Annotated in this window: 87 protein-coding genes, 1 tRNA gene and 1 rRNA gene (1 of these 89 only partly in view); 60 read left to right on the top strand and 29 right to left on the bottom strand. The window is 72.2% G+C overall.

From position 1 onward, the window contains the following. From BMX97_RS11585 to BMX97_RS11600, 4 genes are all read left to right on the top strand, one after another. Positions 1–257, top strand: partial view of an ABC transporter ATP-binding protein gene (locus BMX97_RS11585; RefSeq protein ID WP_177202194.1) — the final stretch only. 448 nt of this gene lie to the left of the window's left edge; only the last 257 of its 705 coding nucleotides appear in the window; the start codon falls outside the window, past its left edge; it ends in the stop codon at positions 255–257. Positions 258–317: 60 nt separating this feature from the next. After that, positions 318–899 carry a hypothetical protein gene (locus tag BMX97_RS11590; protein WP_091749679.1) on the top strand — a complete coding sequence of 194 codons (582 nt, stop codon included), beginning with the start codon at positions 318–320 and terminating at the stop codon, positions 897–899. Positions 900–1213: 314 nt separating this feature from the next. After that, complete coding sequence (locus tag BMX97_RS11595) at positions 1214–3367, top strand: methyl-accepting chemotaxis protein (protein WP_091749682.1); 2154 nt, start codon at positions 1214–1216, stop codon at positions 3365–3367. A gap of 240 nt (positions 3368–3607) precedes the next feature. After that, entirely contained in the window at positions 3608–4138 is a 531-nt protein-coding gene (locus BMX97_RS11600; protein ID WP_244538383.1) for a protein phosphatase CheZ, read from the top strand. Positions 4139–4166: 28 nt separating this feature from the next. On the opposite strand, the gene BMX97_RS11605 is transcribed toward BMX97_RS11600, so the two are convergent. The 5 genes from BMX97_RS11605 to BMX97_RS11625 form a co-directional block, all read right to left on the bottom strand. Then, the gene (locus BMX97_RS11605) at positions 4167–4709 is read right to left on the bottom strand and encodes a GNAT family N-acetyltransferase (protein WP_091749688.1); all 543 of its coding nucleotides are present in this window, start codon (positions 4707–4709) and stop codon (positions 4167–4169) included. 73 nt (positions 4710–4782) lie between these two features. Continuing rightward, positions 4783–5103 carry a DUF6916 family protein gene (locus tag BMX97_RS11610; RefSeq protein ID WP_091749691.1) on the bottom strand — a complete coding sequence of 107 codons (321 nt, stop codon included), beginning with the start codon at positions 5101–5103 and terminating at the stop codon, positions 4783–4785. Next, on the bottom strand, positions 5100–5918 hold the full coding sequence (locus BMX97_RS11615) for a phage tail protein (RefSeq protein WP_244538384.1): 819 nt from the start codon (positions 5916–5918) through the stop codon (positions 5100–5102). Before BMX97_RS11615 ends, BMX97_RS11610 begins: the two co-directional genes overlap by 4 nt. Before the next feature lie 242 nt (positions 5919–6160). Next, positions 6161–6487 carry a DUF6916 family protein gene (locus BMX97_RS11620; protein ID WP_091749698.1) on the bottom strand — a complete coding sequence of 109 codons (327 nt, stop codon included), beginning with the start codon at positions 6485–6487 and terminating at the stop codon, positions 6161–6163. After that, positions 6487–7176 (bottom strand): phage tail protein, encoded by a 690-nt coding sequence (locus tag BMX97_RS11625; RefSeq protein WP_091749701.1) that lies wholly within the window; start codon positions 7174–7176, stop codon positions 6487–6489. The genes BMX97_RS11620 and BMX97_RS11625 overlap by 1 nt, the downstream gene beginning before the upstream one ends. 974 nt (positions 7177–8150) lie before the next feature. Here BMX97_RS11625 and BMX97_RS34170 point away from each other — a divergent pair. The 4 genes from BMX97_RS34170 (at position 8151) to BMX97_RS11645 (ending at position 16187) form a co-directional block, all read left to right on the top strand. Next, entirely contained in the window at positions 8151–10895 is a 2745-nt protein-coding gene (locus tag BMX97_RS34170) for a Hint domain-containing protein (RefSeq protein ID WP_280142792.1), read from the top strand. A gap of 402 nt (positions 10896–11297) precedes the next feature. Continuing rightward, entirely contained in the window at positions 11298–14252 is a 2955-nt protein-coding gene (locus tag BMX97_RS11635) for an FkbM family methyltransferase (protein ID WP_091749707.1), read from the top strand. Positions 14253–14311: 59 nt separating this feature from the next. Then, a complete protein-coding gene (locus BMX97_RS11640) occupies positions 14312–15511 on the top strand; it encodes a glycosyltransferase (RefSeq protein WP_091749710.1) in 1200 nt (399 codons plus the stop codon). 13 nt (positions 15512–15524) lie between these two features. Next, on the top strand, positions 15525–16187 hold the full coding sequence (locus tag BMX97_RS11645) for a hypothetical protein (protein ID WP_091749713.1): 663 nt from the start codon (positions 15525–15527) through the stop codon (positions 16185–16187). A gap of 282 nt (positions 16188–16469) precedes the next feature. On the opposite strand, the gene BMX97_RS11650 is transcribed toward BMX97_RS11645, so the two are convergent. The 3 genes from BMX97_RS11650 to crtD are packed head-to-tail and all read right to left on the bottom strand — an operon-like array spanning position 16470 to position 19431. Further along, positions 16470–16997: a phosphate-starvation-inducible PsiE family protein gene (locus BMX97_RS11650; RefSeq protein ID WP_091749716.1), complete on the bottom strand. Its 528-nt coding sequence runs from the start codon at positions 16995–16997 to the stop codon at positions 16470–16472. Positions 16998–17053: 56 nt separating this feature from the next. After that, the gene (locus BMX97_RS11655) at positions 17054–17908 is read right to left on the bottom strand and encodes a carotenoid 1,2-hydratase (RefSeq protein ID WP_091749719.1); all 855 of its coding nucleotides are present in this window, start codon (positions 17906–17908) and stop codon (positions 17054–17056) included. Continuing rightward, positions 17905–19431 (bottom strand): 1-hydroxycarotenoid 3,4-desaturase CrtD, encoded by a 1527-nt coding sequence (crtD, locus tag BMX97_RS11660; protein ID WP_091749723.1) that lies wholly within the window; start codon positions 19429–19431, stop codon positions 17905–17907. The genes BMX97_RS11655 and crtD overlap by 4 nt, the downstream gene beginning before the upstream one ends. A gap of 134 nt (positions 19432–19565) precedes the next feature. Between crtD and BMX97_RS11665 the strand changes: the two genes are divergently transcribed. The 13 genes from BMX97_RS11665 (at position 19566) to BMX97_RS32820 (ending at position 31392) form a co-directional block, all read left to right on the top strand. Further along, complete coding sequence (locus tag BMX97_RS11665; RefSeq protein WP_091749725.1) at positions 19566–20438, top strand: polyprenyl synthetase family protein; 873 nt, start codon at positions 19566–19568, stop codon at positions 20436–20438. 321 nt (positions 20439–20759) lie between these two features. Beyond that, entirely contained in the window at positions 20760–21923 is a 1164-nt protein-coding gene (locus BMX97_RS11670) for a methyltransferase (RefSeq protein ID WP_091749728.1), read from the top strand. A 113-nt stretch (positions 21924–22036) separates the two neighbouring features. Next, positions 22037–22972: a chlorophyll synthesis pathway protein BchC gene (bchC, locus tag BMX97_RS11675; protein ID WP_091749730.1), complete on the top strand. Its 936-nt coding sequence runs from the start codon at positions 22037–22039 to the stop codon at positions 22970–22972. Beyond that, positions 22969–23967, top strand: coding sequence for a chlorophyllide a reductase iron protein subunit X (locus BMX97_RS11680; RefSeq protein WP_091749733.1), 999 nt, complete (start codon positions 22969–22971; stop codon positions 23965–23967). The genes bchC and BMX97_RS11680 overlap by 4 nt, the downstream gene beginning before the upstream one ends. Positions 23968–23969: 2 nt before the next feature. After that, complete coding sequence (bchY, locus tag BMX97_RS11685) at positions 23970–25502, top strand: chlorophyllide a reductase subunit Y (protein ID WP_091749736.1); 1533 nt, start codon at positions 23970–23972, stop codon at positions 25500–25502. Then, entirely contained in the window at positions 25502–26962 is a 1461-nt protein-coding gene (gene bchZ, locus BMX97_RS11690; RefSeq protein ID WP_091749738.1) for a chlorophyllide a reductase subunit Z, read from the top strand. Before bchY ends, bchZ begins: the two co-directional genes overlap by 1 nt. 103 nt (positions 26963–27065) lie before the next feature. Then, complete coding sequence (locus tag BMX97_RS11695; RefSeq protein ID WP_060850007.1) at positions 27066–27275, top strand: hypothetical protein; 210 nt, start codon at positions 27066–27068, stop codon at positions 27273–27275. Between the two features lie 199 nt (positions 27276–27474). Then, positions 27475–27705: a light-harvesting antenna LH1, beta subunit gene (gene pufB / locus BMX97_RS11700; protein WP_091749741.1), complete on the top strand. Its 231-nt coding sequence runs from the start codon at positions 27475–27477 to the stop codon at positions 27703–27705. 16 nt (positions 27706–27721) lie between these two features. After that, positions 27722–27901, top strand: coding sequence for a light-harvesting antenna LH1, alpha subunit (pufA, locus tag BMX97_RS11705; protein WP_091749964.1), 180 nt, complete (start codon positions 27722–27724; stop codon positions 27899–27901). A 105-nt stretch (positions 27902–28006) separates the two neighbouring features. Then, entirely contained in the window at positions 28007–28831 is an 825-nt protein-coding gene (pufL, locus tag BMX97_RS11710) for a photosynthetic reaction center subunit L (protein WP_091749744.1), read from the top strand. A gap of 58 nt (positions 28832–28889) precedes the next feature. Beyond that, complete coding sequence (gene pufM, locus BMX97_RS11715; protein ID WP_091749747.1) at positions 28890–29870, top strand: photosynthetic reaction center subunit M; 981 nt, start codon at positions 28890–28892, stop codon at positions 29868–29870. Then, the gene (pufC, locus tag BMX97_RS11720) at positions 29867–30913 is read left to right on the top strand and encodes a photosynthetic reaction center cytochrome PufC (RefSeq protein ID WP_060850011.1); all 1047 of its coding nucleotides are present in this window, start codon (positions 29867–29869) and stop codon (positions 30911–30913) included. Before pufM ends, pufC begins: the two co-directional genes overlap by 4 nt. Before the next feature lie 302 nt (positions 30914–31215). Beyond that, positions 31216–31392, top strand: coding sequence for a hypothetical protein (locus tag BMX97_RS32820; protein ID WP_177202189.1), 177 nt, complete (start codon positions 31216–31218; stop codon positions 31390–31392). A 297-nt stretch (positions 31393–31689) separates the two neighbouring features. Here the strand turns inward: BMX97_RS32820 and BMX97_RS11725 are convergent, their stop codons facing one another. The 8 genes from BMX97_RS11725 to BMX97_RS11760 all read right to left on the bottom strand — a co-directional run bounded on the left by BMX97_RS11725 (position 31690) and on the right by BMX97_RS11760 (position 40448). After that, a complete protein-coding gene (locus tag BMX97_RS11725; RefSeq protein WP_091749750.1) occupies positions 31690–33246 on the bottom strand; it encodes a cytochrome c in 1557 nt (518 codons plus the stop codon). Between the two features lie 17 nt (positions 33247–33263). Beyond that, positions 33264–33527: a hypothetical protein gene (locus tag BMX97_RS11730; RefSeq protein WP_091749753.1), complete on the bottom strand. Its 264-nt coding sequence runs from the start codon at positions 33525–33527 to the stop codon at positions 33264–33266. Positions 33528–33774: 247 nt separating this feature from the next. Beyond that, a complete protein-coding gene (locus BMX97_RS11735; protein WP_091749967.1) occupies positions 33775–34263 on the bottom strand; it encodes a TspO/MBR family protein in 489 nt (162 codons plus the stop codon). Further along, entirely contained in the window at positions 34248–35426 is a 1179-nt protein-coding gene (locus tag BMX97_RS11740) for a geranylgeranyl diphosphate reductase (RefSeq protein ID WP_091749756.1), read from the bottom strand. The genes BMX97_RS11735 and BMX97_RS11740 overlap by 16 nt, the downstream gene beginning before the upstream one ends. A 267-nt stretch (positions 35427–35693) precedes the next feature. Further along, entirely contained in the window at positions 35694–37031 is a 1338-nt protein-coding gene (locus BMX97_RS11745; RefSeq protein ID WP_091749759.1) for a BCD family MFS transporter, read from the bottom strand. After that, the gene (chlG, locus tag BMX97_RS11750; protein ID WP_280142793.1) at positions 37028–37915 is read right to left on the bottom strand and encodes a chlorophyll synthase ChlG; all 888 of its coding nucleotides are present in this window, start codon (positions 37913–37915) and stop codon (positions 37028–37030) included. The genes BMX97_RS11745 and chlG overlap by 4 nt, the downstream gene beginning before the upstream one ends. A gap of 126 nt (positions 37916–38041) precedes the next feature. Beyond that, complete coding sequence (gene ppsR / locus BMX97_RS11755; protein WP_091749765.1) at positions 38042–39466, bottom strand: transcriptional regulator PpsR; 1425 nt, start codon at positions 39464–39466, stop codon at positions 38042–38044. A gap of 79 nt (positions 39467–39545) precedes the next feature. Next, a complete protein-coding gene (locus tag BMX97_RS11760) occupies positions 39546–40448 on the bottom strand; it encodes a cobalamin B12-binding domain-containing protein (RefSeq protein WP_244538385.1) in 903 nt (300 codons plus the stop codon). Positions 40449–40716: 268 nt separating this feature from the next. Between BMX97_RS11760 and bchF the strand changes: the two genes are divergently transcribed. The 21 genes from bchF (at position 40717) to BMX97_RS11860 (ending at position 64130) form a co-directional block, all read left to right on the top strand. After that, entirely contained in the window at positions 40717–41208 is a 492-nt protein-coding gene (gene bchF / locus BMX97_RS11765) for a 2-vinyl bacteriochlorophyllide hydratase (protein WP_091749771.1), read from the top strand. Beyond that, a complete protein-coding gene (locus BMX97_RS11770; RefSeq protein WP_091749774.1) occupies positions 41205–42479 on the top strand; it encodes a ferredoxin:protochlorophyllide reductase (ATP-dependent) subunit N in 1275 nt (424 codons plus the stop codon). The genes bchF and BMX97_RS11770 overlap by 4 nt, the downstream gene beginning before the upstream one ends. Positions 42480–42484: 5 nt before the next feature. Then, on the top strand, positions 42485–44020 hold the full coding sequence (bchB, locus tag BMX97_RS11775; RefSeq protein ID WP_091749777.1) for a ferredoxin:protochlorophyllide reductase (ATP-dependent) subunit B: 1536 nt from the start codon (positions 42485–42487) through the stop codon (positions 44018–44020). Then, the gene (locus BMX97_RS11780; RefSeq protein ID WP_091749780.1) at positions 43995–47702 is read left to right on the top strand and encodes a magnesium chelatase subunit H; all 3708 of its coding nucleotides are present in this window, start codon (positions 43995–43997) and stop codon (positions 47700–47702) included. The genes bchB and BMX97_RS11780 overlap by 26 nt, the downstream gene beginning before the upstream one ends. Further along, a complete protein-coding gene (gene bchL / locus BMX97_RS11785; RefSeq protein ID WP_048451562.1) occupies positions 47699–48592 on the top strand; it encodes a ferredoxin:protochlorophyllide reductase (ATP-dependent) iron-sulfur ATP-binding protein in 894 nt (297 codons plus the stop codon). Before BMX97_RS11780 ends, bchL begins: the two co-directional genes overlap by 4 nt. Then, entirely contained in the window at positions 48592–49293 is a 702-nt protein-coding gene (gene bchM / locus BMX97_RS11790) for a magnesium protoporphyrin IX methyltransferase (protein ID WP_091749783.1), read from the top strand. Before bchL ends, bchM begins: the two co-directional genes overlap by 1 nt. Next, positions 49290–50696, top strand: coding sequence for an MFS transporter (locus BMX97_RS11795; protein WP_091749786.1), 1407 nt, complete (start codon positions 49290–49292; stop codon positions 50694–50696). Before bchM ends, BMX97_RS11795 begins: the two co-directional genes overlap by 4 nt. A gap of 12 nt (positions 50697–50708) precedes the next feature. Next, positions 50709–51500, top strand: a complete 792-nt coding sequence (gene puhA / locus BMX97_RS11800) for a photosynthetic reaction center subunit H (RefSeq protein WP_091749789.1) — start codon at positions 50709–50711, stop codon at positions 51498–51500. Then, positions 51497–52120 (top strand): photosynthetic complex putative assembly protein PuhB, encoded by a 624-nt coding sequence (puhB, locus tag BMX97_RS11805; RefSeq protein ID WP_091749792.1) that lies wholly within the window; start codon positions 51497–51499, stop codon positions 52118–52120. Before puhA ends, puhB begins: the two co-directional genes overlap by 4 nt. Before the next feature lie 8 nt (positions 52121–52128). After that, entirely contained in the window at positions 52129–52581 is a 453-nt protein-coding gene (gene puhC / locus BMX97_RS11810) for a photosynthetic complex assembly protein PuhC (protein ID WP_091749795.1), read from the top strand. Further along, positions 52581–52880 carry a hypothetical protein gene (locus BMX97_RS11815; RefSeq protein WP_058619061.1) on the top strand — a complete coding sequence of 100 codons (300 nt, stop codon included), beginning with the start codon at positions 52581–52583 and terminating at the stop codon, positions 52878–52880. Before puhC ends, BMX97_RS11815 begins: the two co-directional genes overlap by 1 nt. Next, the gene (gene acsF / locus BMX97_RS11820) at positions 52877–53938 is read left to right on the top strand and encodes a magnesium-protoporphyrin IX monomethyl ester (oxidative) cyclase (protein ID WP_091749798.1); all 1062 of its coding nucleotides are present in this window, start codon (positions 52877–52879) and stop codon (positions 53936–53938) included. The genes BMX97_RS11815 and acsF overlap by 4 nt, the downstream gene beginning before the upstream one ends. An 8-nt stretch (positions 53939–53946) precedes the next feature. Continuing rightward, positions 53947–54729, top strand: coding sequence for a putative photosynthetic complex assembly protein PuhE (gene puhE / locus BMX97_RS11825; RefSeq protein ID WP_091749801.1), 783 nt, complete (start codon positions 53947–53949; stop codon positions 54727–54729). A 48-nt stretch (positions 54730–54777) separates the two neighbouring features. After that, positions 54778–55989, top strand: a complete 1212-nt coding sequence (hemA, locus tag BMX97_RS11830) for a 5-aminolevulinate synthase (protein ID WP_091749804.1) — start codon at positions 54778–54780, stop codon at positions 55987–55989. A 521-nt stretch (positions 55990–56510) separates the two neighbouring features. Then, on the top strand, positions 56511–57560 hold the full coding sequence (bchI, locus tag BMX97_RS11835; protein WP_280142794.1) for a magnesium chelatase ATPase subunit I: 1050 nt from the start codon (positions 56511–56513) through the stop codon (positions 57558–57560). After that, positions 57557–59281 (top strand): magnesium chelatase subunit D, encoded by a 1725-nt coding sequence (locus tag BMX97_RS11840; protein WP_091749810.1) that lies wholly within the window; start codon positions 57557–57559, stop codon positions 59279–59281. Before bchI ends, BMX97_RS11840 begins: the two co-directional genes overlap by 4 nt. A 5-nt stretch (positions 59282–59286) precedes the next feature. After that, a complete protein-coding gene (bchO, locus tag BMX97_RS11845) occupies positions 59287–60171 on the top strand; it encodes an alpha/beta fold hydrolase BchO (RefSeq protein ID WP_091749970.1) in 885 nt (294 codons plus the stop codon). Positions 60172–60247: 76 nt separating this feature from the next. Beyond that, the gene (crtI, locus tag BMX97_RS11850; protein WP_091749813.1) at positions 60248–61774 is read left to right on the top strand and encodes a phytoene desaturase family protein; all 1527 of its coding nucleotides are present in this window, start codon (positions 60248–60250) and stop codon (positions 61772–61774) included. Continuing rightward, entirely contained in the window at positions 61755–62852 is a 1098-nt protein-coding gene (locus BMX97_RS11855) for a phytoene/squalene synthase family protein (protein WP_091749816.1), read from the top strand. The genes crtI and BMX97_RS11855 overlap by 20 nt, the downstream gene beginning before the upstream one ends. Then, positions 62849–62998, top strand: coding sequence for a hypothetical protein (locus BMX97_RS32825; RefSeq protein WP_177202191.1), 150 nt, complete (start codon positions 62849–62851; stop codon positions 62996–62998). The genes BMX97_RS11855 and BMX97_RS32825 overlap by 4 nt, the downstream gene beginning before the upstream one ends. Positions 62999–63095: 97 nt before the next feature. Next, entirely contained in the window at positions 63096–64130 is a 1035-nt protein-coding gene (locus BMX97_RS11860; protein WP_091749819.1) for a hypothetical protein, read from the top strand. A 31-nt stretch (positions 64131–64161) separates the two neighbouring features. Here BMX97_RS11860 and BMX97_RS11865 read toward each other — a convergent pair whose 3' ends face one another. Both BMX97_RS11865 and BMX97_RS11870 read right to left on the bottom strand, forming a co-directional pair. After that, positions 64162–64512: a hypothetical protein gene (locus BMX97_RS11865; RefSeq protein ID WP_091749822.1), complete on the bottom strand. Its 351-nt coding sequence runs from the start codon at positions 64510–64512 to the stop codon at positions 64162–64164. A 170-nt stretch (positions 64513–64682) separates the two neighbouring features. Then, entirely contained in the window at positions 64683–65204 is a 522-nt protein-coding gene (locus BMX97_RS11870) for a GcrA family cell cycle regulator (RefSeq protein ID WP_091749973.1), read from the bottom strand. A 542-nt stretch (positions 65205–65746) separates the two neighbouring features. Between BMX97_RS11870 and BMX97_RS11875 the strand changes: the two genes are divergently transcribed. Then, positions 65747–66634, top strand: coding sequence for a cell envelope integrity EipB family protein (locus BMX97_RS11875; RefSeq protein ID WP_091749825.1), 888 nt, complete (start codon positions 65747–65749; stop codon positions 66632–66634). A gap of 132 nt (positions 66635–66766) precedes the next feature. On the opposite strand, the gene BMX97_RS11880 is transcribed toward BMX97_RS11875, so the two are convergent. Together BMX97_RS11880 and BMX97_RS11885 are read right to left on the bottom strand one after the other, a co-directional pair. Further along, on the bottom strand, positions 66767–68092 hold the full coding sequence (locus BMX97_RS11880; RefSeq protein WP_091749828.1) for a DNA polymerase IV: 1326 nt from the start codon (positions 68090–68092) through the stop codon (positions 66767–66769). After that, on the bottom strand, positions 68089–68373 hold the full coding sequence (locus BMX97_RS11885; RefSeq protein WP_244538386.1) for a DUF3572 domain-containing protein: 285 nt from the start codon (positions 68371–68373) through the stop codon (positions 68089–68091). Before BMX97_RS11885 ends, BMX97_RS11880 begins: the two co-directional genes overlap by 4 nt. Positions 68374–68508: 135 nt before the next feature. Between BMX97_RS11885 and BMX97_RS11890 the strand changes: the two genes are divergently transcribed. Together BMX97_RS11890 and BMX97_RS11895 are read left to right on the top strand one after the other, a co-directional pair. Then, a complete protein-coding gene (locus BMX97_RS11890) occupies positions 68509–68889 on the top strand; it encodes a response regulator (RefSeq protein ID WP_060845470.1) in 381 nt (126 codons plus the stop codon). Between the two features lie 28 nt (positions 68890–68917). Next, entirely contained in the window at positions 68918–70282 is a 1365-nt protein-coding gene (locus tag BMX97_RS11895; RefSeq protein WP_091749834.1) for a PleD family two-component system response regulator, read from the top strand. Positions 70283–70434: 152 nt separating this feature from the next. Here the strand turns inward: BMX97_RS11895 and BMX97_RS11900 are convergent, their stop codons facing one another. Next, positions 70435–71949, bottom strand: coding sequence for an NAD(P)H-hydrate dehydratase (locus tag BMX97_RS11900; RefSeq protein ID WP_091749836.1), 1515 nt, complete (start codon positions 71947–71949; stop codon positions 70435–70437). A gap of 202 nt (positions 71950–72151) precedes the next feature. Between BMX97_RS11900 and BMX97_RS11905 the strand changes: the two genes are divergently transcribed. Both BMX97_RS11905 and glnA read left to right on the top strand, forming a co-directional pair. Continuing rightward, positions 72152–72490 carry a P-II family nitrogen regulator gene (locus BMX97_RS11905; RefSeq protein ID WP_060845473.1) on the top strand — a complete coding sequence of 113 codons (339 nt, stop codon included), beginning with the start codon at positions 72152–72154 and terminating at the stop codon, positions 72488–72490. A gap of 117 nt (positions 72491–72607) precedes the next feature. Next, positions 72608–74020, top strand: a complete 1413-nt coding sequence (gene glnA / locus BMX97_RS11910) for a type I glutamate--ammonia ligase (RefSeq protein ID WP_048427122.1) — start codon at positions 72608–72610, stop codon at positions 74018–74020. A gap of 68 nt (positions 74021–74088) precedes the next feature. Here the strand turns inward: glnA and BMX97_RS11915 are convergent, their stop codons facing one another. After that, positions 74089–75615 (bottom strand): FAD-binding oxidoreductase, encoded by a 1527-nt coding sequence (locus BMX97_RS11915; protein WP_091749976.1) that lies wholly within the window; start codon positions 75613–75615, stop codon positions 74089–74091. 432 nt (positions 75616–76047) lie between these two features. Here BMX97_RS11915 and rnr point away from each other — a divergent pair, with 432 nt between their 5' ends. The 3 genes from rnr (at position 76048) to BMX97_RS11930 (ending at position 79530) form a co-directional block, all read left to right on the top strand. Beyond that, the gene (gene rnr / locus BMX97_RS11920; protein WP_091749979.1) at positions 76048–78300 is read left to right on the top strand and encodes a ribonuclease R; all 2253 of its coding nucleotides are present in this window, start codon (positions 76048–76050) and stop codon (positions 78298–78300) included. Positions 78301–78395: 95 nt separating this feature from the next. Next, the gene (locus tag BMX97_RS11925) at positions 78396–78836 is read left to right on the top strand and encodes a DUF983 domain-containing protein (RefSeq protein ID WP_244538393.1); all 441 of its coding nucleotides are present in this window, start codon (positions 78396–78398) and stop codon (positions 78834–78836) included. Continuing rightward, positions 78790–79530, top strand: coding sequence for an NUDIX hydrolase (locus BMX97_RS11930; RefSeq protein ID WP_091749842.1), 741 nt, complete (start codon positions 78790–78792; stop codon positions 79528–79530). Before BMX97_RS11925 ends, BMX97_RS11930 begins: the two co-directional genes overlap by 47 nt. Before the next feature lie 499 nt (positions 79531–80029). Here BMX97_RS11930 and ftsY read toward each other — a convergent pair whose 3' ends face one another. Continuing rightward, entirely contained in the window at positions 80030–81457 is a 1428-nt protein-coding gene (ftsY, locus tag BMX97_RS11935; RefSeq protein WP_091749845.1) for a signal recognition particle-docking protein FtsY, read from the bottom strand. Positions 81458–81540: 83 nt separating this feature from the next. Here ftsY and BMX97_RS11940 point away from each other — a divergent pair, with 83 nt between their 5' ends. Together BMX97_RS11940 and BMX97_RS11945 are read left to right on the top strand one after the other, a co-directional pair. After that, complete coding sequence (locus BMX97_RS11940; protein ID WP_091749849.1) at positions 81541–82233, top strand: RluA family pseudouridine synthase; 693 nt, start codon at positions 81541–81543, stop codon at positions 82231–82233. A 296-nt stretch (positions 82234–82529) separates the two neighbouring features. Continuing rightward, entirely contained in the window at positions 82530–83567 is a 1038-nt protein-coding gene (locus BMX97_RS11945) for an NADP-dependent oxidoreductase (RefSeq protein WP_210187629.1), read from the top strand. Positions 83568–83586: 19 nt separating this feature from the next. Here the strand turns inward: BMX97_RS11945 and BMX97_RS11950 are convergent, their stop codons facing one another. From BMX97_RS11950 to BMX97_RS11960, 3 genes are all read right to left on the bottom strand, one after another. Next, positions 83587–84831, bottom strand: coding sequence for an aminopeptidase (locus tag BMX97_RS11950; protein ID WP_091749852.1), 1245 nt, complete (start codon positions 84829–84831; stop codon positions 83587–83589). A 219-nt stretch (positions 84832–85050) separates the two neighbouring features. Continuing rightward, positions 85051–85362, bottom strand: coding sequence for a DUF2218 domain-containing protein (locus tag BMX97_RS11955; RefSeq protein WP_091749855.1), 312 nt, complete (start codon positions 85360–85362; stop codon positions 85051–85053). Further along, entirely contained in the window at positions 85359–87713 is a 2355-nt protein-coding gene (locus BMX97_RS11960) for a xanthine dehydrogenase family protein molybdopterin-binding subunit (protein ID WP_091749858.1), read from the bottom strand. The genes BMX97_RS11955 and BMX97_RS11960 overlap by 4 nt, the downstream gene beginning before the upstream one ends. Before the next feature lie 153 nt (positions 87714–87866). Here BMX97_RS11960 and BMX97_RS11965 point away from each other — a divergent pair, with 153 nt between their 5' ends. The 6 genes from BMX97_RS11965 (at position 87867) to BMX97_RS11990 (ending at position 96986) form a co-directional block, all read left to right on the top strand. After that, the gene (locus tag BMX97_RS11965) at positions 87867–88109 is read left to right on the top strand and encodes an acyl carrier protein (RefSeq protein WP_091749861.1); all 243 of its coding nucleotides are present in this window, start codon (positions 87867–87869) and stop codon (positions 88107–88109) included. After that, on the top strand, positions 88106–89962 hold the full coding sequence (locus tag BMX97_RS11970; protein ID WP_091749864.1) for an HAD-IIIC family phosphatase: 1857 nt from the start codon (positions 88106–88108) through the stop codon (positions 89960–89962). Before BMX97_RS11965 ends, BMX97_RS11970 begins: the two co-directional genes overlap by 4 nt. Positions 89963–90088: 126 nt before the next feature. Next, positions 90089–92788, top strand: coding sequence for a heparinase II/III domain-containing protein (locus tag BMX97_RS11975; RefSeq protein ID WP_091749867.1), 2700 nt, complete (start codon positions 90089–90091; stop codon positions 92786–92788). 202 nt (positions 92789–92990) lie between these two features. Then, entirely contained in the window at positions 92991–94841 is a 1851-nt protein-coding gene (locus BMX97_RS11980) for a glycoside hydrolase family 15 protein (protein ID WP_091749870.1), read from the top strand. 228 nt (positions 94842–95069) lie between these two features. After that, the gene (locus BMX97_RS11985; RefSeq protein ID WP_091749873.1) at positions 95070–95939 is read left to right on the top strand and encodes a TIGR02285 family protein; all 870 of its coding nucleotides are present in this window, start codon (positions 95070–95072) and stop codon (positions 95937–95939) included. A 204-nt stretch (positions 95940–96143) separates the two neighbouring features. Then, positions 96144–96986 carry a transporter substrate-binding domain-containing protein gene (locus BMX97_RS11990; protein WP_177202193.1) on the top strand — a complete coding sequence of 281 codons (843 nt, stop codon included), beginning with the start codon at positions 96144–96146 and terminating at the stop codon, positions 96984–96986. Between the two features lie 44 nt (positions 96987–97030). Here BMX97_RS11990 and BMX97_RS11995 read toward each other — a convergent pair whose 3' ends face one another. Beyond that, positions 97031–97270: a DUF6894 family protein gene (locus BMX97_RS11995; protein ID WP_091749880.1), complete on the bottom strand. Its 240-nt coding sequence runs from the start codon at positions 97268–97270 to the stop codon at positions 97031–97033. Between the two features lie 236 nt (positions 97271–97506). On the opposite strand from BMX97_RS11995, the gene BMX97_RS12000 reads away from it, so the two are divergent. Both BMX97_RS12000 and BMX97_RS12005 read left to right on the top strand, forming a co-directional pair. Further along, positions 97507–98235: a hypothetical protein gene (locus tag BMX97_RS12000; RefSeq protein WP_091749883.1), complete on the top strand. Its 729-nt coding sequence runs from the start codon at positions 97507–97509 to the stop codon at positions 98233–98235. 394 nt (positions 98236–98629) lie between these two features. After that, positions 98630–99460 carry a phosphogluconate dehydrogenase C-terminal domain-containing protein gene (locus BMX97_RS12005; protein ID WP_091749886.1) on the top strand — a complete coding sequence of 277 codons (831 nt, stop codon included), beginning with the start codon at positions 98630–98632 and terminating at the stop codon, positions 99458–99460. 47 nt (positions 99461–99507) lie between these two features. Here the strand turns inward: BMX97_RS12005 and BMX97_RS12010 are convergent. Together BMX97_RS12010 and rrf are read right to left on the bottom strand one after the other, a co-directional pair. Further along, a tRNA-Met gene (locus BMX97_RS12010) sits at positions 99508–99584 on the bottom strand. 50 nt (positions 99585–99634) lie between these two features. Continuing rightward, a 5S ribosomal RNA gene (gene rrf / locus BMX97_RS12015) occupies positions 99635–99750 on the bottom strand. Between the last annotated feature and the right edge of the window lie 14 nt (positions 99751–99764).

A 99764-nucleotide genomic window follows, 5' to 3' on the forward strand; every position in this document is an offset into this window, starting at 1 on the left:
TGACGAGGCCGCGCCTCCTGATGCTCGACGAGCCCTCGCAGGGCATCATGCCCAAGCTCGTCGACGAGATCTTTTCCGCCATCGAGGCGATCCGGGCGTCGGGCACCACGATCCTCCTGGTCGAGCAGCGCCTCGCGGAATCGCTCGGCATCGCCGACCGGGCCTACGTGCTCCAGACCGGCCGGCTGATGCTCTCGGGGCCCGCCGCGACCCTGCGCGACGATCCAGAGGTGCGCCGGGTCTATCTCGGGATCTAGATCCGTGACTCCCGCTGCCGGTCCCGATGCTCTACAGAGGCCCGGCACGGAGACCCAGCGATGACCACCCCCACCACCGAGATCACGCTCGAGCGCATCGCCCTGATCCGGCGCCTGGTCGTGGCCTGGGACCCGGCGGGGCAGGGCGCCCCGGCGATCCACCCGGACGCCCCCTACGGCAGCCTCGACCGCGACGGCGACATCGCCAACGTCACCGGCGACGACGAGGGCGCGGCGGAGGAGCACCGGGCGGTGGGCGCGGCGCTCGTCGCCTTCCTGCGCCACGCCGAGCTGAAGCCCGGCCGCTACGGCTACCACAACCCGCTGACCAAGCTCGACCTGACGCACGTCTCCGACGTGTTTCGCGACGAGAGCACCGGCACTTCGCCCGAGCAGATCGTGTTCGAAATCGGCCCCGAGCACGTCGCCCTGATCCGCCACCTCGCCATGGGGTGGGACGAGGCGCGCGGCGTCCCGGCGGTCGATGCCGACGCCCCCTACGGCCCGGGGAGCCTGGAGGACGCGATGGCGAAGGCCGTCGGCGGCCCGCGCGACGACCTCGCCCGGCTGCACCGCGCGATGCAGCCCGCCCTCCAGATCTTCCTGCGCAGCGCCGACATCGCCCCGGGCGACTACGCCTGACGGCGGCCGCTCGGTATCCGCACCGAGACCGGAAGCGGGTTCCGAGCATGGCGATTGCCCGATGGTCACCGGAATGAGACCTGCCGAAGAAACTACGCGGCAGTAGCGGAAGCAATCCTGTCCACCGGGCTGGCGCCAGTCCGGACTAGGCCAAAGGTCCGGTCGTAACTGTTATCGCCTTGGCCGAGAGCCGCCGGGGGCAGGGCTTTACGAAAAATTTCCCCGCTTATGATGCTCTCAGGACAACGGGGGTTCCGCCTTGAATCCCCATGCCTTCAACGGCAAGCAGCGCATCGCGAGCTGGATCACCCTACATGCTGACCCTGTCCAAGCTGGCCGTCCGGCTGCCCGCCACCATCGTCGGCCTGGCCCTCGTCAGCTCGTCCGTGATGGGCGGCCTGAGCTGGTACACGGCCAGGAGCAGCCTCGTCTCGGCCGTCGAGGACCGCCTGCGGCTCGCCGCGACCGCGACCGGCCACGGCATGGCGCTCGTCGCCGACCGGGCCCAGGCCGAGTTCGTCGCCGCCGCCAACCATCCGCAGGTGGCCTCGAACTTCACAGACCTGATCGAGACCCTCGATCCCGGCAAGCCCGACTATGCCGGCATCCTGGCGGCGTTCCGGGCGCCGCAGGGGGTCGAGGCGCGGCTGGCCTTCGACGGCACCACCACCAACACCATGTACGGCCGCCGGCACGTCAAGGTACAGGAGGTCGCCCGTAAGCTCTTGGGTCCGGCCGGATACGCCGACCTGATGTTCCTCGATACCAACGGGCGCATCGTCTACACGGCGACCAAGGGCGACGACTTCGCCGCCTCGCTCTCCGACCCGGCGCTGCGCGACACCGGCCTTTCCAAGCTGTTCGAGCGGATGAAGGCGGCCGGCCCCGACGCCGTGAACTTCGCTGACTTCGCCGCCTACCCGGTCGGCGGGCAGGCGGCCTTCATCGGCAAGCCGATGAACCGGCGCGCCAACGTCGCGATGGGCACCGCCCAGGCGGTGGAACGGGCCGGCTACGTGGTGATGCGGATCACCCCGGCCCTGTTCGACCAGACCCTGACCCATCGCGCCGGCCTCGGCGAGACCGGCCAGACCCTGGCGGTCGGCGCCGACGGCAAGCTGCGCGGCAACCCGCCCCTCGACCCAGCCGTGAAGGCGGGCGCGCCCCTGAGCGAACTCGGCATCGCGCCGGACCAGCTGGCGGCCGACAAGCCCTTCGGCTACGATGGCGCCGACGGCCGCCACCGGGCGGTGAGCGCCGTCGTGCCGGTGCTCGGCGTGCCCTACACCCTGGTGGCGGAGCAATCCGAGGCGGAGGCGCTCCAGGCGGTGGGCGAGCTCTCCCGCCTCCTCGTGATGATCGGGCTCGCGGTGCTCGCCGGCACGGCGCTCCTCGGCCTCCTGATGTCGCGGGCGATCGTGCGGCCCCTCGGCGCCCTGACCACGGCGCTCAAGGCGCTCGCCGCCCGCCAGGTTCTCGACGCGGTGCCGGGCTTCAAGCGCCGCGACGAGATCGGCGACATCGCCCGGGCCGTGGTGATGATCCGCGACATGTCGCTGGAGGACGCCGCCCAGCAGCTCCAGACCACCGAGGCCGCGCGCCTGCGCGAGGAGCAGGCCCGCCGCAGCCTGCTGCGCGACCTCGCCGACCGGTTCGAGGCCTCGGTCGGCGGCATCGTCGGCCGGGTGTCGGGCGCGGCCGAGGGGCTGATCGGCGCCTCCGGCGCCATGCACCAGGCGGTCGAGGGCACCTCGTCGCGCTCGGTCACCGTGGCGGCGGTCGCCCGGCAGACCAGCGGCAACATCGGCGCCGTCGCGGCGGCCGCCGAGGAGCTCGGCGCGACCGTTGCGGAGATCAGCCGCCAGGTGGTCCAGGCCGCCGGGATGTCGTCCGAGGCGGTGGCCCAGGCCCGCGGTGCCGGCGGCACGATGGCGGAGCTGACGGCTGCCGCCACCCGCATCGGCGACGTGGTCGGCCTCGTCTCGCAGATCGCCTCCCAGACCAACCTCCTGGCGCTCAACGCCACCATCGAGGCGGCGCGGGCGGGCGCGGCCGGCCGCGGCTTCGCCGTGGTGGCCGCCGAGGTCAAGGAACTGGCCGGCCAGACCGCCAGGGCGACCGAGGAGATCGGCCGGCACGTCGCGGCGATCCAGGCCACCAGCGAGGGCGCGGGCGGCGCCATCGCCGGGGTGACCGCGCAGATCGAGGCGATGAGCCAGGTCACCACCGGCATCGCCTCGGCGATCGAGGAGCAGGGCGCGATGACCCACGAGATCGTGCGCCAGATGGCCGAGGCGACCGAGGGCACCGCCGCGATGACGAGCGACATCAACGAGGTCGCGGGCGCCGCCGCCGCGGCCGGCCGCGCCGCCTCCGAGGTGTCGCAGGGCTCCGACGACCTCGCCGAGCAATGCGCCCGCCTGCGCCGGGAGGTCGACGGCTTCCTCGCCAGCGTCCGCGCCGCCTGACCGGGTCGCGTTCCGCCAGGGACCGATCGATCGTGGCCGAAGGCCGGATCCTGCCCGCGGGCGGGGTCCGGCCTTCGCCGTTCCGGCCGCTCGCCCGGCGCCCGCCGCGCGACAGTATTGGCCGGCGGCGCGGCGCCCGGATGACGGTACGGCGACGTTCGGAATTGATTAAGTCGGACGGGCTACGGTCTTTGGCAGCGTGATGTCTTGCAACGGCCTGCGATCATGATGACTGGTACGGTGAGCCCGGGATCCCTCGAGGACACGACGGCGCTGCTGCAGCGTCACCTGATGTCGATCTCCGAGACCATCGCCCGCACGCGCCAGGAGATCGCCGACCTGCGCGAGCAGCAGGAGAGCGGCCGCGCCCGCGACGAGCTGCACGCCGTCGTCCAGGGCACCGAGCAGGCCACCCACACCATCCTGACCGTCTCGGAGACCGTCGACGCCCTCGCTCGCGGCATCGCCAAGCGGGCGCAGGACGAGGCGACCCGGGAGGATGCCCGCGCGATCCAGGCCGAGATGCAGACCGTGTTCGAGGCCTGCAACTTCCAGGACCTGACCGGCCAGCGGATCTCCAAGGTGGTGCGCACCATCGTCGACGTCGAGGAGCGGGTCGGCGAGATGCTGCGCCTGTGGTCCGGCGCCACGCCCTCGCCCACCCGGCCCAAGCCCGACACCCGCGGCGAGGAGGAGTCCCTCCTCAACGGCCCGGCCCTGCCCGGCGCCGCGGCGGTGTCGCAGGACGCCGTCGACGCGATGTTCCCGTAGCGCGCGCCGTTCCGGACGCCCCGCGGCTTCAGCCGGTGGCGAGGCCGGCCGGCTGCGGCGCCCGCAGGCAGGCCGGAAGCCACGCCATCTCGTAGACCGGCGGGCGCACGGCGGTGACCTGGAAGCCCAGGCGCTCGTAGAGGCTCCGCCCGTCGGTGGCGCCGGCCATCGGGGTCGAGAGGGTGATCGGCAGGCGCTGCTGCTCGGCCGCCATCTGGAGGCTGCGCACCAGGTCGGTGCCGATGCCCTTGCCGCGGGCAGCCTGGACGATCGCCAGTTCCGAGATGCGCCAATCGGCATAGCCGAGATCGACGGCGAGGCGCCCGACCGCCTGGCCCGTGCGCTCGACGATGAAGTCCAGGTGCTCGGGATAGACCGTCTCGAGCCCGGTCCGCAGGGCCTTGAACTGCTGCTCGTAGAGCGTCTGCAGGAAGTCGCGGTCGTCGGCGGCCCAGGTGAGCCAGGGACGCGACTCGACGAAGAGCTGCAGCAGGAAGTCCTGGTCCGTCGGGCGGATGGGGCGCAGCCCCAGGCCTCCGAGCAGCGGGATGGAGCCGGCATAAGCGACCATGCGGCGGATGTCCTGTCGGGAAAAAACGGAACGTGGGCGCCCCCGCAGGCGGGCTGCGGAGGCGCGAGGGTGGTCAGGCGAAGACCGCCTCGTACACCGCGCTGCCCGGCGGGAAGCCGATGGGCATGACGCGCGCGAGGTAGAGCGGCCCGACCGTGCCGAGCGAGGGGTGCGACAGCACGCACTCGCCGCCCGGGGATGCCTCGTCCGCGGGACCGACGAAGGTCAGGCTGAACGCCGTACGGGCGCTTCCCGGCATGGTCGCGCGGGGATGCTCGTCGCAATGCGCCAGCGTCACCGCCAAGCCGTGGCCGTCCGGGCCGTGCAGCCCGAACGCTTTCCCCACCAGGGGGGCGAAGACGCCCGCCGAGAGGGTGTCGAGCGAGGCGGTCACCCGCGGCTCGGATAGATGCCGGTGAGCGCGACGATGAAGTTCAGCGCCAGCGAGGGCTGCAGGTTGGTGAAGCCCTGGCTGCCGCCGATCGGGGCGTTCGTCACGGCGCCGCCGGTCACCGTGGTGACGGCGACGGTCTGCTCCGGGATCGCCGGGGTGCCCGACACCGTGATCGACGCGGCGTTGATCGTCGTCATGGTGGCGGGGGAGGCCGGGGGATAGGCCGTGTAGATTTTCCCCTGAGTTGGGCCCGCTGCCAGCACGGTCCCAGCGCCCGGGTTGGTGTTGCCCAGCCCGCTCGCGACATTCAACGCCACGTTCAGGGGGCCGGTCTGCGCCGGGATGGTGATGTTCTGGCTGCCGGTGGTCGGCGCGAACGTCGCCTGATGGGTGTGCATCGGCATGTTGGCGACGGTCAGCGTCGTCGTTTCGGTGCCGGCCGGTGTCCCGATGCCGTAGTTCTGGAGGCCGGGGCCCTGGCCGAAACCCAGAGGCGTACGACCGCGCAGATCCGGTAGGCCGAAAGTCGTCGTGCCGGTGCCGCCGTAAAACGTACCGAAGAGCGCAAAAAGCGCTTGGTTTTGATTGATGGGCAGGATCTGCCCCTGGCACAGTGCCCAGCCATTAGGCGGAAAATTAAATCCAACCGTAAGGATAGTTCCGATAAATGCGTCCATTGTGAGTTCCTCCGCGAGATTTTCGATTGAACGATTTGAAATCGTGTAGAAAAATAATGAGAGCTCAATTCGAGTGTTATCAGGCGCTTTAGTGAATGACAATGGCAATCCGCGCATGATCGCGAGATGATGGTCCATGGCGATGACGCAGCGACTGCCCGAGGGGTATAGACCGGGAGGGATCGATGCCCCCCGGGCCGTTCGTCCGACGGCCGGAGCGTTGCCGCTGGATGTGCTTCACCGTCCCGTGCCCCTGCCGTCCGCGGACGAGATCCGGCATCGTTCCACCTCCGGCGGATGTCCCGCCGGTGGGAGATCGAAAAGGGCGGCCGCCGTGCTGGAGCGGGGAATGATCCCCGGCCGGAGCCGGCCCTTGCCGCTCAGGAGAAGGCGGCCTGGTAGGAGGCGGTACCCAGCGGGAAGCCGACAGGCAGGATGCGCTCGACGTAGAGCGGTCCGAACTCGCCGAGTGTCGGATGCGACAGCACGCCGTGGCCGCCGCCATAGTCGCCGACCGCGTCCGCCGAGCAGGTGAAGATCAGCCCGAACGCCGTGCGGGCGCTGCCCGGCATCGTCGCGCGCGGATACTGGTCGCACCGCACCAGCGTCACCGTCAGGGTGGAGCCGTTCAGGTTCCGGAAGATGAACGCCTCCCCCAGGGCGGGGGTGAACAGCCCGGCGGACAGGGTGCTGAGCGAATCAGTCATCAATTCGGCCGCTGCGGGTAGAGGCCGAACATCGTGATGATGAAGTTCAGCGCCAGCGAGGGCTGCATGGTGCTGAACGGGGTGCCGCCGCTATTCGCGCCGACCGTTACGGTACCGCCGGTCACCGTGTTGATGGCAACGGTCTGCTGTGGAATTGCCGGGGTGCCCGTCACCGTGGTCGATGCATCGTTGAGAGCGGTCATGGCATTGGGGGCGGTGGGGGGATAGGCCGCGTAGATCTTTGATGTACTCGTGCCCGATCCCAGCACGGTCCCGGTCCCGGGGGCGCCGCCGCCCGGCGCATTCGAGACGTTCAGCGCCACCTTCAGGGGACCGGTCTGCGCCGGGATGGTGATGTTCTGGCTGCCCATGGTCGGCGCGAACGTCGCCGGATGGACGTGGGGCGGCAGATTGGCGGCCGCCAGCGTGGTCGTCTCGGTGCCGTAGACACTGGAAACCGCGTATTGCGTGCCGGGGGTGACCGTGGACTGGCCCGCGCCGATGGCCGTGCGGCCCGACAGGTTCGGCAGGCCGAAAGTCGTTGTGGCGTTGCCGCCATACATGGTGCCGATGAGAGAGTACACAGCCTGATATTGCTGGATATTCAAGATCTGTCCTCGGCAGGAAAGCCAGCCATCCGGCGCCCAGGTGAACGGCACCATGAAAATCATGCTCGTCATCGCTTCCATGATAAATTCCTTCGATGGATTGTGCCGTGTGTTACACCGGATGCAGACGAATCACTTGTATCCGGTGATTCGTCCTATCCGTAGACTGTTAGACGACGCAACCGCCTCTCGGCAAGCGGATCTTTGAAAATGGATGCTAGGCGCTACGCCACCTGGAGCTAACGCTGAACCGGCAAGATGATTGCTAGAGCGAGCCTATCTGCTCATCATAGCTGGTTGTCGGGATAGACAACCGCGACGTCACCGGTAAGACGGCACTTCACCCGTCGTGCGGTCTTTCATTGCAGCCGGGATTGGGCGGCTTGCCCGGCATGTCGACTGAACGATGACTGGGGCCTGTCCCGGCATTCTTCCATGATCGGCCAGGATAAGATTGCCGCCGAAGGCAAAAACATCCGATAGGTTTCGAAGAAATCCCAGGCTGGCAATTTTAGCATATCGTGCTTATTTTGACCTAATATATATGATAAATTACTAGTCATAATATAGATAGTATAAATTTAGAACATCATATTATGAGATAAGACCATAACTATGGCGCAAATGTCACGTGTGGAGAGTTTGATGGACGGTGGCCGCGAAAATCTGTTTTTCTGCCTTCCGTTATGGATTGATCGCGGGCATTTTGCCGAGCGATCGACGCGCCGCATGGCCATTTCGCCTGCTTCGACAAGGTCCGGCAGGCCAACGAAAAATTTTGAGGTATCGCGATGGTTCAGAGGCTTGTAACCCTAACGGGAACGACGTCGATCGAAGGAAATGCGATAAATTTTTTCTATGGAAATTCGATTAATTAGAGCAATTATCTTGGCACTGCCAACGGTTTGAATGGTAATAGCAGTGGTGCATTTAACAGTCCTTTTCAATTCTCTTTCCAATACATAGCGGATGATGCGATTGCCGCCGCCGTACAAGACGGAACCGTGCAATATACGGCATATGATGCCGCCCAAGGCTTCACCTTCAGCGATACCGTGAATGACGGCACCGCGACCACGGGGGCCGCCGGCTACAGCCTGACGGCCAACCGGGTGAACGTGACCCAAGGCCCGCAGGGCGCCACCGGTGCCCAGGGCGCGACGGGGACGCAGGGCGCCACCGGTGCCCAGGGCACGACCGGTGCCCAGGGCACCACCGGTGCGCAGGGCACGACGGGCGCGCAGGGCACGACCGGTGCCCAGGGCGCGACGGGTGCGCAGGGCGCAACGGGCGCGCAGGGCACGACCGGTGCCCAGGGCGCGACGGGTGCGCAGGGCACGACCGGTGCCCAGGGCGCGACAGGTGCGCAAGGCACCACCGGCGCTCAGGGTACGACGGGTGCGCAGGGCGCCACCGGTGCCCAGGGCGCGACGGGGACGCAGGGCACGACCGGTGCCCAGGGCGCGACGGGTGCGCAGGGCACCACCGGCGCCCAGGGCGCGACCGGTGCCCAGGGCGAGACAGGTGCGCAGGGCTCCACCGGCGCCCAGGGCGCGACCGGCGCTCAGGGCGCGACCGGCGCTCAGGGCACGACGGGTGCGCAGGGCGCCACCGGCGCACAGGGCGCGACGGGCGCACAGGGAACCACCGGTGCCCAGGGCGTGACCGGCGCCCAGGGCACGACGGGTGCGCAGGGCGCGACGGGTGCGCAGGGCTCCACCGGCGCCCAGGGCACCACCGGTGCCCAGGGCGTCACGGGTTCGCAGGGCGCGACCGGTGCCCAGGGTGCCACCGGGTCCCAGGGCGCGACCGGCTCGCAGGGCGCGACCGGCGCCCAGGGCGTCACCGGTTCGCAGGGCGCGACCGGCGTCCAGGGTGCGACCGGCTCGCAAGGCGCGACGGGAGCCCAAGGGGTCACCGGTTCGCAAGGCGCGACTGGTGTCCAGGGTGCCACCGGCGCCCAGGGCGCGACCGGCTCGCAAGGCGCGACCGGTGCCCAGGGTGTCACTGGTTCGCAGGGCGCGACCGGTGCCCAGGGTGCAACCGGTTCGCAGGGCGCGACGGGCGCTCAAGGTGCCACCGGTGCCCAGGGCGTCACGGGTTCGCAAGGGGCGACCGGCGATCAGGGCGTGCAGGGCGTCACGGGCTCGCAGGGCGCGATGGGAGCCCAGGGCGTCACCGGTTCGCAGGGCGCGACCGGTGTCCAGGGTGCCACCGGGTCCCAGGGCGTGACCGGCTCGCAAGGCGCGACGGGAGCCCAGGGCGTCACCGGTTCGCAGGGCGCGACGGGTGCCCAGGGTACCACCGGCTCCCAGGGCGCGACCGGCTCGCAAGGCGTGACGGGGCCCCAGGGCACGACCGGTGCGCAGGGCACCACCGGCGCCCAAGGCGCGACGGGAGTGCAGGGCGCGACCGGCTCGCAAGGTGCCACCGGTGCTCAGGGTGTCACCGGTTCGCAAGGGGCGACCGGCGATCAGGGCGTGCAGGGTGTGACCGGCTCGCAAGGCGCGACGGGGGCCCAGGGTGTCACCGGTTCGCAGGGCGCGACCGGTGCCCAAGGTGCAACTGGTTCGCAGGGCGCGACGGGCGCTCAAGGTGCAACGGGTGCCCAGGGCGCAACCGGCTCTCAAGGTGTAACGGGTGCCCAGGGCGTCACCGGTTCGCAGGGCGCGACCGGCTCGCAAGGTGCGACGGGAGCCCAGGGCGTCACCGGTTCGCAGGGCGCGACCGGCGTCCAGGGCGTCACCGGTTCGCAGGGCGCGACCGGCGTCCAGGGCGTCACCGGTTCGCAGGGCGCGACCGGCGTCCAGGGTGCCACCGGTTCGCAGGGCGCGACCGGCGTCCAGGGTGCCACCGGTGCCCAGGGCGTCACGGGCTCGCAAGGCGCGACGGGAGCCCAGGGCGTCACCGGTTCGCAGGGTGCCACCGGTGCCCAGGGCGTGACCGGCTCGCAAGGTGCGACCGGCTCGCAAGGTGCGACCGGCGCTCAGGGTGCGACGGGATCCCAGGGTGCCACCGGCGCCCAGGGCGTCACGGGAGCCACCGGTCCGACCGGATCCGCGGGTACCACGGGCGCGACCGGTCCGACGGGTGCCGGCGGCGCGACGGGGGCCACCGGTCCGACGGGCGCGACCGGTCCGGAGGGAGCCACCGGTGCGACCGGCCCGGTCATCTGCTTCGCACGCGGCACGATGATCCTGACGCCTGAGGGCGAGCGCCCGGTCGAGGCCCTGCGGCCCGGCGACGCCGTCGTCACCGCCGCCGGGGAGACGGTCTGCGTCGCTTGGGTCGGTCACCGCCACCTCGACCTGCGGCGCCATCCGCAGCCCGAGCGGGCCCAGCCGGTCCGGGTCGCCGCGCACGCCTTCGGCCCCGGCCTGCCGCACCGCGACCTCGTCGTCTCGCCCGGCCACGCGCTCTTCGTCGACGACGTGCTGATCCCGGCCGGTGTGCTCGTCAACGGCGCGTCGGTGGCGCAGCTCGACCAGGCGGAGGTGATCTACCACCACGTCGAACTCCCGGTGCACGACGTGCTGGTCGCCGACGGGATGCCCGCCGAGAGCTATCTCGATTGCGGCAACCGCGGCACCTTCGAGAACCACGACGGACCGGTCACCCTGCATCCGGACCTCGTCGCCTCGGCGCTGAACCTGGAGCTGGCCTGCGCGCCGGTCGTCCTCCACGGCCCGGTCGTCGACCGGGTCCGGGCGCGGCTCGCCGCGCAGGACGCCCGGTCCGGCATCGAGCGCACGGCCGATGCCGGGCCCTCGTTCCTCGCGCGCCTCCTGCGGCGGGCGTGAGACGCGGCCGGCCTCCGGGCCGGCCCGACCACCGTGACCAGACCGGCCCGCGGCGCCCCGACAGGCGCGCCGCGGGTTTCGTCGTCAGGGGCGTTTCGCGGAAAGCAAGGAGACGTGCGGGGACGATCGGGGCGCCGGACCCTCCCGTCCGGCGGAGGAGAGGGGCGCGCGACCTCCGGTGGGCGAAAAGCGCTCGCACCGGGTTTGCGGGCACACGCCATCCCCGCCGGGAGAGGCAACGGCCCACGCGCCGACCCCACCCCGGCCTCATTCCCGAAGCACCGCTGCCCGAAGCACCGCTGCCCGGAGCACCGCTGCCCGGAGCACCGCTGGTCCGGATCGTCCCTGCCGGCGCCCGCCCCTCCCTCGCTTCGCGGCATGGTCCGCGCACCAGGACCCCGCATGACTCCGTCCGGCCAGACCCTCTGCCTCGCGATGATCGTCAAGAACGAGGCCCCGGTGATCCGCCGGTGCCTGGATTCGGTGCGCCCGCTCATCGACCACTGGATCGTCGTCGATACCGGCTCCACCGACGGGACCCAGGACCTGGTGCGGGAGATCCTCGCCGACCTTCCTGGCGAGCTGGTCGAGCGCCCCTGGGTCGATTTCGCCCACAACCGCTCCGAGGCGCTGGCGCTGGCGCGCCCGCACGGCACCTACACCCTGGTCATCGATGCCGACGACGAGATGATCGTGCCGCCGGGCTACGTCCTGCCCGACCTTACGGCCGATGCCTACGAGGTCGCCATCGCGGATGTCGGGCTCGTCTACCGGCGGATCCAGCTGGTGCGGAACGCGCTGCCATGGCGCTACCGTGGGGTGCTGCACGAATTCGTCGAATGCCCGGACGGGACGGACCGCGCCCTCCTCGACCTGACCATGCGGCGCAACCACGACGGCGCCCGCCGCCGCGACGGCGAGACCTACCGGCGCGACGCCGCGGTCCTGGAGGCGGCGCTGGCGACGGAGACGGACCCGTTCTTCGTCTCCCGCTACACCTTCTACCTCGCCCAGAGCTACCGCGATTGCGGCGCCTACGAGCAGGCGGTCGCCGCCTACCTGCGGCGGGCGGATCTCGGATACTGGCACGAGGAGGCCTACGTCGCCCTCGTCGCCGCGGCCCGGCTGATGGGCACCCTCGGGCGGCCGCTGGACGAGGCCCTGGCGGCCTTCCGCCGGGCCATCGCGCTCTGCCCGCACCGGGCCGAGGCGCCCCATCACGCCGCCTATGCCTGCCGCCTCGCCGAGCGCTACGAGGAGGGGTTCCGCTTCGCCGAGGCCGCCCTGGCCCTGGGGAAGCCGGAGGGCGGGCTGTTCGGCGAGCCCTGGATCTACGAGTACGGCCTGCGGGACGAGTACGCGGTTAACGCCTACTGGGCCGGCCATTACCGGCACAGCCTCGCCGCCTGCCTCGACCTGCTGGCCTGCCCGACCGCGCCGGAGGGCGAGCGCAAGCGCTACGCCGCCAATGCCCGCTTCGCCCTCGAGAAGCTGCCGATCCCCTCGGAGGGCCGGGGCGGCTTCCTGGCGACGACGCGGCCGGGCATCGCCCCGAGCGAGCTGCCGGGCTTCTGGTCCGGCCTGACCCGTCACCAGCCCTGGGTGCCGGCGCGGCCGCAGGGCGGCACCGAGCTGATGCACGAGGGCCTGTCCCGGCGCCTCGGGCCGGCGCTCCAGCGCATCCAGCTCTGCCTCAACGGCTACGACGAGGGCCGGATCGACGGGCGCCCGCTCGTGGTCTGGATCCACCACGCCCCCGACCAGCCCGCCGTGGCCTGGCTGCGCGATCCCGCCAAGGTGGGCCGCGTGGCGCGCTTCGTCTTCGTCTCGGAGTGGCAGCGGGCCCAGTTCCTCGCCGCCTTCGCCCTGCCGGCCGAACGCTGCCTGGTGCTGCGCAACGCCACCGAGGTGCCGGACCGCGACCGCGCGCCCGCCCGTCGCCGCCCGCTCAAGGTCGCCTATACCAGCACGCCCTATCGCGGCCTGTCGGTGCTGCTCGAGGCCTGGGCGCAGGCCGCGCCGGAGGAGGCCGAGCTGCACGTCTGGTCGTCGCACAAGCTCTACGGCCCGGGCGCCGACGACGCGCCCTACGCCACGCTCTATGCCCGCGCCGCGGCGCTGCCGAACGTGCACTACCACGGGCTCCTGCCCAATGCCGAGCTGCGCGCCGCGCTCGCCGACATCGACATCCTGGCCTATCCGAACACCTTCGCGGAGACCTCGTGCCTCGCGGTCATCGAGGCGATGGCGGCGGGCTGCCGGGTGATCTGCCCGAGCCTCGGGGCGCTGCCGGAGACCGCCGCGGGCTTTGCGCGCCTCTATCCCTTCGTCGCCGACCCGGCCGAGCACGCCCGCACCTTCGCGGCCCTGCTCACCGAGGAACTGGCCGATCCCTGGCAGGGCGCCCCCGAGCGGGCGGCGGCGCAGCAGGCGCATTGCCGGCAGGCCTACGACTGGCGGGTGCGGGTGCCCGCCTGGCAGGCCCTCGTCGACGGGCTCGCGGCGCCGGCACCAAGCCCCCGCTTCGTCCCGAGCCTGCGCACGGTCGAGGCGCGGCACGGCACCTTCGTGGTGGTCGAGCAGGACTTCATCGGCCGCACCATCGCGCAGACCGGCGAGTGGGAGCCGCACCTGATCGACTTCGCCCGCCTCGTCCTCGACGAGGCCTCGAACGTCGTCGATCTCGGCGCCAATCTCGGCTACCACACCGTCCGCCTCGCCGGCCTCGTGCCGCGCGGCTCGGTCCACGCCTTCGAGCCGCTCGACCTCTGCTTCTCGCTGCTGCAGCGGAACGTCCTGGCCAACCGCTGCCACCACGTCCGCACCTACAAGATGGCGGTCACCGACCGCTCCGGCGACACGATCGAGATGGAGCCGCTCGAGGCGACCCTGACGGCGGGCGGCGCCCTCAACATCGGGCATACCGGCATCGGCCGGGCCGGGTCCGGCCATGGCGGCGACCTCGCCTTCACGGTCCGGCTCGACGACCTGCCCCTGCCGCCGGTCGCCCTCGTCAAGATGGACATCCAGGGCGCGGAGGCCGTAGCGTTCGCCGGCATGCGCGACCTCCTCGCCCGGGACCGTCCGGTCCTGTTCGTCGAGATCGAGGAGGAGCACCTGCGCCGGCACGGCTCCAGCTCGAAGGCGGTGATCGAGCATCTGCTCGGCCTCGGCTACAGCCTGCTGCGGATCCGCAACGAGTGGCCGACCGACCACCTGGCGATCCCCAACGAGCGCACCGACCTCATCGAACGCTGCCGCGGCCAGACGCACTACGCTACCGACTGGATCGCCGGGTCGCGGGTCGAGCTGCATTTCGAGACGACGCACTACTATGCGTCCGTCGTGGCATCGTGACGGGCGCCGCCGATCTCCGAATCGCGACGCGATCGCCCGCGTCCTCAGCAGGACCCTGAATGACGCCGTCCGGCCAGACCCTCTGCCTCGCGATGATCGTCAAGAACGAGGCTCCGGTGATCCGCCGGTGCCTGGATTCGGTGCGCCCGCTCATCGACCACTGGATCGTCGTCGATACCGGCTCCACCGACGGGACCCAGGACCTGGTGCGGGAGATCCTTGCCGACCTACCGGGCGAGCTGGTCGAGCGCCCCTGGGTCGATTTCGCCCACAACCGCTCCGAGGCGCTGGCGCTGGCGCGCCCGCACGGCACCTACACGCTGGTCATCGACGCCGACGACGAGATGGTCCTACCACCTCGCTTCGTCCTGCCCGCCCTCACGGCGGATGCTTACGAGATCACCATCATCAATGGCTGGCACGGCTTCCGGCGGATCCAGCTGATGCGGAACGCCCTGCCGTGGCGCTACCGCGGGGTGCTGCACGAACTCGTCACCTGCCCGGAGGCGCAGCCCCCGGTCTTCCTGGACGTTGCCATGCGGCGCCACCACGACGGGGCCCGCCGCCGCGAGCCCGGGACTGTCCGGCGCGACATCGCGATCCTGGAGGCCGCCTTGCGGACGGAGACCGACCCGTTCCTCGTCTCCCGCTACACCTTCTATCTCGGCCAGAGCTATCGGGGCGACGAAGCCCGTGCGGAGGCGATCGACGCCTATCTGCGACGGGCCGAGCTCGGCTTCGGGCCGGACGAGGTCTATGTCGCCCTCGTCTCCGCCGCCGACCTGATGGCGGAACTCGGTCGGCCCCTGGACGAGGTCCTGGCGACCTGCCGCCGGGCCATCGCGCTCGGTCCGCACCGGGCGGAGGCGCGCTTCTCCGCTGCCCGCGCCTGCCGCCTCGCCGGACGCTGCGAAGAGGGGTTCCACTTCGCCGAGGCCGGCCTGTCCTTGCGGCCGCCGGAAGCCGGGCTGTTCGTCATGCCGTGGATCTACGCCTGGGCCCTGCGCGAAGAGTACGCGCTCAACGCCTACGAGATCGGCCGCTACTGGCATGCCCTCGCGGCCAGCCTCGACCTGATGGCCTGCCCGACCGCGCCCGAGGCCGAGCGCAAGCGCTTCGCCGTCAACGCCCGGCGCGCCCTGGAGCGGATGCCCGTCCCGCTCGATCGGCGCCGCGGCTTCCTGCACACGACGCGCCCAGGCATCGCGCCGAGCGATCTGTCGACCCACTGGTCCGGGCAGGCGCCGGTGCCGAAATGACAGCCGGGCCGTCATGACCACCTCAAGGGACTACGACCTCATCGCCTCCTCGGGCCTGTTCGACGTCAATCACTACCTGCTCGAATCGCCCGACGTGGTCGCGGACGGCGCCGATCCGCTGGAGCATTTCTGCCGGTTCGGCGCCCGCGAGGGCCGGCGCCCGAACCTCTACTTCGATCCGGGCTGGTACGCCGACCTCTATCTCGGCGGCGCGCGCGACGGCGTGAACCCGGTCCGGCACTACGTCGAGGCCGGCGAGCGCAAGGGCTTGCGCCCGGTCTGCTACTTCGATCCGGCCTGGTACGCGGCGACCTACGGGCTGCCCCGCGGCACCCCGGCCCTGCACCACTACCTGCAGCACCGCCGCAGCCAGCGTTACGCGCCGAACGCGCGGTTCGACCTCGCCGGCTACCTCGCGCGCTACGGCGCCGAGATCGGCCGTAACCGGGATGCGTTCGCGCATCTCCTGCGCCACGGCGCCCGGCGGGACCTCGACACCGGTCACGAGTTCGACGCCGCCGCCTACCGGGCGCGGCACGGCCTCTCGCGCCTGCCGGCCTCGCCGCTCCTGGCCGACCAGGAGGCCTGCAACCCGCTGGTCCACCGCCTCGCGCGGGATGCGGCCGAGGCGCGGGCGCCCGCCCGGCGCTGGTGGCGGTTCGGCCCCTTCGCCTGAGGGCGCAGGCGTCCCGTCACCCGGGTTGGGCTTCGGGCGGAGCTTTCGGGACGCGGCTCCTCCCGAAGCGTCCTGTCGTCGTCGCCGAGGCGGCGACGCGTCGTGCTCAGAACGGCTTCACCTTCATCAGCGAGCCGCGGCTCGAGACGATCGCCACCACGATCCACGGACAGACGAAGACCAGGAAGAACAGCAAGCCCATCACGCGCCTCCTTCGGTTGCACCAGATCCAACCCCGTCAATGCCGTGCGGCCGGCGGGGGTTGCACGCCGGTCCCCACGACTATTCCTCGCCCGCCGGCGCACCGGTGTCCCGGGCGCGGTGGAGCAGGAAGATCGACACCACCATCACCAGGATCAGCCCGGCCAGCACCCCGAGCTCGATCATCGAGGCGCGAAACAGCGCCTCCTTCTGCGGGCTCCAGTCGGCGGCGTGCATCTGCTCGGCGGTCTGGAGCGTCAGCACCAGCACGCGCCGGATCGAGGCGATCAGGCCGACGATCAGGAACGGCTCGCAGGTCAGGCGCCCCGAGCGCATCGATACCCGGACGGTGTGGAGGATCTCGACCAGCATCAGCAGGAACAGCAGCCGGTCGACCACGTCGAGGAGCTGCGCGGCGGCGCCGACCGAGGTCACCGCCTTGAGGGTCATGCCGGCGGCGTCCACCAGGGCCATCACGGCGGTGAGAGCGAGCAGCACGCCGAGGGCGGCGTAGATCGCGTGCTCGGTGTGCAGGAAGACGAAGGCGGAGAGCCGGGTGAGCCACCCGCCCTCCTTCTCGGCCTTCTCGAGTTTCGCGGTCTCCACCATGGCGTTCTCCGGGGACGGGTGGACGGGGCGGCGCTCGGCCCTGGATGCGCGGGCGCTCAGCCGTGGGGACGGGGCATGCGGAAGGGCAGCATGAACCGCACCAGCGGGTGGGTGAGCCGGTCGAGGTCGAGCGATTCGTGCACCGGCTCCACCGCCTCGCCGCAGATCCGCGCCGAGAGCAGCGAGCGCGAATAGAACGGCGCGTCCTCGAACCGGCGCAGCACGCTCGCCTGCCCGTCGTCGCTGCGGGTGGCCCGCTCCAGGCGCCAGAGCGTGCGCGGCAGCGCGGCCGGCACCGGCGGCTCGATCGGCCGCGGGGTGCCGTCGGGATCGAAGCGCAGCGTCAGCTCCTGGCGGCCGCCGTCGCGCCGCGCGACGTCGTACAGGATCGCCGCGCCGTGCCGGAGCGTCGCGCGCGACCAGGTCCAGCTCCTGAACGAGTCCTCCAGCGGCCCGTCGCCGTCGTTGGTGTCGAAATAGGCGTGACCGTTCCAGCGCAAGCCGGGCCGGTCGAACGCCACCTCGACCCGCGAGGAGGGCGCGAGCGGCCACCAGCGGTGCTGCCCTCCCGCATCGAGGGTGAAGGGGGCGGGCGTGAACCCGCCGGGCCGGACCCGGATCGTGCCGGAGAGCCGCGAGGGCAGGGGTGTCGTCACCTCGTCGATCCGGATCGTCAGGGTGGTGCCGTCCCAGTCGAGGGAACTCGGGCCGATGGCGAGCGAGGTCGCGGTCCGGTCGACGTGGCGCCGGCTGCGCTCGGTCATCGCCCAGGCCTTGGGGCGACCGTACAGCACCACGTTGACCGCCGAGTGGTTGATCGGGTCGCCGCGGCCGCTCCAGGCGTAGTAGGGCGAGAACACGCTGCCCAGGAAGGCGATCACGGTCAGGCCGTGCTGCCCGTCGTCGCTCACCGCATCGACGTACCACCAGGCATAGCCGCCCGGCGCGACCGGGCGGTCGAAGCGAGGTCCTGCAGCACGCTCGCGGCCGCCAGCCGGCCCGATTGCGCCGCCATCGGCACGCCCGGCCCCGGATGGACGCTGCCCCCCGCCAGGTACAGCCCCGGCACCGTCGTGCGTGCGCCCGGACGCCGGAACGACGCCATCCAGCCGTGCGAGGCCCGGCCGTAGAGCGCCCCGCCCGTCGCCGGGAACAGACGGGCGAAATCCGCCGGCGTCGTGGCGGTCCGCGCCGTCTCGCCGATCGTCAGGCCGCAGGCGGAGAGCCGCCGGCTCATCGTGTCGTGGCATCGGGCGATCTCCTGGGGCGACAGGGCGGCGCCGCGGGCGGGCGCGTTGACGAGGCAGAGCAGGGCTTCCGGCGCACCGGGCGGCGCACCGTCGTCCTCGCGGTCCTGCGCGCAGACGTAGACGGTCGGGTCCCGCGGCAGGCGGGCGTGGTCGGCGAGGTCGGCGAACTCGGCGGCGTAATCGGCCGAGAAGAAGACGTTGTGGCGCACCAGCGGAAAGCCCGCGGGCCGCCCCGCCACCGCGAAGGTCACCGCCGAGAGCGAGCGCTCGCGCTCCGGCACCGGGTCGACCGCCCGGGCGGCCTCCGGCCCGAACAGCCCCTCGGCCAGGGCCGCGGCGTCGCCATTCGCCACCACGTGGGTCGCGGGCAGCCGCTCGCCGGTGGCGAGGACGACGCCGGCGACGCGCCCGTGCTCGACCAGGATCCGCTCGACGCCGGTGCCGTAGCGCAAATCCGCGCCGTGCTCCGCGGCGAGGTCCGCCACGGCGCCGGCCAGCCGCGACAGGCCGCCCGCCACGGTCCAGACCCCGGCCATCTCGACATGCGCCACGAGCATCAGGGTCGCCGGGGCGGAGAACGGCGAGGAGCCGCAATAGGTGGCGTAGCGGCCGAAGAGCTGGCGCAGGCGCGGATCGCGAAAGTGCTCGCCGAGCGCCGCCCACAGGGTGGTGAAGGGCTGGATCCGCATCAGCCCGCCGAGGCCGCGCGGCCCGGCCCGCCGCACGAGGTCGAGGGGAGTGGGACGTTCGCCGCGGATGAACGGCCCTTCGAGGGCGCGGTAGATCGCGCCGGCCTGCTCGCGGAAGCGGCGGAAGCCCTCCGCCTCCCGCGGGCCGGCGAAATCCGCGATGGCCCGGGCGGACCGCTCCGGATCGGCGAAGAGATCGAGATGCGCGTTCGCGCCCCAGGCGTGGCGGGCGAGGATGTCGGCCGGGCGCAGGGCCACCCGCGCGGCGAGGTCCGCGCCGCACTCCGAGAAGATCTCCTCGAAGACCCACCGCATCGTGAAGACGGTCGGGCCGGCCTCGACCGTCACCGGCCCGGCCGCGACCCGGCGCATCTTGCCGCCGGGACGGGCCTCCTTCTCGACCAGCGTCACGGGAAGCCCGGCGGCGGCGAGCTTCAGGGCGGCGACGAGGCCGCCGATTCCTGCGCCGATCACCACCACCCGTTCGTCCGGCACGGCGTCGATCCTCCCCCGACAGTGTCAATCTAAATTGACAGTTTGAAATGTTCAAACAAAATGACGCCTCGACGCGGGGCCCCGGGACGAGCGCCCGGGACACACGGTCGAGGGAGCACGCCAAGGAGGATCGGATGGACGACGGTCGGCGCATCGAGCAGGCCCTGGACGTGGCCGTGTCCTACGCGGAGGCGCCCGGCGCGCCGCCGCGGCTGGCGGAGGCGATCCGCTACGCCGTCTTCCCGGGCGGGCACCGGATCCGGCCGCGGCTCTGCCTCGCCGTGGCGCGGGCCTGCGGCGACGACGACCCGGCGACGGCGGACGCCGCAGCGGCGGCGATCGAGCTTCTGCACTGCGCCTCGCTGGTCCACGACGACCTGCCCTGCTTCGACGACGCGGCGGAGCGCCGCCGCAAGCCGACGGTCCACGTCGCCTACGGCGAGCCGGTGGCGGTCCTGACGGGCGACGCGCTGATTGTGCTCGCCTTCGAGACGCTCGCCCGCGGTGCGGCGCGGCGGCCTGCGCGCCTGCCCGCCCTCGTCGGGCTGGTGGCGCGCGCCGTCGGCTCGCCAGCCGGTATCGTCGCCGGACAGGCCTGGGAATCCGAGCCGCAGGTCGGCCTCTCGGCCTACCAGCAGGCGAAGACCGGGGCGCTCTTTGCCGCCGCCACCGTTACGGGCGCCGCCTCGGCCGGGGCCGAGCCGATGGGCTGGCGGCTGCTCGGCGAATATCTCGGCGAGGCCTACCAGGTCGCCGACGACCTGCGCGACGTCGCCTGCCGCCAGGAGGAGATCGGCAAGCCGGTCGGGCGCGACGTCACCCTCGGGCGGCCCAACGCCGCGGCGCTGCTCGGCATGGACGGGGCCCTGCGCCGCCTCTCCGACCTCGCCCACGAGGCCATGGAGGTGATCCCCGACTGTCCCGGGATCGTGGCCCTGCGCGGCGAGATCCTGGCCCAGACCCGGCGGTTCCTGCCGGAGCGGCTGGCGCAGAGCCTGGTGGCTTGAAACGATGACTGGAGTGGCTCGTCCCCGAACCCTCTCCCCTCTGCAAAGGACTGTCCGGGGACGGGAAAAGGCGCGGGTTTCCCCTCTCCCCGCGGGCGGGGAGAGGGGAAACCCCTTGTTGGGTTCGCAGCGAGCCCGCAGGGCGAGGGTGAGGGGGTGGTTCCGGATAGGACTCCTCCGGCACCTCACCCTCGCTCCGGCTGCGCCTGCGCTTGCCGACTGCACGACAAGGTGTCGTCGGCCCTCTTCCCGCCCGCGGGGAGAGGAGATTGCCCGCGACAGACCTTTCCACGGACAGCCCTGCGCAGAGGGGGCAGGGTCATGAGGCCCGGCCCGCACGCCCTTCCGACAGCCCCGATTGCCTCGCCGTCACATCCCGGATGGCGCGACCGCCTTCTCGCCTGGCGCCACCGCTTGATCGCCAGCCCCGGCTTCCAGCGCTTCGCCGCCGCCTTTCCGCCGACGCGGCCAGTGGCCCGACGCAACGCGCGGGCCCTGTTCGATCTCTGCGCCGGTGCGGTCTACGCCCAGGTGCTGACGGCATGTCTTAGCCTCGACCTGTTCGGCGTCCTCGCCGATGGGCCGATGACGCCCGACGACCTCGCGCGCCGCCTCGACCTGCCGCCGGACCGGGCCCTGTGCCTCCTGCGGGCCGCGGCCTCCCTGGGGCTCCTGACACGCTTGCGCGACGGCCGCTTCGCCCTCGGCGACCTCGGGGCGGCGTTGCTCGGCAACCCGTCGGTCGCCGCGATGGTGGCCCACCACGCCCTCCTGTACGACGACCTGCGCGATCCCGTGGCGCTCCTGCGCGGCACCGGCGGACCGACGCGGCTCTCCGGCTACTGGGCCTATGCGGGCGCCGACGACCCGACGGAGGTCGGGGACGCCGTGGCGGCGCCCTACGGCGCGTTGATGGGCGCCTCGCAGGCCCTCGTCGCCCGCGACATCCTCGATGCCTATCCGCTTGCCCGCCACGCCCACCTCCTCGAGATCGGCGGCGGGGAGGGCGCCTTCGCGGTCGAGGCGGCGCGGGCGAGTCCTCGCCTGCGCGTCACCCTGGTCGACCTGCCGCCGGTGGCGGCCCGGGCCGCGCGCCGCTTCGCCCAGGAAGGCCTGTCGACCCGCGCCGCGACCGTCGGTGGCTCCTTCCACGACGGGCTGCCGCGCGGGGCGGACGTCGCCTCGCTGGTGCGCGTGGTCCACGATCACGACGACGCGCCGGCGCTCGCTCTGATGCGCAACGCGCGCGCCGCCCTGCCGCCCGACGGCCGGCTCCTCGTCGCCGAACCGATGGCCGGTACTCCGGGCGCCGAGCCGGTCGGCGACGCCTATTTCGGGTTCTACCTCCTCGCCATGGGCAGCGGCCGGCCCCGTACCGCCGACGAACTCGGTGCCATGCTCCGCGAGGCGGGCTTCGCCCGGGTCCGCGAGCACCGCACCCGCCGGCCGATGCTGGTGCGCCTGCTCGTCGCCGCGGCGCCATGATCGGGGGTCTCCGGCGTAAAAGTGTAAAGTAAACTTGACGCACGTATTCGTCCAACTAAGATGACATCTGCCGCTTCGAGCGGTGTCACCGCACAGGCGGGGGGCCGAACCGCATGCACGCGCAGGCCGTGATCCTCGACCGTCCCGAACGGCTCGGCCTCGCCGACCTCGCTCTCGACGCACCCGGCCCCGCGGACGCCACCGTGGCGGTCGCCTGGAGCGGCATCAGCACCGGCACCGAGCGCCTGCTCTGGTCCGGGCGGATGCCGGACTTCCCCGGCATGGGCTACCCGCTGGTGCCGGGCTACGAATCCGTCGGCGTCGTGGTCGAGGCCGGCCCCGAATCAGGCCGCCGGGTCGGCGAGACGGTGTTCGTGCCGGGCGCGCGCTGCTTCGGGCCGGTCCGCGGACTGTTCGGCGGCGCGGCCTCGCACCTCGTCTCCGTCGGCCACCGGCTGCGGCCGATCCCCGAGTCGCTGGGCGAGCGCGGCATCCTGCTGGCGCTTGCCGCCACCGCCCGCCACGCCCTCGCCGGCAGCGAAGGCGAAGGCCGCCAGCTCGTCGTCGGGCACGGTGTGCTCGGCCGGCTCCTCGCCCGCCTCCTGCGGGCCTCGGGCCACGACCCGGTGGTGTGGGAGCGCGATCCCGCCCGCCGCGCCGGTGCCGACGGCTACGCGGTGATCGACCCGGCCCAGGACGAGACGGCCTACGCCCGCATCCTCGACGCCAGCGGCGATGCCGGCCTCCTCGACACCCTGATCGCCCGGCTCGCGCCCGGCGGCGAGGTGGTGCTGGCCGGCTTCTACGAGGCGCCGCTCGCCTTCGCCTTTCCGCCGGCCTTCCTGCGCGAGGCCCGCATCCGCGTCGCCGCGCAGTGGCAGCCCGGCGACCTCGACGCGGTGGCGGCGCTCGCCGGCGCCGGGACGCTGTCCCTCGACGGCCTCGTCACCCATCGCCGCCCGGCCGGGGCGGCGGCACAGGCCTACCCCGTCGCCTTCGGCGACCCCGCCTGCCTCAAGATGGTCCTCGATTGGAGAGCCCAGCCATGAACGCTTCGCTGACCGGCGCCGCCCTCCAGGCCTCGATCCTGCGCGCCGAGGCCGCAATCCCGCCGGACCCGGTGCCGACCGCCGCGACCCGCGAGACCCAGATCATCGCGATCTACGGCAAGGGCGGCATCGGCAAGAGCTTCACGCTCGCCAACCTGTCCTACATGCTGGCCCAGCAGGGCAAGCGGGTGCTGCTGATCGGCTGCGACCCGAAGAGCGACACGACCTCGCTGCTGTTCGGCGGCCGGGCCTGCCCGACGATCATCGAGACCTCGACCCGGCGCAAGCTCGCGGGCGAATCGGTCGAGATCGGCGACGTCTGCTTCAAGCGCGACGGCGTCTTCGCCATGGAACTCGGCGGGCCCGAGGTCGGCCGCGGCTGCGGCGGGCGCGGCATCATCCACGGCTTCGAGCTCCTGGAAAAGCTCGGCTTCCACGAATGGGGCTTCGACTACGTCCTGCTCGACTTCCTGGGCGACGTGGTCTGCGGCGGCTTCGGCCTGCCGATCGCCCGCGACATGTGCCAGAAGGTCATCGTCGTCGGCTCGAACGACCTGCAATCGCTCTACGTCGCCAACAACGTCTGCTCGGCGGTGGAGTATTTCCGCAAGCTCGGCGGCAATGTCGGCGTCGGCGGCCTCGTCATCAACAAGGACGACGGCACCGGCGAGGCGCAGGCCTTCGCGGAGGCCGCCGGCATCCCGATCCTCGCCTCGATCCCCGCCGACGACGACATCCGCAAGAAGAGCGCGAATTACGAGATCATCGGCCGGCCGGACGGGCGCTGGGGCCCGCTCTTTGCCGAACTCGCCGACAACATCGGCACCGCCCTGCCGCACCGGCCGACGCCGCTCAGCCAGGACCAGCTGCTGGGCCTGTTCAAGGGCGAGGCGGTCGGGCGCGGCGTGGTGCTCGATCCGGCGAGCGATGCCGACATGCGCGGCCGCGCCGTCGAGCGGAAACCCTCCCTCGAAGTCGTCTACGAGGCGGTGTGACCATGGGCGCCTCCCTCGATCTCGCAGCCTTACGCGCCCGCACCCCCGTCGACGCCCCGGTCAACCTGGAGGCGACGCGCCAGGACGGGCTCGGCTGCCATTCCGGCAAGGCGACGATGCAGAACGCGGCGAAAGCCGCAGGGATGGGCGAGACCCTGGACGCGCTGAAGCGCGACTACCCGGTCGGCCCGCACGACCAGCCGCAGAGCATGTGCCCGGCCTTCGGGGCGCTGCGGGTGGGCTTGCGGATGCGACGCACCGCCACGATCCTGTCGGGCTCGGCCTGCTGCGTCTACGGGCTGACCTTCACCTCGCACTTCTACGGCGCGCGCCGGACCGTCGGCTACGTGCCGTTCAACTCCGAGACGCTCGTCACCGGCAAGCTGTTCGAGGACATCCGCGACGCGGTGCGCGAGACCGCCGACCCGGCGCTCCACGACGCGGTCGTCGTCATCAACCTCTGCGTCCCCACCGCCTCCGGGGTGCCGCTGCGGCTCCTGCCGCGCGAGATCGACGGGGTGCGGATCATCGGGATCGACGTTCCGGGTTTCGGCGTGCCGACGCATGCCGAGGCCAAGGACGTGCTCGCGGGCGCGATGCTGAAGGTCGCGCGGGCGGAAGCCGAGCACGGCCCCGTCGCGGCGCCGCGCCAGCCCCGGGACGGGCGCCCGACGATCGCGCTGCTCGGCGAGATGTTCCCGGCCGATCCGATGCAGATCGGCGCGCTCCTCGATCCGCTCGGGCTCGCCGCCGGTCCGGTCGTGCCGACGCGGGAATGGCGCGAATTGTACGCCGCGCTCGACTGCACGGCGGTGGCGGCGATCCACCCGTTCTACACCGCATCCTTACGCGAGTTCGAGGCGGCGGGCCGCCCGGCCATCGCCTCCGCCCCGGTCGGGCATGACGGCACCGCCGCCTGGCTCGACGCGGTGGGGGAGGCCTGCGGGGTCGCGCCCGCGATGGTCGCGGCGGCCAAGAACCGGTTCCTGCCGGCGATCCGCGGCGCGCTTGCCGCCAACCCGATCCGCGGCCGGATCACGCTCACCGGCTACGAGGGCTCGGAGCTGCTGGTGGCCCGCCTGCTGGTCGAGAGCGGCGCCGAGGTGCCCTATATCGGCACCGCCTGCCCGCGCACCAGGCACTCGGAGGCCGACCGCGACTGGCTCGAGGCCCATGGCTGCCGGGTGCAGTTCCGCGCCTCCCTGGAGCAGGACCTGCAGGCGGTGGAGGAATTTGGGCCCGACCTCGCCATCGGCACGACGCCGGTGGTGCAGAAGGCCAAGGAGCGGGCGATCCCCGCCCTCTACTTCACCAACCTGATCTCGGCCCGGCCGCTGATGGGCGTCGCCGGCGCCGGCTCGCTCGCGCAGGTCGTCAACGGGGCGATGGGGCAGGCCGAGCGGTTCGACGCGATGCGGTCGTTCTTCGCCGGTGTCGGGACGGGGCACGCCGCCGGGATCTGGGAAAACGTGCCGAAGAAGCGCGCGGTGGTGAAGCGGCCTGCGCCCGAGAAGCCGGTCGGGGAGATGGCCTGATGCTCGTCCTCGATCACGACCGCGCCGGCGGCTACTGGGGCGCCGTCTACGTCTTCACCGCGGTGAAGGGCCTGCAGGTGGTCATCGACGGCCCGGTGGGCTGCGAGAACCTGCCGGTGACCTCGGTGCTGCACTACACCGACGCGCTGCCGCCGCACGAACTGCCGATCGTCGTCACGGGGCTGGCCGAGGAGGAACTCGGCCGCCACGGCACCGAGGGCGCGATGCGCCGCGCCCACGCGACGCTCGATCCGGCGCAGCCGAGCGTCGTCGTCACCGGCTCGATCGCCGAGATGATCGGCGGCGGCGTGACGCCGGAGGGTACCAACCTCCAGCGTTTCCTGCCCCGCACCATCGACGAGGACCAGTGGCAGGCCGCCGACCGGGCCCTGTCCTGGCTCTGGGCCGAGTACGGCGCCAAGAAAGCGGCCAAGAAGGGCGTGATCCCGCCCCGGCCGGAGCGGGCACCGGGGGTGAAACCCCGTGTCAACCTGATCGGCCCGGCCTATGGCACCTTCAACATGCCCTCCGACCTCGCCGAGATCCGGCGCCTCGTCGAGGGCATCGGCGCCGAGGTCAACCTGGTCTTCCCGCTCGGCACGCATCTCGCCGACATCCCCCGACTCGTCGAGGCCGACGCCAATATCTGCCTCTACCGCGAGTTCGGGCGGCTCCTCTGCGAGGCCCTCGACCGGCCCTACCTCCAGGCGCCGATCGGCGTGCACAGCACCACCAAGTTCCTGCGCGCGCTCGGCGAGATCCTGGATGTCGATCCCGAGCCGTTCATCGAGCGCGAGAAGCACACGACCTTGAAGCCCCTGTGGGACCTGTGGCGCTCGGTGACGCAGGACTTCTTCGCCTCGGCGAGCTTCGGCGTGGTGGCGACCGACACCTACGCAAGGGGCCTGCGCCACTTTCTCGAGGACGAGATGGGGCTGCCGTGCCGGTTCAGCTTTTCGCGAAAGGCCGGCGCCAAGCCCGACAACGCGGCGGTCCGGCAAGCCATCCGCGAGACGCCGCCGCTGGTGCTGTTCGGCTCCTACAACGAGCGCCTCTACCTCGCAGAGAGCGGGGGCAGGGCGATGTTCATCCCGGCCTCGTTCCCCGGCGCCGTGGTCAGGCGCCACACCGGCACGCCGTTCATGGGCTACTCGGGCGCGACCTACCTGGTGCAGGAGGTGTGCAACGCGCTGTTCGACGCGCTCTTCCACATCCTGCCGCTGTCGCGCGACATGGACGCCGTCGAGGCCACGCCCGCCCGCGCGCACCGCGCCCTTCCCTGGGACGACGAGGCCCGCCAGCATCTCGACGCCTCGGTGGCCGAGAGCCCGGTCCTGGTGCGGATCTCCTTCGCCAAGCGGCTGCGCGACGCCGCCGAGCGCGAAGCCACCCGAGCCGGCTCCGACAGCGTGACCGGCGCCTTCGTCGAGCGCGCCCGTATCGCCCTCGCGGCGGCCTGAACGCCGTGCCCTTTCCGGCGCGGCCCCCGCCGCGCCGGCCATCGAGACGCCTCGCGAATCCCGCGGGCCAGGGAGGAGATCCGAGATCATGAGAGCCGGAACCATGTCCCGTTCGTTCGTCACGGTGTCGCGGTCCCGTTCGGAAGCGGTCCAGTTCCGGGCCTTCCTGGCGGTGACCTACCCGATCTTCCTGGTCGCGGCCCTGCTGCAGCGCCTGCGCCCCGGCGCGCCGGCCGACGGGCCCCGCCGCTCGGTCTTCGGCGAGGCGCGGGCGATGGCGCTCTCGGCGATCCCCTTCGCGTTCATGGGCTGAGGCGCCTTTCGAGCTGAGGCGCCTTTCGGGCTGAGGCCTCCCGGGTTCAGGCCCCCCGAAGGCCCGGAGCCTTCGGGCCCGCGCCTTCCGGGGCCGAGTTTCCGCTGCCGGCATGGGCGGCGGAGAGACCGCCCGTCCGTCACGGCCGGGCAAAGCCGCGCGGGAGCCCCCGCGCGGATCCGCATCCGGAGGTTCGGCAATGGCCAACGGCATGGACAAACCCAGCGTACTGTCAGGACTCACCGAAGAGGAGGCGAAGGAGTTCCACGGGATCTTCGTCACCAGCTTCATCATCTTCACGGCGATCGCGGTCGTCGCGCACTTCCTCGTCTGGCTCTGGCGGCCGTGGCTGCCCGGACCGAACGGCTATTCCGCGCTGGAGAGCGGCGTGAAGGTCGCCGCCACCAGCATCATGCCCTTCATCTCGTGAGGAAGGAATGAACAACATGCACAAGGTCTGGCTTCTGTTCGACCCGCGGCGCACGCTGGTGGCCCTGGCCACCTTCCTGTTCGTGCTGGCGATCCTGATCCACTTCATCCTGCTCAGCACCAACCGGTTCAACTGGCTGGAGGGCCCGGCGGTCAAGAAGGCGGACATCGCCCAGATCCACGTCCTGCCGACCTGAGGCCGGCGGACCCGGGTGCTCCCCGGAGTGCCTCCGCACCGCGGACGGGCCGTCACGGCCCCGCCCGCGGCCACCACGCTTCTCGCGGACGGGGAGGGCCGCGCCATGGCCATGCTGAACTTCGAGCGCAAATACCGGGTCCGCGGCGGCACGCTGCTCGGCGGCGACCTGTTCGATTTCTGGGTCGGGCCGTTCTACGTCGGATTCTTCGGAGTGACGGGCCTGTTCTTCATCCTGCTCGGCACCGGACTGATCGTCTGGGGCGCGGCGCTCGGGCCGACCTGGAACGTCTGGCAGATCAACATCGCGCCGCCCGACCTCTCATACGGCCTGGCGCTGGCGCCGCTGCGCGAGGGCGGCCTCTGGCAGATCATCACCTTCTGCGCCATCGGCTCCTTCGGGTCCTGGGCCCTGCGCGAGGTCGAGATCTGCCGCAAGCTCGGCATGGGCTACCACGTGCCCTTCGCCTTCTCGGTAGCGATCTTCGCCTACGTCACCCTGGTGGTCGTCAGGCCGATGCTGATGGGCGCCTGGGGCCACGGCTTTCCGTACGGGATCCTCAGCCATCTCGATTGGGTGTCGAACGTCGGCTACCAGTATCTCCATTTCCACTACAACCCGGCGCACATGCTCGGCGTGACGTTCTTCTTCACGACGACCTTCGCACTGTCGCTGCACGGCTCGCTGATCCTGTCCTCGACCAATCCGCCGAAGGGCGAGGTGGTCAAGACCCCCGAGCACGAGGACACCTTCTTCCGCGACACGATCGGCTACTCGATCGGCACGATCGGCATCCATCGCCTCGGCCTGTTCCTCGCCCTCTCGGCCGGGTTCTGGAGCGCGGTCTGCATCGTCATCAGCGGCCCGTTCTGGACCCGCGGCTGGCCCGAATGGTGGGGCTGGTGGCTGAGCCTGCCGATCTGGCGCTGAGCCCTGCCCGCGTGTCCCGCCGCGTTCGCCCCAACACCGTCAGAAGGCATCCGCCGCCATGGGGTATTACCAGAACATCTACACCCAGATCCAAGTCCACCCGCTCCACCCGGAGGCCGGCGTCGAGATCCCGGAGATCGAGAACCGCGTCGGCAAGGGCGGCTTCAACTACCTCGCCGGCCTCGTCGGCAACGCCCAGATCGGCCCGATCTACCTCGGCACCCTCGGCACGCTGTCGATCGCGAGCGGGGTCATCGCCTTCGAGATCATCGGGCTCAACATGTGGGCCTCGGTGAACTGGGATCCGGTCCAGTTCGTCCGCCAGCTGCCCTGGCTCGCCCTCGAGCCGCCCCGACCGGAATACGGCCTCAAGATCCTGCCGCCGCTGGCCGAGGGCGGCTGGTGGCTGCTCGCCGGCTTCTTCCTCACCGCCTCGATCCTGCTGTGGTGGGTCCGGCTGTTCCGGCGCGCCCGGGCGCTCGGGATGGGCTACCACGTCCCCTGGGCGTTCGCCTCGGCGATCTGGCTCTACCTGGTGCTCGGCTTCATCCGGCCGATCCTGATGGGGAGCTGGAGCGAGGCGGTACCGTTCGGGATCTTCCCGCACCTCGACTGGACCGCCGCGTTCTCGCTTCGCTACGGCAACCTGTTCTACAACCCGTTCCACATGCTCTCGATCGTCTTCCTGTACGGGTCGACGATGCTGTTTGCCATGCACGGCGCCACCATCCTGGCGGTGAGCCGCTACGGCGGCGAGCGCGAGATCGAGCAGATCGTGGATCGCGGCACCGCGACCGAGCGCGCCGCCCTGTTCTGGCGCTGGACCATGGGCTTCAACGCCACGATGGAATCGGTCCACCGCTGGCTGTGGTGGTTCGCCTTCCTGACGACGCTGACCGGCGGCATCGGCATCCTGCTCACCGGCACGGTGGTCGACAACTGGTACCTCTGGGCGGTCAAGCACGGCGTCGCCCCGCACTACCCGCAGATCTACGGCCCGGTGGTGGATCCGCTCACGAATCCGGGAGGCACGCCATGAAGCTCGCGCTCCAAATCCTCGGCGTCGTGGTGGCGGTGCTGCTCACCGGCGCGATGTTCGGCACCGCGGGCTGGACGAGGCCCCCGGTCCGCTCCGAGCAGACGGGATTTCGCGGCACCGGCATGGTGCAGGTGCAGAACCCCCGCACGCTGGCGGTCAAGCTCGAGGAGAACGCCGCCCCGGCCCCCCAGGACCCGGTCCCGCCCGGCGGCGAGCCCGCGACCCAAGCCTACCAGAACGTGAAGGTGCTGACGGACCTCTCGACCGACCAGTTCAACCGCGTGATGGCCTCGATCACCGAGTGGGTGGCACCCGAGCAGGGTTGCGCCTACTGCCACAACGTCGAGAACATGGCCGACGATAGCGTCTACGCGAAGACCGTGGCGCGCTCGATGCTCCGGATGGTCCGGCACATCAACGCCGACTGGCAGAACCACGTCGGACAGACCGGCGTGACCTGCTACACCTGCCACCGCGGCAACCCGGTGCCGAAGGCGGTCTGGCACGACAATCCCGGACCGCCCCACGCCCTCGGCTTCGCGGCGCGGGACGGCGGCCAGAACCATCCCGCGCCCGAGGCCGGCCTGACCTCGCTCAACTACGACCCCTACAAGGACCTGCTCGGCAACAAGGACATCGACCAGAACGCCGTCCGGGTCGCCGCGAGGACGGCCCTGCCGACGAGCCCCTCGAAGTCGCTCCAGACCACGGAGAAGACCTACGCCCTGATGATCCACATGGCGGAGGGTTTGGGCGTCAACTGCACCTACTGCCACAACAGCCGCGCCTTCTCCTCATGGGAGGAAAGCACCCCGAAGCGCGTCACCGCCTGGCACGGCATCCGGATGGTACGCGACATCAACGGCAACTTCATCGAGCCCCTGACCCCGGTGCTGCCCGAGGCCCGCCTCGGGCCCGAGGGCGACCCGCCCAAGGCCAACTGCACCACCTGCCACCAGGGCCTGGCCAAGCCCCTCAACGGCGCCCAGATGCTCAAGGACTATCCCGAGCTCGCCGGAGGGCCGATGCCCAAGGCGCCGTGAGGCGATATCGAAGGCGCCGTGAGGCCGCATCGCCCGATCGTCGCCCGAGGAAGGCCCCGGTTCCGAGAGGAGCCGGGGCCTTCTCGCATCCGGATCCTTCGATGATGGACAATCGATTGCCGGCGATCGAACCGTATTCCGCCCAATGAGATCGGGGCGATTTCTTTCTGTCATCTCACGACGATTTGCCGCAGCGGCGGAATGCACGGATCGAAGAGTTTCATTTGAAGCGTGCGACGGCACCCGCCGCCCGTGCGCCCGTCACTCTCTGCCCCCCGGGGCGCGACAAGGAGGCAACGGCCATGGGCGATTCCGGCCTGATCTACATGCTGGCTTTCACGACCTTCGCGCTCGTGATCCTGTTCCTGATCTGGCAGCGCATGCGCGTCCAGCGCGCCAAGGAGACCGGCGAGCGCTCGAGCTTCACCGACCACCACGGCGGCCCGCCGCGGCCGCACCAGGGGGTGGATCCCCGGTGAAGCGAAACCTTTGAACGGCGTGTCTGGTGATGCAGGGCGCGTCGTGCGTGACCCTCTCCCCCTGCGGGGGAGGGTCGCTCGCGGAGCAGGCGCAGCGGGACGCAAATCCCGCCGAGAGGGTTACGCGAGCGCGATTTAGAAGGCGCCCTCACGACGGTTCTGCCGTGTCCGAAAGCCGAGTCCCCTCTCCCGTCCGGCGCACGAGCGCCCCGCACTCGCAGCCGGACACTCTCCCCCGCCGAGGGGGAGGGCTCTCGCGCGATCCGTCGGAGATCGACCGCGACCGGATCCTGCCGGCTACTTCTCGGCCCGGCTCGGGGACTTGATCTGCCCGTAAACCACACCGGCGAAACTGCCGATCGTCGTCGGCCAGTCGAGGCCGGTGGCCTTGTGGTCGGCCACCTGGCAGAAGGTGGCGGTCAGACCGTTGACCAGGTCGGCCGAGCTCGCCTGCGGCGCGGCTTGGCGCAGGGCCGGCAGCAGGGCGCTCACCCGCGGCAGCATCTGCTCGGCCTTGAGGTCCTTGAGCTGGCCCGCCGCGTCGACGGTCTTCAGTGCCTCGACCAGCGTCGGGTTCGAGACGGTCTCGCATGGGGCGTTGCCGGCCAGCATGCTCTGGGTCTCGGCGCGCAGGCTCGCCACCTGGCCGGGCTCGGCGGTCGGCGGGGCCTCGTTGCCGAAGGTCTGGCGAACGTAGTTCGTCACCGCCGCCACGTCGGCGTCGGTCATGCCGACGCCCACCGCCGGCATCGCCGCGTACTCGCCCTTGGCGTCGAGGCCGCCGAGGATCACCCGGATCACCGTCTCGGGGCCCTTGGCCAGCACCGCGCCGTTGCCCGCCAGCGCCGGGATCGCTCCCGGCTGGCCCTGGCCGTCCGGCCGGTGGCAGGCGACGCAGCGGTTGAGATAGACGTCCGCCCCCGGGGCCGAGGCCTGCTTGAAGTCGGACTTCACGTCGGGCGTATAGGTGGGTTTGGGCGCCAGCGTCTTGAGGTAGACCGCGATGGCGCGCACGTCCTCGTCGGTCATCTTGCTCAAGCTCTCCTCGATCACCTGCCGCATCGGCCCGGCGACCACGCCGGCCCGGCCGGGCGCCGCGCCGGTCTTGAGGTAGGTGAAGAGCTGGTCCTCGCTCCACTTGCCCAGCCCCTCCTTGTCGTCGCCCGAGAGGTTGGGCGCGTACCAGCCGTCGATCGTGCCGCCCTCGAGGTAGCCGCTCCATTGCGAGGCGCCGACGAGCTTGCTGCCGTTGTGGCAGGCGCCGCAATGGCCCGGGCCGCCGACCAGGTAGGCGCCGCGGTTGACCTGCTCGCTCGCCTGCGGATCGGGCTTGAACCGTCCTTCGGTGAAGAAGGCGAGGCGCCACGCGAGCAATCCCTCGCGGATGCTGAACGGGAAGGCGATGTCGGTCGGCTTGCGCGGCGCGTTCACCGGCTCGAGGGAGAACAGGTAGGCCTTGATCGCCTGCACGTCCTCGTCGGTCAGGCGGGTGTACCAGGGGAAGGGAAACGCCGGGTAGAGGTAGCTGCCGCTCTTGGTGATGCCCTGGTGCATCGCGCGCTTGAAGTCGTCGTCGCTCCAACTGCCGATGCCGGTCTCCTTGTCGGGGGTGATGTTCGGGGTCGCGAGCTTGCCGATGCCGCCCGGGAAGTTGATGTAGAGCCCGCCCGCATAGGGCTTGCCCCCCGGCGCCGTGTGGCAGGCGACGCAGTCGCCGGCGGTGGCGAGGTAGCGGCCCTTCTCGACGAGGTCGGAGCCGGCCGGCTGCGCCAGGGCCGCGCCGGCCGCGAGGCTGAGCGCGCTGGAGCAGGCAAGAGCTTTGAGCAGGCGACGGGTGGCGGGCTGGCGGCGCATCGGGGCTTCCTCCGGGGTCATGGGGCGGCGGGGCGCAACCGCAGCCAGAGATCGGCGACGTGGGCGGCGCCCGCCCCCGCAAGGGCGGCGGCGAGCCAGAATCCGGGAGCCCCGGCAAGGACGAGGCGCAGGGCGAGCATCAGGCAGGCCCCGGAGGCGAGATTGATCAGGAGGGCGGTCCGTCCCGGCCCGCGCCGCCACAGGGCAAGGTATCCGGCCTCCGCCGCGACGATCAGCAATGCGATATCGACGATGTGATCGCTGGTGAGGAGGTCAGGCACGCATCAATCCTCCTGCAGGCACCGAAGATGCGCAGTCGACCGGAAAGGTAACGTAGGAGACGACCGCTTCCAGCCCTGCAAACTCGAAAAACAGCGTGCGCGTTCACCGAAATCGCGTCGCGGTTCACGATGTCGCATCCGTCTCGATCGATCCCGTACGATCGGATTTTTCGCCAGCGAAGAACTCCATCGAGGAGTGGACGGAACGGGGTCGGCCGTCCGACCCGCCGATGCTTGCGAGATCCGCTCAGAACGGCCCGTTCAGCCTCACGATCGACCGGTTGAGCAGGGCCGCGATGCCGACCCAGGCGAGGTAGGGCAGGAGCAGCACCGCCCCGACGCCGGAATGCCGCCCGACGACCACGATCAGCCCCAGCACCGACAGCCACAGGGCGGCGACCTCGACGAGCGCCCAGTCCGGCCGGCGCAGCCGGAAGAACACCCCGCTCCAGGCGATGTTGAGGAGGCCGTTCACCCCGAAGGCGGCGATGAGCCAGGTCCGCTCGCGCCCGTCCGGCGCGGCATTCCAGGCCAGGACCCCGGCGATGGCGGTGAGCGTGAAGATGGTGGTCCAGACCGGCCCGAACGCCCAGTCGGGCGGCTTCCAGGACGGGACCCGCAGGCTGCGGTACCAGGGGCCGAGGGCGGTGAGCCACGCGCCGGCGGCCGCCACCACGATGGCGGCGAGCGCCGCGACGACGATCGGGGTCCAGCCCCCGCTCACGGCGACACCCAGCGGAAGAGATGCGCGAGATCCTTGAAGAAGATCCGGGCATGCGCGGCGGGTTTGGCCCGCACCAGTTCCTTGTTCATGTAGGCGTCCCAGGTCAGCGACTGGACGTCGGGGTCGCGGCAGATGCTGACGAAGCGCTCGCGCAAGGCATCGTTGCGGTACCAGACCGACTGCATCAGCCGCAGGATCCAGAACACCCGGCCGTGCGTCCGGAGGAAGCGGCGCCGCGCCTGGCCCAGGGCGCGGGGGTTGCCGGTGGCGAGGAAGTCGTGCGCGGCCTGCGCGGCGAGGCGCCCGCCGAACATCGCGTAGTAGATGCCCTCGCCCGAGGCCGGGGCGACGAGGCCGGCGGCGTCGCCGGTCAGCAGCACGTCGCGGCCGTTGTCGAAGCGCGCGAGCGGCTTGAGCGGCAACGGCGCGCCCTCGCGCCGGATCGTCTCGCCGTGATCGAGCCCGGTCGCGGCGCGCAGGCGGCCGACCGCCCCGCGCAGAGAGAACCCCTTCCTGGCGCTGCCGGTGCCGATGCTCAGCGTGTCGCCGTGCGGAAAGATCCAGGCGTAGAAGTCCGGCGAGAGGACGCCCTGGTAGTAGACGTCGCAGCGCGTGCCCTCGACGGCGCCGCCGGGCGGCGTGCGGACGATCTCGTGATAGGCGAAGACCTGCCGCATCCGGGCATGCGCGGGAACCTCCTGGCGCCCCACCGCCGAGTTGGCGCCATCGGCCCCGATCACCAGGCGGGTGCGCAGGGACGTCTCCGCCCCGGCGGCGTCGCGGTACTGCACGGTCACCGGCCCGTCGCCGGCGCGGGTCAGGCGCAGGTAGGTGCCGGTCACCCGTTCGGCCCCGGCGAGCGCCGCGCGCACGCGCAGCCACTCGTCGAACGGGCCGCGGTCGACCATGCCGACGAAGCCCTCGCCGACCGGCATGTCGACCGCGCGGTCCTTGGGCGAGACCATTCGGGCGGAGCGGATCCTGGCCACCAGGAGCTCGTCGGGGATCGCGAAGTCGCGGATCAGCCGGGGCGGGATCGCGCCGCCGCAGGGCTTGATGCGTCCGGCCCGGTCGAGCAGCACCACCCGGCGGCCGAGCCGCGCGAGGTCCGCCGCCGCCGTCGCCCCGGCCGGCCCGCCTCCCACCACCACCGCGTCGAGGATCGTCTCGTCCATGGCCGTGCCTCCCGTCCGGGCCGGCTCGCGGCCGGATCGTTTCGTGTCAGAGCCCGTTTGACCGATCGATATCATCTATCCCACCAGCAACCTCATCCTGAGGTGTTAGTTGATCTCTGATCGACTGACCTCGAAGGAGGGCTCCAGAAGCCTCCGAGATTTCTGGATCCCTCCTTCGAGGCTCACTGCGTTCGCACCTCAGGATGAGGTCGAGGGCTAAGATAGAAAATCCCCTCGCGATTGTGTCGCCGCAAGTCAAACAGCCTCTTAGACCGCGTGCTGCACCGACAAACCCTCGAGCGGCCGCGGATCCCGGGCCGGCCGGCCGATCCGGGCGGCGAGCCCGGCCGCGACGAGGAACAGGGCCGCCTCGGTGACGAACACCGTCGCGTAGGCCGGCACCACCGTGCCGAAGGCGAGGCGGGCGAGGTCGACGCCCGCCGCGCCCAGGAAGCCGCCGAGCCCGAAGGCGATGCCCTGGGCCGCGCCCCACACCCCCATCCGGGTGCCGTGGCGGCTCTCGCCGCCGGGGGCGCCGCCGTGGCCGGCGAGCGCCATCATCGAGCCGATCGCCGCGACCGCGAACATGCCGTTGAACAGGCCGAGCGCGGCGACGCAGGTCCGCAGCGGCGCGCCCGGCCCGGCAAGGCCGCAGGCCGCGATGGCGGCGAGCGCCGCCGCCGAGCCGAGGCAGCCGGCGACGGTCCAGAGCCGCAGCGAGGCCAGCGTCCCGCGCCCGTTGGCGGTGACGAGCGCCACCAGGACCATGCCGGCGAGCACCCCGCCGTTCTGGAGGCCCGAGAGCTTGGTGGTCGCCCCCGGCGAGAGCGCGAAGACGAGGCCGGCGAAGGGCTCGAGGATCAGTTCCTGCGCGCTGTAGGCGAGCATCGCCAGGAAGACGAACACCGTGAAGCGGCGTGCCTCCGGCTCGGCCCAGACCTCGGCCAGCACCCGGGCGAAGGGCCGTACCGGCCCGGGCGGCAGCGGGGCCGCCGGGGCGCGGGCCGGCTCGACCCCCCACACCGCCGCGAGCGCGACTAGGAAGGCGGTCAGCGAGACGCCGCCCGAGACCGCGACGAGGCGTTCGCCCGAGAACGGGTCGAGGAGGTGCCCGGCGGTCGGCGCGGTGACGACGAAGCCGGCGATCATCATGATCCAGACGATCGTCGCGGCCGCGCCCCGGCGGTGGGGCGCGACGCCGGTGGAGAGCAGCACCAGGAGGGAGGTGCCGGCCGCCCCGACCCCGATGCCGACGGCGAGGAAGGACACGACGAGGACGACGAAGCCGAGCGCTGGCTGCCCGGCGACGAGCGCCGTGCCGAGGGCCGCCCCGAGCCCGCCGAGCGCCAGCAGCGCCATGCCGCCGACGATCCAGGGCGTGCGGCGCCGGCCGAGATCCGAGCCGTAGCCCCAGCGCGGGCGCAGGATCTGCACGGCGTAGTGCAGCGCCACGAGCCCGCCGGGCAGGGCGGCGGGGAGCGCCAGTTCCACCACCATCACCCGGTTGAGGGTCGAGGTGATCAGCACCACGATGGCGCCGAGCGCGGTCTGGACGAGGCCGAGGCGCACGATGGTGCCCCAGCCGAAACCGGTCGTCGCGCTCATGCGGCGCCTCCCTGCAGGGCGAGCGCCGCGGTGAGCATGCCGAGCACCGAGAGCAGCGTGCCGGTGCCGTTGTACCAGGCGGCCCAGCGGTGCGGATCGGACAGGAAGCGGCGCATCAGGAGGCCCTGGCCGGCGAGCAGGGCGGCGACGAGGGCGGCGTGCCAGGGCATCCCCCAGGCCGCCAGCGCCGCGACGACCACGACCTGCGGCGCCGCCATGACGAGGCAGGCGAGGCGGGCGGCGCGGCCGGCGCCGAGCTGGACCGGCAGCGAGCGGATGCCGGTGCGCCGGTCGCCCTCCATCGACTTGAAGTCGTTGAGGGTCATGATGCCGTGGGCGCCCAGGCTGTAGAGCGCGGCGACGAGCACGATCCGCCCGTCCGGCAGGGCGCCCGCCATCACGGCGGCACCGGTGAACCAGGGCAGGCCCTCGTAGCAGAGGCCGCAGGCGGCGTTGCCCCACCAGCCGTTGCGCTTCAGCCGGAGCGGCGGTGCGCTGTAGGCCCAGGCGAGCGCCAGGCCGAACACGCCCGCGCCGAGCACCCAGGGCCCGAGCAAGGCCGCGACCGCGAGCGACAGCAACGTCCAGGCGAGCGCGACGAAGAGGCCCCAGCGGCCCGGCATGCGGCCCGAGGGGATCGGCCGGTCCGGCTCGTTGATGGCGTCGACGTGCCGGTCGAACCAGTCGTTCGCCGCCTGGCTCGTGGCGCAGACCAGGGGGCCCGCGAGCAGGATCCCGGCGAGGATCACCGGCCAGCGCCCTTGGACCGGGACGCCGGACGAGACCACTCCGCAGGCAAAAGCCCACATCGGGGCGAACCAGGTGATCGGCTTGAGCAGTTCGAGGAGCGCGCCGGGCTCCGGCACACCCGATGGCTGTGCCACAAGCGGCGGCTTCCGTAGGGGCTTGAGCAGGGGCTCGGTCGACATCCCGGGAGGGTGGAACCGCCCCGGACGAGTGTCAAGCAGACTTTACACTTCCAGCAGTGTCGTCACGCAAGCGTGCGCGGCTCAGGCGTCGGCGTCGTCGGGCTCCTCGGAGCCGTCGAGGTCGCCGAGGCCGTAGCGGCGCATCTTGGCGTAGAAGCCCTGGCGGCTCAGGCCCAGCATCTCGGCCGCCGAGGCGCGGTTGTCGTGGGTGATGCGCAAAGCCGCCTCGATACACAGCCGCTCGATCAGGTCGGTCGTCTCGCGCACCAGCGCCTTCATCGAGACGCGGCCGACGAGCTCGGTCATGTGCTCGACCGAGCGGGGCAGCTCGCGCGCGCCCGGCAGGCTCCCGGGCATCGCGGCGGCGACGCGCCGGGGCAGGCTGCGCAGGGTGAAGCCGAAGCAGGGCCGGTCGCCCCCCGGCACCGAGACCGCCGCGACCTCGACCTCGTCCACCGCCCCGAACTCGCCCCGCACCACGGTGGCGAAGTGGCGCACCGCGCCGTGCTCGGCGAGCGTCGTGAAGAGCGACGCGATCTCGGTGCCCTCGCGTCCGAGCCAGCGGTCGAGCGGCTCGCCCTTGGCCTGGTGCTCGGTGGCGAGCTGCGCGAGGTCGAGGAAGGCGGCGTTGACCCCGATGATGCGCCGGTCGCGGTCGGTGACGACGAAGCCCTCGGGCATCGCCTCGATCACGTCGAGCGCCCCGGAGCGCAGGGCCGCCGGGCTCTCGACCGGCGCGAGCGGGCTGAGGCGCACGAGAACGCTCGTCCCCGCCTCCTCGCGGAACAGGGTGGCGGAGACCCGCGCCTCGCCGCGCCGCTGGGCGAGCCGGGCGGCGAGGTCCTCGGCCTGGCCGGTCAGGCGCAGGCCGACGAGCAGCGCCTGGACGGCGCGGGCGCTCTCGGGCTCGAACAGGTCGACGAGGTCGCGCCCGACGACGCGCTTGACCGCCCGGCCGAGCAGGCGGGCGGCGGCCGGGTTGACCTCGCCGATGCGGCGGGTCGCGGCGTCGACGATCAGGATCGGCTCGCCGGCGAGCTGGAACAGTACCCGGTAGCGGGTCTCGGCGCCGCGCAGGCGGGCGTAGTCGCGCTCGAGCGCCTGCTGCGAGTCGGTCAACCGCTGCTGCAGGGCCGAGAGCGCCCGCAGGTCGCGGCCGATCACGATGATGCGGTCGTCGTCGGGCACCCGCAGGGCCGCGTAGCGGATCGGCACGTCGGCGCCGCCCTGCGCCGAGGGGTGGTTGACCTGGCGCCAGCGCGTGACGGCGCCGGGCTCCGCATCCTCGATCAGGCGCAGGACCTTGGGCCGGCTCTCCACCGTCACGGTGTCGATCCAGCGCCGCCCGAGCCAGGTCTCGCCGGCCTCCTCGGACAGGCCGTCGGCCCCGAAGGCGGCGTCGCGGATCACCCCGTCGCCGTCGACCACGAGGGACACGTCGCTGGCAGCAGCGACGAGGCTGCCCGTCATCCGGGGATCGAGGCGGGAGACGGCATCTCGAAGCACCGCGAAAGATTCCTTCGCAGCAGGGCTCACGGGTCTGTTCAAGGGCCACCAATACGCCGGACCGCACCGAACAGGTCTTTCAGCAGGCTCTAATCCGCAGATCAAGCAAGCTTTGCAAGATTCCGGGCGCCTGTCGCGCATCCTCGACAGCCGCGTCGGCGCCGACGAGCCGGATCCGGTCCGGCCGGCCGGCGAAGGCGGGGCCGCCGACGACCACCCGCAGGTCGCGGTTGCGCGAGGCGCGCCGCAGCACCGGGACCGCCAGCGCCAGGCGCTCGACGTGGACGTCGCAGGACAGCGACAGGCCGAGCACGTCGAACCATTCGGCGCGCAGCCGCTCGATCGCGTCGGTCAGGCAGGGCTCGAAGCTCGTCGCCACGTCCCAGCCGGTCTCGCCGAGGAAGTGAGCGGTCAGCGTCAGCCCGAAGGTGTGGGTCTCGCCGGGAGCGGGCGCGAGCAGGACCCGCCGGCTCGCCGGATCGACCGGCCGCGGATCGAGGCAGTGCGTCTCGAGGTCGTGGACGAGGCGGCGCAGGCGGGCCATCGCGGTCGTCACCTGGACGAAGTCGCAGACGTCCTCCTCCCACAGCCGGCCGATATGCCGGGCCGTGGGGGCGAGGAGCCCGGTCAGCACCTCCTCGAGGCTCATGCCCTCGTCGAGGAGGCGGCGGACCTCGGCCAGCACGTCCCGGTCCTCGGGCAGCAGCAGCAGGGTGCCGAGGCGGACGATGTCGTCGGCCGCGCACGGGCGTGACGAGAGCCGGCGCACCGGGCGCTCGCCGCGATGGGCGAGCATCAGCCGCGGGATGATCTCGGCCTCGACGACCTCGGCGAGGTCGTCGCGCCACCTGAGCTTCCTGCGTACCCCCCCGGAGTTTATTTCGCAGGAGGGCCTGTCATGAGAAGACCTGTCGTGGAAGGTCCGCTCGCGGACACCCGTCCTGTCGCTGGACCTGGTGCCGGGCTGCGCTTGATCTCCCACCAGCACCTCCCCGATGCGCAGGAAAACCGGTTCTGCTCGACCTTGTGTCGGGTTTTCTACTTTGGGAGCGCCTCAGGCCGGGCGGCGTCATCCGCTTTCCTTGCAGGATACATCTCCGGCGTGCGGCCGCAAGGCACTTTCGCGAGAGGTTCCGGAGATTGTCATAGTCACCAACTGTCAACTTAGGTTGACACTTCGGGCCCGCCGGTCCTAGGCTTCCCTCATCGGCATCCGCGGTCAACGCGGGTCGGCCAGGAGGGCAGGCGCGATGGCGACGTCCACGGATCGGCCGTTTCTCTACAGCGAGGCCGAGCGCCGCCGCCGCGACGCCTCGCCCTGGACCCTGGTCCAGGGGGTACTCGCCCCGCTGCAATTCGCGGTCTTCCTGGTGAGCCTCGCCCTGGTCTCGCGCACGCTGGCCACCGGCGAGGGCGTGGCGCTCGCCAACGCCTCGGTCGTCGCCAAGACCCTCGCGCTCTACGCCATCATGGTCACCGGCTCCCTGTGGGAGAAGGCGGTGTTCGGGCGCTACCTCTTCGCCCCGGCCTTCTACTGGGAGGACGTGGTGAGCATGCTGGTGCTGGCGCTCCACACCGCCTACCTAGTGGCGCTTGCCACCGGCGCGCTCGCCACCACCGGGCTGATGTGGCTCGCGCTCGCCGCCTACGCCGCCTACCTGATCAATGCCGGCCAGTTCCTGCTCAAGCTGCGGGCGGCCCGCCTGCAGGCGCCGGCCTACGCAATGGGGGCGGCGCGATGACGGCGCTGGCGTCCGCTCTCCCGTCCGCGGTCCCCTGCGGCCCCGAGATCCGCCACGAGCGCGGCCAGCGGGCGGTGTTCTGTGGGCTCACCGGCATCGTCTGGCTGCACCGCAAGATCCAGGACGCCTTCTTCCTGGTGGTCGGCTCGCGCACCTGCGCGCACCTGATCCAGTCGGCGGCGGGCGTGATGATCTTCGCCGAGCCGCGCTTCGCCACCGCGATCATCGAGGAGCGCGACCTCGCCGGCCTCGCCGACGCGCACGAGGAGCTCGACCGGGTGGTGCGCCGCCTGCTGGAGCGCCGGCCCGACGTCAGGCTCCTGTTCCTCGTCGGCTCCTGCCCCTCCGAGGTGATCAAGCTCGATCTCGGCCGGGCCGCGGCGCGCCTCTCGGGCACCTTCGCGCCCGACGTGCGGGTCTTGAGCTATTCCGGCAGCGGCATCGAGACGACCTTCACCCAAGGGGAAGACGCCTGCCTCGCCGCCCTGGTGCCGGATCTGCCCCGGAGCGCAGATGAATCCCTCCTCGTCGTCGGGGCGCTCGCCGACGTGGTCGAGGATCAGTTCGCACGGCTCTTCGCCGATCTCGGAATCGGCAACGTCCGCTTCCTGCCCGGGCGCCGGGCGGCGGACCGGGCGCCGATCGGCCCGAATACCCGCTACCTTCTCGCCCAGCCCTTCCTCACCGATACCGCCCGGGCGCTGGAGGATCGCGGCGCCACCCGCATCCCGGCCCCGTTCCCGCTCGGCGCCGAGGGCACGACCCTGTGGCTGTCGGCCGCCGCCCGCGCTTTCGGGATCCCGTCCGCCCGCCTCGCGGAGGTCACCGAGGCCGGCCGTGCCCGCGCGGCGCGGGCGCTCGCGGCCCACCGCGACCGGCTCGCCGGCAAGCGGGTGTTCTTCTTCCCCGATTCGCAGCTCGAAGTGCCGCTCGCCCGCTTCCTGTCGCGGGAGATGGGCGCGGCGCTGATCGAGGTCGGCACCCCCTACCTGCATCGCGCCCACCTCGCCGAGGACCTGGCGCTGCTCCCCGACGGCACCCGAGTGACCGAGGGCCAGAGCCTCGACGACCAGCTCGACCGCTGCCGGGCGGCCCGGCCCGACCTCACGATCTGCGGCCTCGGCCTCGCCAACCCGCTCGAGGCCGAGGATCTGGCCACCAAGTGGTCGATCGAGCTCCTGTTCACCCCGATCCAGGGCTACGAGCAGGCCGGCGACCTCGCCGGGCTGTTCACCCGCCCCCTCGCGCGCCGCGCGCGGCTGGAGGGCTGAAGGCCATGCAGCTCACGCTCTGGACCTACGAGGGGCCCCCTCACATCGGTGCCATGCGCGTCGCCACCGCGATGCGCGGCCTGCACTACGTGCTGCACGCGCCGCAGGGCGACACCTACGCCGACCTGCTCTTCACCATGATCGAGCGGCACGGCGCCCGCCCGCCGGTGACCTACACCACCTTCCAGGCCCGCGACCTCGGGTCCGACACCGCCGAGATCTTCAAGCAGGCGGTCGCCGCCGCCTATGGCCGCTTCCGCCCCCAGGCGATGATCGTCGGCGCTTCCTGCACCGCCGAACTGTTGCAGGACGATCCGGCCGGGCTGGCGAAGGCGCTCGGCCTGCCGATCCCGGTGATCCCGCTGGAGCTGCCCGCCTACCAGAAGAAAGAGAACTGGGGGGCGTCGGAGACCTTCTATCGCCTCGTGCGCACCCTCGCTCCCGCCGCTCCCGCACCGGAGCGGCCCACGGCCAGCTGCAACATCCTCGGGCCGACCTCGCTCGGATTCCGCCACCGCGACGACCTGCGCGAGGTGCGCGGGCTTCTCGCGGAACTCGGCATCGCCGTCAACGTGGTGGCGCCGCTCGGCGCGACGCCGGCCGATCTCGGGCGGCTGGGGCAAGCGGCCTTCAACGTCGTGCTCTATCCGGAAGTGGCCCGCAGCGCGGCGCAATGGCTGGAAAAGACCCACGGCCAGCCCTTCGTCGAGACCGCGCCGATCGGGGTGAAGGGCACGACCGCCTTCATCGAGGCGGTGGCGGCGCTCGCCGGGATCGATCCCGGGCCGGTCCTCCAGGGGGAGGGCTCGCGCCTGCCCTGGTACGCACGCTCGGTCGATTCGACCTATCTCACCGGCAAGCGCGTCTTCGTCTTCGGCGACGCCACCCACGCCATCGCGGCGGCCCGGGTCGCGGCGCGCGAGATCGGCTTTTCCGTCGTCGGGCTCGGCACCTATTCGCGCGAATTCGCCCGCGAGGTCCGGGCGGAGGCCGCCGAGCACGGCATCGAGGCGCTGGTCACCGACGATTACCTGGCGGTCGAGGCGGCGATCGCCGCGGCTCAGCCGGAGCTGGTTCTCGGCACCCAGATGGAGCGCCATATCGCCAAACGGCTCGGCGTCCCCTGCGCGGTGATCTCGGCGCCGATGCACGTCCAGGACGTGCCGGCCCGCCACGCGCCGCAGATGGGGTTCGAGGGCGCGAACGTGCTCTTCGACACCTTCGTCCACCCGCTGATGATGGGGCTGGAGGAGCACCTGCTGGCGATGTTCCGGGACGATCCCGAGTTCCACGACGGCGTCGCTCCCTCGCATCTCGGCGGAAGGCCGCGCGAGGAGGCCGAGACCGCGGTCGTCGCCGCGGCGGTGACCGCCGCGACGCCGGTGGTCTGGTCGATCGAGGCCGAGCGCGAGCTGAAGAAGGTCCCGTTCTTCGTGCGGGGCAAGGCCCGCCACAACACCGAACGCTACGCCCGCGAGCGGGCGCTCCCGCTCATCACCGTCGAGACCCTGTACGATGCCAAAGCGCATTTCAGCCGGTGACGGACCGGGCGCGCTGCCGGAGCTGCGCGTCGTCATCGTCACCCTCGACAACCACCTCGCCGGGGCGGTGGAGCGGGCGCGCCGGGAGCTGTCGAAGACAGATCCCGCCCTGATCCTCGGCTTCCACGCCGCCGCCGAGTGGGAGACCGACCCGTCGGCCCTCGAATCCTGCCGGGCCGACATCGCGCGGGCCGACATCGTGCTCTCGGCGATGCTGTTCATGGACGAGCACGTCCGGGCGGTGCTACCGGCACTGCTCGCCCGCCGCCCGCATTGCGACGCGATGGTGGGCTGCCTCTCGGCGGCCGAGGTGGTGCGCACCACCCGGATGAACCGCTTCGCCATGGACGGCTCGCAGCGTGGCGCGCTCGACTTCCTCAAGCGCCTGCGCGGCAAGTCGGGGCCGGGGGGAACGCAGGGAAACGGCGCGCGCCAGATGGCGCTGATCCGCCAGATCCCCCGCATCCTGCGCTTCATCCCGGGCTCGGCCCAGGACGTGCGGGCGTACTTCCTGACCCTGCAATACTGGCTCGCCGGCTCGGACGAGAACGTCGTCAACCTCGTGCGCTTCCTCGCCGGCCGCTACGCCGCCGGCCCGCGCGCCGCCTGGCGCCGGCACCTCACGGCGGCCGAGCCGCTGAGCTACCCCGAGACCGGCCTTTACCACCCGCGCCTGGCGGAGCGGGTGACCGAGCGCCTCGATCGGCTGCCGGCCTCCGGCAAGGCGGGACGGGTCGGCTTGCTGCTGATGCGCTCCTACGTGCTCGCCGGCAACACGGCGCATTACGACGGGGTGATCGCGGCGCTGGAGGCCCGCGGGCTCACCGTCGTGCCGGCCTTCGCCAGCGGGCTCGACAACCGGCCGGCGGTGGAAAAATTCTTCCTGCGCGACGGCCGGCCGGCGATCGACGCGCTGGTCTCGCTCACCGGTTTCTCCCTCGTCGGCGGGCCGGCCTACAACGACGCCGCCGCGGCGAGCGCCATGCTGGCGCGGCTCGACGTACCCTACCTCGCCGCGCAGGCGGTCGAGTTCCAGACCCTGGAGCAGTGGGAGGCCTCGGCCCGCGGCCTGTCGCCGGTCGAGGCGACCATGATGGTGGCGATCCCCGAGCTCGACGGCGCCACCGCCCCGATGGTGTTCGGCGGCCGCGCCGCCGGGGGGACTGAATCCCGCGACATGGCGGTGCATCCCGAGCGCACGGCTCGCCTCGCCGACCGGGTGGCGCGGCTCGTCTCGCTACGGGCCCGCGCGCGGGCGGAGCGCAAGGTCGCGATCGTCCTGTTCAATTTCCCGCCGAATGCCGGCGCCACCGGCACCGCCGCCTTCCTGTCGGTATGGGATTCGCTCCACCGCGTGCTCCAGGGGCTGAAGGCGGACGGTTACTCCGTCGCGGTCCCCGAGACCGTCGATGCGTTGCGCGCCACGGTGCTGGAGGGCAACGCCGCCCGCTTCGGCACGCCGGCCAACGTCGCTCACCGCATCACGGCCGACGACCACGTTCGTCGCGAGGCGCATCTCGCCGAGATCGAGGCGCAGTGGGGACCGGCTCCCGGCCGGCACCAGAGCGACGGTTCGTCGATCCTGGTGCTCGGCGCCCAGTTCGGAAACGTCTTCGTCGGAGTGCAGCCGGCCTTCGGCTACGAGGGCGACCCGATGCGCCTGCTGTTCGAGCAAGGCTTCGCGCCGACCCACGCCTTCTCGGCCTTCTACCGCTACCTGCGCGAGGATTTTGGTGCCGACGCGGTGCTGCATTTCGGCACCCACGGGGCGCTCGAATTCATGCCCGGCAAGCAGACCGGGCTGTCGGCCGCCTGCTGGCCCGAGCGGCTGATCGGGGCTCTGCCGAACGTCTACCTCTACGCCGCCAACAACCCGTCGGAGGGCACGCTCGCCAAGCGCCGGTCCGCCGCGACGCTGGTGAGCTACCTCACCCCGAGTCTCGCCCAGGCCGGGCTCTATCGCGGGCTGATCGACCTCAAGGCTTCGCTGGAGCGCCGCCGCGCCCTGCCGCCCGAGGAGGCCGCGGAGCGGGGCAAGCTCGCGGTGCTCATCCACGGCCAGGCGCTCGCCCTCGACCTCGCCTCGGGCGACGGCTGGGGCGAGGATGCGGAGACCCGCATCGCCGACCTCGCAATCCGGCTGATCGAGCTCGAACACACCCTGATCCCGCACGGACTGCACGTGGTCGGGCAGGGGACGCCGCCCGAGGAGCGGATCGACCTGCTGCTCGCGCTCGCCGAATCCGTCCACGGCCTCGCGCCGGATCGTGCCGTCATCGCGCGGCTGGTGGCCGGTGCCACCCCGGAGGACGCTGCCGGTCCCGGCGCCGCCGACGCGACTCTTGCGGCCTTCCGGGCGCTCGCCGAGACCGACCGGCTGCTCGCCGAGGACCACGAGATCCCGGCCCTGCTCCGCGCCCTCGACGGCCGCTTCATCGCCCCGGTGGCCGGCGGCGACGTGCTGCGCTCGCCCGCGATCCTGCCGACGGGGCGCAACCTGCACGGCTTCGACCCCTACCGGATCCCGAGCGCCTTCGCTCTCGCCGACGGGAGGGCCCAGGTCGAGAAGCTGCTCGCCCGCCACGCGGCCGATGGCGGCGCCTATCCGGAGAGCATCGCCCTGGTGCTCTGGGGCAGCGACAACCTGAAGAGCGAGGGCGCGCCGATCGCCCAGGCGCTGGCGCTCATGGGCGCCCAGCCTCGCTTCGACGGCTACGGCCGGCTCTGCGGCGCGGTGCTGATCCCGCTCCAAGACCTCGGGCGCCCGCGCATCGACGTCGTCGCGACCCTGTCGGGCATCTTCCGCGATCTCCTGCCGCTCCAGACCAAGCTCCTCGCCGAGGCCGCCTGGCTCGCCGCCAGCGCCGACGAGCCGCAGGACATGAACTTCGTGCGCAAGCACGCGCTGGCGCACCAGGCGGCGCAGGGGATCGACCTCGAGACGGCTTCGCTCCGGGTCTTCAGCAACGCGGAAGGGGCCTACGGCGCCAACCTCAATCACCTCGTCGATTCCGGGCGCTGGGAGGACGAGGCCGAACTTTGCGAGACTTTTTCGCGGCGCAAGAGCTTTGCGTATGGCCGCACGGGAAAACCCGAGCCCCGCCGCGCCCTGATGCAGGCGGTGCTGGCGGGGGTCGACCTCGCCTACCAGAACCTCGATTCGGTCGAGGTCGGCGTGACCAGCGTCGACCATTACTTCGACGGTCTCGGCGGCATGGCCCGCGCCGTGGCGAAGGCCCGGGGCACCTCGGTCCCGGTCTATATCAGCGACCAGACCCGCGGCGAGGGCCGGGTGCGCTCGCTCTCCGAGCAGGTGGCGCTGGAGACCCGCACCCGCATGCTCAACCCGAAATGGGTCGAGGGGATGCTGGGCCACGGCTACGAGGGCGTGCGCCAGATCGACCAGCACCTCACCAACACCGTGGGCTGGTCGGCCACCACCGACCAGGTCGCGCCCTGGATCTACCAGCGCATCACCGAGACCTACGTCCTCGACGAGGCGATGCGCGAGCGCATGGCGGCGCTCAACCCCGCCGCCTCGGCCAAGGTCGCCCATCGCCTGATCGAGGCGCATCGGCGCGGCTTCTGGACCCCCGACCCCGAGACCCGGGCCGCCCTCGACCGGGCCGAGGAGGCCCTGGAGGACCGGCTCGAAGGCATCACCGCGGAGGCTGCCGCATGAACATCGCGATCCGAAACCCCGTGCCGGCGCGTCGGGAAGAGGGGAGCCTCCAGGTCGCCCTCGATCCGGACATCCGCATCGAGACCGCCAAGGTCTTCGCCGTCTACGGCAAGGGCGGCATCGGCAAGAGCACGACCTCGTCCAACCTCTCCGTCGCCTTCTCGAAGCTCGGCAAGCGCGTGCTGCAGATCGGCTGCGACCCCAAGCACGATTCGACCTTCACGCTGACGAAGCGCCTCGCCCCGACCGTCATCGATGCCCTGGAGGCGGTGCAGTTCCACTCGGAGGAGCTGCGCGTCGAGGATTTCGTGGTCGAGGGATACAACGGCGTGCGCTGCGTCGAGGCCGGCGGTCCCCCTGCCGGCACGGGCTGCGGCGGCTACGTCGTCGGCCAGACGGTGAAGCTCCTCAAGGAGCATCATCTTCTGGAAGACACCGACGTGGTGATCTTCGACGTTCTCGGCGACGTCGTCTGCGGCGGGTTCGCCTCGCCGCTCCAGCACGCCGACCGGGCGCTGATCGTCACGGCGAACGACTTCGACTCGATCTTCGCGATGAACCGGATCGTCGCGGCGATCCACGCCAAGTCGAAGAATTACGGCGTGCGCCTCGGCGGCGTCATCGCCAACCGCTCGGCGAAGACCGACGAGATCGACCGGTTCAACGACGCGGTCGGCCTGAAGCGCCTGGCGCATTTCCAGGATCTCGACGTGGTGCGCCGCTCGCGCCTGAAGAAGGCGACGCTGTTCGAGATGGATCCCTCGCCGGAATTGCTCGCCGTACAGGCCGAGTATCTGCAACTCGCCGAACAACTCTGGGCCGGCGTCGACCCGCTCCCGGCGGTGCCGATGAAGGATCGGGATCTGTTTGAATTCCTCGGGTTCGACTGATGACCAGCTCCACCTACGCCACCCGCCGGGCCCAGCTCGAAACCTATTTCGACCGCACCGCCGTCGAGGCCTGGGCGCGGCTGACCTCGGACGCGCCGGTGAGCCGCATCCGCGCCACCGTGCGGGCCGGCCGCGACGCGATGCGGGCCGAACTCCTGTCCTGGCTGCCTGCCGACCTCTCCGGCCGGCGCCTGCTCGATGCCGGCTGCGGCACCGGGGCGCTCGCGCTCGAGGCGGCGCGGCGCGGTGCCGAGGTCGTGGCCATCGACGTGTCGCCGACGCTGGTCGGTCTCGCCCGCGAGCGCACCGCGAGCCTCAGCCTCAAGGGCTGCCTGGATTTCCAGGTCGGCGACATGCTGGACGAGGGACTGGGTCGCTTCGACCACGTCGTGGCGATGGATTCGCTGATCCATTACCGCACCCCCGACATCGTCCGCGCCCTCTCGGCGCTGGCCCGCCGCACCGACGCCTCCGTGCTGTTCACGGTGGCGCCGCGCACCCCGCTGCTCACCGTGATGCATGCCGCCGGCCGGCTCTTTCCCCGCGGCGACCGGGCGCCGGCGATCGAGCCGGTCGGGGAGGGGAGCTTACGCCGCCGCGTCGCCGCCGATCCGGGCCTTCAGGCTTTCACCGTCGCCCGCAGCCGGCGGATCAATTCCGGCTTCTACCTGTCCAACGCCCTGGAACTGGTGCGCCGATGAGCACGGCCAGCCGCATCGCCCGGGTGCTCGCCGACCTCGGGCCCCGCTACCTGCCCTTCGCGGATGCCGCGACGAAGGAGCTGCCGCTTGGCCGGCTGCTGCGCCTGTCGCTGTTCCAGGTCACGGTCGGGATGGCGGCGGTGCTGCTGATCGGCACCCTCAACCGGGTGATGATCGTCGAGCTCGACGTGCCGGCCTGGATCGTCGCCGTGATGCTGTCGCTGCCGCTGCTGGCCGCCCCGTTCCGGGCGCTCGTGGGCTTCCGCTCCGACAGCCACCGCTCGGTGCTGGGCTGGAAGCGCGTGCCCTACCTGTGGTTCGGCACGCTGCTGCAATTCGGCGGCTTTGCCATCATGCCGTTCGCGCTGCTGATTCTGTCGGGCGATACGACCGGCCCGATCGTCATCGGCCAGGCCGCGGCGGCGCTCGCCTTCGTCCTCGTCGGCGCGGGCTTGCACACCACGCAGACGGTGGGTCTCGCGCTCGCCACCGACCTCGCGCCCGCTCATGCCCGCCCGAAGGTGGTGGCTTTGCTCTGCGCCATGCTGCTCGCCGGCATGATGGCGAGCGCCGTGGTGTTCGGGCTGGCGCTGCACGACTTCTCGGCCATCCGCCTGATCCAGGTGATCCAGGGCGCGGCTCTGGCGACGCTCATCCTCAACGGCATCGCCCTGTGGAAGCAGGAGCCGCGCGACACCTCCCGGAAGTCCGCGCCGGCGCGCCGCTTCGGCGAGGCCTGGGAGGCCTACGCGGCCCAGCCGCAGGCGCGCCGCCGCCTCATCGCCACCGGCCTCGGCACGGCGGGGTTCAGCATGCAGGACATCCTGCTCGAACCCTATGGCGGCCAGATCCTGCACCTGCCGGTCGCCGCGACCACCGCGCTCACCGCCGTCCTCGCCGTCGGCGGCGGGATCGGGCTGCTGACGGCCGCGCGCTGGCTCAACCGCGGCGGCGATCCGTTCCGGGTAGCGGCGGCCGGCGCGGTCGTCGGCATCGCGGCCTTCTCGGCGGTGGTCTTCGCCGCCCCTCTCGGCTCCGGCGGGCTCTTCGCCTGCGGCGTCGCGCTGATCGGGCTGGGCGGCGGGCTCTTCGCCCACGGCACGCTGACCGCCTCGATGGCAGGGGCGGCCCCTGAGCAGTCCGGCCTCGCCCTCGGTGCCTGGGGGGCCGTCCAGGCGACGGCGGCCGGCGCGGCGATCGCCGCGAGCGGCATCCTGCGCGATGCCGGCTCGGCGCTCGCGGTCTCAGGCCGCCTCGGCGAGGCGATGTCCGAAGCCTCCACCGGCTACCTCGTCGTCTACCACATCGAGATTGGGCTCCTGTTCGCCACCCTGGTGGCGATCGGGCCGCTGGTGCGCCGGCCCGATCGCGCCCCGCTCTCCACCCGTCCGGCCCTATCCTAGAAGGAGGCCATCATGCCCAAGGGTGCCCTCACAGGTTATCTCGACGTCGCGCAAGTGGTGCTCTACGCGTTCTGGATCTTCTTTGCCGGCCTGGTCTTCTACCTGCGCCGCGAGGATCGCCGGGAGGGCTACCCGCTCGAATCCGAGGTCCATGGCGGCCTGAAGGGCTGGGACTGGCTGTTCGTGCCGTCTCCCAAAACCTTCCTGCTCGCCGACGGCTCGGCCGTGCTGGCACCGCGCCCGCACGAGGGCCCGGTCGGCGAGCTCAAGGCGGTCAAGCTCGAGCCCTGGCCCGGCGCCCCGATCGTCCCGACCTCGACGGACGATTCGCGCCTCGCCGACGGCATCGGCCCGGGTGCCTACGCGCTTCGCGCCGAGCGGCCGGACCTGACCTGGGAGGGCAAGACCCGCATCGTGCCGATGCGCGTCGCCGACGAGTTCACGGTCTCGGCGGACGATCCCGATCCGCGTGGGCTTCCGGTCTACGGTGCCGATCGGGTGCTCGCCGGCACCGTGACCGAGATCTGGGTCGATCGCGGCGAGTCGCTGCCGCGCTACTACGAGATGGAGCTGGAGGGCGCCCGCGACCGCACCGTGCTGATCCCGGTGACCTTCGCGGACGTGCAGCGCTTCAGCCGGCACAAGAAGATCATCGTCGAGGCGCTCCTCGCCCGCCAGTTCGCCGGCGTGCCGCAGCACCGCGACCCCGACAGCATCACCCTTCGGGAGGAGGAGCGGGTCATCGCCTATTTCGGCGCCGGCACGCTCTACGCCACCGACGACCGCCAGGAGCCCCTGCTGTGACGGACCTGCTGCCCCACGGGCTGCCCGGCCCGCTGCCCAAGGGCGAGCGCCTGCTGTGGCAGGGCCGCCCGGCTCTCGTCAGCCTGGCCCGCCGCGCCTTCCACGTCGATCTCGTGGCGCTGTATTTCGGCGGGCTCGCGGCCTTCCAGGCCTATTCCTCCGGGCGGGTCTCGGCGGCCTGGCCGGTGCTGCTCGCCGGTGCCCTGGCGCTGGTGATCCTGTTCGCGCTCGCCTGGGGCACCTGCCGCACCACGGTCTACACCTTGACCGACAGGCGGCTGATGCTGCGCATCGGCATCGCGCTCCAGATGGACGTCAACCTGCCGTTGAAGGAGATCGAGGGCGCCGCCTTCCATCGTTTCGGCGACGGCAGCGGCGACCTGCCGCTGCGGCTCAAGCCCGGCGTGCGGCTGGCCTACCTGCATCTCTGGCCCCACGCCCGGCCCTGGCGCCTGACCCGGCCCGAGCCGATGCTGCGCTGCGTGCCGGAGGCCGAGACGGTGGCCAAGCGCATCGCCACGGCGCTGGCCGAGGCGAGCGGCCAGCCCGTCCAGGCGCTCCCGCCGGCACCCGCCGCCAGCCCCGTCCTGCCCGGCCGCCTCGCGGCCGCGGGCCACTAGGGAGGGGGGTGATGGCGCACGACATCCCGATACCCCGGCCGCTCCTGCGCAACGCCGGCCTCCTCGTCGCCTTCTCGCTCGCCGCCGTGGCGATCGGGCGCTTCGGCGGTGTCGGCATCACCCAGATGCCGCCGGCGCTCGCCGTCCAGGTCCTCGACCTCGCGGTCGAGGACCGGCCGGACGGCCGCGTCTCCCTGCGCAACGCCGGGAGCGGGCGCCTCGTCGCCGAGGTGCAGCCCGGCGAGGACGGCTTCCTGCGCGCCACCCTGCGGGTGATGGCCCAGGCCCGCCTGCGCGAGGGCCTGCCCCGCGACCCGCCGTTCCGGCTCACCCGCTGGGACAACGGCACGCTGACCCTCGACGACGTCGCGTCGGGCCGGCGGATCAACCTCGAGGCCTTCGGGCTCGACAACGCGGTCGCCTTCGCGCGGCTGCTCGAACAGGGGAGGGGCGCATCGTGATGCAGTGGTTCGGCGGCAAGCGCCGCATCGAGGTGCCGTGCACGGTCGAGATCGAGCAGACGGCCGAGAGCCTGCACGCCCATGTCACGCTGGATGGCGGCCTGCTCATCGCCCCGGGCGACGAGGTGACGGTGCACGACGCCCCCACCTCCGTGCCCTACGGCGACCGGATCGTGGTGCGCCGCACCGCCACCGTGGTGCGGGCCGGCGCCATGGAGCGCCTGTGGACCCGCATCGCGGGCCATTTCGAACTCACCGAACTCTACGAAGTCAGCTTCTCGGAAAGGACGCGGCTATGAGCGCGACGACCCTGAAGACCCCGAACGAGAGCACCCAGTCGGCCCAGGAAACCACTTTCCTGAGCCCGCGCTTCTACACGACCAACTTCGAGGAACTCGACCGCACCAACGTCGAGCCGGTGCGGGCCGAGTGGGACGTGCTCCTCGCCGAGATGCGCGCCGATCCCAACAAGCGCCACTTCGTGCGCAATTCCGATTTCGACCTCGACCTCTCCGGTCTCGACCCGGAGCTGCGCAAGGAATTCCTCGATTTCCTGGTCTCGTCGATCACCGCCGAGTTCTCGGGCTGCGTGCTCTATGCCGAGATGCGCAAGCGCGCCAAGAACAAGGACATCCGCGAGCTGTTCGCCTATATGAGCCGCGACGAGGCGCGGCACGCCGGCTTCATCAACGACACGCTGAAGGACTTTGGCGTCGGCATCGATCTCGGCTTCCTGACCAAGGCCAAGAAGTACACGTATTTCCGGCCGAAATTCATCTTCTACGCGACCTACCTGTCGGAGAAGATCGGCTATGCCCGCTACATCACGATCTTCCGCCACCTCGAGCGTAATCCGGACAATCGCTTCCACCCGATCTTCAAATGGTTCGAGAAGTGGTGCAACGACGAGTTCCGCCACGGCGAGGCCTTCGCGCTGCTGATGCGCGCCAACCCCAAGCTCCTCACCGGCATCAACTACTACTGGATCAAGTTCTTCCTGCTCGCCGTGTTCTGCACGATGTACGTGCGCGACCAGTGCCGGCCGGCCTTTCACAAGGCGCTCGGGATCGATCCGAAGGAATACGACTTCCAGGTCTTCGCCATCACCTCCGAGATCTCGCGCCAGGTCTTCCCGCTCACCCTCGATCTCGACAACCCAGGCTTCCGGGCAGGCCTCGAACGGCTGCTCTCCTGCGCCCGCGGTATCGAGGAAGCGAAGGCGCGGGGCGGGATCGTCGGCAGGATCAAGCATGCCGGCTACGTGGCGAAGGCCGCCTTCGCCTTCGGACGGCTGATGGTGATGCCGGCGAAGGCCAACCCGATGCCCGCGCAGATCCGCCTCAGCCCCGCCTGGTAGCGCCCCGCATGTCCGACTACGCCGCGCCGATCCTCTATGCCGTCGTGATCTGGTGGTTCCTGACCGGGGCGATCCTCTGGCTGAACCACCGGCCGCGCCGCACCCATGCCTGGAGCTTCGGCGCGACGACCGTGGCGCTCTTCGGAGCGCTGTGGGTGATCGCCTGGAGCGCCAACCAGGAGAGCGAGGCGGGGGCCTACGCGGCCTTCACGGCGGCCCTGATCGTCTGGGGCTGGCAGGAGATGGCCTTCTACATGGGCTATGTCGCCGGGCCTCGTCGGACCGCGGGCTCGGCCACGGATCGCGGCCTCGCCCGGTTCGGTGCGGCTGCCGCGACCAACCTCTGGCACGAGGCGGCGATCATCCTCGGCTTTGCCGCCATCGCCTGGCTCACGGCGGGCGGACCGAACCGGATGGCGCTCTGGACCTACCTGGTGCTGTGGGGGATGAACCTCAGCGCGCGGCTCAACCTGTTCCTCGGCGTGCGCAACCTCCACGCCGAGTTCCTGCCCGAACACCTTCGTTACCTCGGCAGCTTCTTCCGCCGCGCGCCGATGAACGCGCTGTTTCCGGTGGCGATGATCCTCGCCACCGGCTTCCTCCTGGTGCTGCTCCACCCCGCCGTCACCGAGAGCGCCTCGGCCTTCAAGCGCTCCGGCCACACCATGATGGCGACCCTGATGGCGCTCGCCATCCTGGAGCACGGTTTCCTGATGCTGCCGCTGCCGTCGGCCGCGCTCTGGGGCTGGGGGCTGCCCGCCCGCCGCCCGGGAGCCGACGCCGCACCCTGACAATCCAGAAGAAAACGACCGGAAAAACGCCGTACAAGGGGACGTTCGATGGACTACGAAGCGCACTTCTCCGCCGCTCTCCAGGGTCTGCACCGCGAGGGCCGCTACCGGGTCTTCACCGACCTGGAGCGGCAGGCCGGCCGGTTCCCCTACGCCACCCAGCACGGCGCCCACGGCACCCGCGAGGTGACGGTGTGGTGCTCGAACGACTATCTCGGCATGGGCCAGCACCCGGCGGTGACCGGCGCCATGCACGAGGCGATCGACCGCTGCGGCGCCGGGGCGGGCGGCACCCGCAACATCTCGGGCACCAACCACTACCACGTGCTCCTGGAGCAGGAACTCGCCGACCTGCACGGCAAGGAAGCGGCCCTCCTGTTCACCTCGGGCTACGTCTCGAACTGGGCCGGGCTCGGCACGCTGGCCTCGAAGCTGCCGGGCTGCGTCGTGTTCTCCGACGAGGGCAACCACGCCTCGATGATCGAGGGCATCCGCTCGAGCCGGGCCGAGCGCCACATCTTCCGCCACAACGATCCCGACGACCTCGACCGCAAGCTCCGCCTCGTCGATCCGAAGCTCCCGAAGCTCGTCGCCTTCGAATCGGTCTACTCGATGGACGGCGACATCGCGCCGATCGCCGAACTCTGCGACGTGGCCGAGGCGCACGGCGCCATGACCTATCTCGACGAGGTCCACGCGGTCGGCCTCTACGGGCCCCGCGGCGGCGGCATCGCCGAGCGCGACGGGCTGATGCACCGGCTCACGGTGATCGAGGGCACGCTCGGCAAGGCCTTCGCGGTATCGGGCGGCTACATCGCGGCCTCGACCGCGCTGTGCGACTTCGTGCGCAGCTTTGCCTCGGGCTTCATCTTCACCACCTCGCTGCCCCCTAGCATCGCGGCGGGCGCGGCGGCGAGCATCCGCCACCTCAAGGCGAGCGGCGCGGAACGGGCCCGCCACCAGGACCGGGTCGCGGCGGTGCGCCGGCGGCTGTCGGCGATCGGCATCCCGCTCCTCGACAACCCGAGCCACATCGTCCCGGTGATGGTGGGCGATCCCGTGCTGTGCAAGCAGATCAGCGACACGCTGCTCGACGAGTTCGGCATCTACGTCCAGCCGATCAACTATCCGACGGTGGCCCGCGGTACCGAGCGCCTGCGGATCACGCCCTCGCCGCTCCACAGCGACGCCGACATCGATCACTTGGCCCTCGCGCTCGGAACGATCTGGGGCCGGATCGGGCTCGCCCGGGCGGCGTAGCTCCAAGTCCATCTCCTCGGCGCAGTGCTGTCCGGGAAAGACGAGGCGCAGGAAATCCCCTCTCCCCGCGGGCGGGGAGAGGGTCACGACCCCCTTGTCGGGGTCGTGACGAGCGCAAGCGGATGCCGGAGCGAGGGTGAGGGGGGCTCGACGCCTGAGACTCCTCCGGACACACCCCCTCGCCCTCGCGGCGAACCTGCGGTTCGCTGCGCGGGCTCGCCGCTCCCCCTGGACGGGGGATCGGCCCTCTCCCCGCCCGCGGGGAAAGGAGAGGGCCCACGCCCTTCTTTTCTCCCTGACAGCCCTGCCGCAGAGAGGGATCTGCGCGCGACCATCTCGGATTTTTCGCTCCAGATCCGAGAACCACTGTCACCCAAACCAACCGTCATTTTTGTTGGACAATTCTGTCGCCACATCCGATCCTGCTCCCACTTTCACCCGCGAGGATCCGCACCGTGGCCCCCACCCAATCGGCCCTGTCCCGGCGGGCGTCCAAGCCGGGCTTCCCGAAACCGACCGTCGTGGAATCCGCCGCGCTCGCCGAGGCCGGGCCGCGTCCGGCCTATCCGTTCGCGGCCATCGTCGGGCAGGAGGCGATGCGGCGCGCGCTCCTCGTCGCGGCGGTCGATCCGGCGGTCGGCGGGGTGCTGGTCTTCGGCGACCGCGGCACCGGCAAGTCCACCGCCGTGCGGGCGCTCGCCGCTCTACTGCCGCCGATGCGGGCGGTGGCGGGCTGCCCCTATGCCTGCGACCCGGTCGAGGCCGCGGCGATGTGCCAGGCCTGCGCCGCCCGCCGGGGGCAGGGCCTGGCGGTGAGGACCGTGCCGGTGCCGGTGGTCGACCTGCCCCTCGGCGCGACCGAGGACCGGGTCGTCGGGGCGCTCGACATCGGCCGGGCGCTCGGGGCCGGCGAGAAGGCGTTCGAGCCGGGGCTGCTCGCCCGCGCCAATCGCGGCTTCCTCTACATCGACGAGGTCAACCTGCTCGAGGACCACCTCGTCGACCTGCTGCTCGACGTGGCGGCGTCCGGGGTCAACACCGTCGAGCGCGAGGGCCTGAGCCTGCGCCACCCGGCGCGCTTCGTCCTCGTCGGCAGCGGCAACCCGGAGGAGGGCGAATTGCGCCCGCAGCTCCTCGACCGCTTCGGGCTCGCCGTCACCGTGACGACGCCGACCGATCTTCCCACCCGCATCGCCATCGTGCGCCGGCGCGACGCCTACGAGCGCGACCCCGCCGCCTTCGCGGCGGAGTGGGCGGACGAGGAGGCGCGGCTGTCCGGACGGATCCTGGCGGCGCGGGCGCACCTGCCCGAGGTCGCGGTGCCGGACGAGATCCTGGAGGCGGCGGCCCGGCTGTGCCTGGCGCTCGGCACCGACGGGTTGCGCGGCGAGCTGACCCTGATGCGTACCGCCCGGGCGCTGGCGAGCCTCGACGGCGCGACGATCGTCACCCTCGATCACCTGCGCGAGGTCGCCCCGAGCGCCCTGGGCCACCGCCTGCGCCGCAACCCCCTCGACGAGGCCGGCTCCGAGGCGCGGATCGCCCGCGCCCTCGCCGAGGTCGTCGGGTGAGCGCCAGCCCCGACGCGACCTGGCTCCAGGCCTGCCACGCGGCGGCCCTCGTCGCCCTCGATCCGGCGGGCACGGGGGTCGTGCTGCGGGCCCGGCCCGGCCCGGTGCGGGAGGCCTGGCTCGACCGGCTACGCGCCCTCCTCCCGGCGGGCACGCCGGTGATGCGCCTGCCAGCCGGCATCGCGGACGACGCGCTCCTCGGCGGGCTCGACCTGCCGGCCACCCTGCGGACCGGACGCCCGGTGGCGCAGGCGGGCCTGCTCGCCCGCAGCGACGGCGGCGTGGTGCTGGTGCCGATGGCCGAGCGGCTGGCGCCCGGCACCGCCGCGCGGATCGCCCAGGGGCTCGATGCCGGCGCCGTCACGGTCGCACGCGACGGCATCGCGACCCGTTGCCCGACCCGCTTCGGCCTCGTGCTCCTCGACGAGGGGGAGGGCGAGGACGAGGGCGTGCCGGCCGGCCTCGCCGACCGGATCGCCCTCCATCTCGACCTCGACGCGGTGCCGGTCGCTGCGCTGGGGGCATCGCCGCCGCTCCCCGATCTCGCCGCCGCCCGCGAGATCCGTCCCGAGACCACCCCCGACGCGTCCGAAACCCTCTGCGCCCTCGCGGCCCAGCTCGGCATCGCGTCGTTGCGCGCCCCGCTCCTCGCCCTGCGCGTCGCCCGGCTGCACGCGGCCCTGGAGGGCCGCGCGGCGGTGGGCGAGCCCGACCTCGCCGCCGCGGCCGCCCTCGTGCTGGCCCCCCGCGCCCGGGCCTGGCCGCAGGAGGAGGAGCAGGACGAGAGGATGGGAGAGGACGCGCCGCCCGCCGACGAGGCCGGGGGCGACGACGACCGGCACGAGGCCCGGCAGGGCGAGGAGGACCGCCTCCTTGCCGCGGTCGCGGCCAGCCTGCCGCCCGGCCTCCTCGCCCGCCTGCTCGCCGGGGACGGACCGCGCATCCGCAGCGCCGGGGCCGGCGGCGCCGGGGCGGTCGCGGCGGCGCTGCGCGGCCGTCCGGTCGGGGCCCGGCCGGGCGATCCGCGCCGCGGGCGCCTCGCCCTGATCGAAACCCTGCGGGCGGCGGCCCCCTGGCAGCGCCTGCGCCGCGGCGACGGCGAGGCCCGCCTGCGCATCACGGCGGACGACCTGCGCATCCGCCGCCTCGTGCAGCGGCGCGAGACCACGACGATCTTCGCGGTCGACGCCTCCGGCTCCGCCGCCCTGGAGCGGCTGGCCGAGGCCAAAGGCGCGGTCGAGCAGCTGCTCGCCGAATGCTACGTCCGCCGCGACCGCGTCGCCCTGGTGGCCTTCCGGGGCCGGGGCGCCGACCTGCTGCTGGTGCCCACCCGCTCGCTGGTGCGGGCCAAGCGCGCGCTCGCCGCGCTGCCAGGCGGCGGCGGCACCCCGCTCGCCTGCGGCATCGACGCAGCCGCGCGCCTCGCCGCCGCCGAGCGCCGCGGCGGTCGCAGCCCGGTCGTGCTCCTCCTCACCGACGGCCGCGCCAACATCGACCGCGCCGGCCGGCCCGGACGGGCGCAAGCGGGTGCCGACGCCCTCGCGGCCGCCCGGGCGCTCGCCGCCGAGGGGACCCGGGCCCTCGTCATCGATACCGCCGCCCGGCCGCAGGATTCCGCCCGGGCGCTCGCCGCCGCGATGCGCGCCCGCTACCTCGCCCTGCCGCAGGCCGATGCCGCGCGCCTCGCGAGGGCCGTGCGCGAGGCCGCTCCGGCGGCATGAGCCCGATGACGAGCGCGAGGACGTCCGACGACAGGCCCGACTTCGCCCGCCAGGGCCGCGACTGGCCGAACCGGGAGACGAGCCGTTTCGTCGCCGCCGGCGGCCTGACCTGGCACGTCCAGGAGGCCGGGACGGGCCCTGTCCTGCTCCTCGTCCACGGCACCGGCGCGGCGACCCATTCCTGGCGCGGGCTCTTGCCCCTGCTCGCCCGCGACTTCCGGGTGATCGCCCCCGACCTGCCGGGCCACGGCTTCACCGATCCGCTGCCGACCCCCTCACTGCCGCGCATGGCCCGCGCGCTCGCCGCGCTGCTGCGCACCCTCGACGCCGCCCCGCAGATCGTCGTCGGTCATTCCGCGGGAGCCGCGATCCTGGCTCGCCTCTGTCTCGACGGGGTGCTCGCGCCCCGCCTCCTCGTCGGGCTCAACGCGGCGCTCAAGCCGTTTCCGGGCATGGCCGGCTTCCTCTTCCCGGCGATGGCGCGGGCGCTGTTCCTCAACCCGGTCACGCCGCGCGTCTTCGCCTGGTCGGCCGACCGCGCCGCGGTCGAGCGGCTGATCCACGGCACCGGCTCCACCCTCGACCGCGCCGGCCTCGACCTCTACCGCCGCCTGTTCCAGACCTCCGGCCACGTCGCCGGGGCGCTCGGCATGATGGCGAACTGGGACCTCGTTCCCCTCGACCGCGACCTGCCCCGCCTCGCGGTCCCGCTCCTGCTGATCGTCGGCAGCCAGGACCGCACCATCGCGCCCGACGTCTCCATTGCCCTCGGCGACCGCCTCGGCGGCCGCGCCCGGGTGGAGTGGCTGCGCGGCCTCGGGCATCTCGCCCACGAGGAGAAGCCGGAGGTGGTGGCGGAGCTGATCCGGGCGGGCGCGGACCGCGCCTGACGCTCGCCGCTCGATCGCGCGCCGCCCCTCGTTTCCCCCTTGCCACCCGCCCCAACCGGGACAATAGTGTAAACCTATGTTGACACTCGACGATGCGCCGCCGCGGGTCACGTCCGCCCGGCGCCGGCCTCGTGCGGTGGTGATCGGCAGCGGCTTCGGCGGGCTGGCGGCGGCGGTGAGGCTCGGCGCGCGGGGCTACCGGGTCAGCGTGCTCGAGCGGCTCGACCAGCCGGGCGGGCGGGCAAGGGTCCACCGGCAGGACGGCTTCACCTTCGATGCCGGGCCGACCATCGTCACCGCGCCGTTCCTGTTCGAGGAATTGTGGGCCCTGTGCGGCCGGCGGCTTTCCGACGACGTGACCCTGGTGCCGATGCGGCCGTTCTACCGCATCCGCTTCGACGACGGCGCCACCTTCGCGATGTCCGGCGATCCGGCGGCGATGCGCGACGAGGTCGAGCGGCTGAGCCCCGGCGAGGCGCCCGCCTACGATCGCTTCATGGCGCTCTCCGACGAATTGTGCCGGGTCGGCTTCGAGCAGCTCGGGGCGGTACCGTTCGGCCGCGTCACCGACATGCTGCGCATCGCCCCCGACCTCCTGCGCCTCGGCGGGCACCGCAGCGTCTATTCCCTCGTCTCGTCGGTCTTCCGCGACGAGCGCCTGCGCACCGCCTTCAGCTTCCACCCGCTCCTGATCGGCGGCTCGCCGTTCCGGGCGAGCGCGCTCTACTGCCTGATCGCGTCGCTGGAGCGGCGCTGGGGCGTGCATTCGGCGCTCGGCGGCACCGGCACCCTGGTGCGCGGCCTCGTCCGGCTGATCGAGGGCCAGGGCGGCGAGGTCCGCTGCGGATCGGAGGTCGCGCGCATCCTGGTCGAGGACGGTACGGCGCGCGGCGTGGCGCTCGCCGACGGCACGACGATCCGGGCCGACATCGTGGTGTCGAACGCCGATTCCGTCGCCACGGCGCTGAACCTGCTGCCGCCGGAGGTCCGGGGGCGGGGGACCGGGCGGCTCGCCCGGGCGCATTCCTCGATGGGGCTGTTCGTCTGGTATTTCGGCACGCGGCGGACCTACCCTGAGTTGCCCCACCACACGATCGTGCTCGGGCCGCGCTATCGCGGGCTCCTCGACGACATCTTCTCCCGGAAGGTGCTGGCCGAGGACATGAGCCTCTACCTCCACCGCCCGACCGCGACCGATCCGAGCGTGGCGCCGCCGGGCCACGACGCCTTCTACGTGCTCGCCCCGGTGCCGAACCTCGCCGGCGGCCAGGATTGGGCGGCGCTCGCCGAGCCGTACCGGCAGCGCATCGCCGCGCGCCTGGAGGCGACGGTGCTGCCGGGCCTGTCGGACGCGCTCGTCACCTCCCGGGTGACGACGCCGCAGGATTTCTCCGACGATTTCCTGGCCTTCCGCGGCTCGGGCTTCGGGCTCGAGCCGATCCTGACCCAGAGCGCGTATTTCCGCCCGCACAACCGCTGCGGCGCGGTGCGCCACCTCTACCTCGTCGGCGCCGGCACCCATCCGGGGGCCGGGCTTCCGGGCGTTCTGTCCTCGTCGAAGATCCTCGATCGCGTGGTGCCGGATGCTGCCGTCTTCGCCTGATGCACCTCTCGGAGGGTGTGCCGCCCGCCCCGCCGACCACGCCGCCTGCCGGGCGGCGATCCGGGCGGGGTCGCGCAGCTTCTACGCCGCCTCGTGGCTGCTGCCCCGGGCGGTGCGCCGCGACGCCTACGGGCTCTACGCCTTCTGCCGCCTCTCCGACGACGCCGTCGACGGGGCGGGCGCCCGGGCCGACGCGGTGCCCCGCCTGCAGGCGCGCCTGGCTGCGGTCTATGCCGGCCGGCCCGCCGACGCGCCCGCCGACCGGGCGCTCGCGGAGATCGTCGCCCGCCACGCGATCCCCCAGGCCCTGCCGGCCGCGCTCCTCGAGGGCCTGGCCTGGGACGCCGCCGGGCGCCGTCACCCGGACCTCTCCTCCCTCGTCGCCTACGCGGCCCGGGTCGCCGGCTCGGTCGGCGCGATGATGACGCTGGTGATGGGCGAGCGCTCGGCCGAGGCGCTCGCCCGGGCCTGCGACCTCGGCATCGCCATGCAGCTCACCAACGTCGCCCGCGACGTCGGCGAGGATGCCCGCGCCGGGCGCCTCTACCTGCCGGAATCCTGGCTGCGCGACGCCGGAATCGACCCCGACGCGTTCCTGGCCCGGCCGGAGCCGAGCCCCGCGCTCGCCGCCGTGGTCGCCCGCCTGCTCGCCGCGGCCGACCTGCTGTACGCCCGGGCCGATTCCGGTATCGCGCAGCTTCCCGCCGCATGCCGGCCGGCGGTGCGGGCCGCCGGCCTGATCTACGCCGAGATCGGTCGCGACCTCGCCCGCGGCGGCCTCGACCCGGTCAGCCGCCGCGCCCGGGTTCCGGGATCCCGCAAGGCGCAGCTCCTCGCCCGCGCGGCGCTGACGGGCTCGCTGCGCCGTGCCGACCGGCCGGTCCTGCCGGAGGCCGCCTTCCTGGTCGAGGCGGTGACGGCGATGCCCAGGCCAGCCGCCGTCACCCCGGCCGTCCTGCCCCCGCTCGCCGGGGCGCGTCCGGCCTGGTGGAACCTCGCCGCGCGGGTCGTGCGCGTCCTCGACCTGATCGAGGTGCTGCGCGAGCGGGAGCGCTTCGGCGGCGCGGCACCGTCGTGAACGAGACGCTGTTCGCGCTGCTCGATTTTGGGCTCGTCTTCGGGGCCGTGCTCGGCTTCGGCTTCTGGCAGTTGTGGGTGCTGCGGCGCGACCGGCGCCGGAGCGCGGCGGCCCGGCGTGCGGACGAGCCGGGCCGGGAGGGGTGAGGGGAGGCGCCGGGGGCCTGCTCGAAGGCCGTCGCGCATCCGGACGTCAACCAGGACGGTCCCGCTCAGCCGGACCGCACCACCAGGGAGGAACGCCATGACGGGCCTGCGCACGACGCGTCTGGACACCCTCGTTGCCGGGCTCGCCCTCTGTCTCGCGGCCTCCGCCGCGCGCGCCGAGGTGAAGGCGGGGCCGGTTCTGATGCATTGGGGGACCTGCCAGGCCTCCGGCGCCGTCCCGTACCCGGCCGGCAGCTTCGGCGACCGCGTCCTGGTGGTGAGCGACGCGGACAACGGCTTGCGGCTCTACCGGGCGAACGAGTCCGGCCCGCCGCTCGCCCTGAAGGGCGGCGACCTCGATGCGGCCCTGGCGACCGATGCCCGCGAGGAGCCGGGCCAGGCCGACCTCGAGGCGCTGACCTGGCTCGGCAACGACCTCGTGGCGATCGGCTCGCACGGCCGCGACGCCGAAGGCCGGACCCGCGAGGCGACCCGCCAGGTCCTCGCCCTGTCGGTCGGCGGCGACGCGACCGCGCCGACCGTGGCGCCGAAGGGCAAGGCGTTCCGGGGGCTCGCCAAGGCGATCGCCGACCTCGATCCGGCGCTCGCCGACCGCATCGCCGTCGATCTCGCGGCAAAGCCGAACCTCAGCCCGCAGCGGCGGGGCCTCGCGATCGAGGGCCTGAGCCCGGCCCCGGACGGGCGCGGCCTGTTCGTCGGCCTCGGCAACCCGCTCAACGCCGACAACGACGCCCTGGTGGTGCCGGTCGAGAATCCGGCCGCGGTACTGGGGGAGGGGGCCGCCCCGAAGCTCGGCAAGCCGATCGCCCTCGACCTCAAGGGCCGCGGCATCCGCGACATCGCCTATGCGGGCGGGATCAAGGCCTACTTCATCGTGGCGGGCGGCCGCGGCGGCGCCTTCGACCTCTATCGCTGGTCGGGGCGTGCCGGCGAGGCCCCGGCCCGGGTGCCCGGCGTCGCCGAGGCGTTGGCGGCGATCCCCGACTTCCAGCCCGAGGGCCTCGTGGTGGCGCCGGACGGCACCAAGGTGCAACTCCTGGCCGACGACACCGACATCTGCCCGGCACGCCGGCCGCAAGGGTTCCGCAGCGTGGTGCTGGAACTGCAGTGACGGGCGCGCGGCGGGTCCGGCCCCCAAAAAATCAGGCCTCCCGCTCCGGCTCGCCGGTGCGGGAGGCCTGCGCGGCGACGTAGCGGCGGCGCGCCTCGGCGGCCTCCCGGAAGGTCCTGGACCGCGGCGGCACCTCGGCGAGCTTGCGGATCTCGCGCAGGATCAGCTCGGCCTCGAAGGCGGCGGCGCGCTCGGCCGCGGCGGCCCGGCTGTCGGCGCCGTGGGAGGCGCTGTAGCGCTCGAGCCCGTCGCGGCAGACCGCGACGCGGTAGTCGAGCCAGTCGATCACGTCGAGGAAGGCCCGCTCGCGGACCTCCGCCGCCGTGGCCCGGCGCTTCTTCTCGCTCACCCCTGATCCCTCGGGGACGACGGTCTCCTGCATCGCCCGGCTCGTCCGATCTTGGCCCTCGGTTCCGGCGGCCGTGCCCGTCGGTATAGCGCGCGGTCGCCCCATCCGCGAAGGCGGTGCGCCGCCCGGACAGGATTCGTTAGGATTCGAGCGATAGTCTCAACACGATCGAAAGGGCCGGGCCTTGCCGGCCCGGGACGCGACTACCGGAAGCCGACGACCTTGCGGTCGCGCTTGCGCTCGGCGGCGGGCTGGTAGGCGATGCGGCTGTGGTGGGTGCAGTAGGGCAGGCCGGTGATCGCCCGGTCGCCGCAGAAACGGAACTCCGGGGTCGAGGGGTCGCCCATCGGCCAGCGGCACATGAAGTCCCGCAGCTCCATGATGGTGACGCGGGAACTCTCCGGCAGCGCGACGGCCTGGGACGGCGTCGAGGCCGGCTGGACCAGGGCGAGGGCCGGCGGTGCGGGCGCCAGCATGGCGGGCGGCGCGGCGACCGACGCCGATGCGTCGACCTCGGGGCGCGCCCGGCGGGCGGGTCCGGCCGGCGCGCCGTTGGGCTTCGTCACCCGCCCGGCGAGGCCGAGGCGGTGGACCTTGCCGATGACCGCGTTGCGGGAGACGCCGCCGATCTCGGCGGCGATCTGGCTGGCGCTGTGGCCGTCGCTCCAGAGCCGCTTGAGAAGCTCGACGCGTTCCTTCGTCCAGCCCGGACCCGCATCCATCATCGCCGCCTCCACTCCCCCGACATCACCCATGGAATCGGCGCGCAGCCGCGAGCGGTCCGCCGTTCGACCGCGCGTTCAGTCCATCCGATCCTGCTGGTGATCGCCGCCACGCCGTGGGCGCTGGCGACGGGGTGAACCTACAGGACGCCCTAACATCCGCGCAAGAGTCCGGCCCGCGGCCGAGCCGGTTTTTCCCCGAGCCCGCGCCCTCCGGCGAAACCGGGTGCGACGGTCGCACCGCGCGGCCGGGCCACCGTCGCGCCACCGCTCGATGGATCAAAAAAATCATTCTTTATCAACGGCTTGGCGAGATGTCTCAACGGCCGTCGGCCGTCGCCGGGGGTGATGCGCCTGGGTTGAACCGCCGCTGCGCACCGCGACCTGCGCGCGTTTCCGGTGCGGTCCCGGACAAGCGTGGCCGTGCTGCCACGGCCTGCGCCGCCGCCGCCCGCCCGTGTCCGTTGCCGGGGGACGGGGCGGGACCTATCTTGAGCCGGGCAACAGGGCCGACGCCATCACCGACGGCCGTCCCGGGAGATTTCATGCGGACACTCCTCGCGTGCGTCGTGCTCGCGCTCTCGTCGCCCTCCCTCGCGGCCGAGAGCGTGCATCTCGCGCCCCATCGCGCGGTCTACGACCTGTCGCTGTCCGGCAGTTCCGGCACCCGCGCGGTCGAGAGCGCCCGCGGCCGGATCGTGTTCGATTTCACCGGCGACGCCTGCAAGGGCTACGCCTTGCAGTACCGCCAGGTGACCGTGCTGGAGAGCTCGGAGAGCGGCAGCCGCACCTCCGACCTGCGCAACACCACCTTCGAGAGCGGCGACGGGCGCAGCTTCCGTTTCCGCACCCAGTCCGACCTCAACGGCAAGACGACCGCCCCGGTCGACGGCAATGCCGAGCGGGGCGAGAAGGGCCTCTCGGTCAGCCTCAAGCAGCCCAAGCGCGGCGAGATGAGCGTGTCCGGGGAGGTGCTGTTTCCCGCCGCCCACATGAAGCGGCTGATCGAGGCCGCCCGTGCCGGGCAGTCCACGGTCGCCGTCAAGGTGTTCGACGGGTCCGACGACGGCCGCAAGATCTACGACACCCTGGCGGTGATCGGGGCTCAGCGCGCCTCGGCCAAACCCGAGCCAAAGGTCGAGACCAGGCCCGACGCCACCGGAGCCCAGCCGGCCGACGCCCCGGCGCCGAAGCCCGTCCCGGTCGAGGCGGCGTTGCGCGACGGCGCCATGGCGACGATGCCGCACTGGCCGGTGACCCTGAGCTACTTCTCGCCCGGCGAGGGCGAGCGCACCCCGGTCTACGTGCTCGCCTTCGACCTCTACGAGAACGGTGTCAGCGCGGCCCTGCGCCTCGATTACGGCGAGTTCTCCCTCAAGGGCGAGCTGTCGCGCATCGACCTCCTGCCAGAGAGCAAGGACTGCAAGCCCTGATCGTGGCCGGCTCCTGACCGGAGTCGGGCCCCAGGCAGATTTCGCCGACGTGGTGACCGGTTCGGCACCGAAAATCTGCGACAAAACAAGGATCTGAGCGGGCGAAGCGTTGGCCTGCCAACGCAAGTCCGCTCAGGTGGATTCCGTGCCCGAACGACCCCGGTCGGGCTTTCCCGGGGCCTGCCGCTCGGCCTCCTGCGGCGTGAAGCCGAGGCCGCGCTGCACGGCCGCGGCGCCGAAGCGATCCCGCAAGGCGTCGATGGCGGCGGCCCGGCTGGCGTCGCGCAGGGCCGAGACGTCGGCGAGGTCGCCCCGGTCGGCATGCGCCGCCCCGCACAGGTTGCCGGCTCCGATCCCGATCAGCCGGTAGGCGGTGCCGTCGCAGGCCTCGCGCAGGAGCGCCTCGGCCGGGCGAAACAGCCGCTCGGCGACCTGCGTCGGGGCGAGGCCCGAGCGCGTGCGCGTGCGCAGCCGAAAATCCCGGTCCTTCAGCTTCAGCGTGACGCTGCCGGCGGCGAACTCCGCCCGCTTCAGGCGCCGCGCCACCTTCTCGCAGAGCTGCCACAGGATCGGGCGCAGCTCCGAGAAGCCGCGCAGGTCCTCCGCGAAGGTGGTCTCGCCCGAGATGCTCTTCGTCTCCCGCACGGGCTGCACCCGGCGCGGATCCTCGCCGCGGGCGAGCGCCAGCAGCCGGGAGGCGTCGCGCCCGAGCCCCGCATGCAGACGCTCCGGCGCCACCCGGGCGATGTCGCCGACGAGGCGGATGCCGAGCGCGGCGAGGCGGTCGGCCGCCGCCTGGCCGATGCCCGGGAGGATCCGCACCGGCTTTCCCGCCAGGAAGGCGGCGGCCTCGGCGCGGCCGATGATCGAGAAGCCGCGGGGCTTCTCGAAATCCGAGGCGATCTTGGCGAGGAACTTGTTGGGCGCGAGCCCGACCGAGACCGTGATGCCGACCACCTCCTCGACCCGGCGGGCGAAGCGCGCCAACGTGACGGCGGGCGGCGCCCCGTGCAGCCGGTCGGTGCCCGACAGATCGAGGAAAGCCTCGTCGATCGAGACCGGCTCGACCAGCGGCGTGAGGTCCTGCATCATCGCCCGAACCTCCCGGCCGACCCGGGCATACTTCTCCATGTCGGGCCGCAGCACCACCGCGTCCGGGCAGGCCTCGAGGGCACGGTACATCGGCATCGCCGAATGCACCCCGCGGATGCGGGCGATGTAGCAGGCGGTCGCCACCACGCCGCGCCGGCCCCCGCCGATGATCAGCGGCCGATCCCGCAGGGTGGGATCGTCCCGCTTCTCGACCGCGGCGTAGAAGGCGTCGCAATCGACGTGGGCGATCGACAGCGCGTCGCGCTCCGGATGGGCGAGCAGGCGCGGCGAGCCGCAGGCCCGGCAGCGCGGGGTGCCGGGCGGAACCGTCTCGCCGCAATCGCGGCAGAGCGGCGCGCCGCTCACGCCCCGAACTCGCCCACGTCCGGGGGGCCGAGGCGGCGCCAGGCCTGGGCGATCTGCTCGGGCGCCACGTCGAGGGCGCCCGCGCAGGCGAGCAGCAGCTCCTCGTCCGCCACGACGTGGTCGAGGAGGCCGGCCGCGAGCTCGGGCGTGCCCGCGGCCTGCCGCAGGGCATCGGGCGACAGGCCGGAGCTCTCCATGAAGCGCAGCAGCCGGCCCGGATCCCCCGCGACGTAGTCGAAGACACGGGCTCCCAGCGCCTCCGCGGCGGATTCGCTCAGCACTCCGCCACGGGGACTCGTCCCCCTGGCAAATCCATCGAATTTGCGTTTCATCAACATGTGTCGCTTAACAGTGTTGCGGTTCCGGTCGCTGCCGGGGTGTGACGCGGCCCGCTGGAGCGCCGGAGACAGTGAGCCATGACGAAGACGGTGCTCATCGTCGAGGACAACGAGCTGAACATGAAGCTCTTCAACGACCTGTTGGAGGCTCACGGCTACGCGACCCTCAAGACGGCCAACGGGATCGAGGCGATCGAGCTGGCGCGCCGGCATCGGCCTGACCTGATCCTGATGGACATCCAACTCCCCGAAGTGTCGGGCCTCGAAGTCACTAAATGGCTCAAGGAGGACGACGACCTCAAGGGCATCCCGGTGATCGCCATCACGGCCTTCGCCATGAAGGGCGACGAGGAGCGCATCCGCGAGGGCGGCTGCGAGGCGTATCTGTCGAAACCGATCTCGGTCGCGAAGTTCCTCGCGACGGTGCGGACCTACGTTGGCGACGAGCGCCAGAGCTGAGCAGAAGCTGAGAGAGGCCTGTCCTTCCATGTCGGCACGTGTTCTCATCGTCGACGACCTCTTTCCGAACATCAAGCTGCTCGAGACGAAGCTGACGCTCGAATATTTCGACGTCGTCTCGGCGATGAACGGGCCCGACGCCCTCGCGATCTGCGAGAAGGGGCTGTGCGACATCGTGCTGCTCGACGTGATGATGCCGGGAATGGACGGGTTCGAGGTCTGCCGCCGGATCAAGGCGACGCCGACCACCGCCCACCTGCCGGTGGTGATGGTGACCGCCCTCGACCAGCCGAGCGACCGCCTGCGCGGGCTCGATGCCGGGGCCGACGATTTCCTGACGAAGCCCATCGACGACACCGCCCTGATGGCCCGGGTGCGCAGCCTGGTGCGTCTCAAGGCGGTGACCGACGAGCTGCGCAGCCGCGCCATGGCCTCGCGGGTCGGCGATCCCCTGGCGGCGGCGGCCGCCGAGACCGGGCACAATGCCAACGTGCTCATCGTCGAGGATCGCCGCTCCGCCGCCGACCGCCTGTCCGCGGCCTTGGGCCAGTACCACTGCGTCGAGACCGTGGCGACGCCCCAGGAGGCGCTGGAGCGGGTCAAGGCCGGCGAGTACGACGTGGTGCTGGTGAGCCTCGACCTGCAGGATCACGACGGCCTGCGCCTGTGCAGCCAGCTGCGCTCCCTCGACCGGACCCGCACCGTGCCGGTCGTGATGCTGGCCGAGCCTCACGACCGTCCCCGGATCATGCGCGGCCTCGATCTTGGCGTGCACGACTACCTGGTCCGCCCGATCGACCGCAACGAGCTCGTCGCCCGAGTCCGCACCCAGGTGAAGCGCAAGCGCTTCTCGCACTCGCTGCGCGAGTCGGTGCAGGCCTCGATGGACCTCGCGGTCACCGACGGGCTCACGAGCCTGCACAACCGGCGCTACCTCGACAGCTACCTCGCCGGCCTCTTTTCCGAGGCGTCCCTGCGCGACCGGCCGGTCTCGCTGCTGATCCTCGACATCGACCGCTTCAAGTCGATCAACGACCGCTTCGGGCACGATGCCGGCGACGAGGTCCTGAAGGAATTCGCCACCCGCATCCGCTCCCAGACCCGCGGCATCGACGTGGTGGCGCGGTTCGGCGGCGAGGAGATCGTGGTGGTGGTGCCCGATACCGCGCTCGAGGCCTCGCGCCAGGTCGCCGAGCGGATCCGCGAGCGGATCGAGGCGGCGCCGTTCGTGGTCCAGCGCGGCACCTGCTCGATCGACGTGACGGTCTCGATCGGCGTCGCCGCCCGCCAGGCCGGCGACGGCGAGCCGGGGGCGCTGCTCAAGCGCGCCGACCTCGCGCTCTACGAAGCCAAGCAGACCGGCCGCAACCGGGTGGTCGCGGCGGCGGCGTAACGGGCCGGTCCCGGCTGCGCGTTTCGCCGTCGTCCCTCGATCGGTCCCGCGGCCCTTCGGGCGCGCGAGACCGCGCCGGGGCCCGTCCCGAGCCTTCGGGCGTGCGGGGTCTTCGGGCGTGCGGGAGGAGGGCGCAGGCGCCCCCCGCCATCTCACGCTGCGCCGAGCCGCTCCAGCAACGCGCCGAGCACCGCCGGCATCTGCTCCGGCAGGTCCTCCGAGATCAGGCCCGGCCCGTACCGGCGGCCGGCCTCGGCGTGGAGCCAGACCGCGGCCGCCGCGGCCTCGAAGGCCGGCATGCCCTGCGCCAGCAGCCCGCCGACGAACCCGCACAGCACGTCGCCGCTGCCGGCGGTGCCGAGCCAGGGCGTGCCGTTGGCGTTGATGGCGGCGCGCCCATCGGGGGCGGCGATCACCGTGTCGGCGCCCTTCAGCACCACGACGGCGTCGAGGAAGGCTGCCGCGGCGCGGGCCCGGGCGAGCCGCGGGCCCTCCGCCGGCACCGCCGCCACGCCCTTGAACAGGCGTGCGAACTCGCCGTCATGCGGGGTCGCGACCGCCTGGGACCCGCCCGCCGCGATCATCTCGACGAGTTCGTCGGCCCGGCCCGAGAAGCTCGTCAGGGCGTCGGCGTCGAGGACGAGGCCGCGGCCGGCCTCGCAGGCCACCCGCACGAGGTCCCGGGTCGGCGCGCCGCTGCCGAGGCCCGGCCCGGCGACGATGGCGTTGAGGCGCTCGTCGGTGAGGGTGTCGTCGAGGTCGTCGGCGCTGTCGCAGGGGCGCAGCATGATCGCGGTCAGCTGGGCGGCGTTCTCGGCGAGCGCCGGGGTTGGGGACAGGAGCGTGACCAGGCCGGCGCCGATCCGCAGGGCGCCCCGGGCGGCGAGCCGCGCCGCGCCGGTGCGGTGGGCCGGGCCCGACAGCACCACCGCATGGCCGCGGGTGTACTTGTGGCTCTCGGCGCTGAGGCGCGGGACGGCGGCGCCCCACAGGTCCGGCCCGTTGTCGTGGACCTGCGCCCCGATCCCCGTCACGACCGCGTCGGGGATACCGATTTCCGCCACCGTCACCGGGCCGCACAGGCGCCTGCCCGGCAGCAGCCGATGGCCGGGCTTCGGCCGCACGAAGGTCACCGTCTCGGTCGCGGTCACGACCGGCCCGAGGGAAGCACCGGTATCGCCGTCGAGGCCCGAGGGCATGTCGACCGCCAGCACCGGCACGCCGGAGGCGTTGATGCGCTCGACCAGGGCCGCCGCGTCGCCCTCGAGCGGGCGGGAGAGGCCGGCGCCGAACAGGGCGTCGACGACGAGGGAGACGCCCGCGGGCTCGGCCCCGGCCGCGTCCGCGACCGGTCCGGTCCACTCGGCGGCCGCCGCCGCGGCGTCGCCCTTGAGCGCCGCACGATCCCCGAGGAGCGCGACCTCGACCGCGATCCCCGCCGCGGCGAGGAGGCGGGCGGCTACGAACCCGTCGCCGCCGTTGTTGCCCGGCCCGCACAGGACCAGGACCCGGCCGTCGCCGGCGCTCGCCCCCGCCATCGCCTCCGCGCGTTCGGCCACGGCGGCGCCGGCCCGGTTCATCAGCGTCAGTCCCGGCGTCCCGGCGGCGATCGCCGCGGCATCGGCCCGGCGCATCTCGTCCGTGGTCAGCAACTCGGTTCCGGCCATCGCGTCATACTCCGAGGAACGCCCGAGGGGGCCCGCCTTGCCGCGGCACCCGGGTTGGGAACGTCGAATTGCGCAACAAACGCGCAGCAATTGCTTACGGATTGGGCATTCCCGATCTGCTCCTGGGAAATCCCCCGTGGCGGTCGGCGCGGCTCGATGCTAGGAAGGCCGCCGGAACCGTTGCAGACCAGGCCCGCCCGGCATGAAGAAGATCGAAGCGATCATCAAGCCCTTCAAGCTCGACGAGGTGAAGGAGGCCCTGCAGGAGGTCGGCCTTCAGGGCATCACGGTGATCGAGGCCAAGGGCTTCGGCCGCCAGAAGGGCCACACGGAGCTCTATCGGGGCGCCGAGTACGTGGTCGACTTCCTGCCCAAGGTGAAGCTCGAGATCGTGCTGCCCGACACGCTGGTGGACGGCGCCGTCGAGGCGATCCGCAAGTCGGCCCAGACCGGCCGGATCGGCGACGGCAAGATCTTCGTGTCCTCGATCGAGGAAGCGATCCGCATCCGCACCGGCGAGACCGGCCAGGACGCGATCTGATCGAGGCGCGACCTGACCGCCGGCCCCCTCTCTGCGACGACGAAAACCGCGGCCTGACCCCCAGGACCGCGGCTTCATGGCGGCCTCGACGCCGTTCTAGGAAGGGATCAAACGAGAATGTCTAAGACCGCGACGGACGTCCTCAAGGAAATCAAGGAAAACGACGTCAAGTACGTCGATTTCCGCTTCACCGATCCGCGGGGCAAGTGGCAGCACGTCACCTTCGACGTGTCGCTGGTCGACGAGGACATCTTCGCCGAGGGCACGATGTTCGACGGCTCGTCGATTGCCGGCTGGAAGGCGATCAACGAATCCGACATGCTGCTGATGCCGGACCCGGCGACGGCCTGCATGGATCCGTTCTTCTCGGCCTCGACCATGTCGATCGTCTGCGACGTGCTCGAGCCGATGACCGGCGAGCCCTACGGCCGCGACCCGCGCGGCATCGCCAAGAAGGCCGAGGCCTTCGTCAAGGCCAGCGGCATCGGCGACACCATCTTCGTCGGCCCCGAGGCCGAGTTCTTCGTCTTCGACGACGTGCGCTTCTCCGCCGACCCGTACAACACCGGCTTCAAGCTCGATTCGGTCGAGCTGCCGATCAACGGCCAGACCGAGTACGAGGGCGGCAACCTCGGCCACCGCGTGCAGATCAAGGGCGGCTACTTCCCGGTCCCGCCGCAGGATTCGGCCCAGGACATGCGCGGCGAGATGCTGGCCGCGATGCAGTCGATGGGCGTCAAGGTCGAGAAGCACCATCACGAGGTCGCCTCGGCCCAGCACGAGCTGGGCATGAAGTTCGACACGCTCACCCTGATGGGTGACCAGATGCAGATCTACAAGTACTGCATCCACAACGTCGCCCAGAGCTACGGCAAGACCGCGACCTTCATGCCGAAGCCGGTCTACGGCGACAACGGCTCGGGCATGCACGTCCACCAGTCGATCTGGAAGGACGGCAAGCCGGTCTTCGCCGGCAACAAGTACGCCGACCTGTCGCAGGAGTGCCTCTGGTACATCGGCGGCATCATCAAGCACGCCAAGGCGCTCAACGCCTTCACCAACCCGTCGACCAACTCCTACAAGCGCCTGGTCCCGGGCTACGAGGCGCCGGTGCTGCTGGCCTACTCGGCCCGCAATCGTTCGGCCTCGTGCCGGATCCCGTGGACGACCTCGCCGAAGGCCAAGCGCGTCGAGGTCCGCTTCCCCGATCCGATGGCCAACCCCTACCTGGCGTTCGCCGCCATGCTGATGGCCGGCATCGACGGCATCAACAACAAGATCGATCCCGGTCCGGCGATGGACAAGGACCTCTACGACCTGCCCCCGGCGGAGCTCAAGGAGATCCCGACCGTGTGCGGCTCGCTCCGTGAGGCGCTCAACAGCCTCGACGCCGACCGCGAGTTCCTCAAGGCCGGCGGCGTGTTCAGCGACGACTTCATCGACTCGTTCATCGAGCTGAAGATGACCGAGGTGATGCGCTACGAGATGACCCCGCACCCGATCGAGTTCGTGAACTACTACTCGCTGTAAGCCGTCACCGGCTGCCGGGACGAGAGACGAGGGGGCCGGAGCGATCCGGCCCCTTTTTCTGTTGGGCGTCACGCCGGGGCGGTGAGCGGGATGCTCTGCGGGAACCTGAACACGTTGTCGGGGTCGTAGCGGCGCTTGACCTCGCAGAGCTTGCCGACGTTCTCGCCGTAATAGGCGTTGAGCCAGTTCGGCAGGTCGCGGCTCGGGAAGTTGACGTAGGATTGCGGCTTCACGAAGCGCTGCATCGCCGCGAAGTATTCGGTGAGCCAGGCCTGCTGGCGCGCGACGGTGTCGGGCGCGTCGAGCGGGCTCCAGGACGTCTCCATCTCGACGATGAAGTCGGAATCGCGGTGGACATAGGCCGTGTCGGTGGGCTTCACGGCCTTCACCTGGCCGCCGGCGGCGAACAGGATGCCCATGTTGTCCTGGCGCACGGAGCCGCCCGGCCATTTCTCCATCCAGCCGATCATCGCCTCGATCGCCTCGCCGCCGAGCCCGCCGGCGACGTAGCTCGAGCGCATGTCGTAGAGGCCGCCCGGATCGTCGGTGACGAGGTAGTCGCGAGCGCTCCAGTAGTTCATCGCGTTGATCTCGGCGACGACCGGGCGGGAGCGCGAGAGGGGGCGGTCGAGCATGGCCCGCAGCTGATCGGGCGAGCCGAAGAACTGGCCGAGGGTCTGCACCATCAGGCCGCCGCGGCTGACCGGGCCGGCGGCGGCCGGCGCGAGCTTGCTGCGGGTCGAGATCAGTCCGGGATTCCTGATCTGGATGTCCTGCAGGTCCAGCATCAGCTCGACCTGATGGCGGGCCGGCCAGACGATGTTGAACACCGTGACGTCGTAGACCGGGTGCGGCTCGAAGGTGAAGGCGGTGTGCACCGCGAAGTTGCCGCCGCCGCCGCCGCGGGCGGCCCAGAACAGCGCGGCGTCGTCTCGGGCGCTGGCGCGCCGCAGGACGCCGTCCGCCGTCACCGCGTCGGTCGCCCGCAGGGCGTCGCAGGTCAGGCCGTTGCGCGTCGCCGAGAATCCCCAGCCGCCGCCGAGGGTGAGCCCGCTGATGCCGACCGTCGGGCAGCGGCCGGAGGGGATCGCGAGGCCCGTGGCCCGGAACGCGTCGGCCATGTCCTGGTTGCTGGCCCCGGCCCCGACCGTCACCAGCCCGGTCTTCGGGTCGAAGGTGATCGCGCTCATCGGCTTCACGTCGATGAGCAGGCCGCTCGTCGTCGAGAAGCCCGCGTAGTTGTGGCCGCCGCAGCGCACCGCGAAGGTCTGGCGCTCCTGGCGCGCCCAGGCCAGGCAGGCGCGCACGTCCCGGTCGTCGACGCACATCGCCACCGCCAGCGGCAGCACGTCGGCCCAGCGGCCGTTGTTCGGCCACGCCGCGACCCGGAAGCCCGGCTCGTTCGGGCGGATCAGGCGGCCATGCAGCTCGCGCGCCAGGGCGTCGAGCCCCCGCGGCGGCGGCCCCTCCAGGGCGGCGGCGCCGGGGATCCGGCTGCCGAGGGCGGCACCGGCCGCCAGGGCGCCCGACTGGAACAGCCGGCGACGGCTGACGGCGGTGGACGCGGAGGCACGCCCGGCGAATCTATTGGTCATCGCAGTCTCGGGGTCTGACATCTTGATGTGATCGATGCCCGATTCGGGCGACGTCATCTGGAGACTTGCAGACATTGTGGTCAAGGCGATCGGAGCGAAAATCTGTTTTCGGTTACGGGTCGTCGTGAAACGATTGATTAACGTTGTTTTGCAGAAGAAGCCGATTCGACTGTATGTCTGCTTGGCCGGTTCGCCGGTCTGCTGGGGCGGCCGACCTGCGGCGATCCAGCCGCGGGACCGCGTCCCACCCGCGGGAGCCGACCGTTGCCCCGTGGCCGCACTCGGCCCATATTTCGTGGGAGCGACCGCGGCTCGCCCGCCGGGCCGAGAGCGCGTCCCGCCGCCTGGATCGAGTTGTTGGCCAAGAGACTTCACCCCGGGGACCATCCCCAGACGGGCCCTTCCCCGAAGAGCAAGCCCGCGCACGCGCCGCTGCCCACCCGCGAGGCGGTGCTCGCCTTCATCGAGGATTCGCCCCAGAAGGTCGGCAAGCGCGAGATCGCGCACGCCTTCGGGATCAAGGGCTCGGACAAGATCGAGCTGAAGCGCCTGCTCAAGGAGATGCAGGAGGAGGGCGCGATCGAGAAGGACCGCGCCGGCCTGCGCAAGGCCGGCCGCCTGCCACCCGTCGTCGTCGCCGACATCGACAACCGGCGCGACCGCGACGGCGAATTGGTGGCGCGGCCCGCGCAGTGGGACCCGGAGGCCGGGCCCGCTCCCGTCATCACCGTGCTGACGCCGCGCGGGCGCCGCGCCGACGGGCCGGCGCCGGGCACCGGCGACCGGGTGCTCGTCAAGGTCGAGCCCGACGGCGACACGCCCGGGCGCTACCTCGGCCGGGTCATCAAGGTGATCGGCCGCAACAAGGCCGAGACGCTCGGCGTGTTCCGGGCGCTCCCCACGGGCGGCGGGCGCATCGTGCCCGTCGACAAGAAGGCGCAAGGGCGCGAGATCGCGGTGCCGCCGGGCGGGGAGGGCGATGCGCTGGACGGCGACCTCGTCACCGTCGCGCTCGGCCGCGAGGACCGCTTCGGGCTGACGCAGGGCCGCGTCAAGGAGCGCCTCGGCAGCCTCGGCTCGGAGAAGGCGGTCAGCCTGATCGCGATCCACGCCCACGGCATCCCGCACGTCTTCCCGCGCGAGGTGCTGGCGGAGGCCGACGCCACCCGCGAGGCCGGGCTGGAGGGCCGCGAGGACTGGCGCGAACTGCCGCTGGTCACCATCGACCCGCCGGATGCCAAGGACCACGACGACGCCGTGATGGCCTTGCCCGATCCCGATCCGGCCAATCCGGGCGGGTTCGTGATCACCGTCGCCATCGCCGACGTCGCGGCCTATGTCCGGCCCGGCTCCGCCCTCGACCGCGAGGCGCTGATCCGCAGCAACTCGGTCTACTTCCCCGACCGGGTGGTGCCGATGCTGCCCGAGCGGATCTCGAACGACCTCTGTTCCCTGCGGCCCGGCCAGGACCGGCCGGCGCTCGCCGTGCGGATGATCATCACGGCGGAGGGGCGAAAACTTCGCCACAGCGTCCACCGGGTCATGATGCGCTCGCGCGCCAAGCTCGCCTACGCGCAGGCGCAGGCCGCGATCGACGGCCGGACGGACGAGGTGACGGGCCCGATCCTCGACGGGGTGCTGCGCCCGCTCTGGGCCGCCTACGACGCGCTGTCCGTCGCCCGCGATGCCCGCGGGCCGCTGGCGCTCGACCTGCCCGAGCGCAAGGTGATCCTCAACGCCGAGGGCGGGGTCGACCGGGTGATCGTTCCGGAGCGCCTCGCCGCGCACCGGCTGATCGAAGAGTTCATGATCCAGGCCAACGTCGCGGCGGCCGAGGTCCTGGAAGCCGCGCGCCAGGCCCTGATCTACCGCGTCCACGAGGAGCCCTCGCTCGAGAAGATGCGGGCGCTCGGCGAGGTGATGGCCTCGATCGGCCTGAAGCTTCCCAAGGAGGCGAACCTCCGCCCGGCCCTGTTCAACCGCATCCTCGGCATGGTCGAGGGCAGCGAGCACCAGCTCTTCCTCAACGAGGTGGTGCTGCGTTCCCAGGCCCAGGCCGTCTACGCCGCCGAGAATGCCGGCCATTTCGGCCTGGCGCTCCGCCGCTACGCCCACTTCACCTCGCCGATCCGGCGCTACGCCGATCTCGTCGTCCACCGCGCGCTGATCCGGGCCCTGCGGCTCGGCGACGACGGCCTGCCGTCGGGCATGGAGGCCGGCGCGCTCGCCGAGATCGGCCAGCAGATCTCGGCCGCCGAGCGCCGCGCCATGGCGGCGGAGCGCGAGACGATCGACCGCCTGATCGCCCACCACCTCGCCGACCGGGTCGGCGCGACCTTCGCGGGCCAGGTCTCGGGCGTCACCCGCTCGGGGCTGTTCATCAAGCTCGACGAGACCGGGGCGGACGGCTTCGTGCCGATCTCGACGCTCGGCGCCGAGTACTTCCGCCACGAGGAGGGCCGCCACGCCCTCGTCGGCGAGCGCACGCGCCAGACCTTCCGCCTCGGCGACAAGGTCGAGGTGCAGCTGATGGAGGCCGCGCCGGTGGCCGGGGCACTGCGCTTCGCGATCGCCGGCGGCGACCGCGCCGGGGCCCCCGCGCCGGCCCGCGGCGGGCCGCGCAAGGGGCGGCCGGCGCCCGAGCGCCGCGAGAGCCTGACCAAGCGCCGCGGGAGACGCGCATGATCGAGATCCACGCCGGACCCGCCGCCGAGCCCGTGGGCGGGGCCCGACCGCCCGCGGTGGCGCAGGCGCCGGAGCAACCGTCCTGGGCGCTCGCGATGTGGCGCGGCTTTCGCAACCGCTGCCCGCATTGCGGCGAGGGCCGGCTCTTCCACCGCTTCCTCAAGGTGCGGGAGGCTTGCGAATCCTGCGGGATGGAGCTGCACCACCACCGGGCCGACGACCTGCCGCCCTACCTGGTGATCTTCGTCGTCGGTCATCTCGTCGGCTGGGCCGTCCTCGAGACCGAGATGCGCTACGACGTGCCGTTGTGGATCCAGATGACGGTCTGGCCGACGGTCGCCCTCGTCGCTTCGCTGCTGCTGCTCCAGCCGACCAAGGGGGCGGTGGTCGGGCTGCAATACGCCCTTGGCATGCACGGCTTTTCCGCGATACGCCGCGCCGGGGCCCGCCCGGTGGACGGGCCGACCCGGAACGAGACGGAGACGCGCCATGGCGGCGGGACCGACGCACGACCCATCGGCTCCGGCCGCGCCTGAACGCAAGGCGCGTCCGCTGCGGATCCGCAACGCCGCGACGCTGATCATCCTCGACCGCTCGGGCGAGCGGCCGAAGGTGCTGATGGGCAAGCGCCACGCCGGCCACAAGTTCATGCCCGGCCTGTTCGTGTTTCCGGGCGGCCGGATCGAGCTCGGCGACCGCTCCATGCCGGTCGCCGGCACTCTCAACGACCGGGCGGAAGCCGCGCTCGCCGAGCAGGTCCACCCGCCGCTGTTCCATCTCGGCCGGATCCTGGCGCTCGCGGCGATCCGCGAGACCTACGAGGAGACCGGGCTGATGATCGGCTCCCTCGACTACGGCCCACCCGAGATGGCTCCGCCCGGCGCCTGGTCGGCTTTCCGCGAGGCCGGGGTGATGCCCGATCTCGAACTGCTCCAGTTCGTCGCCCGGGCGATCACCCCGCCCTCGCGCCCGAAGCGCTTCGACACCCGATTCTTCGCCGTCGACCGCGAGGCGGTGGTGGCCGAGACCCCCGGCATCGTCGGCCCCGATTCCGAGCTGACCGAGCTCGCCTGGGTCGACCTGACCGAGGCGCGCCGGCTCGACCTGCCGCGCATCACCGGCATCGTCCTCGACGAGCTCGAGGCCCGGCTCGAGGCGGGCTTCTCGCCGATGCTGCCAGTGCCGTTCTTCCGCGACGTCGACGGCGAGCACACGCGCGTGACGCTCTGAGCAGATTTCGCCGAAGCGGTTGCCGGTTCGGCGCCGACAATCTGCGACAGAACAACAACCTGAGCAGGCGAAGCGTTGGCCTGCCAATGCAAGTCCGCTTGGGTGTGCAGTCCCGGGATGAGGTGGCGTGGATCGATCCCGAGCCGGTCCGGGCCTCCGGTCCCGGGACGACCCGGTGACCGCAGCCTCTCTCGAAGACAGCGACCCGAACGCCGCCGACCTGCCATCACGACCGCCCCCCGCCAGGCCGTTGCGACGACCCCAGGCCGTTGCGACGACCCCAGGCCGTTGCGACGACCCATTGAGTCCACCCGACCCCCGTCGCCTCCTCGCGCCCATCGGCCACGTCCCGCCCGCCGAGGCCGAAGCGAGCTCTCATGCTCGCGTCGACGACCGGGCCCTGGCCGCCCGACCCAGGCCAATCCGCCCCGGGAAAACCCGGGGCGGTTCCGACGCCCGGAGAAGCCTTCCTCGAATGGCCCCGGGCGGCCCCCTCCGGTCAGGTCTTGTCGAGGCCGGCGATCGCCCGGGCGAAGTCCCGCGCCGCGAAGGGCTCGAGGTCGTCCACGCCCTCGCCGACGCCGATGAAGTGGACCGGCAGGCCGAACTTGGCGGCGAGCGCCACCAGGATGCCGCCCCGCGCCGTGCCGTCGAGCTTGGTCATGACGAGGCCGGTGACGCCCGCGGCCTTCTGGAAGATCTCGACCTGGCTCAGCGCGTTCTGGCCTACCGTGGCGTCGAGGACGAGGAGCACGGCGTGGGGCGCCTCGGCATCGAGCTTGCGGATGACGCGCAGCACCTTCTCCAGCTCCGCCATCAGCCCGGTCTTGTTCTGGAGCCGGCCGGCCGTGTCGATGAGCAGGATGTCGGTGCCGGCATCGCGCGCCGCCTGGAGCGCGTCGTAGGCGAGGCCGGCGGCGTCCGACCCTTGCGGGCGCGCCACCACCGGCGCGCCGGTGCGCTCGCCCCAGACCCGCAGCTGCTCGATCGCCGCGGCCCGGAAGGTGTCGCCGGCGGCCAGCATCACGCTGTGCCCCTGCGCCCGGAATTTTTGCGTGAGCTTGCCGATCGTCGTGGTCTTGCCGGCGCCGTTGACGCCGATCATGAGGATCACGAACGGCTTCTTGGTCGTGTCGATCACGAGGGGCAGCGCCACCGGATCGAGGGCGCGCTCGACCTCCGCGGCCAGGATCGCCCGCACCTCGTCGGGGGCGATGCCCTTCTCGTAGCGACTCTTGCCGACGGCCTCGGCGATCCGGGTCGCGGTCTCGAGGCCGAAATCGGCCTGGATCAGCGCGTCCTCCAGCTCCTCCAGGGTGTCGGCGTCGAGCTTGCGCTTGGTGAACAGCCCGGTCACCCGGTCGGACAGGGCCGAGGAGGTGCGCTTGAGCCCGCCGGTCAGCCGGCTCCACCAGCCGCGCTTCTCCGCCGCCGCCTCCGGCTCGGCCGGGGGCTGGTAGATCACCAGCGGGGCGGCCTCGGCCGCCTCGGCCTCCGGATCCTCGACCTCGGTGGCCTCCGGCTGCTCGATATTTGTCGCCTCCGGCTGCGGGATCTCGGCGGCGGGCGCGATCTCGGCCGGCCCCGGCTCGGGGGCGGCCGGTACCACGCCCTCGGGTTGCACGCCCTCGACGGGTTCGAGGTCGGCCCCGGCCAGCTCGTCGGGGAGGTCGTGCTCGGGGGCGGTCTCGGGCGAGGCCTCGGTCACGGTCGGGGGGGCCGGGAGCACGTCGTCGGCGCCGGTGGCGAAGTCGGGGACGCCCTCCGAGAGGGTGCCGGTCGGCTCCGTCGGCATCGTCGCGGCCGGATCGGGCTCGGCAGGCGTGGCCGAAGCGTCGGCGGGGGTCTCGGCAGGCGTCTCCGTCGGCGTCTCGGCCTTCCGGCCGAACAGTCGGCCGAACCAGCCCGGCTGTTTCGTCTCACTCATCCGCACTTGCTCCAGACCCTGCGGACGATCTAGGGCGGCCTGCCCCGAACTTCGCCCGCATCCGCCGCCACTGCGACAGGCTCATGATCGTTGACGACATACTCTCGCGGCTCCTCTACCGCGATGCCCTCGTGCTCGTCATCGACAAGCCGGCGGGTCTGCCGGTGCATCCGGGCCCGAAGGGCGGCGAGACGCTGACCCAGCACCTCGACGCCCTGCGCTTCGGCCTGCCGCGCCGGCCCGAGGCCGCCCACCGCCTCGACCGCGACACCTCCGGCTGCCTCGCGCTCGGCCGCCACGCCAAGGCGCTCGCGCGGCTCAACGCGCTCTTTGCACAGGGGAAAGCCGACAAGACCTACTGGGCGCTGGTCGAGGGCGGGCCGTCGGAGGAATCGGGCGAGATCGACCTGGCCCTCGCGCGCCGCTCCGACGATCCCCGCAGCTGGTGGATGAAGACCGATCCCGCCGGCGACCCCTCGCTGACCCGCTGGCGGGTGATGGGGCGCGACGCGGCCGCCGGCCGGACCTGGCTGGCGCTCTCGCCGGTGACCGGGCGCACCCACCAGCTCCGCGTCCATTGCGCCGCGATGGGCTGGCCGATCCTGGGCGACGCCGTCTACGGCAGCGCCCCGCGCCAGGGCGGGCCCGGCCTGCAGCTCCACGCCCGCACCCTCGCCCTGCCGCTCTACCCGAAGAAGCCGGCGATCACCGTCGAGGCTCCGGCGCCGGGGCATATGCGCGAGGGCCTGCGGGCCTGCGGGTTGGCGGAGGAGTGAGGGATCGACATCGGGGGGACGGTGAGTCGCGCGTCGATGCGCACGTGCGCCTGCCCTTCGTCAGTTTATCAATATAATATTCCCGAATATTTTATTTGTGTTTATGATAGGTAAGTCTGCATTTGCTCTCGATGGCGTGCTCGCTTGTTGCGCGATATTTTCGCCGGACAGTCCGACACATCGCCTGCTTATGGCCGCGCTGTCGTGTACGGTGGAGACCGTGCGACCGAACGGTCCGGGCTGCCGGATCGACAAGAGGCGGCGCCAGCAAGAACGAGTGCCAGGAGGAGACGCGCGTGACCGGACCGACCGACATCCCCGCCTATAGCCTGCCGGAGACCAACCGCCGGGTACTCCTCGCCCGCCGTCCCTCCGGCATCCCGCAGGCGGAGGACTTCCAGCTCGACGCCGGGCCGGTACCGGAGCCGGGACCGGGCGAGATCCTGGTACGCAACCTCTACCTCTCGGTCGATCCGGCCCAGCGCGGCTGGGCGAGCGCCGAGGCCAACTACTCCCAGCCGGTGCCGCTCGGCGGACCGATGCGGGCGCTGGCCGTCGGCGTCGTGGTGCGCTCGAACAGCCCGGAGGTCGCCGAGGGCGAGGTCCTGTACGGCTGGTTCGGCTGGCAGGATTACGCTGCCGTTCCGGTCTCGGCGATCTTCCGGCGCTGCACCGAGGCGGTGCCGCTCTCGGCCCATGCCGGGCTTCTCGGCCTCAACGGACTCACCGCCTATCTCGGGCTGACCGTGCTCGGCCGGCCGCAGGCCGGCGAGACCGTGCTGGTCTCGACCGCCGCTGGGGCGGTGGGCAGCCTCGTCGGCCAGATCGCCCGCAACCTCGGCTGCCGGCCCCTCGGTCTCACCGGGGACGATGCCAAGGTCGCCCGCTGCCGCGAGGCCTACGGCTATGCCGCCGCCTGGAACTACCGCACCGACGACTGGAGCGCGGCCCTCGCCGCGGAGGCGCCGGAGGGGGTGAACGTCTATTTCGACAATGTCGGCGGGCCGATCCTCGACGCCGCGTTGCGGCGGATGGCGGTCGCCGGGCGCATCGTCCAGTGCGGCACCGCCTCGGTGGCGAGCTGGGCCGAGGTGCCGACGGGTCCCCGCGTCGAGCGCGAGATCCTGACCCGGCGCCTGGTGTGGAGCGGCTTCGTGGTGCTCGACCACAAGCCGCGGTTCGAGGAGGCGGTGGCGGCCCTGGCGGGGTGGTACCGTGAGGGCCTAATCCGCCTCGACGAGGACGTCACCGGGGGCATCGAGGGCGCGCCCGGGGCGATCGCGGGGCTCTATCGCGGCGAGAACCGCGGCAAGCGCCTGATCTACGTCGGGTAGGGATGCCTGGGGCCGCGGGTCAGTCGACCCACTCGCCCCGGCGCATCAGCGGCTCGGACCGGCCGTCCGGCGTCACCCCGTCGACGTCGACCTCGGCCGAGCCGATCATCCAGTCGATGTGGATCAGGCTGCGGTTGGCGCCGCGCGCGGCCAGGTCCTGCTCGCTGAAACCCGTGCCGCCGTCGAGGAAGCACTTGCTGTAGGCCTGGCCGAGCGCGATGTGGCTCGCCGCGTTCTCGTCGTAGAGGGTGTTGCAGAACAGGAGGCCCGAAGCCGAGATCGGCGAGGAGGCCGGCACCAGGGCGACCTCGCCGAGGCGGCGCGCGCCCTCGTCCGTGTCGATCACCTTGGCGAGCACGTCGGCCCCGGTGCGGGCCCGCGACTCGACGATGCGGCCTTCCTCGAAGCGCACCGCGATCCCGTCGATCAGGGTTCCCTGGTAGGAGAGGGGCTTCGTCGCGCTGACGTGGCCCTGCACTCGCAAGCAGTGCGGCGTGGTGAAGACCTCCTCGGTCGGGATGTTGGCGTTGCAGACGATCCCGTTCTTCGCCGTGGTGGCGCCGCCGCACCATTCGTGGTCGTCGGCGAGCCCGACGGCCAGGTCGGTGCCGGGCCCCCGGAAATGCAGGGCGGCGTAGCGCCGCGCGTTGAGGGCGGCGGTGCGGGCGCTTAAGCCCCGGTTGTGGGCCTCCCAGGCGCCGACCGGATCCGGCCCGTCGACCCGCGAGGCGGCAAAGATCGCGTCCCACAGCCGGGCGACCGCCTGATCCTCCGGCAGGTCCGGGAAGACCGTGCGGGCCCAGGCCGGACTCGCCGCCGAGACGATGGTCCAGTTGGTGGCGAAGTTGGCGATCTGCTCGAGCGCCGGCATGTAGGCCTTGGACCGGGCGCGGTTGGCACGCGCTACCTTGTCGGTGTCCTGGCCGGCGAGCAGCGAGGGATCGTCGCCCGAGATCGCGAGCCGGGCGGCGCCGGTGCGATAGGCCTGCGCCATGCCCTCGTAGAGCCAGCCGGCGGCCTTGTCGAAGGCGTCGTCGTGGCCGTGCTCGAAGCGCGCCAGGGTCGCCTGGTCGTCGGCGAGCAGCGTCGTCACCACGGAGGCGCCGGCCTTGTAGGCCTGGGCGGTGATGCGGCGGGCCAGCGGCAGCGCGTCGAGGGGCGCCGTCATCACCAGTTCCTGCCCGGGCCGAAGCCCGAGCCCGACCCTCACGGCGACCTCGGCGAGCCGGTCGAGGCGGGCGTCGAAGTCGGGGGCTTTCGTCATAACGGAAGTACCTTTGGTTGGAACGAGCACGATCCGTGACACCACACCCCACCCGCGACCTCATCCTGAGGTGTTAGTCGATCGAAGATCGACTTACCTCGAAGGAGGTTTCCAGTGATCCTGGAGCCTTCTGGAGCCCTGCTTCGAGGCCGCTACGCGGCACCTCAGGATGAGGTCGCGGGTGGGACAGGTCCGGGCATGCGGTCGGATAGTGGGGTCTCACACCACCCGCGTCCAGGCGATGCCGCCGAGATCCTCCCGGAAGGCGAAGCGGCCGAGGTGCTCGGCCACCACGCCCTGCATCCGGGTCAGCGTCTCCAGATCCGGCGCCTCGACCCGCAGGGTCAGGCCCTCCGGGTCGGCTTCCGCCGTGAAGCGGCGGTCCTCCCCGAACGGCACCACGCCGCGCTCGGGCGTGAAGGTCGTCTCGGGGAACTTGTGGCTCCAGTGCTTGCACAGCTGGGTCAGGTAGCGGCTGCCGTTCTGCGTCTCGACGCGGGCTTGCGCCGCCAGGGTCACGGGCTCGCTCACGCGGAGGCTCCTTGCTGCAGCGCCGACCAGATCGCCTGCGGCGTCGCCGGCATGTTGATGTGGCGGATGCCGCGGGGCCGCAGGGCATCGACGAGGGCGTTCATCACCGAGGGCAGCGAACCGGCGCAGCCCGCCTCGCCGCAGCCCTTCACCCCGAGCGGGTTGGTGGTGGCGGGCACGGCGTGGCTCTCGAAGCCCATGGACGGCGCGTCGGAGGCCCGCGGCAGGCAGTAGTCCATGAACGAGCCGGTCACGAGCTGGCCCTGCTCGTCATAGGCCGTGCGCTCCATGAGCGCCTGGCCGATGCCCTGGACGATGCCGCCGTGGAGCTGGCCCTCGACCAGCATCGGGTTCACCAGCGTGCCGAAATCGTTGACCGTGGTGTAGCGCACGACCGTGGCCACGCCCGTCTCCGGGTCGACCTCGACCTCGGCAACGTGGCAGCCGTTGGGGAAGGCCGAGGGCGATTCCTTGTGGGTGTGGGCGACGTCGAGGCTCCTGGGGGCGGCCGGGTCGGGCAGGCCCGCCCGCACCTTGGCGGCCAGTTCCAGGAGGCCGATGCCCCGGTCGGTCCCCGCGATGGTGAAGCGGCCGTCGCGGAACTCGATGTCGGCGGGGCCGGCCTCCAGCAGGGCGGCCGCGGCCTCGCGGCCCTTGGCGATCACGAGGTCGCCGGCCTCGACCAGGGCCGTGCCGCTCGCCATCAGCGACTTCGAGCCACCGGTGCCGCCGCCGGCGATGAGCTGGTCGCTGTCGCCCTGGACGAGCCGGACGCGGTCGACCGGGATGCCGAGGCGGTCGTGCAGGATCTGGGCGAAGGGCGTGAGGTGGCCCTGGCCGTAATCGAGGGTGCCGGTGACGATCGTCACCGTGCCGTCGGCCTCGAAGCGGATGCCGCCCATCTCGTTGGTCGGCGGCGCGGTGATCTCCAGGTAGTCGCCGATACCGATGCCGCGCAGGCGGCCGTTGGCCTCGCTCTCGGCGCGGCGGGCGCGAAAGCCGTCCCAGTCGGCGGCCTGGAGCGCCCGGTCGAGCACGGCCGGGAAGTCGCCGCTGTCGTAGGTCAGGCCGGACGGGGCCCGGTAGGGCATGTCGGCCGGGCGGATGTGGTTGCGGCGGCGCAAGTCCACCCGGTCGTGGCCGGTCTCGGCGGCCGCGGTGTCGATCAGCCGCTCGATGAAGTAGTTGCCCTCCGGCCGGCCGGCGCCGCGATAGGCGCCGATAGGCGTGGTGTTGGTGTAGAGGCACTCCACCGCCACGTCGAAAGCCGGGGTGCGGTACACGCCGACCATGTTGCGGGCGATGTTGACGGTCTGGAACAGCGGCGAGAGCGGATTGAGGTAGCCGCCCATGTTGGCGCGGCCCCGGACCCGGAAGGCGAGGAAGTGTCCTTGCGCGTCGAGGGCCAGTTCCGCCGTCACCGCGACGTCGCGGCCGTGGTGGTCGGACAGGAAGCTCTCGGAGCGCAGGTCGGTCCACTTCACCGGCCGGCCGAGGCGCTTCGATGCTTCGAGCAGCGGCAGGTACTCGGGGTAGACCGGGGCCTTCATGCCGAAGGAGCCGCCCACGTTGCCGGTCAGCACCCGCACCTTGTCGCGGGGCTGCTTCAGCACGCCGTCCGCCAGGGAGTTGCGCAGGCCGAACACCCCCTGCGAGCCGACATGCAGGGTGAAGCGCCCGCTCTCCGCCTCGTACACGCCGATCGCCGACCGCGGCTCCATCGGGTTGATGACGAGGCGGTTGTTGACGAGGTCGAGGGAGGCGACGTGCGCGGCCTGCGCGAAGGCGGCTTCCGTCGCCGCTTGGTCGCCGGTGCGGAAGTCGAGGGCGAGGTTGCCGGGGGCGTCGTCGTGCAGGAGCGGAGCGCCCGCCGCGGCGGCCTCGTCCGGGGTGGTCACCACGGGCAGGTCCTCGATGTCGAGGATCACCGCCTCGGCGGCGTCGCGGGCCTCGGCCAGGGTCTCGGCCACCACCAGGGCGACCGCCTCGCCGACGTAGCGCACCCGGTCGGTGCTGAGCGAGGCCTGGGGCGGCTTGCGCATCGGTGTGCCGTCCTGGTTCTTGAACGGCAGGCCGTTGCCGATCGCCCCGTAGCCGTCGAGGTCGGCGGCGGTGAGCACGGCCAGCACGCCCGGCAGGGCGCGGGCGGCCTCCGCATCGATGCCCCGCAGGATACCGTGGGCGACCGGGCTTCGCACGAACACCCCGTAGGCCTGCCCGTCGAGGGCGAGGTCGTCGGTGTAGCGGCCCTCGCCCCGGACAAGAACCGGGTCCTCGGCCCGGGGTACGGGCTGGCCGATGCCGAATTTCTGCGGGCCGGCGAAGTCGCGGGCGTCGGGACGGGCGTTCATGCCGGTGCTCTCCGGAATTCTTGTCAGAGTCAGCTAGCAACTCGGCCAAGCCATGCAAGACGCGGGCGGGCAGGCCACCCCGGCGCGCAGGGCACGGCTCGCGATGCGGTCGCGACCTGCGCTACATCCGGGGGCGAACCAGAGAGCCCCGCCATGACCGAAGACGCCGCGCTCGCAGCCCTCGCCCCGCTCTTCGAAGACGTCTTCGGCGAGCCGGTGCCGCTCAGCCCCGGGCTCACCGCCGAGGATGTCGAGGGGTGGGATTCGACCCGGATGATCGAGCTCGTCATCGCGGTCGAGGCGCGCTTCGGCATCAAGCTCACTACCTGGGAAGTTGACGGGCTCGGCAGCGTCGGCGACCTCGCGGCGGTGATCGCCCGCAAGGCGCCGCGGTGACCGCCGACCTCGCCTGGCTGCCGCAGCCGCCGGCGGACTTCGCCGCCCGCCTCGCCGCGGCCGAGGAGCGGCCCGACCGGGAGGCCTGGGACGCGCTCGCGGGCCTCGCCCGCACCCGTCTCGACCCGGCGCGCACCGCCCGGCTCGACCGGGTTCTGCAACGGCGGTTCCCGGAGGCGTCGCCGGCCGGCCCGGCCTGGCGCCTCGCGCTGCTCGGCTCCTCGACGCTGTCGCACCTCGCCGCCGGCATCCGGGTCGGGGCCCTGCGCCGCGACCTGCGCGTGACGGTGCACGAGGGCGCCTACGGCCAGTTCGACCGCGAGGTCGACGGCGAGGCCCTGCGCGCCGTCCGGCCCGACACCGTGCTGCTGGCCCTCGACGCCGACGCCCTCCCGGGACCGGCCGGAGACGTCGGCGCCGCCCTCGACCGGCTGAAATCGCTCTGGGCGCGCGCCCGGGCGGCGCATGGCTGCACGGTGATCCAGCAGACGCTGCTGCCGGCAGCGATCCCGCTGATGGGCGGCAACGAGCACCGAATGCCGGGCTCGCTCGCCGCCCGCACGGCGCGCCTCAACGCCGCCCTGCGGGACGCGGCCGTGGAGGAGGGCGTCGATCTCCTCGCCCTCGACGACGCGGTGGCGCGGCACGGTCTCGACGCCTGGCACGATCCCGCCCTGTGGCTGCGGGCCCGCCAGGCGGTGACGCCGGGCGCCGGCCCGCTCTACGGCGACCTCGTCGCCCGGCTCCTCGGGGCCCGCCTCGGCCGCTCGGCCAAGGCCCTGGTGCTCGACCTCGACGACACGCTGTGGGGCGGCACGGTCGGGGAGGACGGGCTCGCCGGCCTGATCGTCGGGCAGGGGAGTGCCGCGGGCGAATCGTTCCTGGCGCTCCAGGCCCATGCCCGCGATCTGGCGCGCCGCGGCATCGTGCTGGCGGTCTGCTCGAAGAACGATCCCGAGGTGGCCCGGAGGCCGTTCCGGGAGCATCCCGACATGCTGCTGCGCCTCCCCGATTTCGGCGCCTTCGCGGCCAACTGGGACGACAAGGCGACCAACCTCCGGCGCATCGCCGCCGAACTGCGCCTCGGCCTCGATTCCCTCGTCTTCGTCGACGACAACCCGTTCGAGCGCGCCCTGGTGCGCGAGCACCTGCCGATGGTGGCGGTGCCGGAGGTGCCCGACGAGCCGGCGCTGGTCGCCCGCTGCCTCGCCGATGCCGGCTACTTCGAGGCGGTGGCGCTGACGGCCGAGGATCGCGGGCGGGCGCAGGCTTACGCGCGCGACCGCGCCCGCCGGGACGAGGCGGACGGGGGGACGACCGACCTCGCAGGTACCCTCGCCGGCCTCGGGATGCGGCTGGCCTGGCGGAGCTTCGACGCCGTCGGGCTTCCCCGCATCGTCCAGCTCGTCAACAAGACAAACCAGTTCAACCTGACGACCCGGCGCCAGCGCGAGGCCGAGGCCGCCGCGCTGATCGACGACCCCGCGGTGCTGACGCTGCAGCTGCGCCTCGCCGACCGCCTCGCCGATCACGGGATGATCGCCGTCGCCATCGGCCGGCTCTCCGGCGGGGACCTCGTGATCGAGACCTGGCTGATGAGCTGCCGGGTGCTCGGCCGGCGGGTGGAGGAGGGGATCCTGGCGATCCTTGCGGCGCAAGCGGCGGGCCGGGGCGCGCGCCGCCTCGTCGGCCTCTACCGGGCGAGCGGGCGCAACGGGATGGTGGCGGACCTCTACCCCCGCCTCGGCTTCACCCCCGCGCCACCGGAACCCGACGGGGCGGAACGCTGGATCCTCGATCTCGCCGCCTACGCCACGCCCACCGACCTGCCGATGACGCTGGGGACGTTCTGACGGGCCCCATCGCGTCCGGGGCCGGACAGCGAGCGGTGCGCGGCGTGGCCCGGCGCCTTGACAGGCGGGGCCCGTCCCCGGCACTGGCCGGAGGTATCCCTTCCGCCCGCGGCCCTTCCTCGCCCCATGCTTCCGGCCCTGCTGCCCTCCGAGCCGGTGCTCCTCCCGGTCCAGGCCCGCTACGCGGGCGGCGCCGGGCCGGGCGCGCACGAGGGCGAGCACGCGATCACCGCCAACAACCGCTGGTCCCGGGCGCTCCTGACCTTCCGCGACCTGCCGGCGGGGGCCTGGTGCTGCCTCGAGGCGCGTCTCGCCTGGTCGGCCGAGGAGGAGGGGGGGCTCGCCGCCGATTTCGTACTCGCGGGCTTCGACTTCCTGGCCGGCGACGGGTCGAGCCTCGACGTCGAGCAGGTGCCGGGCCTGTCGCGCACCCTCCTCGATCCCCACAGCGCCTGGATCGCCGGGCCGGCCTGCCAGCCCGCCGGCAGCGAGCTCCTGCGCATGGCGCCGGTGCGGGTCGCCTTCGGCGTACCGCCCCAGGCCCGCGGCCTCGTCCTCACGCTGCGCTCCTGGCGCAACACCGAGGGTGTCACGATCGCCGAGCCCTGCCTGCGCCCGGTGACGCCGCTGACGCCCGCGCCCTTCCGCAGCCGCCGGCTCGGGCCCAACCCCGCGCCTTCGCGCCACAGCCTGGTACCGGGCCTCGGCGTCGTGGTGCGCGGGCAGCTCCACGCCTCGCGGGTGAAGGAGCATGCCGCGCGGGTGAGCCTCGTCTACCGCGACCGCGACGGGGCCGAGATCCCGCCGCCCTATCCGGGCACGGTCTCGGTCCCGGGCTCGGAGGAGGCGCCGGGCCTCGGCGCCAGCGTGAACCTGCCGGCCCAGCCGCAGGCGCGCCGCTTCACCCTGGACCTCGAACCGCCGCCGGGCGCCCACACCCTCGACCTCGCCTTCTGCACCTGGGAGGAGGAGGGCGAGGCCGGCCCCGCCGTCGCGCTGCTCGGCCCGCCCGAGGTGGCGCTCGAGGACGGCTTCCGGCTCGAGAGCCTGTGCGGCGACGACCTCCTCGACGCGCCGGGCTTCCTCGCCCGGCTGTCGGCCCGGCTCGGCCGCGATCCGGGCGCCGAGGCGGCCTGGATCCCGGGCCCGGGCGAGGCCGGCGCCGCGGCGCTGCCGCTCGCCCGCGCGCGCCAGCTGCGCGGGGAGGGCGAGCGCCCGGTCGCCCTGCGGCCGGATGGCGGCCTCGTCCTGCGGCTCGCCGGCTGCCCCGACTGGGCCTTGCCCGACCGGCCGGACTTCGACGAGGATCCGTTCCGGGCCGCCCCCGTCCGCGCCGTGCCCTGGCGCCTCGCCTACCAGTCGCTGACGTGGCTCCTCGCCCTCGCCGAGGTGGCGCCAGGCCGGGCGCTCGGCCTCGCCCAGGCCTGGTCGCGGGCCAACCCGTGGGGTCAGCCGGCGGACCCCTTGAGCCTGCATCCGGGCGCGTTGCTTCCCCGGGCCGAGGTCTGGATCGGGCTCCTCGCCCTGCCGGGCGCCGGAGCGGCGGCGCCGGTCCTCACCGGCGAGGCGGTGCGCCACGGCTTCGCGCTCGCCGAGATCGTCGGGCAGAACACTTTCGGGCGGAGCCTCCACCAGCTCCAGGCCGCCGCCGCGCTGCTGGCCGTCGCCCGGGCCTTGCCGCGCCTGCCGCTCGCCGGCCACTGGGAGGCGCTCGCCCGCGAGAGTCTGCGCGACGGGGTGCCGGCCCTGCTGCCCGAGGACGGGCGCTTCGCCGAATCCTCGCTCCACCGCCGCCTCGACCTCGCCACCCTCGGCCACGCCCTGCGGGACGTCCTCGGGCCGGCCGGCCCCGGCCCCCTCGTCGCCGCCCGCACCAAGGCGGCGCTGGCGGACCTCGCCGGTCTCCTCGATCCCGCCGGCCGCCTGCCGCCCTTCGGGGAGGTGTTTTCCGGCGCCGACGAGGCCTCCTGGATCGCCCGGCTGCGCGGCACCGGCGGGCTGGTGGCGCAGCGCCCCGCGGCCGCCGGGCCCGCCACCGCCTCGACGATGCTCCTGCCCGATACCCTGACGGCCCGCCACGAGGCCGCCGGGCGGGGATGGTCGCACTTCGCCTGCACCTTCGCCGAGACCTCGCCCCAGGGCCACGCCGATTGCGGCTCCTACGTCTACGCCGCCGGCTCGACCCGCTGGATCGTCGAGGCCGGCGGCTCGGAGCAGGTCGAGGCCGGGGCCTCGCGCCACTACCTGCTCTCGGCCCGCGCCCACAACGTCGCGGTGGTCGAGGGGCGCGAGCCGGTGGCCGGGTACGGCCTCCACCGCGGCAGCCTCGCGCTGCCGGGCGCCACCGCCCACGCGATCGAGACCACCGTGCACGGGCCGGGCTATCGCCACCTGCGGGTCTTCGTGCTGCCGCACGACCTCTCGGGCCTCGCGGTGATCGACCGCGTCACCGCCCTCGATCACGGCAGCCTGACGATCCGGGCCTTCGCCCACCTGGCGCCCGAGACCCTCGTCGCCGTCGAGGGACCGCGCCGGGTGCAGGCCCGCCAGGCCGGCCGGCGCCTCGGCCTGGTGCCGTTCGCCATCGCGGGCCGCGTGGCGGGGCTCGAGGCGGCGATCGCCCGCGGCGACCGGCCCGGCACGATGCAGGGCTTCGTCGTCGGCCAGCCGGGGGCGCTGGCCCCCGCCTGCACCCTGTCCTACGCGGTCGCCGGCCGCGGCACGGCCTGCGGCGGCCTGCTGATGGCGGTCGACGGCCCGGCCGAGGATTCGCTCGCCCGCATCCTGGCCCGGGACGAGCTGACGCGGTTCCTGATGCAGGCCTGACGCCCCCGGGACCCCGGCGCGCACGGTTGTCGGCGCCGCTTCATCCGCGGAAATATTTCCTCCTGCGGCCGGGAACACGGGGCGGGGTCTCACGGTCGTCCCGGCGACGCTGGGTCATGCCGGGCGCGGGAGGAGGGGAGCGGCTCGCCGGCCCCGGGCCCGCCCGGGCGGGCCAGCCCCCTCTCGCCCGAGCTCTTTCCCGATGCACGATCCGGACGCGCGGCCCTACCAGCCCATCGAGGCCTACGGGCTCGTCAGCAACTGCCACGGCTGCGCCCTCGTCGCCCGCGACGGCTCGATCGACTGGGCCTGCCTCGAGCGCTTCGACGCGGCCCCGGTCTTCTCGCGCCTCCTCGACCGCACGCGCGGCGGCTTCTTCGCGCTCTCGCCCGACATCCCGTCCGAGAGCGCCCGGCTCTACCTGCCCGGCACCAACATCCTCGAGACCACCTTCACCTGCGCCACCGGGGCGGCGACGGTCCACGACGTGATGCTGGCCCCCGAAGCCGGGCGGACGCTGCCGTGCCTGGTGCGCCTCGTCTCCGGCGTCTCTGGCCGGGTGCCGATGCGGATGGTCTACCGGCCGCTCGCCGGCTTCTCCGAAACGTTCTCGACGCTGAGGGCGATCCCAGGCGGCGCCGGGGCCGAGGGCCTGCCGGACCTGATCGCCGACCTGCCGCTCGCGATCGAGGGCGCCGAGGCGGTGGCGCTGTTCACGGTCGAGCACGGGGACGAGCAGGCCTTCGCGCTCTATCCCGGCGGCGCGGGCGACCGCGAGAGCCTGCGCCCCCGCGCCCTGATGGAGACCGCGCGCCGGGCCTGGACCGGCTGGTCGGCCGGAGCCGCCTATGACGGGCCGCTCGCCGACCAGCTCCTGCGCAGCGCGCTCACCCTCAAGGCCCTGACCTACGCGCCGTCCGGCGCCATCGTGGCGGCGGCCACCACCTCGCTGCCGGAGGAGATCGGCGGCATCCGCAACTGGGACTACCGGTTCTGCTGGATCCGCGACGCCTGCCTGTCCTTCTACGTGCTGAAGAAGTTCGGCATGGTGGCGGAGGCGGAAGCGTTCTTCCGCTTCGTCGGCTCGCTCGCCGAGCGCGACGCGGGCGGCCTCAAGCCCCTCTACGCCATCGCCGGCGAGACCGACCTCACCGAGCACGAGGCGACGCATTTCGAGGGCTGGCGCGGCAGCGCACCGGTCCGCTACGGCAACGAGGCGGCCGAGCAGCACCAGAGCGACGCCTACGGCCAGGTGCTCGACCTGCTCCACATGTACCGGAGCCTCGGCGGCACGATCCCCGAGGCGATGGAACGCCAGGCGGTTCGCCTCGCCGACTTCGCCGCCGCCCACTGGCACGAGAAGGATGCCGGCCTGTGGGAGCCGAGGAAGCCCGAGGAGTACTACCTCCACGCCGCGATCATGAACTGGGTCGCGGTCGACCGCGCCATCCGGCTCTTCGGCGAGCGGCCGCACTGGTGCGAGGCGCGGGACGCCATCGTCGCCCGGGTCAACGGCGAGGGCGTGCATCCCCGCGACGGCTACTACCCGCAATATATCGGCGCCGACGATCCCGACTCCGCGCTGCTCATCGCCCCGATGGTCGGCTTCCCGGTCGACGAGGCGGTCTTTTCCCGCACGGTCGAGGTGGTGATCGATCGCCTCGGCCACGGCCCGCTGGTCTACCGCTACCGCAACGACGACGGGCTGCCGGGCCATGAGGGCACCTTCCTGATCTGCGCCTTCTGGCTCGTCGACGCGCTGGCCTGGCTCGGCCGGACCGAGGAGGCGCAGACCCGCTTCGACGCCCTGCGGGCGCTGCAGAACGACCTCGGCCTCTACGCCGAGGAGGTGGCGGAGGACCGCACGTTCCTCGGCAACTTCCCGCAGGCCTTCAGCCACCTCGCCTTCATCCACAGCGCCCTCGTCCTCGACCTCGCCGCCCAGGGCGGGCGCGCGGCGGTGGCCGGCACCTATGCCGACCGCACCCTGCGCGAGACCCGCTGGCGCCGGGTGCCGTGGATCGTGCCGCCGGAGGGGCAGGGGCGGGGGTAGGGGGAGCGGCTGCCCCGCCCGCCATGCCGCAGGGCAGGCGGAAGGACGCAGTGATCCGTCGGCACGGCAGGCCCGTGGCGACGGATCGTCCAGAGCCTGACGCAGGATCTTGACCGCAAGACTACCGGCCGGCACGAACTTCGGACGATCGAGCGTGAGATTAACCCGATCTTGAAGGCGAGCCGCCATTCATCGACGACGGGTCGATGGACGACGTTGGTAGTCATCATGGGAAAGCGGCGCGGTCTCGCCGGTCTGCTGGTCGCGCTCGGACTCGCCCTTCCGGCTTCGGCGCGGGCCGGGGACGTGCAGGTTACGCGTCAAACCACCAAGCAGATCACCTGGTCGCTCTACGACGCGCCGCCCTTCACGATCGTCGAGGGCGAGAACCGGGGCCGCGGCGTCTTCGACCGGATCCGCCATCTCCTGACCGCCCGGCTGCCGGACTACGCCGTCACTCACGTCACGGTGCCGTTCCCGCGCATCGTCTCCGCGCTCAGGATCGGTGAGGAATGGTGCTTCGTCGGCGGGGTGAAGACGCCCGAGCGCGAGGCCTTCGCGGCGTTCTCGCGCCCGGTGGCGATGTTCTACCCGCTGCGGATCTTCGTCCCGGCCGCGAAGCGGGCGCGGTTCGAGGCGCTGGGTCCGCTGTCCCTGCGCGGCCTGCTCACGGAGCACCGCGCCTTGCGCACCAGCGTGCTGCGCGACCGCGCCATCGCGCCGGCGGTGGACGAGCTCTTCCGGCAGCACCCGCCGGGGCAGACCTACGCCCGCTTCGTCGAGGCCTACCGGATGCTGCGAAGCGACCGGCTCGACTACCTCGTCGATTTCTCAAGCATCGCGGCCTACAACGCCCGCCAGGTCGCCGAGCCGGGCGCCTTCGTCGGCCTGCCGTTCGCGGAGAGCCCGGAGCCGGTCTTCGCCCGGGTGATGTGCCCGGCCACGCCGTGGGGCCGCGAGGTGGTGGCGCGCATCGACGCCGTGCTGGAGACCGAGCGGCCGGGCCCGGACTACCGCGAGATCGTCGAGGCCTGGGCGGCCGAGGAGGACCAGCCGCGCATCCGCGCCGTCTACGATGCCTTCCTGGCGAGCGACTGAGCCGGAGACCGCGAGCGTGCGGACGGGGCCGGGGCCGGCTCGGCGTCGCGGTCCGACATTATGATTTTGCAAAGGCTCGCCATGCGAGATCGCGCCGCCCGGATCCCGATCCGCCCGGATTCCGATCACGCGCCTCGTTCACGTGATCTCGACGGCGCGAGCGGGATCGACGAAACATCGGTCGAGGATGTCACGGGGCACGGCATGGTGAAACGGTGCGGTCTTGCCGGTCTGATCCTGGCGCTCGCGCTGGCCGGATCGGCGCGGGCCGAGGGCAAGCAGATCACCTGGTCGGTGTTTGGCGCGGCGCCCTACACGATCGTCGACGGCGAGAACCGCGACAACGGCATCTCCGATCGGATCCGCCGGCTGCTGACCGCCCGCCTGACCGATTACAACCATTTCACCCTGCTCGTGCCGTTCCCCCGCGTCCTCGCCTCGCTCAAGAGCGGCGAGGAATGGTGCTTCGTCGGCGGCGTGAAGACGCCCGAGCGCGAGAGCTTCGCGGTGTTCTCGCGGCCGGTGGCGATGTTCTACCCCCTGCGCATCGTCGTGCCCGCGGAGAACCGTGCCCGCTTCGAGGCCCTCGGTCCGCTCTCCCTGCGGAACCTGCTGACCGAGCACCGCTCGTTGCGCACCAGCGTGCTGCGCGACCGCACCATCGCCCCGGCGGCGGATGCGCTGTTTCGCCAGTATCCGCCGGGGCAGACCTATTCGGAGTTCGGCGAGGCGTTCAGGATGCTGCTGAACGGCCGCCTCGACTACCTCGTCGAGTTCTCCAGCATCGCGACCTACCACGCCCGGGCGCTTGGAGCGCCGGATGCCTTCGTGGGCCTGCCGTTCGCGGAAGAGAACCAGGAACCGGTCTTTCCCCGGGTGATGTGTGCCGGCACCCCCTGGGGGCGCGAGGTGGTGGCCCGCATCGACGCGGTGCTGGCCGAGGAACGGGCGAGCCCGGCCTACCGGAGCATCGTCGAGGCCTGGGCGGCGGAGGCGGACCTGCCGCGTATCCGCGCCGTCTACGACGCATTCCTCGCCAGCGACTGAACCGGAAAGCCTCCGGGCATGGCTCGGCCGGGCACGGCGCGCCGTCACGCCGCCAGCGCCGTCCCCTGCACGGAGAACGGCTCGACCCAGACCTGGCGGCCGCCCAGGTCGTGCACGCTCACCCGCCATCCGGCCCCGTCGTCACCTGGCTCGAGACTGGCCATCGCCGCTGCGGCGACCTGCCGGGCGCGCCGGGCGAGGGCACCCGGGCCGCGCACGAGGCTGCCCTCGGCGTCCAGGATGCATTCCGAGCCGTTGGTGCAATGGAAGCGGTAGCGCGTCATGCCGTTCCCCTCTCGTCGCCGGTCGCCCACGGTCGTTAACGTTCACTATATGTTCTGATGTGCCCATCGGCCAAGAGCCATGACGCGGTGTCGCAGGGCGCCGCGGCGACGGGCCGTGCGCCGTCGGGCGGTGGAATTGTGGCGGGGGACGGCTCGCCGCGGCCCGGGATTCCTGCCAGATTCCTCCAGGTTATCGATGTACCGCATCGATCGCGACCTTTCGGCGGGAGACACCGTTGTCCGGCCTGTTCGATTCCATCCTGAACTGGCGGCTCCTGCCGGGGTCGCACACCTTCCCGGGACCGGACGGCGGCACCTGCATCAACGAGGCGGCCGTGGTCGCTGCGGGGCTACCCTACCGGGCGATCCGTTCCTCGGCGGATTGCCCGCCCTACTTCTCCGTCCCGCTCGCGGCCTACGCGCTCGGCCTCAACGATGCGATGCCGGACGACGAGCGGCCGCGGCTGATGGCGTTCGTGCTCCGGCTCGCCGGCTCGGCCGACGGCCCGGCGATCGAGGAGGCGCGCACCGCCCATCTCGTGCTGGAAGGCGTGCGCCGCCTGCTGCCGCCGGTGCTGGAACGGGCGGGACTGGCGCAGCATGCCGCCGCCTGCCGGTCGGCGGGCGAGCTGGATCGGGCCGTGACGGTCGCGCGTCACGCCGCCTGGTCGGCCGGCTCCCTGGCCGAGGCCGCGGGCCGCGACGGCACCTGGGTGCGTGGCGCCCGGGCGGCGGCGGCGGCCAGGGCCGCCTTGTTCGCCGCCGAGATCGACGCCCGCACGGCCGCCGACGCGGCGGAGGCGGTCGCCCTGTTCTGGCCCGGCGCCTGGGCCGAGGCGGTGGCGATCCTCGACGAGGCCGCACGCCTCGGCCGGCAGGCCCCGGCCCTTGCCCCCGTGGAAGCCGGATTGCGGCTCGAGGCCGCGAAAGCCCGGCGGCGCGCGCAGATCGATGCCCCGGCGTGACACCGAGATCGTCCGGCCGCTTCAGGGCCCGCGGTAGGCCTCCATCCGGCGCGCCCCTCGGGTCCGCCCCGGCGGTCTCGTGGGCCTGGGCGAGGATGCCGGCGATCCCACGCCGGCGGTAGGCGGTGACGCCGCCGCTTCGGTGCATCCGGGACAGATGTTCGTCGCGGCGGGTGCGGATCGCCGCCCCTTGCCGTACCTCGGTCTCGGAGGCGACCACCCGCCGGCAGAGCGTCAGGGGCTCGGGTCTCGCCGATCCTCCCACGTATCGCCGTCGAGCTTGGAAGAACGCGGGACGCGAAACCGGTTGCCGCGCCCCCGCTCCGCCGTCACTCTCGCCCGGCCGCGAGGCCCGGCACACGACGAAGAGGCCGGCGGCGTGGGAGGATGCGCCATGAGCGAGACGATCGCCCTGTTCGGGGCGGGGGGTAAGATGGGCGTGCGGCTGGCGCGCAACCTGGTGAAATCCCCGTTCCGGATCGCCCCCGTCGAGGTCGGCGAGGCCGGGCGCCAGCGCCTCAAGAGCGAGCTCGGCCTCGACTGCATCGAGGCGGACGCCGCCCTCGACGGCGCCGAGGTGGTGGTGCTGGCGGTGCCCGACACGCTGATCGGCCGGGTGTGCCACGCCCTCTCGCCGAAGCTGAAGCCCGGCACGATGGTGGTGATCCTCGACGCGGCCGCCCCCTTCGCCGGCCATCTGCCGGAGCGGCCGGACCTGACCTACTTCGTCACCCATCCGTGCCACCCGCCGATCTTCAACGACGAGACGACAGAGGCGGGGAGGCGCGACCATTTCGGCGGCATCGCCGCGCGGCAATCGATCGTCAACGCGCTGATGCAGGGACCGGACGAGGCCTACGCCCTCGGCGAGCGCGTGGCGGCGACGATCTGGGCGCCGATCCTGCGCTCGCACCGCGTCACCGTGGAGCAGATGGCGCTGCTCGAGCCCGGCCTGTCCGAAACCGTCTGCGCCACGCTGCTCGCGGTGATGCGCGAGGCGATGGACGAGACCGTGCGCCGCGGCGTGCCTGAAACCTGCGCCCGCGACTTCTTGCTCGGCCACCTCAACATCCTGGCGGCGGTGACGTTCAAGGAGGTCGACGGGGTGTTCTCGGATGCCTGCAACAAGGCGATCCAGTTCGGCAAGCCGCGCCTCATGCGCGAGGACTGGCTCGGCTGCCTCGACGAGCACGAAATTGCCGAGAGCATTCGGCGCATCACCTGAACGCGCAGTAGCCCGCCAGCTGATCGCCGGCGGGCTTCTGATTGGTTTGGTTGCGGGGACAGGATTTGAACCTGTGACCTTCAGGTTATGAGCCTGACGAGCTACCGGGCTGCTCCACCCCGCGCCAAGGCGCGATCCGGATCGTGTCGATGGAATGTATGACGTGCTTGGCAGGTCTGGCGGTGACCGACTCTCCCGTGTCTTGAGACACAGTACCATGGGCGCTGGGGCGGTTAACGGCCGAGTTCGAGATGGGATCGGGTTCTGATCACCCCGCTCTGACCACCAGACCGGCCAAGCACGT

Origin of the sequence: Methylobacterium sp. ap11 (genome assembly GCF_900110515.1) — a bacterium.
Lineage (GTDB): Bacteria > Pseudomonadota > Alphaproteobacteria > Rhizobiales > Beijerinckiaceae > Methylobacterium > Methylobacterium ajmalii.

Bases quoted from the DNA above. Each gene is read 5' to 3' on its own strand.
- BMX97_RS11590 (WP_091749679.1), top strand. From the start codon at position 318: ATGACCACCCCCACCACCGAGATCACGCTCGAGCGCATCGCCCTGATC.
- BMX97_RS11595 (WP_091749682.1), top strand. From the start codon at position 1,214: ATGCTGACCCTGTCCAAGCTGGCCGTCCGGCTGCCCGCCACCATCGTC.
- BMX97_RS11605 (WP_091749688.1), bottom strand. From the start codon at position 4,709: ATGGTCGCTTATGCCGGCTCCATCCCGCTGCTCGGAGGCCTGGGGCTG.
- BMX97_RS11615 (WP_244538384.1), bottom strand. From the start codon at position 5,918: ATGGACCATCATCTCGCGATCATGCGCGGATTGCCATTGTCATTCACT.
- BMX97_RS11620 (WP_091749698.1), bottom strand. From the start codon at position 6,487: ATGACTGATTCGCTCAGCACCCTGTCCGCCGGGCTGTTCACCCCCGCC.
- BMX97_RS11625 (WP_091749701.1), bottom strand. From the start codon at position 7,176: ATGGAAGCGATGACGAGCATGATTTTCATGGTGCCGTTCACCTGGGCG.
- BMX97_RS11635 (WP_091749707.1), top strand. From the start codon at position 11,298: ATGACTCCGTCCGGCCAGACCCTCTGCCTCGCGATGATCGTCAAGAAC.
- BMX97_RS11640 (WP_091749710.1), top strand. From the start codon at position 14,312: ATGACGCCGTCCGGCCAGACCCTCTGCCTCGCGATGATCGTCAAGAAC.
- BMX97_RS11645 (WP_091749713.1), top strand. From the start codon at position 15,525: ATGACCACCTCAAGGGACTACGACCTCATCGCCTCCTCGGGCCTGTTC.
- BMX97_RS11650 (WP_091749716.1), bottom strand. From the start codon at position 16,997: ATGGTGGAGACCGCGAAACTCGAGAAGGCCGAGAAGGAGGGCGGGTGG.
- BMX97_RS11665 (WP_091749725.1), top strand. From the start codon at position 19,566: ATGGACGACGGTCGGCGCATCGAGCAGGCCCTGGACGTGGCCGTGTCC.
- BMX97_RS11670 (WP_091749728.1), top strand. From the start codon at position 20,760: ATGAGGCCCGGCCCGCACGCCCTTCCGACAGCCCCGATTGCCTCGCCG.
- bchC (WP_091749730.1), top strand. From the start codon at position 22,037: ATGCACGCGCAGGCCGTGATCCTCGACCGTCCCGAACGGCTCGGCCTC.
- BMX97_RS11680 (WP_091749733.1), top strand. From the start codon at position 22,969: ATGAACGCTTCGCTGACCGGCGCCGCCCTCCAGGCCTCGATCCTGCGC.
- bchY (WP_091749736.1), top strand. From the start codon at position 23,970: ATGGGCGCCTCCCTCGATCTCGCAGCCTTACGCGCCCGCACCCCCGTC.
- bchZ (WP_091749738.1), top strand. From the start codon at position 25,502: ATGCTCGTCCTCGATCACGACCGCGCCGGCGGCTACTGGGGCGCCGTC.
- BMX97_RS11695 (WP_060850007.1), top strand. From the start codon at position 27,066: ATGTCCCGTTCGTTCGTCACGGTGTCGCGGTCCCGTTCGGAAGCGGTC.
- pufB (WP_091749741.1), top strand. From the start codon at position 27,475: ATGGCCAACGGCATGGACAAACCCAGCGTACTGTCAGGACTCACCGAA.
- pufA (WP_091749964.1), top strand. From the start codon at position 27,722: ATGCACAAGGTCTGGCTTCTGTTCGACCCGCGGCGCACGCTGGTGGCC.
- pufL (WP_091749744.1), top strand. From the start codon at position 28,007: ATGGCCATGCTGAACTTCGAGCGCAAATACCGGGTCCGCGGCGGCACG.
- pufM (WP_091749747.1), top strand. From the start codon at position 28,890: ATGGGGTATTACCAGAACATCTACACCCAGATCCAAGTCCACCCGCTC.
- pufC (WP_060850011.1), top strand. From the start codon at position 29,867: ATGAAGCTCGCGCTCCAAATCCTCGGCGTCGTGGTGGCGGTGCTGCTC.
- BMX97_RS32820 (WP_177202189.1), top strand. From the start codon at position 31,216: ATGGGCGATTCCGGCCTGATCTACATGCTGGCTTTCACGACCTTCGCG.
- BMX97_RS11725 (WP_091749750.1), bottom strand. From the start codon at position 33,246: ATGCGCCGCCAGCCCGCCACCCGTCGCCTGCTCAAAGCTCTTGCCTGC.
- BMX97_RS11740 (WP_091749756.1), bottom strand. From the start codon at position 35,426: ATGGACGAGACGATCCTCGACGCGGTGGTGGTGGGAGGCGGGCCGGCC.
- BMX97_RS11745 (WP_091749759.1), bottom strand. From the start codon at position 37,031: ATGAGCGCGACGACCGGTTTCGGCTGGGGCACCATCGTGCGCCTCGGC.
- bchF (WP_091749771.1), top strand. From the start codon at position 40,717: ATGGCGACGTCCACGGATCGGCCGTTTCTCTACAGCGAGGCCGAGCGC.
- BMX97_RS11770 (WP_091749774.1), top strand. From the start codon at position 41,205: ATGACGGCGCTGGCGTCCGCTCTCCCGTCCGCGGTCCCCTGCGGCCCC.
- bchB (WP_091749777.1), top strand. From the start codon at position 42,485: ATGCAGCTCACGCTCTGGACCTACGAGGGGCCCCCTCACATCGGTGCC.
- BMX97_RS11780 (WP_091749780.1), top strand. From the start codon at position 43,995: ATGCCAAAGCGCATTTCAGCCGGTGACGGACCGGGCGCGCTGCCGGAG.
- bchL (WP_048451562.1), top strand. From the start codon at position 47,699: ATGAACATCGCGATCCGAAACCCCGTGCCGGCGCGTCGGGAAGAGGGG.
- bchM (WP_091749783.1), top strand. From the start codon at position 48,592: ATGACCAGCTCCACCTACGCCACCCGCCGGGCCCAGCTCGAAACCTAT.
- BMX97_RS11795 (WP_091749786.1), top strand. From the start codon at position 49,290: ATGAGCACGGCCAGCCGCATCGCCCGGGTGCTCGCCGACCTCGGGCCC.
- puhA (WP_091749789.1), top strand. From the start codon at position 50,709: ATGCCCAAGGGTGCCCTCACAGGTTATCTCGACGTCGCGCAAGTGGTG.
- BMX97_RS11815 (WP_058619061.1), top strand. From the start codon at position 52,581: ATGCAGTGGTTCGGCGGCAAGCGCCGCATCGAGGTGCCGTGCACGGTC.
- acsF (WP_091749798.1), top strand. From the start codon at position 52,877: ATGAGCGCGACGACCCTGAAGACCCCGAACGAGAGCACCCAGTCGGCC.
- puhE (WP_091749801.1), top strand. From the start codon at position 53,947: ATGTCCGACTACGCCGCGCCGATCCTCTATGCCGTCGTGATCTGGTGG.
- hemA (WP_091749804.1), top strand. From the start codon at position 54,778: ATGGACTACGAAGCGCACTTCTCCGCCGCTCTCCAGGGTCTGCACCGC.
- bchO (WP_091749970.1), top strand. From the start codon at position 59,287: ATGACGAGCGCGAGGACGTCCGACGACAGGCCCGACTTCGCCCGCCAG.
- crtI (WP_091749813.1), top strand. From the start codon at position 60,248: ATGTTGACACTCGACGATGCGCCGCCGCGGGTCACGTCCGCCCGGCGC.
- BMX97_RS11855 (WP_091749816.1), top strand. From the start codon at position 61,755: ATGCTGCCGTCTTCGCCTGATGCACCTCTCGGAGGGTGTGCCGCCCGC.
- BMX97_RS11860 (WP_091749819.1), top strand. From the start codon at position 63,096: ATGACGGGCCTGCGCACGACGCGTCTGGACACCCTCGTTGCCGGGCTC.
- BMX97_RS11865 (WP_091749822.1), bottom strand. From the start codon at position 64,512: ATGCAGGAGACCGTCGTCCCCGAGGGATCAGGGGTGAGCGAGAAGAAG.
- BMX97_RS11870 (WP_091749973.1), bottom strand. From the start codon at position 65,204: ATGATGGATGCGGGTCCGGGCTGGACGAAGGAACGCGTCGAGCTTCTC.
- BMX97_RS11875 (WP_091749825.1), top strand. From the start codon at position 65,747: ATGCGGACACTCCTCGCGTGCGTCGTGCTCGCGCTCTCGTCGCCCTCC.
- BMX97_RS11890 (WP_060845470.1), top strand. From the start codon at position 68,509: ATGACGAAGACGGTGCTCATCGTCGAGGACAACGAGCTGAACATGAAG.
- BMX97_RS11895 (WP_091749834.1), top strand. From the start codon at position 68,918: ATGTCGGCACGTGTTCTCATCGTCGACGACCTCTTTCCGAACATCAAG.
- BMX97_RS11900 (WP_091749836.1), bottom strand. From the start codon at position 71,949: ATGGCCGGAACCGAGTTGCTGACCACGGACGAGATGCGCCGGGCCGAT.
- BMX97_RS11905 (WP_060845473.1), top strand. From the start codon at position 72,152: ATGAAGAAGATCGAAGCGATCATCAAGCCCTTCAAGCTCGACGAGGTG.
- glnA (WP_048427122.1), top strand. From the start codon at position 72,608: ATGTCTAAGACCGCGACGGACGTCCTCAAGGAAATCAAGGAAAACGAC.
- BMX97_RS11915 (WP_091749976.1), bottom strand. From the start codon at position 75,615: ATGACCAATAGATTCGCCGGGCGTGCCTCCGCGTCCACCGCCGTCAGC.
- BMX97_RS11925 (WP_244538393.1), top strand. From the start codon at position 78,396: ATGTGGCGCGGCTTTCGCAACCGCTGCCCGCATTGCGGCGAGGGCCGG.
- BMX97_RS11930 (WP_091749842.1), top strand. From the start codon at position 78,790: ATGGCGGCGGGACCGACGCACGACCCATCGGCTCCGGCCGCGCCTGAA.
- ftsY (WP_091749845.1), bottom strand. From the start codon at position 81,457: ATGAGTGAGACGAAACAGCCGGGCTGGTTCGGCCGACTGTTCGGCCGG.
- BMX97_RS11940 (WP_091749849.1), top strand. From the start codon at position 81,541: ATGATCGTTGACGACATACTCTCGCGGCTCCTCTACCGCGATGCCCTC.
- BMX97_RS11950 (WP_091749852.1), bottom strand. From the start codon at position 84,831: ATGACGAAAGCCCCCGACTTCGACGCCCGCCTCGACCGGCTCGCCGAG.
- BMX97_RS11960 (WP_091749858.1), bottom strand. From the start codon at position 87,713: ATGAACGCCCGTCCCGACGCCCGCGACTTCGCCGGCCCGCAGAAATTC.
- BMX97_RS11965 (WP_091749861.1), top strand. From the start codon at position 87,867: ATGACCGAAGACGCCGCGCTCGCAGCCCTCGCCCCGCTCTTCGAAGAC.
- BMX97_RS11975 (WP_091749867.1), top strand. From the start codon at position 90,089: ATGCTTCCGGCCCTGCTGCCCTCCGAGCCGGTGCTCCTCCCGGTCCAG.
- BMX97_RS11980 (WP_091749870.1), top strand. From the start codon at position 92,991: ATGCACGATCCGGACGCGCGGCCCTACCAGCCCATCGAGGCCTACGGG.
- BMX97_RS11985 (WP_091749873.1), top strand. From the start codon at position 95,070: ATGGGAAAGCGGCGCGGTCTCGCCGGTCTGCTGGTCGCGCTCGGACTC.
- BMX97_RS11990 (WP_177202193.1), top strand. From the start codon at position 96,144: ATGGTGAAACGGTGCGGTCTTGCCGGTCTGATCCTGGCGCTCGCGCTG.
- BMX97_RS11995 (WP_091749880.1), bottom strand. From the start codon at position 97,270: ATGACGCGCTACCGCTTCCATTGCACCAACGGCTCGGAATGCATCCTG.
- BMX97_RS12005 (WP_091749886.1), top strand. From the start codon at position 98,630: ATGAGCGAGACGATCGCCCTGTTCGGGGCGGGGGGTAAGATGGGCGTG.